Source organism: Alkalinema sp. FACHB-956 (assembly GCF_014697025.1).
GTDB lineage: Bacteria > Cyanobacteriota > Cyanobacteriia > Leptolyngbyales > Leptolyngbyaceae > Alkalinema.
The window spans coordinates 57,366-172,708 of sequence record NZ_JACJRC010000001.1 but is presented as its reverse complement, the minus strand read 5'-3'; the positions used below and the strand labels follow the sequence as shown (position 1 = coordinate 172,708).

Sequence of the window (115,343 nt, the reverse complement as noted above, 5' to 3'; positions counted from 1 at the left end):
ACACTCGCCGGATAAATACACTCCACGCCCCGGTAACTAAAGCCCCGCACCGATCGCTGCCAAAATTCCGCCGGAGTCAACGCCCCGCCTGTGTTCACAAAGGTAGGGGGATCGTAGACTAGCCAAGTCATTGCAACTTGGTTTCTCGCTAGAGTGGGAAAGGTTTTCCAAGTCCTTTCTAGAATTTGTTCCCCTGCGGTTTGTAGGGCATTGTCTCTAGAGAAAAATGGCATGATGAGTGGATGAATGTCAGATAGTGGATTTTGGCACAGTTTAAGTCCAGTCTTGGATTGTAAAACCTTTTTAATGGGTAAAACCGTCAATGGATAAAACCGTTAATGAGTAGAACGTTAATTGGGATAACCGTTAATAGCGGGCACTCTGCCTGGTACTTTTAGCGTCTTATTTTTTGTCTTGGTTTCCGTCTTGGTTTTTGTGTTCTGTTCTCTATTCCAGCGTCTATGCAGTACCGCACGATCGCCGATCTCAATCTCTACGATTCCCCTAACCTCAAGTCGTTGGCAACCCAGGCGGCTCAAGGGCGTCTGTTGCGGTTGACGGTGCCTGTGATTGGGGTGATGCGACCACCGATGGTACCACTGGCGGTGCAGTTGGTGGAAGATGGTTATCCCGGCTGGCTGGATCCGATCGACTGGGAAAAGTTGGTTCCCGATGATACTCCCTACCAAGCCCCCATCCTGACAGCAGAAGCCATTCGCGATCGCATTCCCCAGGTGATTGCCTTTGCCCAAGCGGCTATGGCAGTGCCCAATCAATACCTCTGGGGGGGGACTGTGGCTCCCAATTATGACTGTTCTGGGTTGATGCAGGCAGCCTTTCGATCGGTGGGTATTCAACTCCCCCGTGATGCCTATCAGCAGGAAGCCTTTGTGCAGCCGATCGGGCTACCGGACGTGATCCCCGGCGATCTCATTTTCTTTGGTACTCCCGAAAAAGCGACCCATGTTGGCCTGTATTTGGGCGATAACCAATACATTCATAGTTCAGGCAAGGATCAGGGCCGCAATGGCATTGGGATTGATGAACTCTCGGCTACGGGCCATCCCGTCAGTTGCAACTACTTTGCCCAATTGCGCGGCGCAGGGCGGGTTGTTGCGAGTTACACTCCACCGGACTGATCCGCCTAATCCTGACTCCTATCTGGGTCGCCAGCAGAATGTTGACTGGCGATTTCTTCCAGCAAGCCGCTTTGGGCCATTAGCTTGGGATAAATCAGCACAAAATAAACCATCCATAGACCGATCGGGATTGCCACCAACACCGTTACCCAAAGCATTCTCAGCAGCCACCAACTGCCGGTGATGAGGGTCAACCCAGTTAGAACGATCGACCAGGGCTGGCACCACCAGGGTTTGTACTGCCAGACGGTGGGCTCGGAACCTTGATGACCCAACCCAGAATTATCCAATCCAGAATTATCCAACCCAGTTCACCCCATCTTCATCGTTCGGGACAGATGGGAGTGCTTTACGATGGTTTGGCGTTTCGGCGGAGGCTCCAGCAGCTTGAATTTTGGCCATGACTGCTGCCGATCGATAGGGTTGTCGGGCAGGTACTTCCAAGGACAACGGCTGAGAAGAGGCCGTGACGGCAGGGTCGATCGCAGTTTTAGGAGGAACGGGGGGTGGAACGGGAGTGGGTGCAGCCGATCCTGGACGATTTTCGGCTGGAGTTGCTTGACTCCGTTGCTTAGCCGCTCTTTGTTCCGGGCCAATAACTTTTCGCATTAAAAAGTCAAGGGTCTGCTGTTTGATCCAGCCGCGAGCGACTAACACTTCTCCAAAGCGCATCTCACCCATCAAGCGTTGATCATTTAAAGCAACATCAACCTGGGCGGGTGTGATCAGTCCGGCTTCCACTAAGTAGCTGCCCAACCGCTGAGCCACTTGGCTTTTTGGAGCGTTATCTGTAGAGTCTTGTTGGCTTTTCCCGATCATCTGCACGTTAAATACTGACGAAAAAGGATGTATATCCTGACTTTTATGTCGCAACAGAAAAATCTGTTAGTCTAAAAAGCCATTTGTTTGTTCAGATTGACTTGCCCACCCCTTCATTCACCCACAGACTGCCAAGCAAAACCAGTACATTTTGCTACACTTTGACGGCTTTAAGCACTGATGGCTATAAGCATCGATAGTTTTAAGGCTTTAAGCACCGATAGCTTTAAGCACGATGGCTGTAATCGTAGATGATTGGAAACACCGATGGTTGCGATCGTCCGCGATATCAATGATGTCAATCGTGAGTCAATTACAGCCATCGATAACTCTGTGAATGATGGGCAAGTGAATAGAGATTAAGACGGAAAGTAACGGAAGTACTTGCTGGGGGTAGAAGCTTCAATAGATGCATTTACCGCAATTTTACGGTTGCCTATTGGATGTATTGTAGCAAACTTTTTTGGGAGCCCTGTGATCTAAATCAGTTCACTGAAAGCTAAGGGGCAGCATTGGGCGCGGAATTCGTCCCAGAGGCTGCTAGGCAATCCTGAGGATCCATTATTTCATAGCGTTCAAAGGGTTGGTGAATCCAGGGGTTATCCGGCAAGTAATCGACGTAGTAGTCTGGGGCGACGATCGAACAGGCTTTGTACCAAATCACGGCTGTCCGAACTTCCTCCACATAAAATCCATAATTGCACTGTAGCCAGGGCAGCGTCTTTTTCAGCGTGATGCCGGAATCCACCAGATCATCGACTAGGAGAATATGACTGCCCAGATTGGGCGTGGTCATGGTGAGATCGCGGGAAAAAACAAGTGTCCCTCGGCTGCGACCCCCTTCCCCCCGGTAGGAGGATGTTGCCAAAATAGCAAGGGGCACATCGTAAATGCGAGCCAGGATATCGCCGACCCGCAGCCCCCCCTTAGCAAGGCAGAGGATTTGATTGAACTCCCAACCGGATTGGTAAATCTGTGCGGCCAGTTGCTCAATTTTTTGATGATATTCATCCCAAGTGACGTAGAGGTCTGCCATTACGCGCCTTCCTTTGCCTTCCTTCACAACTGCTGCATTAATCGCAAAGGATGATACAACGGATAGCGAGTCTCTAGGCACTTTCTATGAACAATCCTTCCGATCGCCCAGCGTCTTCACCACAGGTAGCTTCACCACAAAAGTTAAACCTCAGTACCAAACTGGCCTTCGGAGCGGGAGATTTTGGCCCTGCGGTGACGGCAATGATCCTGATTTCCTACCTATCGCCGTTTTTGACGGATGTGGCACGGTTGAATCCAGCCCTAGCGGGATTGACACAATTGGTCGGAAAAATTTGGGACTCAGTAAATGACCCCATGGTGGGCGTCCTGAGCGATCGCACCCAAAGTAAACAAGGTCGCCGTTACCCTTGGATGATGTGGGGGGCGGTACCCTTTGGGCTCTTCTTCTTTTTGCAATGGCTCGTGCCGCACTTTAGCGATGATCCCGCCAGTAATCAATGGGGTCTCTTTTGGTATTACACAGCGATTTCTGTCCTGTTTAATGCGTTCTACACAGTGGTGAACCTGCCCTATACAGCACTGACAGCGGAACTGACGCAGGATTATGATGAGCGCACGAGTTTAAATAGCTTTCGCTTTTCGTTTTCGATCGGAGGCAGCATCCTTGCATTAATCATTAGCTTAGTGGTTTCCAAGCTGGTTCCAGGGAATCAGGGAACGCAATATCTAATTTTGGGAGGGATCTGTTCGATTATTTCAATCTTGCCGATTTACTGGTGTATTTGGGGGACGCGGAAACAGGCTCAGGCAGCGGCTCAGGATGATCCGGAAATTGGTCATAGTGTTTCCATGCCAGTTTTGCAGCAAATTAAAATTGCCTTTAGCAATGGCCCTTTTCGCTATGTCGTTGGAATTTATCTCTGTTCTTGGTTAGCCGTGCAGTTAACGGCCTCAATCATTCCCTACTATGTGCGCAGTTGGATGCGGCTACCCCAGGAAAATGTCAGTTTAGTCCTGTTGGCTGTGCAGGGGACGGCCATGGCAATGCTGTTTGTCTGGAATACCGTGAGCCAACGCTATGGCAAACAGGCGGTATATTTCATGGGGATGAGTTTGTGGGTGATTGCTCAAGTTGGCCTCTTTTTCTTGCAGCCAGGACAGGTGACTCTGATGTATCTCTTGGCGGTTATGGCGGGGTTTGGGGTCTCCACTGCCTATTTAATTCCTTGGTCAATGTTGCCGGATGTGATTGAGCTGGATGAGTTAAACACAGGGCAACGGCGAGAAGGGGTTTTCTACAGTTTCATTGTGTTTTTGCAGAAGATTTGTTTGGGATTGGCGGTCAATCAGGTGTTGCAAAGTTTGGGTGCGGCGGGCTATGTGCAACCCACGGATGTGACACCGTTCCCAATTCAACCGGATTCTGTTTTAAATGTGATTCGCTTTTCAATCGCGCCTTTGCCATTCTTCGCATTGGTGATCGGCATTGGATTGACCTATTTCTATCCGATCACTCGCGAGAAACATGCCGAGATTTTGTTGCAATTGCATGAACGCAAGCAGCGATCGTTGGGAGAAGGAACTCCAACCGATGAGTAATCCATTAAGTAATGTCCAAGGATCTAGAAACTGGAATGGGAAATCACTGCAATGACCTATCAATTTCCGCAACAATTCCAATGGGGTGTAGCGACTTCGGCCTATCAAATTGAGGGGGCTGTGGAGGAGGAGGGGCGTAGGCCGAGTGTGTGGGACAGGTTCAGTCAGCACTGGTGCCATATCAAGGATCGTAGTTCAGGGGCGATCGCTTGTGATCACTACCATCGCTATACGGAAGATGTTGGGTTAATTCGGCAATTGGGTGCGAAGCACTATCGCTTCAGTACGGCGTGGAGTCGGATTGTGCCGGAGGGGAGGGGTGCGGTGAATGCCCAGGGGTTGGCATTTTACGATCGCTTAGTAGATTGTCTCTTGGAACAGGGGATTGAACCCGTCATTACGCTATTCCATTGGGACAGTCCCCAGGCGTTGGAGGATCGCTATGGCTCTTGGCGCAGTCGGGAGATGGCGCAGGATTTTGCGGACTATGCCGCGATCGTGGTGCGTGCCTTGGGCGATCGGGTGACGCGCTGGATAACGCTGAATGAAATTTCCTGTTTTACGCATCTGGGCTATGCCGTGGGAAAGCGGCCAGAGCACGCACCGGGGACGCGGGTCAGTACTTGGAAGGAGGTGTGGCAAACGTCGCACCATGCGTTGTTGGCCCATGGGCTGGGCTGTCAGGCGATTCGGGCGGCCTCGCCCCAACCCTGTCAGGTGGCGCTGGTGGATAATCCTGGGGTGACGGTCCCGATCGTGGAAACAGAAACGCATATTCGTGCGGCACAGCGGGCATTACCGGATAATTTTTATACGGGGGGGATTCTCTATCCAGCGTTGACGGGGAATTATCATCCAGAATTTCTAGTGGGATTGGGGAATAATGCTCCAGATATTCAGCCCAGTGATTTAGAAATCATTCATCAACCGATCGACTTTCTGGGATTGAATATTTATACGGGAGCGTATGTACGGGCAGCAGACAATGCAAAAGGCTATGAGTTTGTAGCGATTCCAAAGGGATATCCTAAATTGCATATGCCATGGTTGCAGGTGGTGCCGGAAAGTTTGTATTGGGGTGTTCGTCATATTCGGGACACGTTGCAGCGGCCTGATTTGCCAATTTGGATTACGGAAAGTGGTTGTGCGGCGGATGATACGTTGACGCCTGCGGGTGAGGTGTGGGATACCGATCGGATTTTTTATTTGCGGCAGTCGTTGAAGGCGGTGCATCGGGCGATCGGGGAGGGGTATCCGGTACAGGGCTATTTTCTGTGGAGTTTGTTGGATAATTTTGAGTGGTCGTGGGGGTATTCCCGGCGGTTTGGGATTACCTATGTGGATTACAAGACCCAAGCGCGGATTCCGAAGGCGAGTTTTGATTGGTATGCGGCTTGTATCGCAGCGAATCAGGTGTTGTGAGGGTTGGGAGCGCAGGCAGTGGGTTGGTCAGAAGTCTGTTACTAAGATTGTAAACCGGAGAAATTCTACCTATGGCTTTTGCAGAGTCTGGTCGTGATACTGTTCCAGTGCAGCTTCCCAATGGTGCGATCGTTAAAGTGGAGGTAGCCAGTACGGGGCGAGAAGATGTTGCTTTTGATGTCAAGCAGTTTCAGCCCGTAGCCGATGCGATCGAAGGGGTGGTGCAGATGATTGCTGAGCCAATTCGGAAGGTGAAGCCCAAGAAGGCGACGGTCAAGTTTGGCATGGAGCTAGCGATTGAGTCAGGTCAACTGACAGCGGTGATTGTTAAAGGTTCCGGCAAAGGCAATTTAGAGATTACACTGGAGTGGGAGGCTGGATCCCAAGAGGGGAAATAGGGCAACTGCCAGAATTTGTCTTTTATACTGAGCATAAAGTTGTAGTTGGATGAGAACAATGCCGACCTACGAAGAAGTTTTCAATCTGGCCAAAAGTCTTCCTCTGGTTGATCAAGCACGTTTGATGAAGGCTCTGTCTGCACAGTTTTCTGATTTTGTAGAAGTTGATGAGACGGAGGAACTTGTATCTGCGGCAGAGCTTGCTGAAAGTGAAGCGGCTTTACAAGATTATTGGGCAGGACGAGATCCAGGCATAACGGCAGTAGACTTGAAGCGCAAACTGTTTGGAGGCAATTGTGGCTGATGAACAGGGTGGGTGGCGGTATGTTGTCTTGAAGCCTGCCCAAAAATATCTGGAACGTATGCAGCCTGATGAGCAATTGCGGATTGTGGAAGCTTTGGATACATTACTTACTGCGCCAGAAATGCTTGATATTAAGCCACTGAAGGGGCGTCCTGAACTTCGTTTGCGAGTGGGCAAGTATCGGGTGCTGTTTATTGAAGACCAAGAAGCTCACACCTATGTGGTTACTGTCATTGGTGCTCGCGGTGATGTTTACAAGTAGTCCTCACGGTACTAACTAAAGCCAGAACAAGTAAAGCCGGTCTGAGTTCATCATGAGTCAGCTTGAGGATCTGCTCCAGCAATGTACGGTCAAACTGTCTATCCCTGGGCAATTGGGTTGGGGAACGGGTTTTTTTGTGGCTCCGGGGTGGATTCTGACCTGTGCGCATGTGGTGCAGCGATCGCCGGAACAAGTACAAGTTGGTTGGCAAGGAATAACGTTAGAAGCGGTGGTGGAGCGATCGTGGCCTGATCCTTACGATCTGGCGCTATTGCGAGTGGCTTTCTCCGTTGATTGCAATCCACCCTGTGTCTATTTGGATGGGGATGTTCAATCTCGCGATCCACTCTATTTGTTTGGCTATCCGGATGAGGGCGATCGTCAGGGGGAACCCCGCACATTTAACTGTGATGGCATTACTGGGGGCGAGATTCCGGCGATTTTGTTTAATCTGGGACAGGTGCGTCCAGGGATGAGTGGGGCACCGTTGCTGAACCAGCGGACGGGGAAGGTGTGCGGGATGGTGAAATTTACCCGCGATCGTTCTTCAGATTTGGGTGGTGGTGCAATTCTTACTCGTGAGATTTTGAACCAGTTACCTGAATTGCGCAAACTTCAGCGTGAATTTCATGCAAAAGATCGGCGATGGGTCATTAATCCACAAACTGGAATTGAATTTCAGCGCTACAGAGAGGCCGTAATCCGCTACTATTCCCAGCAGCGCCATTTGTATACGCCCACGGATGCGCTGTTGCCGTTGGAAGCACGATCGGTGGAGCGGCAAACCCAAAATGACGGCCAGGAACGGCCAGTAGAGAAAACCGTTGAGCCGCCGTTGCCCGTATTGGTGGGGCTGCGGCAGTATGCGCTGGGCGAACAGCCGCAGCATGTGCTGTTGGCAGGGCGACCAGGTTCTGGGAAGTCGACGACGTTGCGGCAATTGGTGGTGACTTTGGCAGAGGAAGGTCAGGTTCCGGTTTTGGTGCAGTTGAAGGGCGATCGCGCTGTACCTGAGTTGATCCAAGCGGAATTTCGGCGGATGAAGCAGCGGGTGACGGCTGAGCAAGTTGACGAGTGGTTATTGAACGAGCGCTTGGTCTTATTACTGGATGGGATAAATGAAATTCCCACGGACGAGCTACGGCGATCGCTTGCCCAGTTTCGGGAAAACAATTTGACCGTACCGATGATTTTTACGACGCGGGATTTGAGTTTGGGTGGTGACTTGGGAATTGACAAGCGGTTGGAGATGAAGCCGCTGTCGGAACCCCAGATGCGGGAGTTTGTCGGCAAGTACTTGCCAGCGCAGGGGGAACGGTTGCTGAGTCAGTTGCGCGATCGCCTAAGGGAAATCGCTGAAACGCCGCTCCTGTTAAAAATGCTCTGTGATGTATTTGATCCAGAGACTAACCAAATTCCTAAAAATCGAGGGGAATTATTTCAGTGGTTCGATCGAGATTACAAGCGCATTAAAAAAGAGATTGAATACGTCCCTGTCTCTGAGAATTTCTGGGAGTTCAAATCAGAGATTCTTCAGTATTTGGCGTTTTACATGATTCAAGGCGAGGTGCAAACCGCTGATCTCCAGCCACCCCTTGAACCCTGGCTCACCATTCCCAAAAGTCACAACGAAAGAATTTTGGAAACTTGGCTCCATCAGAGAGGAGTTCTTGATGCCCCGACGAAAGCGAAACTATGGCTGAAAGATTTGTATAACTATCATTTGCTACAGGATGCAGCTAAACCAGAAGAAATCGAGTTTCATCATCAGTTATTCCAGGAATATTACGCGGCAGAATATTTGCTACGACAATTGCCCACTCTGACTGATGAGCAACTTAAACAAGATTACCTCAACTATCTGAAATGGACAGAACCAATAGCGCTAATGCTAGCGTTAGAAGGCAACGAAGCCCAAGCTCTGCGTGTGGTGAAGATAGCGTTAGATGTGGATTGGACGCTGGGTGCAAGATTAGCAGGCGAAGTAAAGTCAGAGTTTCAGGTTCAAACTATCAAGTTTGTAGAGGGGTTGCAGGCACCTACTTGGTTAAAGTTTCAGCTTTTGGGAGACGCAAGATCAGTACATACCATTCCAAGATTGCTCAAACTGTTAGAACATGCTGATTCATATGTACAATGGATTGCAGCAAAGGCAATAGGCCAGATTACCTCTGAATCTGCCATTCCGGGTTTACTTAAACTGCTAGAACATGATGACTCATCTGCACGTAAGATTGCAGCAAATGAGTTAGGAAATATCAGCAGTAAAGAGGCCATTCCGGGTTTACTCAAACTGCTAGAACATGATGACTCATCTGTAAGGCAGAGTGCAGCGCGAGCGTTAGGTAAGATTGGTTCTGAAGCATCAATTCCAAGCTTACTAAAACTAGTTGCAGATACTAATTCATCTGTGCGTTGGACTGTTGCGGAAGCGTTAGGGGAGATTAATTCTGAAGAAGCCATTCCAAGTTTGGTAAAGCTACTACAACATAATAAATTATATATACGTCAGAGTGCAGCAAAAGCGTTGGGTAAGATTGGCAGTAAAATAGCGATTCCAGATTTACTCAAACTACTAGAATACAATGACTATTATGTACGTTGTAGTGTAGTAGACGCATTAATTCAGATTAGCTCTGACAGGGCTATTCCCGGATTGCTAAAATTACTAGAATATGGTTGCCCATCTTTACATTGGAGTGTAGTGGAAGCTTTAGTCCAGATTGGTTCTGAAGCAGCCATTCCGGAATTGCTTAAATTACTACAACATGACAACTCATCTGTGCGTGAGAGTGCAGTAACAGTATTAGGTAGGATTGGTAGTGAAACAGTGATTCCAGATTTACGTTATCTGGCTAAAGATCCTAATTCATTCGTACGTAAGAGTATAGCATGTGCGTTAGGGGAAATTGGTAGTGAAACAGCGATTCCAGATTTACGTTATCTGGCTAAAGATCCTGACTCATTCGTACGTGAGATTGCAGTATATGCCCTAAGTGAGATTGATAGTGAAATAGCGATTCCAGATTTACGTTATCTGGCCAAAGATTCTGACTTATCCGTACGTCAAGCTGCAATATATGCCTTAGGTAAGCTTGGTGGTAACGCAGCAGTTCCAGACTTGCTCAAGCTTCTAGAAGATACTAACTCATCTGTATTATGGAGAGTCGCACAATCATTAGGTAAGATTGGCTCTAAAGCTGCTATTCCGAGTTTACTCAAATTGCTAGGAAATACTAACTCATCTGCTCATTGGAGTATAGTAGAAGCGTTAGGTCAGATTGGCTCTGAAACTGCTATTCCGGGCTTGCTCAAACTCCTAGAAAAAGAAAAAGACTCATCTGTACGTGGGAACGTAGTAAAAGCGTTAGGTCAGATTGGCTCTGAAACTGCTATTCCGGGTTTACTCAAACTCCTAGAAAAAGAAAAAGACTCATCTGTACGTGGGAACGTAGTAAAAGCGTTAGGTCAGATTGGCTCTGAAACTGCTATTCCGGGTTTACTCAAACTCCTAGAAGAAGAAAAAAAATCATCTGTACGCGGGAACGTAGCAGCAGTGTTAGGTCAGCTTGCAAAAGAGCAGGTGGATGTGCTTTCTCCCTATCTGCCTCACCTGCTCAACCTCATCTCCACCCATTCAGGTCAAGCGGCTCAACACATTATTCTCGCTATCCAGAAGTACTGTAAATACTACAACTATGAAATCTTTCAAGCCCATTTAGCTGCGCAGAAGGGCGAGCCTAGTTATAATTCTGGCTCACATCCAATCACTTACAATATTGGGCAAATCGGCAACCTAAATACAGGCAACGTCACTATTCACGGCGATCAACTCGGAGAGTCACACCGATGATTCAAAATCCCGCTCATCAACAACTAGGGCTGGATACCCTCTGCACTAACTTGCAAGATCCCATTCCTGCCATCCGCGCCAAAGCCGCTGAAGCTTTAGGGCAAATTGGGCATCCTGCGATCGTTCCACAGCTGATTGCCACTCTCCACAACACCGAACCCCTCGTCCGCCAAAACGCCGCGATCGCCCTTGAAAAACTAGGGTACCATTGCCCAAACTCACCCCCTTAATCCCATGACTGAACCGAAAAACCAACCAATTTTCCACATTAACCAAGTCGGCAACATCAACACTGGCGACGTTACAATTCAGGGCGATCAAGTTGGTATTCAACATAACTACGCCCCAGAACCCAACACTAAAGTCGAGCAACAGCTTGCCCAACTCCTGTCGAAACTACGTGTCAAATACCCCAATAAATCTGACGCAGAAATTTTTGAAATCTTGCTTAATGGCTTTACTACCATGCCTCAAAACAACCCCAAAAATTGGCAACGCTGGCAAGATATCTTCAGCGTCCTTTTTGCAGGCGGTGTTGAAGTTACTAAAGTGTTCGTTCCGATCGCAGGAATCCCGATCGAAGTCCTCAAGCGGCTGTATGAGATTTACGATCGCAACCGTAAGCAACTTCCAGAAACTTAAATTACGAGCGTGATTACTCTCTCAGAATCAATCTTCCAACATCACCGCAGTCAAACTCTTTTCGAAAAACTCTCCCCCGACCTCCAAACCGAAATCCTTGATTACGCTGAATACCTCACTGCCAAATTCCCCTACTCACCCACCCGAAACCTCATCCCAAAAATATAGACAATTTGACAGGCTTCTCATTGCCCAAGCAATTAACCATTCTTTACCCTTTGTCAGTCGCGATGCCGAATTCCAGCCCTACCCGATCGAGTAAATCTGGAATTAAAACATCAATCTGGGAGTAAAACAATGGCGAAGATGGGTCGCTCTAAAATCTGACCAGCTACAGACGAGCAACCATAACTGGTCAGATGGCCGTGACCAAGGTGTTACCGCTAAGGTGTTACCGCTGACGTTCTCTGCTGAGGATGCTGATGTATTGCCCGTCCGAATGGACAATCTTCATCGGCTGACTCCAGTGAATTCTGTCTGCGATCCGATGGGCATGGAATTGATTAATTGTGTCCTGCACAAACTCTTTGTGACCGATTAAGTGGATCTGCAAGCGTTGTTTCTCAGGTTGAACCGCACGATCGCTCCGATCGCTAGAACCTTTCGCCATAATGTGAGCTTCTCCTGTTTGTAGTGAATCCCATCCCGACTGCAATCTTGCTCCCTTCGCCTGCGTGTGGGAGAAGGGCCGGGGATGAGGGTCTAAAGAAGCCCAAAAATTTAGAGCCACCCCGTTTGACATCACAAACAAGAGTGGCTCGATCGAATGTTAAAATTCTCAACAAGCCTCCTTGCTGCATACTCAGCGAGGGGGAATAGCTACCCGGAGTTGCGCTAACAACAAAGGGTAGTGCCCTAAATTTTTAGGATCCCAGCGGCCCCATGCTTCACACCAAACCATCTCGCTAAAGAAGGATGTCCATGGCAACCGCTATGAAAAACCAGCCTACGAATAAACTCCTCCCAAGTCAACCGTATAAAGTAAAAAAATATAAATCTTTTCCCATCCACGGAAAAACTCGATCACAGCCCCTTTTCAGACTCAATTTCTAACCTTCAATTCCAGCCTCGTTGAAACCAGCATTCCTCTCAATAACATCGATCGTGAGAGCAGATTAATCCAAAAAAGATTCTACTATCATTGGCATAGAATCCAATGAATGGCTTAGAAAAACAACTCATCGTATGCATTAATCTAAATTTAGACGGTGTATTTTGCTATCAACCCGCCCTGCGATCGTGCTCTCTAGAAACCATGCATTCCCATTGCCCAATATTATTAAATTATCTATTTCTCTCAGTAATTCAAATAGCATCAACATCCCCTCAGTCTCGACTCCCCAACTCTCCTACATCATCCCGTGCATAAGTTCCTGATCCCAGGAGAGACCCAGCGAAAGAGACACCTGTAGGACTCCTAATAAGCCAAATCATGCTGAAACAGACTCAACTACAACGCTTCTCAATCCTTGGATTTAATCTACTGCTTGCGATCGGATGCAGTCCCATCATCCATCCCGCCTCTGTTACCGCTCAATCCACCCACCCCAGCAAGCCACAACTCACTGTCCATCCCACCCAAAAAAGTCCCCAAAACATTACCCAAAAAATTCAGCGATTAATTCAAGACTTAAAAAAACAGAAAAGTGATCTGACCGAAGTCAGTGAAAAATTAGCCGCGATCGGTCAACCCGCCATCCCCTATCTCATTCCCTTACTCACAGATTCTGCACCCAACCTTCGGTTTTCTGCCGTCTATATCCTCGGCCAAATGGGAACCATGGCCCAATCCACAGTGCCCCAGTTAGTACCCTTGTTGAAAGACTCCGATCGTGACGTTCGCCGGGGCACCGCAGACGCCTTAGGGTCGATGGGAAACGCAGCCAAATTGGCGCTGCCAGAAATTCTGACCTTGCTGCAAGACCCAGATAGCGATCGACGCATAACCGGACTCTATGCCCTCGGCCAAGTTCACCTCATCCTCAAAACCAGCGATCGTGACCTCCAGTCCGTCCTCCCCCACCTCATCTCCCTCCTGCAAGATACTGATCTCGTCGTTAGCCTTGGCTCTGCCCAAGTTCTGGGTAGCCTTGGGGAATCCGCCAAACCCGCCCTACCCAAAATCCTGCCCTTGCTAAAACATGCCAACCCCGGCATCCGCATCAATACCCTCTACACCTTGGAGTGGTTAGGCAAACCCGCCAAATCTGCCATCCCTCAGATCACCTCCCTGCTCAAAGACACCAACCCAGAAGTCCGCGATCGGGCTGCCGCCACCCTCAAACACCTCAGAAATTAACCCCAGAAATTAACCTCAAACTTCCACTCTGCCATACCCGGTTGTCAGCCAATCCCATCGCCTTGCCCAAAATGCGATTCACAACACGGTTTGCAACACAATTCACGATCGAAAATTCACAATAGAAATAGGTCAAGACGCAGGTCACAATTCTTTGGGTGCATATTTTGGTCAAGGTTAGTGCTATACCATCCTATCAACCGTGATACCCCTCGCTAGTTGCTATGAAACTTGTAACCCACTCCCTCAAGTTCCCCCGCCCAGTCCTCTCTCCACTGGCGCTGCTCAGTGTTCTGCTTCCCCTGACGTTGCAGTCTCACCCCGCAATCGCCACAGACTTCACTAGCGATCGGATCCCCCAGACTTCTTCCACAGTGGGCTTACGAGTTGAACAATCCACCCAACTCAACCAAGCCACCCTGTACCAAAGCTGGGTCAACCACGAAACCATCTATCGACAAACAGGTGTCGAGTACCGCAGAGAATATTGCCCTCGGAATCGAGATCATAAAAACTATCGTCGCGATCGCCATGACCGCGATCGCCATGACCGCGATCGCCGTTACAAGAGCGACAATTATTACTACGATCACCACGACGATTCCGCTTGGAACGATCCCTTCTGGTCAGGCTATTCCAATGAATCTAGCTATGGGCCACCCGTCCTGGTGTCTTCCCAAAATGTTGCCCCCTATCGCCAAAACACCCCCCGCCTAAGAGCCTTCTTTATTTCCCCCAGCACTCCCCCGGCCTCCGGCCTGCGGGTGGTGATTCGTAACCAAACGATCGGCAGTAGCCCCGCCCCTTACACCGATCGGGAATACGATGCCGGATCCCGTTCCGAAAGCTTCAACCTATCTCCCGGCGATGACCACCACAGCAAACATTTAGCCGTCTTGAAAGGCCAAAATCTGATGACTTACCAGATCAAGCGAGGTAACGTCGTCCTAGAATCCGGTGAATTTACAGTCAATGTCGATATCGTCGATCGCTATACGTCCATTTCCAAAACCCTACCCCGCCGCGTGGTGAACGTTCCTTGCCGTAGTCGGTACAGACATTAGTGAGATTAAACATGGATACAAACTAGAAGCTGAACGTCGATCGCAAAACGCCTGAATATAAAGTCGAATTCCCTTGATCGTGCTCAGGATTGGTCACGATCAAGAGACCGGCAGTCAACGCCAAATTGTCATTCACCCGCCAACGATAAAAGCCTTCAAAGTGAAGCGAGGTATCGCGATCGGTATTTGCCTGCCCACGATGGGAGAACTCATTACTCGTAACTTTTGGCGGTTGACCGATCGCAAACCCCAATAAATTACCTGTGCCGCCAACATCGGGAAAGGCCAGCGTAACTGCCCAATTGAAAATGTCCGCTTTTGGATCGTTATTCAAATCACTGGCATAGGCTTGTGTCCAGCCCAGCCAGCCGGAAAGATGCACAGATGGACTCATGGCGAGGGCGGTTTGAACCCCAAAGGAATTGCCGACGATCGCATTGCTGCGTCCTGCAAAGGGATCGTTAGCGCGACGGCTGCCTGTGCCTGTGCGGAGAGTGTTGTAAGAACGGACGTAGGCAAAGCCAATATCAAAGCTATCGCTGGGGGAAACGGTGAGTTGAGCGATCGCGCCGTAGCCCGCATTACGGAATCCAACCCTGGGATCATTTAAATCATCACCAATATACCCAATCCCTAAACGAACTTGATCGCTGAATTTATAGCTCAATCCCGCACCCGCACCATTACCTTGACGCAAAATTGGATTGCGCTGGGCAAAGCGAGAAATTGCCCCATCGCCCGTATCATCTAAAAATGGATTCAGGGGTTGGGCGAAATCGGTCAGACTACCACCGGCGGCAATCAACCGAGCAGTCATGGGTTTACCAATGCGGAAGCGATAACTAATTTCATCCGCTTCTAATTGATTGTTACTATCACCTTGTACACCCAAACGCATCATGTCGGTACCGCTGGCCCGCGCAAGATTTGGGAGATTTGAGGCTTTGAGGCTAGTGGTGAGTAAGTCTTTGCCTGTGAAGCTGGTGGTGATTTCCAGCTTGCTGCGCTGGGAAAGGGTGAGTTGTCGATCGAGCCCCCGATCGTTATCATCTGCCCGTTTTTGACCCCCAACGAAACTTGTTTGGAAAATGGCTTCGCCGTTGAGTTTGCTAGTGAGGGAAAACGATCGGCCAATTGTCTGGATTAAGCGTTCGTCCGAACCGAATTGTCCAGATTTAACGGCTGCCAATTCCCGCGCAAATTCCTCCTGCATTTTGCGAACGACTTCGAGTTCTTCTTGAGTCGCATATTTGGCGAATTCCTCCTGCATATCGGCATTCATTCGATCGAACGCCGCATTCATTCCCGCCGCAAATTCATAACGAGGCATCGATCGACTACCCCGAAATGTCCCATTCGGATAGCCAACGATCACGCCATGTCTTTCGACAAGAGATTGCAATGCTTGGTAAGCCCAGTCCGTGGAGCGCACATCGCTCAGTTGCGAAACCAGTAGAAACGGTTCGACGGGGTGATCGATTGGTTCAAGGGAGGTTTCCGCCATGATTTGTTCAGTGCGGGTTTGGTGCGGCTGCGCGATCGCAGGCAAACTCTCCATCAACAGCAAGCTGATCGCTACTATAGGAATTCTGTGAATGTGTTGGCGTTTTCCGCTCATTGATCGTCGTTACTTCTTCCTTCTTGAATCCGAAATCGGCCAAAACCAAGAAATTGTCTCTGGGGATGTTCCCCCACCGGAAAAGCAGTTACGCCAATAAAATAGGTGCCTGCGACGCTAGGGTTACGTCTAGCTTGCAGGGTAATGGTTACCGTTTTTCCAGGTTCAACAGGCGTTTCAAAGGTGAGCACCCAACGATTATCTGCCTCAGTCAATTGGACTGGAATGGTATCTTTGGAGCGGTCTTTGCGCCCGAAGAATGCCTTTGCACGATTAGGGAAAAACCGAATCGTTTCGGCACCTTCGACTTGCTCAAATTCCAATTTTTGCAATCCTTCTCCAGCATTTCCAGGTGTCTCGATCGTGAATTGGTAAATGGCATTGGGAACATCAGCGGAACGATTGGAAATTTGGGAACGATCGAGCACAGGCGGACGGTCAAAGAATGTCACTCCACTCGATAGCTCCACAGCATAACCAGCTAAACTGAGGCCAAATAGCAAGAGTAGACTAGGCCACAGCGATCGTTTGACAAGGTGGTAGAGTAAAGGATGCATTGTAGTAGTTCAAGTACCAATCAACAAATTTTTGAATCCCAGTTTGGATATCAGTTGTGGGCTTGAAACCTACATCCTGAAATAAATCATCAACATCAGCATAGGTACAAGGCACATCCCCTGGTTGCATCGGCAAAAAACGCTTCTTTGCAGTCTGTCCTAAGGTTGTTTCAATCGCACTAATAAAATCGGTAAGCTTAACGGGATTATGATTACCAATGTTATAGATTCGATAACAGGCATTCGTATTGAGATCTGTCGCTAATTGGCTAGGCGGATTTTGCAGGACACGCACTACGCCTTCGATAATATCATCAATGTATGTAAAATCACGAGACATATCACCAAAATTGTAGACATCGATCGATTTGTCTTCTGTGATTGCTTTGACAAATTTGAAGTAAGCCATATCCGGTCGCCCCCATTCGCCATAGACGGTGAAGAATCGCAAACCTGTTGTAGGAATGCCATAGAGGTGGCTATAGGTATGAGCCATTAATTCATTAGATTTTTTCGTGGCTGCATATAGAGAAACTGGATAATCCACGGTGTCTGAAGTAGCAAAGGGGACTTTGATATTGGCACCATAGACGGAGCTCGAGGAAGCAAAAACCAGGTGTTTAATGGGTTGTTTGCGGCAGCCTTCCAGGAGATTGACAAAGCCTGTGACGTTGCTATCGATATAAGCCCAAGGGTTCTCCAAGGAATAGCGCACACCTGCTTGCGCCGCCAGATTAACAACCGCCTCAAATTGCTGGGTTTCAAATAAAGTTAGCATTGCGGTTCGATCGCTTAAGTCCATTTGCTGGAATTCAAAGCGATCGTGCCCTTGCAGTTGTAATAATCTAGCCTGCTTCAGGTTGACATCGTAGTAATCATTCAGATTATCAATGCCATACACTTGATAGCCATCGTTGAGTAAGCGCTTAGTCAAATGGAACCCAATAAAACCCGCCGCCCCCGTCACCAGGATTTTGCCGATCGCAATTGTGTCGGTCATCTGTGATTGAGTCATGATTTACTCCTTTCAATTACATCTGAGGTAACCAATTAATGGCCTGAATAATGCTATGTTTCAGGGATTTTGGACGGTGAAGAATACAGTAGGTACCTGATTGAATGCAGCAAGAAGCATGATAGAAAGAATTACCTAGTGTCCTTTGGAGCAACGATCGAATGGTTGCAGTTGAGCAGGTTTGGAGATGAGTCTGTAGGCCGGGGAGTGCGGGAAGTGCTATCTCGATCGGGGGATGACCTTCATCACTTGCCCAAAGTAGCTCACGAGTTCCTTGTTTGCCTTCTTTCAGCTTAGGTAAAGTTTCGCCTAAATGCTGAGTGAGATTGAGCGATTCGAGTTGGGCTGGGCCATTAAGTCCTGTGGGAAAATTCAAGACGCTAAGGCCACAATTCGATTGCTGCATTCGATGAAAAACGGCTGCTTGCAATCCTAATGCTGTCGCAATCAATGCCTGAATCGTACCGCCATGACTGACAACCACGATCGTTTGATTCGGGTGATTAGGAATCGTTGCTTGCCAAAAATTCAGCGATCGCTCAAATAGCTCTCGCACTGGATAAAAAGGGTTCCCAGAAGGATCAAGCATGGCAAAATCCTGGGGCGTTTCTTTCCAGATGGCATATGCATCACTGTGCTGCTCACGGACAAACTGATAACGTAGTCCTTGCCAAGCGGGTAAATGGATTTCCTGTAAGTCCTCGGACGCTCTGGGATGGAGTTTTTCTGACTGCTGCCAAGATACAATATATGCTGTTTGCTTGGCGCGTTGTAAGGAGCTGGTGTAAATGGTATCAATGGGAAACTGAGCCAGGTAAGCTGCGGTTTTTCCCGCCATGGCCAGACCCGTTTCAGTTAAAACAGAATCATCACAACTGCCTTGGAATACCCCCAATTCGTTGTAATTACTGCGGCCATGGCGAAGGAGAATAACGCGAGTGGTCATCATGGACTCCTTACACGATCGCGGGTAACGCATTTTGCAATGCCACCATCGCCGCATAGCGCCCACCTAGGTTCATCAAGGATTGATGGGTGCCCTGCTCAACGATTTCGCCCTGCTCGATATAGAGAATTTGATCAGCCTGTTGAATCGCTTTGAGATTGTGGGACACCCAAAAGGTCGTGCGTCCGCGCATCAAGCGCTCTAGAGCCAGCGTTACCTGATGTTCGTTTTCTTGATCTAGCCCGGTCGTGGGTTCATCCAGGATCAAAATCGGGGCAGGTCGAACCGCAGCACGGGCGATCGCGATGCGCTGCCGCTGTCCCCCCGATAACGTCGCCCCTCGCTCACCCAGCACGGTATCGTAGCCTTCCGGTAGGCGCAGAATGAACTCATGGGCATTGGCTAATTTCGCAGCACGAATTATGTCTTCCTCTGCAACTCCAGGCGCACCATAGGCAATGTTTTCCCGCACTGATGCCGCGAATAATAAACTATCTTGCATGACAATGCTCATTTGCTGGCGTAATGATTGCAGTTTATATTCCCGTAAATCGTGGCCGTCAATTAGGATTTGCCCTGTGGTTGGGTCGTACAATCGCAGCAGTAAGCTAATCAGCGTGGATTTACCACCGCCGGAAGTGCCCACCAGTGCAATTTGTTGCCCCGGTTTAACCACCAAACTAATCCCTTGGAGCGTATCGGATTGATTGGCATAGGCAAAGCTAACATTTTGGAATCGCACCTCTCCTTGGAACTGGGGAGCCCCGATCGCGCCTCGGCTGTCTTGAATTTCCGGTTGGGTATCGAGAACTTCCAGAATGCGTTCGCCAGAAGCGGTTGCCTTGGCAATTTGCCCCGTGTATTTAGCCAATTGGCGCATTGGCTTGAAAGCAATCCGCATATAGTTCACGAAAACCAGCAAATCTCCAGGAGTCAGCACATTTCCTAAAACCAATTGCACCCCGCGCCAAAGTACAAACGCTGTTGCTGCACCGACCATCAGCTCCACCGATCTCTCTAAAGCCGCTGCTAATTTTTGCGATCGAATATTGGCACTGAGGCTGAAATGGTTATGCTCTAGGAATGTGTTTTCTAAAATAGATTCGAGTGATAGGGCTTGGACTAATTTGATTGACCCGATCGATTCGGCAGCGGTGGCACTCATGGCCCCTTCCCATTGCCGCTGTTGCTTCACTTCTTTGCGAATCTTGTGACTCAATCTTGCCGTTAAGAACAGGAATAAGGGCACTACGGAAATTGCCATTAAGGCCAATTCCCAATGCATCCAAAACATCACAAACATCATCCCCAGCAGCGTTAAACTATGCGCTAGGAGCGGCATAAAAGCCATTACGGTGGTGTCGCGTAGGCGATCAATGTCAGAGGTCACCCTGGCGAGCAAATCCCCACTGCGATTGCGATGGTGGAAAGAGAGCGACAGCATTTGAATATGACTATAAAGCTGTGCCCGAATTTGGGTCAGGATATTGATGGCGGCTTGAGCCATGCTGGCAACACTCAGGTAGGCCGCGATCGCCCGCAGCGTAATCACGACTAACATCATCGCAGTCAAGCCTGAGATTAATGTCAGTGGCGAGAAGCCTTGGAGGAAACTGGGGAGGATTTTGCCGCCGGAGCGATCGAGCAGCACATAGTCAAAGATGAACTTTAATGTCCAAGGTTCGAGCAAGTGCAACCCGATTTCTGCCATTAGTGAGAGAAAGGCAATGGCCAGTAATCCCCGTTGAGCCTTGATTTGGGGGCCAAAGCGTTGCAGGATGCGTTGGAGTCCGGGGAGGGCGGCGCGAATGCTTTTACGATCGCGGTTCATAGGAAACATCAGGGTAAATGGGAATACATACTCAGTCAGTCGTTGCTTGCCCCCATTTGTGATCTCCCTAAATCCCCGCGCTACGCGCTGCTGCGCTAGAACAAAAGGGGACTTTGAATTCGGTTCCCCCCTGGTGTTGGCAAAGCCTCTCCGAAAGAGATTAGGGGAGCTAGGGGGAGCACAATCTACACTAGGGATTGGGATGTTTGGCTGTACTTTTTGATGTAACGATCGGTAATTCGATGATTCACCCAACGCTCCACATTGATCGCCTGTTGCTCAATCCAAACATTCTCAGGCAGGGGGTTGATGCGACGTACAAGAGGCCGGAGAAAGGCATTATGGCGGCGATGGCCCAGACGCTTGTAGCGTTTCTTGAAGTACTTGTCTTTTTTGGTGAGATTCCATTTTTGTTGGAAATGCTCGAGACTCGACAACTCCCAGGCATCACTCCAGCGCAATAGGAAGAATGAAATATCGGCCCAATTCAGTGGCAATTCTGGCACATAGGTGACAACGGAATCGGGTTCACAGTAAATCGTACCGCCTGCGTTGGTGACGGACATACAGAAGTCGATATGCTCACGGGTGCTGAGCAGTTTTTCATCCAGTAGACCCAGGATTTGGAAAATCTCCGTTTTGACTAACATGCAGTGGAACTCAGCAAATTCGCATTGCTTACGATGTAGCTGATCTTTCACCTCTGCTACGGGGCGATTCACGAAATAATGCTTTTCATGCACCTTCCGAGCAATGCTGCCATCCTCTTGGGCTTCTTCGTAGATGTGGGCTTCACCCCCCGCTAAGTGAATAATTTCATTGACTTTCTTCCCAATGCAAGTCAGGGGGCACACAACCGTTGCAGCCGTCTCATCCGCGCATTTCAGTAATCGCTCTAACCAGTTGGGGCTAACCAAAACATCGTTGTCAACGAATAGCATGAATTCCGTTGAGACATGGGGAATCGCCAAATTTCTGGCCTGATTGGGCGCGAGATATTGCTCGGTACGAATCAGTTGGAAACCTCTTGCTTGGGATTGTTCCTGCAGGTAAGTTTTAACCGATTCCGGCGAACCCCCATCAACGTAAATGAGTTCAAAGGGAATCAGCGTGTCTTGGTAAATGCTTTCCAGGTTTTGTTGGGTAAAGCTGAAACGTTCACGGGGGGTGATAACGATCGTAACTCTCGGTTGTGTTGTAGACATGATGGAATCCTAGTTGAATTTTAATGAATACGATTGCAGCTGATGCTTCTAAATCACGGCTAATTCCGGCACTGACTGCAAATCATCGGCTGAATCGATCAGTACTTGGCGATAAACCGTCAGCCAGTTCTCTTTTTCAATCTTGGGGGCTAAATCAGTGAGTACCTTCTGCCTTGCCCCAATTCCTAACTTCGATCGCTGTGCTGGATTCACAGCCAATTGCCGAATTGCCTGGGCTAAATCTTGACTATCACCAGGATTGACAGCAATACCAGAAGCCCCGTCTGCCAAAATTTCACCGATCGCATCAACCTTGCTACCCACGATCGGGCAACCGGCTAACATCGCTTCTAGCATGGCATTCGGGCAACCATCATGCAGCGAGGGAATCGCGTAAATATCGAGATGGGGCAGATAGGATAGGGTCTCAGCACGGCTGAGAATGCCTGTGACCTTGAGCCGATCGCCGATGCCACTAGTCGCAATTTGTTGGTTCCAGTAATCCCGCTCTTTCTCCACAAAATCACCAATCAGCAGCAAAGTCAGATCAAGTTCTTGGCTCAAACCTGCACAGGCTTCGAGGAGATATTCAATCCCTTTTTTGTCTCGAAAGCGTCCGCTAGAACCAATCACAACCCCCGGCAGATCTTGCATCAAAGCTGGTTTGGGTAAATTCTCAAATTCAATCGGTACGATCGAATTCAAGAACGCTGAGGACTTGTACTGAACGCTGGGTTCGATGGCGATCGCCCGTTGCTGCAAATCTTGGCTAACATAGGTTGTCCAATCGGAATTCCTGAGGATCCAAGCAATTTGCCCATGATTTTTCGGGTTGAAAAGATGCTTATGCAAATCACTACCGCGAATGCTGTTAATTACGGGAATATTTAATTCCTTCGCCAATAACGTCGTGACAAAGCCCGTTTCAGTCAGAAAGAAGCCATGGAACAAGTCAAAGTGATGTTGTTGATGTAATTGCTTTAAGTAAAATGCAACTTCACTGAAAAAGTCTTGAATCTCCGGAGTCCCTTCCCTTGCAGCTGATTTAATCCGATGAACGTGAATGCCATCTTGCTCCGTCGAAGTGCAGCTAGCAGGGCGATGCACCCCCTGAGGAACAAGGCGCTGTTTCGATCGAAACACAGCCACATGCACTTCATAGCCTTCATGCGTCAACAATTTTGCAATCCGTGCCACGGATTCTCCCACGCCACCAACATCGGGCGGAAATTCTAGGGTCGTAATACAAATTTTCTTGCTCATGGTATTCAGAGATTAGGAATCGTTGACTTGGCTGGACTATCGTTGAATTTCTGGCTAGCCCCCAAAAACCAAGACTGGCGGATGGGGGGCGATCACTTGTCGGAAAGCCCGATCGACTTCAAGCCACCTGCTGCATTTCAAACATCGATCGCACCAAGCTAGCCGTCTTCGCCACCCCATCAAAATCAAATTGCACCGTTTGTTGGGGCTTCTGGAGGCAGCTTTGGATTAATGCTACAAATCGATCGACTGCTAAATCTTCTGGCTGAATCGTCGTGACCAAATCCATTGCTGCCAGCTTTTGCGATCGCATCCGCTGTTCTTGATCATCATTGCCTGTAAATGCCATTAACATCGCTTTTACACCCGTAGTGAGAACATTGAGTGTCGTGTTATAGCCAGACATACTAATCGAGAGATCAGCTCGCTGCATGTACTGAAGCAGATTGGGCGTATAGCGATCGACTCGCAAATTGCCACAGTTTGTAGCCTTCCATTGCAAATCTTGCAGTTTTTCCTCCGGGTAGAAAGGGCCTGTGAAGACTTGGATTTGGTGAGGAATTAGGGTTTCCAGGGCTGGAGCCGCTGCCACCACTGCATCCAATAATTCATGTCCAAATCGACCACCCCCGATCGTGGCTAAAATTATCGGTTCTTGAATGGGCAGAGTTGCAGACTCAACAGGCTGGGGCTGCACCACGTAACCTGTGTAGTAAACCGGGCATTGTAAATCCTTGATGCGGGAGAAAGTTTCCTCGATCGGTTGGAATTTTGGATCGCCATGAATCAACAGCAAATCAAAATACTGATTGATTAAGGTACAGACTTTCTGCTCATGCTTTTCACGATTTTGCTTCGTGACCACAATATCCCGCAAGCTACAGACCACCTTTGTTTTGCGATCGTCCGCTTGAATCGCATCCAGTAAAGGAATTAATTCAAACGAAAACTTGCGTCGCCCAAAGGGAAATAGCTCAATCATCAATACATCCGGTTGAAACTGGTGATAAACCTGGAGCAACTGAGCGCGACGAATTGCTTCCACTGCGGCCAAATCCAAATCTGAATCCACCACTTGTAAAGCGCGGAATTCCGCATCCGTTTTAATTGCAGGTAGATTAACAACTTCCACACCCGCCGGAATATCAAATCCGTTGATAATTTCTCCACCGTTAATAAAACAAACTTGAAACTCCTGAGTCAAACCTCGGACAATTTCCATACTACGGACCAGATGTCCCATTCCAAGGATATGCTGGCAGTAAAACATTAAACGTTTCATCACTTCACCTACTGAATCACAGGCTGAATTTTTGGACTTGGGGGCGTTAAGATTGAATGACTAATCACCGATCGGGCAGGCTCACCAAATAACATTCGCGAAATTGCTTGGGTGACTTTGGGTAAACCTTGCAAATCCAGCCGTTCAACTGCTGTCAATCGCGCCTGCTGTAACTCTGTTTCAACTGTCTCAAATAATTTCTCTGGAGTGGATTCGCTAGGATGCAGATATCGCAACAGTCCAAATTCTTGCATTCGATTAGCGCGCATCAACTGTTCATGACCGGGTTTAATCCGAGGCACAGAAATCGTCCGCTTTGCCTGGGATAGCACTTCCGTAATCGTATTATAGCCCCCCATACAAACCACCAAATCGGCTGCATCAATGTAGCTCATCAAATCATTGGTAAACTCCATGATCTGCACGGATGGCTCGTTCTGCGCCATTTGATTCAGGGTATCTCTAACACTCGGATTCATTTCTGACCCTGTGACGATTAAGCTGCGGAAGGTTGGAGATCGCGTCGTGAGGCCCGTCAGATAATTTTGAATCAACTGAATCCCATCTTCACCCCCCCCTGGGGTTACGAGCACCAGTTTTTCATCACGACTGATGCCCAACTGTTGACGGAGTTTCCCGCGATCGACCTGACCGGGTTTCTTCCGCAGATAACCACAGAACTCCACTTTGTTGGCCACATCGACGGGAAATGCATATTCCTGGCGGAGATCAAACACTTCCGGCATTCCCACAACGAGGATACGATCGTAAATCAAATCCAGCGCACTAAAGTAATTGTGATCTTGCCATTCCTTGATTGTTTTTTCTGGTGCATCTAGAATATCGCGCAATAGCAGCACAAACTTCGTCTGCGGTTGAGTACATGTGAGATAGCGAATCGTCGTTGTCAGCTCCTCCCGCAAGCCAAATGGCTTCTTATCCACCAACATCATATCTGGCTGAAAACTCCGGGCTGCTGCGAGCATAATGTCCGATCGCAGCTTCAAAGTCGTCTCAACATCCGTACCCAAATATTTACTCGTCAATTCCCCCGATTCACTGCGATTGAGACAGGGCAATTTGATGTAGTCGAGTCCCTTGGGTAAGCGAAAGCTCTGAAGCATTGGCGAACCAGAGAGTAACAAGATTGAGAGATGCGGAATGGTTTCAAGCAGGTGTTCACAAATCGCCAACATTCGACGAACGTTACCTAACCCAAACGCATCGTGGGAATAAACCATTAATTTCATAGCGATCGTTAGGTAATAAATGAATCGATAACGATGTAGCTTGCATTCATTTCCGTCGGATGGATGGTTCCAGATAATGCATCATTTAATGCACCATTTCGCCCCATCTGCCCGACCAACTGACCAGATCGGCCCACACCCACGTAATAAAACCCCGCCTCTACCGCTTGATCAGGGTTGATAAAATTACGCCCATCAATCAAAATCGGGGATTCCATCAACTCACCCAACCGGGCATAATCGAGCCTCTGAAACTCCTGCCAATCCGTGACCAAAATTAAGGCATCACAACCCATCGCCAAAGCCGCAGGGGTTGACACCTGCTGCACATTTTGCAAACCAGGATGTTGAGAATTGGTTGGAATAATCGGATCATAAGCCTTCACCTTGGCTCCCAATCGCTGTAACTGTTCAATCAATTCCAAGGCTGGTGCATCGCGTAAATCGTCCGTATCCGGCTTAAACGTCAAGCCCAACAGCCCGATCGTTTTCCCTTTGAGAATCTTCAAAACCTGCTGAAGTTTCTCTAAGGCCAATAATTTCTGGTTTTGATTGGTCGCAATCGCCGCCTTGAGCACCTGCGCTTCATAGCCATAATCTGCCGCCGTATGGACTAACGCCGAAACATCCTTGGGAAAGCAAGACCCCCCCCACCCAATTCCCGCTTGCAAAAACTGGGTACCGATGCGGGAATCCAACCCTATACCCTGAGCGACCTGTGTCACATCTGCACCAACCCGATCGCAGATATTCGCCACTTCGTTAATAAAGCTAATCTTCGTGGCGAGAAACGCATTCGCAGCGTATTTGATCATTTCCGCCGAGGTCAAATCAGTAATCACGACTGGCACAGGGTTCGTATGATTGGGTGCAAGATATTCACCCACCTTACGATTCACTAATGGTGCATAGAGTTCCTGCATTATGGCGATCGCCCGTTGGCTGTTGCTACCCAGGACAATGCGATCGGGATTAAAGGTATCGTAGATAGCGGAACCTTCCCGGAGGAATTCTGGATTACTGACAATATCAAATCCAGCAATGCTTTCCTGTCGTTCTGCGACACTATCCAGCACAATCCGTCGAACCCAATCGCCTGAACCGATCGGCACCGTTGATTTGTTCACAATTACTTTGTAGCTACCGTTGAGATATTCGCCAATGCCACGGGCGACCGCTTCTACGTAGCGTGTATCGCTTTCACCCGTCGGTAAAGCTGGAGTCCCAACTGCGATGAAGAGAATGTCACCATGGGCCACCCCTAAGGCCAGATCTGTTGTAAAGCTCAAGTGATTTGCTGAAGCCACTTCTTGCATTAATTGCTCTAATCCTGGTTCATAAATCGGCGATCGCCCAGACTGCATCAAGGCGACTTTTTCCACATTGTTATCGACACAAATAACGTTATGTCCCAGTTTGGCTAAACAAACACCCGTCACTAAGCCTACATATCCAGTTCCGATGACACAAACACGCATAGAACGAACTCCGCATAGTTAATTTGGGGCGTAATCTGAATGGGGTCTCAACTATCAAATTCAGTTGCGCGCTCTTATGGTGTTCACTTTCTTATAGAAGAGTTAAGCAAACATGAAAAGTTGATGAGATATATCTCACGAAAATCGGGAACTTTTTCGTAACGTAAAGATTGCTACTCAAAATATAACGATCATCCCTCGAAATCGTAGCGGCTCTCGGATGCTGTCTGGCTGTTAATCTTCTCAAACACAATGCCAGTAAGGTTTTCAACCTTGAACTGTCAACGGATTCTAGGGCATTGAGCACGCTGAAACTTGGTACGCAGCTTTTGGACTGGCCGATCTCAATTGATCGCTTGCCAGTTAGATGAAACGTTTCTCATCCTATTGGATTATTTTTTAGAGAATGTTTGAAAAGTTATCATTAATCACATCATCCAGCCATGATTTTTAATCACAACTGGATGCTATCGCAGGGGCGTGATGCTATCGCAGGGGCGCGCCCTTAGAGACTTTTCCAACCCCCTCTCAGTGCTCCCAAAATCACCTAGCCCAATCGCTTCTATTCAGCATTTAAAAGAGCCTGAATCTTGACTAACAATTCGCTAAACTTAAATGGCTTCATCACAAAATCATGTGCGCCCATTGCCAATGCCTGAGCATGGTTACCATTATCACTCATGGCCGTTACGACAATTACAGGCACCTTTTTCGTTTGTTGCTGCATTTCCTCTAGTACCGCCCAGCCATCCTTCAGCGGTAAACCAACATCTAACAGCAATAGGTCAAATTCCTCCTTGCGCAGTAGGTCTAACGCCATTTCACCATCCTCTGCGATCCTCACCACAAAGCCATTTCTGACTAGTCCTTTTTCTACAAAGGCCGCCAAACGCACTTCATCTTCAGCAAGCAAAATACGGTTCATTCAAATCCTACAGGCTTCATACATAGGGCGATCCTGTCCCAACAAATGTTGTTGTCATGGAGGGAGACGCAAAAATTCATCCAGGAACGAGAATACCGCTCCTATTATCCCTATCAGAGGATCCCGAAATGTATGAGAATTTTCTTAGAATGGCTGACGGCTTTGCCAAGCCTTGCCTCAAGGCCGTTTCAGGCGATACCCAGCGCCCCTGACTGTTTCAATGACCTTGCTACCCAACTTTTTGCGGAGGTAACCCACATACACATCCACCACATTCGAGCCTGGATCATAGTCATAGCCCCAGACCCGATCGAGCAAGCGCTCCCGTGTCAAAACCTGCCCTGGATTCCGAAAGAACATTTCCGCCAGCGTAAATTCCCGCGATGGCAACTCTACCCATGTCTCCCGTACCTTGACTTGGCGCGTTCGCAGATCCAAAACCAAATCCCCCACTTCTAAAAGCACCGATTCCGAGGGGGTCGCTGCTGGGGGTCGCTCGCGCAATCGCACCTTAATCCGCGCTAACAATTCCTCAAATCGAAAGGGCTTAGTTAGATAATCATTGGCCCCCCCTTCAAAACCCGCCACTTTATCCTGAATATCATCCCTCGCCGTCACAATTACGATCGGTGCTTGAAATCCCTGTCCCCGCAGCGCTTCTAGCACTTCCAGTCCATCCTTCCCCGGCAAACCCAAATCTAATATCAGTAAGTCATAATTACCCCGGAGTGCCATTTCGATCGCCAAATTCGCATCCTCGACAATGTCAACCCTATAGCCATTGGCCTTTAAACCCTTTTCAATAAAGGCTGCAATTCGAGGTTCATCTTCGGCAATCAAAATATGGGGCATAGGACGATCGGTCGCGGGGTGATCGGTACAAAGCCAACAAAGCTTATACCCGACACGTATTTATACTCTGAGAGCAAACTACTACAGTTGTCGCTTCCGGATTGGCGATGAGGTGACACTCGCTAAAATTGGCACAACAATCATGAAGGTTGCCCCCTGGCCAATTTGGCTCACTAAGTGGACTTCTCCATGGTGGGCTTCGGCGATCGCCCGCACGATCGCTAGCCCCAAGCCCGACCCCTCCGATCGTCGTCGGCTCCTTGCCGCCCGCGCAAATCGCTCAAAAATCCGCTGTTGATCTTCAGTGCTCACACCTTCTCCCGTATCCCGCACCCAAATTCGCAGCGAGCGCCCATTATGACTCGACCCGATCGCAATCACCGCCCCTGGTTCTGTATGCTGTACGGCATTCTGCGCCAAATTCATCACAGCTTCCGTCATGCGCTGCCGATCGAGAAAGGCACTGCCCTGTGCCACCCGATCCAGTTGCCAATTGCGATCGCCCAAGGCCGTTGCTTTTGTTAGCAATTCCTCCGTTAAGATTCGCAAATCTACTTGCTCCGGTTGCAGAAAATCAGGCCGCTCCGCTTTCGTCAGCAAAATTAAATCATTCACTAAGCGCCCCATGCGATCGAGTTCATCATTCACCAAAGCCAGGGTTTCCGATTGTTCCATCGGGTCATTGCCCATCAGTTCCAAATGCCCCTGCACGATCGTCAAGGGAGTTCGCAACTCATGCCCAGCATCATTAATAAAATTCCGCTGGGTCGCAAATGCGGATTCTAGGCGATCCATCATGTCATTAAACGTCGTTGCTAATTCTGCGATCTCGCCATTGCCATCTACAGGCAACCGCGCACTCAAATCGGCTTCACTAATCTGATGCGCCGTATTCACCAAATCCCGCAAGGGCGACAGCAGCTTCCCCGACAGCCACCAAGCGATCGCCAGCACCAGAAACAATAACCCACCCAACACCTGAATCACGCCACTCAAAGCTTCGATCGCCTCTTGCCGTTCCCCATTGACACCATGGACGACCACCAACAGTCCCATCACATTGCCATCAACCACCACAGGCTGGATCATATATTTCAGGCTACCTAAGGCGGAATCGTGGTGTTCTAACTTCCCCCTTTTGAAATTCTTAAGACTACTCCAGCCCTTTACCAAACCCTGTTGTGGGTCAAGCGTTGTCGGTAAAGCTCTAGGACTCGACTTATAAAACTCCCCGTTAATAATGGCAATCAAAAACGTATCATCTTCTGGCACCCGCCGATTCAGATACAGCTCAAAGATCGTTTCTACCTCGCGCTTAGTTTGCGGTCGGGTCGTAAATGGTGGACGTCCATCTTCAACGATATTTTCTAGCTCCCGTCGATCGGCCTCATCCAAATCACCCCGTAAAATCCGATTAAAGTCCTCAACTTCTTCTTCTAAATCCTCCCTGACCCGCGCATCCACTTTAGAAAAGACCCGCTGCTGCATCAGCGGTAAGGCCACCACCACTAGGCCTAAAGTCAAACCCACATAACAAAGCAAGATGCGTGTCCGCGCCTCTCCTAACAAGTGTCGCCAAGTCAACAGGATTCGGCTTGCGAAAACATTACGCTTCATAGAGGTCGCTGGATCAGCATTTCTCTTCTGATTGGGACTCACACACACTCTCCAACTTGTACGATACCGAGATTTACTATCCATGATCGGTCGATCGGCTGCAATTCCAGCAACTTCAGACGATCAGCAAGATGCATCTGAAGCATCTCCGCGCAACCTACAGTTCGAGAGTGGGGATCCTTGGCTCACCTTCATGATTTAAAGGACTAGAGTTGCAAGTCCCGCCTCACTCCAGTTGATTTGTGATGTTGATTTGTCATAATGAAAATTGCTGGATAGGTCATGCCTTGTCGCTCGTCCGATCGCAATACGGCTAGAACCGATTCTCGCGCTGCTTCTGTGACGGCGTTGGGCTTGGTTTCTCCTGGATAAGCGAGCGATATTTCGGCATCCGATTTTCCATCCCCTCAAAGGGATTAGCTGCAAGATTGTGCTTCTACTCGACCTGAATTGCCCCCAACTTCCCCCAAGCTTTACTGGAGGGTAGCTTCAAAAGACCCTCAAGCAGGATGTATGTACCAGTCAACAGTTCAGTGAAAACTCTAGAACCCATTGAAAGGTTAGGCCCAAAAGGGATTTAGGGAAAAGCGGGTAGCGGGAATCGAACCCGCAACTAAAGCTTGGGAAGCTTTCGTTTTACCACTAAACTATACCCGCGTCGCTGCTCATCAGATTATACCAAATTCAAATTTTATTGGGACACCATTTGTCTAAGAAATTTCTGGGAACAATAGGAACATCACCCACGGGGAACAATAGGAACATCACCTAGCACCTAGCTATACGGCTATACGGAATGTTTAATGCAACTGAGCTACTAATTGACGACTTTGTAAAAAAGTTGCGCGAGGGCTACCGACGCACCTACGGCGGCCTCAAATGTGACTATGAAGAAATCATTGGCTGGGTGGGTGCCATGGCGATGGAAAATGTCGCCAATAGTGATGCTCTCTACCACAATGTGGAGCACTCAATTCTCGTTACCTTAGTCGGCCAAGAAGTCCTGCGAGGCCGACAAATTCGGGAAGGGGGCGTTTCCTGTGAAGACTGGCTGCACTTTATTATTTCTCTGGTCTGCCACGACATTGGTTATGTCAAGGGTGTCTGCCGCGCCGATCGCCATGGCTGGTATGCCACCGGCATTGGCGAAGAAATGATCCAACTACCCCACGGGGCGACCGATGCTGCCCTGACCCCCTACCATGTCGATCGGGCCAAACTGTTTATTGACGAGCGCTTTGGCAACCATCGCCTGATCGATGCCGAAGCCATCAAGCGCAATATTGAACTGACACGCTTCCCGGTACCCTCGGCGGAAGACCATCAAACCACCGATGACTATCCTGGGTTGATTCGCGGATCCGATCTAATTGGACAACTGAGCGATCCCCGCTATCTCAAGAAAATCAGCGCCCTGTTCTACGAGTTTGAAGAAACCGGAGTCAACAAATTGCTGGGCTACCGTAATCCCGGAGATCTGCGGAAAAACTACCCCCGTTTCTACTGGAAAGGGGTATATCCCTATATTCAAGATGGCCTGCGGTATCTTTCCCTCACCCAACAGGGCAAGCAAATTATCGCCAATCTCTACTCCAATGTTTTCGTGATTGAACATGAAACTCTGGATGGAGAATATATGTTCAACCATAAATCCCTCATGGATTAAGCGATCGCGTCCATGCAACGATCACGCCCCATTCAGCCGTACCCAGTCCAACTCAACCCAATGGCGATCGTGAGTCCCGAGGGGTGTAGAACTGGCACCCTTGACAAGGCCCAAAGGCATTTACCGCACACCGCAGGAGTTCCGATCGCGCATTGTATTGGCAGCTTGCGTCTCCCATCACCCACCGCCCATCAACCAAGCTCCGTTCCTCTGGGCAAGCCGAACTTTGTACGTAGATCGCAATCTTATGGAGACGATACCGTCCTGCTTTGAACTGATAGCGATGGCGTCGTTCTAGCACCGTATAGGTCTGACCTTCGAGGTTGAGGTAGGCTCCCGGTTGAGGGACCCAATCGAGGTAGACATTCCCCAAGGATTTTTGGGATGCCTGGAGAATGACCTCGGTGGGCAATGAAGGCTGCTCCATAGAAACTTAGAGGTGATGGGGTCAACATGAACGATCGCACAAAATGCTGCCAAAATCCACCATGAGGATGGAGGCACCCTCAACGATCGTTAACTTGATAGTAACTCAACTGCCTAGAGTCGATTCAGAAGGAAGCTCTGGGAATTCCAGGAGAAGATTTCACCTAGTTGATATACCCATGCCAAGGACTCACTTCTAGCCGTCCATTGGGTCGAAACACAACCTTAAAGGTCGCAAAGGACTGGGAGGGCGTTTGATCCGAGGTGGCTTCTTTGCCCAGACGAGGCAGGGGGGTCACATTCACATTGTCTCGGGCAGCGCGGTTATGGGGCTGAAAATCGAGAATGTTGCCCGCCTTGTCTACCCGTACACGGAACTGCAAATCATCATTAAAGGTCAGCGGATCCGTCCAAGCCTTAACCACCTGTTCCCTCAACTTAGGTTGGAGGGTCTCTACCTCAGCAGAAGCCGTAATTTCTGTGACTTCGCCGGATTCTGCGGAAGCCGTGGGAGAAGGACTCGCGGATGCCTCTGGGCTGGGCGTTGGACTGGGGCTTTCGCTAGGGCTGGGACTGGGACTTTCGCTAGGACTGGGACTAGGACTGCCACTGGGACTTTCGCTAGGACTGGGACTCGGGCTAGCTGCTGTTACCGCTTCCCAGGGGATGACTTCTAAGGATCCATCGGGTTGGAATGTCACCCGGTACTGGGCGATCGCCTCCGCGACGGGCTGTCCTGGTACGGGTTTAACCAGCAAACTGGGCAACGGCGTTTTCGCAGAATTTTTCAGAGCCGCTTCGTTCTGATCCTTGTAGCCCACAATGTTGCCATCTTTGCCTACACTGACTCGATAGACCAACGCTTCGGGCACCTGCGCCGCCACCGAATACTGCAACTTCAGTTTTTCCTCTAAGCCTGCCTGCAACTTGGCAATTTCTTCAGGATCGGTAATGGGCGGAACCTTATCCAGCGCCGTTTCCAGTTGCGATAAGTCCGGTGCTGTACTGGAAGGACTGGGCGACGGGCTAGCGCTGGCGGACGCCGTGGGGCTGGGTTGACTGCCGGGCTTGAAGTTTTGGGGCTGGCGAAACTCCGGGGTGGGCATCGCAAATAATGCTGCCCCCGCCAAGGCCAAACTCGACACCCCGATCGCCGCTGGAAGCGCCTGCTTCACCCCAATTTCCCGAGGGGCGTATTTCTTGGGCACTGGAGCCAAGTTCAACGACCAAAACGGCAGCGTTTGCGTATCGGCGACAAATTGATCGATCGCTTCCACGAGATCAAACAACTGCACCGTCGTTAAATTAACCACCCTGGGTTCCGAGGCCGTTCCCGCTTCAGAGGGCTCAACCCGGTAGGTGAGTTGGTGGGTATCTGGCCCCACTCGCTTGATCTGTACCAGCCCAGTCTTATCGCTGTAAAGGTGATGGGGCAGGGGAACTCCGCTCAGGCATTCCTGCGCATAGAGACTCACAGCCGTCACTAAACTTTCAAAAAATTCCCGGCCTCCCACCAGAGGTGTCTGGATCCCTTCCAAGTGGCATTCTGCATTGAGCAGCAAAGACATTACGGGACGTAACTCGGCGGGATTGAAATTGGCCATATCCCGAAAGCCCTCCAAAATGAGGGTGCAGTTGGGTAGGCTATATTGCCGCTGAATTGTACTCATGCCACTTCTCCATCAAACAGGCTAATCCACAACCGCTGCATTCCAGAGGTGCCTGTGCAAAATAACAATTGACCTAATAATTCCAGGGCGAGCTGGTTCAAGCTTTCGTCGGTGCTGTAGGCTAACACCGCTGCCCGCCGAGGATTCATCCGCGATCGAAAATGGGCTCGAAAGCGCTCTAAATAAGCTGCGAGGTAAAAGTCATCAGTGGGCGGCTGTTGTTTGTCTAGGAGCTGATGATAGGTCAGCAGGTGTTGTCGCACCACAACGGTCAACCGCCGTGCCAGGTTGCACAAAATGACGACGAGTGCTTTAGCCTCTACGACCGCCAAGGATCGCCGCTGATTGGTGCGACGCATAGGATTTGTACTCCGGAGCCGCCATAGGGTGACCCGATCGGGAATCACGCTGGTTAGCTCTAGATCCCGTGCCACGATGAGGATTGCCTCAGAACCGGTTAGGTCCAACGCCTCGATCGCTAATAACAGCAGATCAATCTGCGATCGCGTCCGACGGGGACAAACTCCATCCGGTAAAGGCGGATGGGGCAAAGTCTCGAGGATGATCGGCGTGGATGGAGCAGAGGGATTGTTCAACTGCATTACGCTCACAGAAATACTCACACGGGCGGTAGAGGATGATCTTATAGCAGGCGTCTCTCATGACGATTGCCACAAAGATTTGTTCTTAGCATGGGCAGAATCATCGGGTTTCTACCGCGCTGATTACACATCTTGCTTAACTTCCAGCAGCATTCTACCGGAATCGGGATAGCCTGACCGAAAATCTTTCTTCGAGGACATGGGAGAATAGAAAACGTTGTTTACCTCGATCGAGGCACCTAGTTTCAGCGATGGTCACAAAGCAGCTACTCAACCTGTCTCGGCACCTGTTTCAAAATGTATCCCGGCTAGTAGCCTGGCCAGTCTCCCGGCAATTAGTCTCCCGGCAATTAGTCTCCCGGCAATTAGTACTCAGCCTCTGTCTGATTGTGACGCTTTGCGTCCAAGGCTGTGCTGCGGTAGGGGTGAACGGACTGCAAAGTTTTTCGGATAGTTTAGATGGTTACCGCTTCCTCTATCCCACGGGTTGGGTAGAAGTGAAGGTCTCCAACGCTGATATTGTTCTCCACGACATTATTGAGCAGACTGAAAATGTCAGTGTTGTCATTAATCCAGTCCCAGGCCAGAAAAAATTACAAGATTTGGGCAGCCCGACGGATGTGGGGTATCAAATTGGCAAGAATGCCCTGGCACCGGAAGGATCGGGCCGGACAGCGGAATTGGTGAACGCCCAAGAAACCCAACTGGGGGACAAAGCCTATTACCTGTTGGAATACCTGGTGAAGCTGCCCAACGGTCAACAGCGTCACAATTTGGCTAGTGCAGTGGTCAGTCGCGGTAAGCTGTTTACCTTTAATGCTTCGACGCCGGAGGATCGCTGGGAAACCATGCAAGCCCTGCTGGAAAAATCGGTGCGATCGTTCAACGTTAACTAATTTCGGCAACTAATTTCACTGTTAACTAATTTCGGCAACTAATTTCACTGGCGACGGTACGAGGTTTGGTGCGATAGCCAGTCTGAAGATTAGAATTTTGGCTCGATCGGGGGATTTCCTTGATCGAGCTTTTGCTGGGTGATTTTGCGTCATGATGAAAAGGGTTAACGGTACTGGGCGCTATCCCTGGGAACTATTCCTGGGCACTGCTCCTGGGCACTATCCCTGGTCACTGCTCCTGGGCACCTGGACACCGACCCCAGGCTGTCAAAATTCTTGACCAGCTTGTTTGAATTCCATCGTTTGACTGCTTGCTTCTATGCCGATTCCCTTTGTTCTGGCCTCTGCCTCCCCTGCCCGTCGCCGTCTATTGCAGCTTGCAGGGATTGATCCCTTTGTCTACCCCAGTGCGTTTGATGAAGATCAGATTCAACTCACCGACCCCGCAGAGCTGGTTCAGGAACTGGCTCGCCAAAAACTGAACGCCAGCTTACAAAAACTCTGGTTGAACCGAGGCAGCGCGCCGGGGGGCTTTTTTAGCGATCAACCGGGAGTCATGTTGGGCTGCGATTCGGTCTTGGCGATCGGTGGCGAAATCCACGGCAAACCCGATAGTCCTGAGGAAGCGATCGCACGCTGGAAACAGATGCGTGGCCAAGTGGGCGAACTCTTTACAGGCCATGTGTTGGCCGGAGCCTACCGCAATCCAGATCACCTCCAACCCAGCTTCCAGGTGGTGAAATACCAGGTCACCAAGGTGTATTTTGCCAATCCCAGTGACGCGGAAATTACCGCCTACGTGGAGACGGGGGAACCCCTAAACTGTGCGGGGTGCTTCGCGATCGAAGGAAAAGGCAGCGTATTTGTCGAAAAAATTGAGGGGTGCCATACCAATGTCATCGGCCTGTGTATGCCCCTATTGCGGACGATGCTCCAGGAAGCGGGTTACAGCATTACCGACTTTTGGAAAGCGTAGATTGAGACCATGCAACCGTTAACGGAATGCAACCATTACCGATCGAGATTAGAAGATAAGCCACTGGGACTCTCTCCAGTCCCCGATCGAGGATTAGACTGCACATTCGAAGTTACGCCCCCAGAAGTTGCGCCCCCAGAAGGTCGCTGGCTGGGAGCTTTCTTGGACCAAGGAATGAGGGCATCCCGCGCGATCGCCTGGGACACGACATAGGCTCCGTAGCGGTTCAAGTGACTAGGATCGGAAAACAGATCATTCTTCGTCTTCCACTGGTAGGCCAAATTGCGATAGGTAAAGCCCCAAGCTGTGGCCTTTTCCGTCATGTATTGCTGGAAGGTCTCTTCGTACTCCCGCCGATGCACATCCAAATACTCCAGCGTCAACGGCAGGTTCACAAAAACTAAGGAAACCTTTTTAGCCTTGGTATAATCCACGATCGCTTTGAGCGCATCTTCCTGCTTACCCGGCAATTGGAAGGACTCATAGTCCCCATCAAAGGTGCCAGACACCCGAGTGTACTTTTGGTAATAGGTGGTGGGATTAAACTGATTGGACAACGGCAAGAACCCGTTGATATCGATTAAGCCTCGTCCACTGGAGGGAATCAGCAAACTTTGATTCGCGTCCTGCGAGGTTTCCGTTGGGGAGGGCTGGCTTCCGCCCAGTAGACGGGTTTGCAATGCGGTGAGTAGGGTCGATCGGTCGTCGTAGGCAGCGGATAATCGCCCCAGTCCCTCCGCCAGTTGTTTATCGAAGGTTTGGTAAGCCTCTTTGAGATGGGCTTTGGGCGCAGCACTGGCGGCCTCGGGATCTGTGGGAGCTGGAGAGGCTGCTTCTGATTGAGCGATCGCCGGCAGGGCCACGGGGGGCAGTTGCTTGAATCCCTCGGAAACGGCGATCGCGTTATACGTAATATCCACCCGACCACTGTTAAACGCCCGTGCGCCATCAGCCCAAATCACCAACTTGGGTAACTGGTTGGGGGCAATCAATCGCCGCAGCAACAGATCCACCACCTGTGCCGTCGCCCCATTGACCCCAAAGTTGAAGACCTTGACATTGGGGTAGCCTTCCTGGGCCAGCGCATCCTGTAGAGCCGTGGGATCGATGCCGCGCAAGGCCCGCGAACTTCCCACAATCAGCACATCCGGCACCCCCGATCGCTTGACAGACTGCTGATACAGCGCCAACCGCTCATCCAACTGTTCCGCATTCAAGCTGGGGTAGGGAGATTCCTTAGGATCCACGATCGCCTTGGCCTGGAGGGGGGCAGCGGGGAGATCCGGATTGATCCTGGTCAGCGTGGGATCCGTTTTGGCAGCGGTGATCATTCCAGGGCCTTCCTGGGTAAATCCAGAGGCATTGAAGGTGCTATCCGTGGGGGATTTGGATTTGTTCAGGCTGAGGCTGGGCAGTTGCACTGTTTCAGTTTTTAATTCAGGCTGGCTCCGAGCGAAGGATTGACCTAAATCCTGGGGCTGTGATTTGGACAGTATTCCCAGGCTCCAGTCGGCGGAGATGGCTACGCAAAGGCCCAGTAACCCCCAGACCAAGGCAAGGCGACTATCCGTTGCCACCGTTTTGTCGGGAACCAGCTGCTGGGTCGTGACCACGGGACTAAACAGGGTCGATCGAATCAAACCATCTTGGATCACCGCCGACCATTTTTCCCAACGCTGGCTCCAGGACTGCCGCTCCTTGCGGGGAATCCAGACCAAGGCTCCCGGCGGTGACAGCAGATCACCCACGTAGGCATCGGAGGCTGCAAAATCTGGGGTTGCTTCTGGCACAACCCGCAACTTGGCTCCTAAATCAACCCCCCGCCGCCAGCTCGGTTGGGACTGACCCGATCGGCGACCATAGAAACACAGCCCCGTCAGGCCCGGTACAGGCACCTCGCGGAAAAACTGGGTTAGCGTTGCCACAGTGGGCTTTTGGGGCGGGCAGTGGAGGGAGTCCGCCATGATATGCAAAATCGAATCCCGCTGCCGAACTTGCAAATGAATGCCGCCCGTCGCTAGATATTGGGCCAGATCCGGATTCAGTCGTCGGGTTAGCAGGTAGGCGATCGCGCCCAAGTCCCCCCGTTGTGCCAGGGAATTGGCTGATTCTGCCAGATCCACCTGATTGGCAGCGGGGAGTTCCAGCCAATGCACCCAGGTGGCCTGCTGCGGGGATGCCTGCGCCTCCAACCCGTAGATGCTGGCACCATGCAGGCCACGGGGAGCCAAGGGGGAGAGCACCTGTTCGATCGCTGCAACCGTCAGACCTTGATCCGGTGCAGCACGGTGGCCCGCACAGTGGATATGCAGGGTTGTTTGATCAACCTGTAGGGAAATTTGGGCGTAGGTGACCCGCTGGTTGAGTAATTGGGTCAGAGCAGCGGCATCGCCCCACTGCCCCCACTGCCGCAGCATCTCTTGCGCCGGAGTCAAATTCACGCGCAGCGTCCAATCGGGTTCGGCTTCTCCCTGGACTTGCCCCAGCACGATCGCATCTTGGAATTGGTCAAGCTTCAGTTCCCGCAGGCGTTGGGCGATCGCTTCTGCGATCAAACTGGCGTCCACGCTATAGGAGGATTCGCACATTACCCAGAGGCGTTGGGTCACGAGGGCACTGGGAATGGGCGATCGATCGGTCGCAATGGGCTTGGCCTTAACCCGGACGGCAATGTTGTATTGGCTTAAGTGCTGGCTGAGGTAGTGGGCGATCGCCGTGGGCTTACCACTTTCGGCGAGGGACTTGAGGGACTGCGGGGCTGCCTTGGGGCGCAACGGCGGCACCGAAACCCGCTCCGAGGAAGGCATTGCAGAGGAGACGGGCTCAGGAGGCTGGGAAGGGATGGGGGAGAGATCCCAAGGTGCGGGCGGCGACGGCGGAACTTGAGCCGATCGAGACGACGACTTGCCTCTGGGCGCGTGTTGCGCCGGTGGTTGTGCTGGTGCTTGCGCTGGTTGCTGTTTGGCCCAAAGCTCACCAATCTGGGAGATTTCCAAGGTGTCTGCCCAGCGCGGCTTTTGATCCCCTAGTGCCCGACCATAGACCACAACCCGATGCAGGATTGGACTATCCGAAGGCAATAAACTTTCAAACCGAGATTGGGCGATCGCGGCGATTAATTGTTGACGCACCTGAGCTTGGGGCGGGCAGGGATTTCCCTGGCAGAGAATGTAGAGGCTATTCCCCCGTAGCCGTACCTGGACAGCATCCTGGGGCATTTCCAACACACGCGACAGCCATTCTCCCAGGGGTAGCGGGGAAAGCCCTTGAGAATCTTTGCGGAGGGAGGGGCGCTCAGGTAGGTTTAACATCGCAACTAACGACTCGGTTGAACAGAATGGGAGTAGCGATCTGACCCTATAGCCAGTTTGTTCTTTGGCAGATCGACCCTACAGATAGTGCTCCTGAGGAACACTTGCCGTTTTCAACAGATGATACACCCTTGTTTCAATTCGATCTCAGAATCCCATCGTTCAATCGATCGAATTGAGGTAATTTGCTCCCATGGCTCCTCGCATTCTACCGTGCATTCCAGCAGTAGCAGGATCCATAAAGACGCTAGTGGATCCTGCTGTAATCTAGGGAAGAAGGGATCTCAAATCGCTGATGCCCTCAGCAACTTAACTCAGTGGCAACCTAGCCCAGCAGTTAACCTGCATCACTCACCTCAGCCGCAATTTCTGCGCAACTTCTTTTCAGTTACAGTTTTCAGCTACCTTATTTAAGTCGCAATTTATTTAAGTCGTAATTTCAAGTCGCAAGATTGCAGTGGCAACTTTGGAATTTTCAAGTGGAAATTCCAAAGTTGTTAGGTTGTTTCCGTTCAGTTGGAATCAATGCCCTTAGCAATCCCAGAACTTCGGGCTTGCTGAATCTGGTATTGCTGAATACAGTCTTGAGGAACATCGCCCGGTTTATTGGAAGTTGTCGCCCTATGCAAAGTTCCCACCGCGTACCATTCAATTCAATCTCCTCGGAGCGGGATAGACGATCATTTGGATCCGATTTAATCGTCACTACCGCGACCCTATCTTTGCTCACCCTCCTCAAAGGTGGACGAATGCTGTCTCAGGGGCTGCAATCCTTCGGTCTTTTGAGCGAGGAGTTATTTCGAGGCGATCGCTTGCCAAACTTGGACTTTTTTCAACCCACCGCAAACGATCCCACGCCCGTGTCTTCCTCAGATTCCTCCCCATCGGGAATGGGCTGAAGTTGGCTGATGAATCGTGTCTCCCTCCCCTGCAATGACTGGAGAAAGACACGTAAGCCCATACAATGATGAAGTATCTCTGCTGAAACTGCCGCTATGAGTTCGATTCGCCCATCATCCGATGAGTTGTCCACCCAGCTCCCTGCAATGACTGTTTCAGAGAATGTTTTGGAGGACGTGGCTGTCATGACCTCAGAACTTTTTCTGCGCCATCGCCTCAAAATGGTCGAGGACTTGTGGGAGTCAGTCTTGCGGCAGGAGTGTGGACAGGCCCTCGTAGACTTATTGAATCAGTTGCTCGATCTATGTTCCCCCGAAGGACAGGCGGCTAATTCCGAAGCCTCCGATGCCCTGAAGGTGGTGGAACAGTTAGAACTGAATGAGGCAATCCGGGCAGCCCGCGCCTTTGCCCTCTACTTTCAGTTAATCAATATTGTGGAGCAGCACTACGAGCAACGCGATCAGCAGCTTCAGTACCGCGCAGCGCAAGAGGTGGTCGAGGCGGATGAAGTGGGTAGCTACTGGGATTTGGAAACCGTCGGAGAAACCCCCCACTCCTACAACAGTCTGGAGTCTGACCTGTTGCATAAAAAATCCCAGCATCCGCAGGCCAGTCGGCGCGGGGTTGGCACCTTTCAGTGGCTCTTTCCTCGGCTGAAGAAGTTGAATGTGCCACCTCAACAGATTCAAAAACTGGTCGATCGCTTAGAAGTTTGGCTCGTGTTTACCGCCCACCCCACGGAGATCGTCCGGCACACGATTCGTGACAAGCAACGCCGCATCGCCAAACTCTTGCGGGAACTCGATCGGGCGGAAAGCAGTGGCCCCCATGCTGCCACATCCTGGGAAGCCCAAGGCTTACGCGATCGCCTAATGGAGGAAATTCGCCTGTGGTGGCGTACCGATGAACTGCACCAGTTCAAGCCGACGGTTCTGGACGAAGTGGATTACACCCTGCACTATTTCCAGGAAGTGCTGTTCGATGCCATGCCTCTGCTCTTCCAGCGGTTGCAGCAGTCCTTAACCGCATCCTTTCCGCAGATGCAGTTGCCGCGCTATAACTTCTGCCGCTTTGGTTCTTGGGTGGGCAGCGATCGGGATGGCAACCCCTCCGTAACGCCCCAGGTCACCTGGCAGACGGCCTGCTACCAACGGCGCTTGGTGCTAGAAAAATATATGCAGTCAGTGAAGCGACTGATTGACTTGCTCAGTCTGTCCCTGCATTGGAGTGATGTGATGCCGGACTTGTTAGAGTCCCTAGAGCAGGATCGCGTCCGGTTGCCCAAGGTCTACGATCGCTTGGCCATTCGTTATCGCCAGGAACCCTACCGCCTCAAGCTGGCCTACATTCACAAACGCCTGGAAAATACCCAGGAGCGCAACCAGGAACTGTTCAACGGCGATTGGCAACAGCCGGAAAATACCGACTGGGATGAGGCCATTTACTACAAGTCCGGAGATGAGTTTCTGGCAGAACTGCGGCTGATTCAAAAAAATCTCAGCGAAACCGGATTAAGCTGTCGGGATTTAGATTACCTGATCTGTCAGGCCGAAATCTTTGGCTTTATGCTGACCCACTTGGACATCCGCCAGGAAAGTACCCGCCACTCCGACACGATCGCAGAAGTGGTGGAGTACCTGCAAATTCTGCCCAAGTCCTACAACGAGATGTCTGAGCCAGAACGGGTGGCCTTCCTGACCCAGGAAATTAAAACCCGTCGGCCTCTGGTGCCTCGGGAACTCCCCTTCAGCGACAAGACCAAGGAAGCGATCGAAACCCTGCGCATGGTGCGAGCCATCCAGCGGGAATTTGGCACGGGCATTTGCAAGTCCTACGTCATCAGCATGAGCCACGATGTCAGCGATTTGCTCGAAGTCTTGCTGTTGGCGAAGGAAGCAGGACTGTATGATCCCGCCAATAACGCCAGTACCTTGCAAGTGGTGCCGCTGTTTGAAACCGTGGAAGACTTGCAGAAAGCCCCCAAGGTGATGACCGAACTGCTGGAATTACCGTTCTATCGCAGTATGTTGGCCAGCAGCCAAGCTGCCGATGGGGATAGTCCCGTGATCCAAGAAGTGATGCTGGGGTATTCCGACAGTAATAAGGATTCCGGCTTCCTCAGTAGCAATTGGGAAATTCACAAGGCCCAGCAAGCCTTGCAACAGATTGCTCAGCGTTACAATGCGGAGCTGCGCATCTTCCACGGGCGAGGGGGATCGGTGGGTCGTGGCGGTGGCCCTGCCTACGAGGCAATCTTGGCCCAACCGGGGCCGAGCATGAATGGCCGCATCAAGATCACGGAACAGGGTGAAGTCTTGGCGTCCAAGTATTCCCTACCGGAGTTAGCGCTGTATAACTTGGAAACGGCTTCTACGGCGGTGCTACAAGGGAGTTTGCTGGGGACGAAGTTCGATGAAATCGAAGAATGGCAGCAAATTATGGAGGAATTGGCGGCGAAGTCGCGCGGCCATTACCGCAAGTTGATCTATGAGCAGCCCGACTTTATCGACTTTTTCCATCAGGTCACACCGATCGAGGAAATCAGCCAACTGCAAATTAGTTCCCGTCCGGCCCGTCGGGGAGGGAAGAAAGATTTAGGCAGCTTACGGGCCATTCCTTGGGTGTTTAGCTGGACGCAAAGCCGCTTTTTGTTACCTGCTTGGTACGGGGTGGGAACGGCTTTGCAGGAATTTTTGGATGAGAAGGAAGATCATCTCAAACTCCTGAGCTATTTCTATGTGAAATGGCCCTTCTTTAAGATGGTGATTTCTAAGGTGGAGATGACCTTGGCCAAGGTGGATTTGCAAATTGCAGAGCACTATGTCCAGCAGTTATCCCTCCCAGAAGATCGGGAACGGTTTGAGCGGCTATTCGAACAAATTGCCCAGGAATATCACCTGACACGGGATGTGGTACTGACCATTACCGGGCATAAGAAATTGCTGGATGGCGATCCCGAGCTGCAACGATCGGTACAGCTCCGCAATGGCACGATCGTTCCGTTGGGATTCCTGCAAGTATCATTGCTGCAACGTCTGCGGCAACACAAGAGCAGTTCTGCCACAGGCATGATGCGATCGCGCTATAGCAAAGGTGAACTGTTGCGAGGAGCACTACTGACAATCAACGGGATTGCTGCGGGAATGCGTAATACAGGCTGATGTACGGTTGACTCACCGCAATTGACTCACCGCAATTGGCTAAATTATCGAGATAAGGTACGGATTACGCTCTAAAAGAGATCCGTACCTTATTTTGTGTTGATTTAAATTGCAGCTACGGGTAGCTTAGGCATTCTGCTAACAGGCAGCCTCCATCGTGTTCTCATACGGTGTTCCCATTCCGTATTGCGATCGCAGATAGTGAACCAACATGGAGGGAAGGGAAAAGTGAGCCGTCGTTTGTTCAATCAGAGAACGTGACTTTAAATACTTGAGGGATTCTAAAAGTGCAGTATTGGAAATGCTAGGAGATAGACGCTGTTGGAGATCCCCAAAGGAAAGCGGCTGATTCTGATCCGCTAAAATCTTGATGATTCCCTGTTCCAAATCAGATACATCCCCCAGTTGCTGATCTAAAAAATCCTGTAGATCAGCAAACAATAGTGCCTTGTTCTGTAGGAAATCTGCGATATTTCCCCCAAATAGATGTTGGATCACACGAGCAACCATACACAAAACTTGAGGATGACCATTATAAAAGCTCACGAGATCATGCCAGTCTCGAGTCGTGCCTTGGAACTGCCCGATCGGTTGTAGCATCTGTTGAATATCTACTAAGGTTAAGCCTTGCAGTCGTAGGGAGTTGATCCCGAATAGATGATCGGACACCGCCCAGTGTAACTGCGGATCAATCTGGCTGGTTGCAATCACACAGCTTTGATGTCGCCCGATCGCGAATTGCCGAAGGAAATAACTGTAAGCTTCACAGGTCGCTTCACGAGTCGCTTCATCGTTGACTCCATTCCTCAACAGACTAGGCTGGCTCGAAACCGAAAATGCGCTCCGGGGTTTAGCGATCGACTCAATATTATCGAGGATGACCAGACAGCGAAACCGATTGAAGCAATCCGTCAAGTATCGCATCTTGATCCCTAACGGTTCTGATGGGGCTGGGCTGGTAGAATAGGGCGCAAAGTGATGAATTAAATCATCAAGAAAGTGATTAAATGGCAACAGTGGAGTCGATCGTGAAATCGGTTTTAAACTACGCCAAAGAACGATCTGAAAGTGCGATTGTATCTGTTCCGCCAATTTGGTGGCGAGCCAAGTCTTACCAATTCCACCCATCCCCACAAGCGTTACAACGCGACAATGATGGTGGTTAATCCAGTGGGTCAAAGTTGCTAGTTCTGTACTGCGACCATAGAACGTAGAAACATCCGGTGCAATTCCCCAATTCACAGAATACGGTGAAGTAGCCATTCGATCATTTTGCAGTCCCTGAGAAGGGTGATCTACAAAGTTTTTCTCTACAAAAGGCTGATCGATCGGAATGGGTTCAATCTCAAAAGGACAGATATAATCTTCCTTTTCTAAGGTCAAGTTAAAGGCACTGAAATAGCGAAACAAGGTGCGTCGATCGACACTCACTTGCCTTGCATGAACTTTACTGAGGGTATGGGTGGAGAGTCCAGTCTTTTCACTTAAGACTTCTAACGTGACAGATTTTGCGTCAGGATGCCCACCACTCAATTGAGTGATCGCCGTTTGCAGTCTGTGGAAGCCTTGAGGACTCAGAATGGCAATTTTCCGATGTCGTCGTTGCGTTTGGGGCGTTTGCGTTGAAGGCGTTTGTGTTGAAGGCGTTGGAGTTTGGGGCATTGGAGTATTGGACATCATTAAGAGCACAAGTAATACGAGGAAAACGCACAAGCATAGAACACAATCTTTTTTTGGTAGCGTACGGCAATTACGCGAGGAGGGTGAACAAGTTTACATTTAATTTAATAAACGAACGGAGTATTTAACTGAAGCGATCGGCTCCTGATTTCGACCAATTAATGAATCGAGAGAAGGATAAAAAAAACTATAAAGTTTCAGGCTTAAGATCACAAACTTCGATGGTGTTTCTACAACTGAACTGGTTAATCTCATAGTGGTATCAGTGATCAGTTATTTTTCCCATAAAAGATACATTCCGGGAATTGTTGAGTTAGGAATGATGACTCAACAATGGGATTTTTCTTGCTAGAAATCCCCTCCATAAATTTCAGGCATCCCACTAGTTAAACAAACCAGATAAGAGCGAGGTGCTGTAAGTTTCTGGAGCGAAATATTAGTGAGGCAATTAGCTTTTCCTGTACCCCCTTATTTCTATAAATCATGAAAAATTTAGGGCGTCTTACAACCAAGTTATCCATCGTTCCCTTATTGATCGGAGTTTTCTCGTCGGCAGCCCTCGGAGCTGATGATTTTTGCTGGAAAAGCTCCTATGGACGGGGAGTCGGCACCATCCCCACGGAAGCGGGAGACGGACGGGTGACCATTGGGGCTTTAAGTTACAGCCAGTGCCCCGCCAATACCACCCGTGTTGGGTTTGATTGTCATTCCGTCTGTCCCTCCGGGATGCGGGATGATGGACTGTTCTGCCGCGCGACCGAATATGGGCGAGGTGCTGGGTATCCCTGGAAGTTTGGAGACAAAGCCTTCAGCTTGGATGGAGCACGGGCGCGTTGCGCTGCGGAAAATCCCCAAGGCTGTGAGCAAAATGGAGCCATTATTTACCCCAAATGCAGAACGGGTTACAGCGCGTTTGGGAGCAATATCTGCCGCCCCAATCAACCCGATTGTTCAGCCCTGGGATTGAATCCTGGGATTGATTTATCCTGTGCCAAAAAAGTCATTATTGGGGATCCCAAGCCCTTGGTGTGTAAGCCTAACCTGCAAGGGGATGCAGGACTCTGTTACTCTGCTTGCCGTACGAACTATGAAGGGATCGGCCCTGTCTGTTGGGGGCAATGTCCCACTGGATATGTTGCTTGTGGGGCGGGCTGTGCTTCCAGTGCCAAGTTTTGTGCTGAAGTCACAGCCAATCAGGTCATGAGCACCCTCAGTTTGGCCGCCAATATTGCCTCCTTGGGTTCGTCAGGGGGAGCCTCTGCGGCGGTGAACTCGGCTCAAGGGGCAGGAAAAGTTGCCAAGATGGTGAATACACTGAAGACCTCTTGGACTGCGGTGAAAGCGACTAAGGAATTTAAGGCCATTGAGAATACCGCAGAGGGCATTAGTTTTGCGATGCGGATGAATAAAGTTGCCAATGCTAACAATGAAGAGGAAATGCTGCGGGCAATGGCTGGCTTTGACCCAACGGGAATTTCCCAAGTGATCAGTGCCTATGGCAGACGGGTGTGTGATGCCCCGAAATAGCCCCGATCGCGTCATAGTCTCGTTCGCATCTTGTTTGCAATGGCATCTAGTTTTCTGCTCGATGCCTTAGCAATCCTGACTCATGACCTTTAGTAATCCTGACTCATGACCTTTAGTAATCCTGACTCATGACAATGCTATACACCCTACGTCGTTGGTTGAATCGGACAATCCCTCGTTTGGGAATCGTCGCGATCGGTATTGCGCTCATTGTGGGGATCTTTCAGACCCAATCCAGCACCCTTGCCACCCCCAGCAATAACGATCGAGCCATCAATCCTGGCTTAGAACAGCAGGTTTTGAATATCATTCGTCGCAATCCCAGCATCATTCGAGAAGCACTACAGGTTGAAGAACAACAAAAACAACAAAAACAGGAGGCAGTCAAACAACAATTCCAGCAGGAAATCCAGAAAAATCCTGCAAATGTAATTGGTCACTCTCCAACCAAAGGGGCACCCAATCAGAAACGGTTGTTAATCGAATTTGCAGATTTTCAGTGCCCATACTGTGCGGAAGCGCATAAAATCCTGAAGCAGTTTATGGAGCAACATCAAGGGCAAGTGACCTTAGTGTATAAACACTATCCTTTAACTTCGATTCATCCAGAAGCGATCGCCGCCGCAAAAGCCGCTTGGGCTGCTCAGCAGCAGGGGAAGTTTTGGCAATATCACGATCTGTTGTTTGAACGTCAAAGTGAACTGGGTGAAAAACTCTACCTTGAGCTTGCTCAACAGTTAGGGCTCGATCTCACTCAGTTCAATCAGCACCGGAATTCTCCAGAGTTTGCCAAAGTGCTTGATCAAGATCAACAAATGGCTGACACACTGGGAATTCAAGGAACTCCGTTCTTTTTCATCAATGGGGAAACGCTCTCGGGTGCGGTTCCGTTACCGAACTTAGAGCAATTGGTTTTGGCTAAAGCCCCATAAAGCACGATCGATTGTCTGCACATTTTTCTGCGCAATCAATTTCTTGCGCAATCAATTTCCTGCGCAATCATTTTCCTACACAATCAATTGCACCGAAACCTGTACGACTAGCCCCTCAAAAAGGGGATCGTACAGGTTTTGTGTTGGTTGTTTATTATTGCTTACGCCGTAATCGTTAGTGTATCTGGTAATTTCCCCAAGTTAGGTAGGTTAGGAAATTGATAGGGATGAAACGTTAGCGATTGTAACTTACCTTTCTGCACTAAATACCGCATTAAATGGGCTGAACCTGCCAGCAAATCTGCACTAGCCCAATCCATATTTTGGGGCTCAGGGAATTTGGGTTTACCTTTCAATAAGCCTTTTACCCATTGCAAAATTCCCGATTCCGGTGAAAGTTGTAGATAGGTATAAACAGCTTTACGAATTTCTGCTTCTAGTATTTCAGGATTTTCGATCGCGTCATTAACGAGATTAATTGCAAAGCGCGATCGTAGAAATTGCGCAATATGATCACGATAGGGCAGGTTTTGATACTGCTGAATTGCTTGGGAGAGGCTCAATTGGGGATTGCGATTGAGTTCTAAGCCGACCACATAGGCTGCAACATTGGCAGCTTGATCACTATCGGAAGCATAGCGATCGAGAATTGCTTGCACCGATGCAAACTGCGCCGATTGTTTACGATAGGTTGCGATCGCAGAACCAATATCGCCAGCCCAAGAGGTATGATCCGCCGTCCAAGCAGTTAAGTCAGCCACCTGAAGCCCAGGTTGTTGGATTTGATCGGCTAGGGCAGCGATGAAATGTCCAAAATCCGTCATTTCTCCGGCTAGTGGAACCGTCCCATCCAACGCATTATCAATTAATCGTTGGGAAAACCCCGTCGCGATCGTCCAACTCCGGGTTGTGTAAGCCGCCTTGGTACGCCCCCGTAAGCGATTAGCAATTTCGTAGGTCGATCGTCCTGGCTGGGTTTGCTCAAAGGATTGAATCAACTGAATGAACGTATCGAGGGTTGGGCCTACCGTGTAAAGTTCAGCCATGGAAAGTTACCTGAAGATTCTTGAAGAGTCCGCGAAATCCATCGTTTATTGCAAATAAATCTTGCATTGCATCTCGATTGATTTGCCTGGATTGATTTGCCTTGATCTACATTCTATGCGTAATTCTCTAGGCGCAATCCTAGGCGCAGGCTGGATCGATGGAACCAACCACGCAACCCCAAGAGCCGAAGACATTGCGACCGTTCTCCGCTAGGATTGTGAGACGAAAACATTCATTGAATGGGCAGGGGAGGCGTGGCCGTGCATTTATTAATTCCAGCCGCTGGATCGGGTAAACGGATGGGCAGCGATCGCAATAAGCTGCTTCTCCCCTTACTAGGTCAACCGATCCTGGCTTGGACATTACAAGCCGCCGCCGCCGCCCAAACCATCGAGTGGATCGGCATCATTGGCCAACCGATCGACTTCGACGATTTCACCACCATCCTCACCGATCTCAACCTCACCAAACCTGTGCAGTTGATCCAAGGAGGATCCACCCGCCAGGAATCCGTCTATAACGGGCTGCAAGCCCTGCCCACCGATGCCCCCACCGTCTTGATCCACGATGGTGCCCGCTGTTTGGCCACCCCGGATTTGTTCGATCGCTGTGCGGCGGCTCTGCAAACCTGTGATGGGCTGATCGCAGGGATTCCCGTCAAGGACACGATTAAAGTTGTCGATAGCGAATTGCTGATCCAGGATACGCCCGATCGATCGAACCTCTGGGCCGCCCAAACCCCCCAAGGATTCTCCGTACCACTGCTCCGCAAATGCCACGATGAAGGCGTCGCCCAGGGTTGGGAAGTAACCGATGATGCCGCCCTCTTTGAACGATGCAACTTGCCCGTCAAGATTGTGGCCGGGGAGGAAACCAATTTAAAAGTTACGACCCCCGTTGACCTTGCGATCGCGGAGTTTATCCTCAAAAGCCGGAACCTAGGACACTAAGAGACCGGGCAACCACTGTAATCTAGTCGCCCCTTCTAGTGCCTAATCACCTAGTCAGTAACGCATAGAACTACTCAGTAACGCATAGAACTACTCAGTAACGCAAATCAATAATCAACTAGTCCAGGGTGCAGGAGTTGAACCCGCCTAAGGCGAATTATGAGTTCGCTGCCTATACCGCTCGGCCAACCCTGGAGAACCGCCCATTTAGAAAGGAACCTTGGCAGAGCCGCAGTCCGATCCCAACCTAGGACGTAACGACGTAACATCGTGGGAACTATCCTAGCGCAGACTTCCCAAAATGGCAGCCAAATTTTTGACTCAACAGTTAACTCAACGTTTGGCTAAAAAGTTTGGCTAAATCGATTTTATCTTAGCTTGAAAAATCGGCTATAACTGACTATCTGACCTTACAATGCAGTCGTGCTTGGCCCGCGAACAAACCCCTATGAAACTCAACTCTACTGCAACCTTCACCTTCCTCCTCTTGTTTCTGATGATTGGCGCAGGATTTGCCAGTGCCAATTTGGGGTTTTCGTTGGGGTACGAAGCACTCAAGGGCATCACCCAACCCGACAGTCGGCCCAACAGTAAGAATAACAATCGGCCCACCCCCAATGGTTCCGTGGAAGGGATGGCTTTGCTGCGGGAAGATGACATTATCAAAGAAGTGAAGGAACGGACGGACGGCGGCAAGGGCAATAGCAAGGCCGAGAGCCAGCCTAGCCCGATGCAAGAGGAGCCCGAAAAACCAATCAATTCGGCCAAGTTTCCTTACAAAGGCCAGAGTAAAGGCATCAAGATGGAAGTGACTGGAATGCGGCGGCAGGAAGATACCGTTGTCCTAGATGTGGCGATCCAAAACGATGCCAACCAACCGGTTAAGTTCCTCTACAGCTTTTTGACGATTACGGATAACCAGGGCCGAATTCTGAATGGAGAAACGGCAGGATTGCCTGCGGAATTAGCGCCGAAAAGTGAGCGGTATACGGGCACCCTGAAAATTTCTAGTAGCCTGTTGGACAATGCAGACACGGTGTCCCTGCAACTCTCTGACTATCCTGCTCAGCAGGTACAGTTAGAAGTCTCAGGCATTCCGGTCAAGTAGGGGGGATGGGGTCTTTATTGCCCTAAGTCAAGCTATGGTGACCCTGGCATTGTTTGCGATCTCCCAGTTTGAGATCTCCCAATTCGCGGCTTCCCAGTTATTAATGCTCAATGAGCGATCGGAGATCATGGCTTCTGAAACCGGCGTGGATCCTGCCACAGTTCCCTGGAAATTGCTCTCGATCGCGCTGCTCATCATCATTAATGCTTTTTTCGTCACAGCGGAGTTTTCCATCGTTTCCGTCCGGCGTTCCCGGATTAGCCAACTCGTGGATGCGGGGGATGTGCAGGCCAGAACGGTGCAGGAACTCCAGCGCAGCATCGATCGCCTCCTTTCCACCACCCAGATGGGAATTACCCTATCGAGTTTGGCGCTGGGTTGGATTGGGGAAGGCACCATGGCGGGCTTGGTACGGCAGGGGTTGGCCCAGTTACCCCTCCCGGAGGCTTGGCTGGATGTGGCAACCCGATCGTTTTCCATTCCCCTCGCCTTTCTCCTGATTGCCTATCTGCAAATTGTGCTGGGGGAATTGTGTCCCAAATCCCTGGCACTGCTGTATTCCGAGGAAATTTCCCGGTTTCTGGCTCCCCTGAGTCTCGCGATCGCCCAGGTGTTTAATCCGTTCATTTGGGTCTTGAACCAATCCACCAAGTTCCTGCTGCGCTTGGTGGGGATCCGTTATACAGGCCAGGAAGGCTACAACCAAATCACCTCCGAGGAACTGCAACTGATGATTGCCACGCCCAGTGAATCCATGGGCTTGGAAGCCGATGAACGGGAATTGCTGGCCAATGCCTTTGAATTTGGGGAGGTGAGTGCGGGGGAAATTATGATCCGGCGCACCAGTATGATTAGTATTCTCGTTGAAGCCACGGTGCGGGATTTGTTGGATGAAGTGGCCCGATCGCACCATTCCCGTTACCCCGTGATTGGGGACTCGGTGGATGATGTGTGCGGTGTGATCCACCTGAAGGAATTGGCGGAACCGTTAGTCCAGGGAACCCTCACCCTGGATAGCTCCATTCAACCTTGGATCCGTCCGGCTCGCTATGTACCGGAATATACGCCTCTAGACGAATTACTATCCCTCATGCAGCGATCGCGCCATCACTTGGTGATTGTGGTGGATGAATTCGGCAGTACGGCGGGTTTGGTGACGATTCAGAACGTGGTGGCGCAACTGATCGGCGAAACCCCGGAAATTGAGATGGATACGGTGCTTTCCATCCAACGCATTGATAGCAACACGTTTATTGTGCAAGCGCAATTAGCTTTGGAAGAAGTCAACGATGTCTTGAATATCGACTTGCCCGTTGCCGGTGATTACCGTACCCTGGGTGGATTTTTGCTCTACCAATGGCAACGCATTCCCATGGAGGGCGAAACGCTCCAGTATGGCAACTGTGAATTAACGGTCATGTCCACCGAAGGGCCGCGTCTGGATTATGTCCGTGTCCACCGCATTGAACCTGAGGAAGAAACGAGCGTTGATCCAGAAGGGTAGAGGGGTGAAGAGATCGGGAGGGATCTAATTGATTGCTGCCACAATATCTTCCAGCTCGATCGCGGTACCTGGTGTTTGGGCCAGATCCACCACCACGAGGTAGCCTTGTAAACTGTCACTGGAGGCAGATTGGAGTTTTTCGAGGATTTGGGGCATGTCGGCTTGCAACAGTTTCCCCGTCTCGCTGTAGAGTTCTAGGGCTGAGAGACAGCCGATCGTGGGATTCCAGTTGGCGCTAGCTGGATTACGCTGCTTGCCGCTGAAAAAGTCGGGGGCGTCTCCGGTGCCGTGAATGCGAAACAGCGATCGACCGAGCTTGCCAGCCCAGTAGCTCTGCTGCAAACCCCAATGGTTCTGCCAACTGGGGGGGAATAGCGCTTGGTAGTCAGCCGGAGAGCCGCTAAAGCCAGCCATGGCAGTGGTTCCTGCTTCAAAGGGGACAAAAAGATTGACCAGGGAAAACTGCCCATAGGCCCGAAAAAATAGATCATCGGGTTGCGGCGTGGTGCTATCGATGCGATACAGCCCTTGGGGGGTATTGCCTCGCACAAAATTCCAACTGAGGCCATGCACCGATCGCAACAGCAAGGGCACCGACCACAGTTGGCCTTTTTCCCGCACCCACTGACCCCGATCGTCCTTCAGAACCATGCGACACAAGGCATGGCGATCGACATTGCACAACACGTAGGCTTGCATTTCCCCCGGTTGGGCCTGCCACTGGAGCAAATCCTTGAGGGGTGGGGCTGCGGGTGGATTGAACGCTGTTGCAATGTCTTGCAGGGTGGTATAGAGATAGGGTTGAGTTTGCCAATTGGGGAAGCGTTGCTGAATCCGTTGGCTCAGTTGTTGAATCTCTTGGGTAGACAGATTAGTTTTAGTCGTTCGATTACCATTGGCTAGAGCCGCGATCGCCATGGCCACCCATTGGGGATCTTTACTTTGTTCGATCGTGGCCCGCAATTGGCCGGTGAGGTTACTGTAGGTGCGGGGATCGGCGGCATAGAGTTGCGTCCCCACCTGCAACGCCATATCGATCGTGCGCATCTGGGCATTGGACAGGTTGGGCTGGCGAGTCATGGCCAAAATCCTCTCCATGGCTTGGGCCACAAAGGGCTGCTTCGGTTCAACGATCGCCGTTGTCCACAGCAGATTTTTCCAATGCTTGGCGTTGCGATCGTCAACGGGATAACGGGCCAGGTCGTAATTATCCGGACGGACTTGGCGTTCCTGCTGTTGGCGTTGCTGAGATCGGGCACCTGCGAGGGCTTGGGGTTGGGTAGTCTGGGCTGAAAGCTGCACCATGGGCACGGCCTGGGACAACAGCACAGGCCGAGTCAGTCCAGCCAGAAGCAGCAAGCCCAGCCAGATAAACGGACGCAGCGTCTGGGTTTTGATCACAACGCTGCGGGGGGAAGACTGTAGGGGGGGCGGTGGAGATGACCTCATTTCTCTAAGTTAGCGACTGACTGTGGAATTTCCCATCCCCCTTAGAAAATTTTCATGTTTGATCCAGTTGGATTGGATAAAGCAGAGATGAACTTTATCCCGGAAGCCGTTGCAGCAAGTTCCTAACCAGGGTGACTGGAAGTGACTAGGTTAACTGGACTGACTAGGTTAACTGGACTGACTAGGTTGACTGGAAGTGAATTAGGGGTCGATCGCCAATCCGGTTTCTGGATTAAACAAATGAATCTTGTCTGGATTAATGGCCAGCCAAATTTTTTCACCGATCCCCACGGGTTTATCCGCCTCAATGCGAGCAGCGATCGTGGGATTGCTAGTCTGCTCGCTGCTGTGGCCAGCCCCTGCGACCAAGGATTGCCCCGCTAGATTGGCGGTGATGCCCGTTAGATTGGCGGTGATATAAGTCTCGCTGCCCAGGGCTTCCACCAGTTCTACGGTGACGGGTAAATTTTTCGGCGCAGGCACGCTGTAGCTGAGGTGCTCCGGACGAATGCCCAAGGTGAGGGTTTGGCCATCGTAGCGACTCAGGACATTGGCCCAGGATTCCGGTAGCGTGATACGAAAGTCGGGATGGATGATTAGCAGCGGCGCTTTGACTTGGACGGGAATAAAATTCATCGGGGGCGAACCAATGAATTCGGCGACAAAGCGATTGACGGGGCGATTGTAGAGTTCCAGCGGGGTGGCGATTTGCTGGATCTGCCCTGCGTTTAAGACCGCAATCCGATCGCCCATGGTCATGGCTTCGGTCTGGTCGTGGGTGACGTAAATCGTTGTGGTGCCGAGTTGCCGTTGCAGTTTGACGATTTGCGATCGGGTTTCGGCCCGCAGCTTAGCATCCAGGTTAGACAGGGGTTCGTCCATCAGAAACACCTGGGGATCCCGTGCCATGGCCCGCCCCAGGGCAACCCGCTGCTTTTGGCCGCCGGAAAGCTGTTTGGGCAAGCGATTCAGTAAGCCTTCGATTTGCAGTGACTGTGCCACGTCCCGCACCCGCCGATCGATCTGCTGTTCCCGATCGGGGACGTAACGCAATCCCTTCGGCAGTTTGCGGCTAGTTTCCACGGCGAGGGTTTCCAACCATTGGGGCAACCGGGAGGTGGAGGTAGTTTCAGCAGGGGCGGTCGATCGCCGCAGTCCAAAGGCCAGGTTGTCGTAAACGGTCATGTGGGGATAGAGGGCGTAGCTCTGGAACACCATGGCAATGTCCCGTTCCTTGGGGGGAAGTTGGTTCACGAGGCGATCGCCCACGTAAATGTTGCCCCCGGTAATTTCTTCTAGACCCGCAATCAAGCGCAGCAAGGTACTCTTCCCGCAACCCGATGGCCCCACCAACACCATAAATTCCCCATCGCGAATGGTGAGGTTAATCGATCGCAGGACGGAGACGGGCTGACTACCCGGTTCCCCGGCCCCCCGACCCTTCGGGTAAGTTTTATAAATGTTTTCGAGAATGACCTGTGCCACGGTACCCACTGGCGATTTTAAATCAGTGCCGATGATACTCGATTATGGCGACGGTGGGTAGCTTTCTGGGGAATTTAGCCCACAATCCCCATGGCTTGTTTCAGCCCTTGGCTGGCTTGGGCATAGCTATAGTTCTGAATCAGTTGGCGGCTGGCTTCCCCGTAAATGGCTAGCGTCGCTGGACTGGCTAACATTTGCTGGAGGCACTGGGCTAGCGCTTCTACATTTCCAGCAGGGAAAATTAAGCCGTTGTGACCAGGGCGCACCAAATCCTCCGCACAGCCGACATGATCGCTAACAATGATCGGTTTCCCTAAACACATGGCTTCGTTCACCGCGAGGCCCCAGGTTTCTGAATTGCCGTAGCTGGGCAGGACAAAGACATCCGCGATCGCGTAGGTGCGGGGCATGAAACTTTGGTTTTGGAACGGTGCGAAATAAATCTGGGAATGCTGGGCGGCCAGGGTTCGTAAATCCGATTCCAACGCACCTGCCCCAACTAGTAATAACGAGGTATCCGGTAGATTCGCTTGCGCAAAGGCGTTAACTAAATCGATCGGACGTTTTTTAGGAATGAACTTCCCGGCGAAGAGAATTACTTTATGGTGTGCCGGAATGCCAAGTTCCTGCTTCCACTGCCTAGCCTGGTCGTGGGCGAGATCCGCTTGGGCCATGAAGCGATCGTTTTCGATTGTATGGGGTGAGAAGAAGAGTTTTTCTGCTGCGACACCGTGGGTGCGGAAATAGTGATAGTTGGCTTTACCGACGTAGAGAATACGATCGAAGTGTTGGTAGACTTGCGTGATCCACTGTTGCCGTAACCAAGCTTTAATTCCCCGTTCTGGGATAAGACGGTGGGAATCGCCTCGGAAGAGAATTGGGCAATCCTGCCAATGCCATAGGAAATGATAGAGGCTGGCATAGTTATAATTCATCAACAAAACCGTATCCGGTTCGTAGGCACGAATTTGGGGAATCAGGGTGGGATTTTGCAAGCCCCGAATGTGGTGGGTGCCGGGATTGGAACTCGTATTGGCTACGAATTCATAATCATAGCCTTCCAGGAGTGGAATATCCCATTGAATCTTTTGACCAAAGCCCCGATCGATGACTTGCGAAACACCAAAATTCCAAAGATAAAATACTTTCAGTTGAAGTTCAGGATCGGCATGGAGATGGCGAAACCAGGGAGCATAGTACTGAATAGGATGGGAGAGTACGATCGCTAATTTTTTCATAGGAGTAACCTGATTGGGGTAGTCAATTTGTTGAAAGAGGATTGCTGAAATCCTTGATGCAGAGGTTATTCTTCGATGCAACAAATTTGATCCCCCCTAGCCCCCCTTATTAAGGGGGGAATTGAGGCAAACTCTTTGAAAGTCCCCCTTATTAAGGGGGATTTAGGGGGATCGAAACTTCAGCGATCGTCGATGAATCAAGTCTGTGGTTTCAGTTGTGGGGAGATTGGGGGAGCCGATCGCTGTTCCAATTCATCGATCAGTTGTTGCAGCAATTCGGGATCGGACCGTAACCAAGCCATATCCTGCTGACTCAAGCCCGCTAGAGCAGGCGCGACTTTTTTCTGGCGCATCTTTCGGAAGCGGCGCATAAACACCAACCGCATCCCAATCAACGGCATCGAAGACTGCTGAAGCGTTGCGGCATACACCCCCGCTGTCCACTCCGTAGACGCCAACGCAAAACTAATCACCAAGATGCAAAACAGTGTTCGGAACGAAAATGTCGGAGCTTCCACCCCTTGCATGGTGACGAAGCCATAGAAGGCTCCTAAGCTTCCACCCACAATAAACGCACCCATAAAGCCAAAGTTTGCATAGGCTTCCGGCAATAATCCCCAGGCAATCACCGTTTTAAACGTTTGTTGATAGGTTTGCCGTTTAACGTGGACATTCAACATGTGCGTCCCCTCATGACTTCTGATTTTATTGGGATTCAGAAATCGCGGTAGCATTAACTGCGGAATAATGCCATAGGTTGCACCATTCATTGTTGGATAGAGTCGAGGAATCTTATCCTGGGCCATCATTAGCATGTGAATGACGCTCGATCGTTCAACGAAGGATTCCTTTTTTTCCTTAGGGGGATCCCATCGCTGGGGCTTTTCAGCCAGTGTTTTTTGGGAAAAACTAGCCCATTCTTGGAACCAAGCGGGATACTCCCATGGCTGGACTAATTTAGTCGGCCCTTCCCAGTATTTATGGCGCATGGGGTGTTTCCCATAGTGCAATGGCAATAAACAAATCAACCCAATCACCAAAGGCAAAACGGGTAATTTGCGGCCTCCAATCACGTAAGCGATGACCGACATCAAAAACAGTGTCAGTGCTGTTTTCAAAATGAGGGTTGCCGCACTGGTTAAAATAATGCCAGCTAATAGGAAAAAGAGTAACCGAGATTTGAACTTAGAAAGATATCCCCCTCCACATCGGTAGGCTAATACAAAAATCCCCAGGGTACTTAACCCGATAACGATCCCCCGCACCAGCGTAAAAAGACTTTCTGGCACTGAAAACCATCGAGCGAGAAAGTACATGTTAAATAATAATGCAGCTCCCAATGTCCAAAAAAAGAAATTTTCAGCGGGCTTAGTTTTCAATGCTAGAAATGCACTTTGGACAGGTTTAGGAGATCTAACAAATTGCCACCAAATTAGCGTTCCAGATAACAGAAAAGTAACCGTTGTGAAACTGGCATAGAGATGGGCTGTGGGAGGGTATTTCAGTACGTTGGGATTTTCACTTAATAACGGTAGACAGAATGTCCACAGATACGTCAGGGTGAAGAACGGAAAGATTGGCATTCCTTTCACCCGCCCTGCACACCACAAATACATGGGAAACATGCAGGCAATGCCGATCATAATCGCCCCGATCGAGGTCATGGGAGCGGCATGGAGTAACGCTTTGCGGTTGCTAAAAAATAGGGCGGCAATGCCAAACCAGAAGACGGTTTTCATCTGGTTTTTAGCTGGGGGGGATGCGCTCATGGCGGGTAGGAGGGTGGAAGGGTGGAAGGGTAGGAGGGTTATGGGGTGGGGGTTTGGGTGAGGCAGCGATCGAAGACTTGGCACATTTGCTGGGTCATGGCTTTGCCGCTGTAGGGCTGAAAGGCGTCCCAGTTGGTGTTGAGTTCAACTTGCTGCTGGGCGAAGCTGTTGAGAATGGATTGTATGGATTCTGCGGTGGGATTAGGAGCGGGGTTAGTTCGATCAGTGTTGAAAGTAATCGTTTTACCCGCACGGCAATTTTGCAGAATATCCACGACGGAACTGTTTTCGTGGAATACCGCAAGAATGGGCTTTTGCGCGAGGATGCAGGGGTAGAGTTTGGAGGCGGTGTAGCTGGGGTCGTCGGAACCAATCATGAGAATGGCATCGCTATCGACTAAGAGTTGTTGCGCCTCGAAATAGGGAATGCGGCCTGTGTGCTCGGTGACCAAATCTCCTAGCCCGTAGGATTGGGCAATGGTTTCGATCGTTTTAACCGCTAAATGGGCTGGCGCGTAACTGGTGCCGACGAAATGGAGATGAATATTTCGCCACAGTTCTGGATTGCGCCAACGGGCGGTTTGAATGCCTTCAAATAAAATACGGAGCGCCGTTGCCATATCTTCGCCCCCACGTCCTACGTAGACCCAATGGCGTTTGCCATCCTGGGAATCGAAAATGGTTTGTTTAATATTCAGATTGGGCAATGCTGTAAAGTCTGCTTCGGGAGCCCCAAAGGGAAGGACTGTAAACTGCTCCGGGTGTAGGTGGGGATAGCGCTGCCGTAACGTATTGGGATAGCTGGGAGAAACGCTAATAATATGTCGTACTGCTTCCATAGCCTGGGGTTCGGCCCAGCGAGCTAGGAATTGCGTTATGCCATACTTCAGCCAACCGCCGGGGGGCCGGGAATGGCGTTTGCGACCGGAGTTGGAGTCAGTATGGTAATCACTGAGCCAGGGATCTTGAAAGTCTAAAACATAGGGCACACCAAACTTCTGCCACCAGCGCTTACCCAGCAACATAACTGGGAAAATCGTCGTGGAAAAGAAAACGAGATCAAATTGCTGGGTAGACAGCAAACGATCGCCGATTTTTTGCATTTCCGGTAAACAACGCCAGCCAACATTGCCCAATCCCACCAGTTTGGTGTAGCGCGTGGAGAGGGCATCGGAATAGACGATCGGTAAATCCTGGGGCAGTGCCTCGGCCAGTTTGGCATCCTGGGGATGGGGCACATGGTGGGGTTTGACCGCCAAGATTTGCGCGTCCCAACCGAATTCCTGCAAGTAGGGCAATGCGACTCGAATGCGTTGGTGATCGGGGGCATTAATCGGCGGAAAATGGGGGCTAACAATCAGAACGCGACGGCGCGATCGGGCGGAGGGTTGGGAGCGTGGGAGAGAGTTGGAGACTTGCATAGAACCTACGGAGAACGGGGAGTCATACCAAATCAACTTGTGATTGCAATAAACGATCCCCCTAAATCCCCCTTAATAAGGGGGACTTTGAATCTCTTCTTTCCAGTTCCCCCTTTTTTAAGGGGGGTTAGGGGGGATCAGATTTGTAGCATTGACCAATCAATTTGGTATGACTTGTTGGTATGACTTGGGGTGTATTGCTCTACTCAACGATAGGCCGCCGGACGTTTGCGATCGTGTATAGGCAGATGTCCAAGATGCAATTCCCCCCCCCAAGCAAGACAAAATCCCCCAGAATCCGTAGATTTGGGGGCATACACTGACTCAGGAGATGAGGTAGAAAAACTGTGATTAGAAGCAACGATCGGGGTTTAGCACAGGGCTGGAGTGGCTTGGCCCTTGGCGCACAGGCGACGGTAGAGGGCTTCGTAGTGATCGACAATCACGTTGGCAGCAAAATGTGTTTCTGCCCGTTCTCGGCAATTTTGACGATCTATTGTCTCCAGTTGCCGCACCGCTGCGATCGCTTCATCGATCGACTTCACCAGGAACCCATCAACACCCGGTCGAACAATTTCCGGCAAGGCCCCACGTGGGCTGGAAATCACGGGGGTTCCACAGGCCAGCGCTTCTGCAAAGACAATGCCAAAGGGTTCATCCCATTCGATCGGGACAATCATCGCCGCTGCTTGACCCAGCAGTTCGTTTTTCTGGACATCGTTCACGGGGCCAACGTATTCAATGCCGTCTTTATCCAAATAGGGTGCAATTTCCGTTTGCCAGTAGGCTTCTCCTTCGGGACTGGAGACACGGTTTCCAGCGATTAATAACCGCCGTCCCGTTGCCTTGGCCACCGCGATCGCGTTGTGCACGCCTTTAATTTGTTCCAATCGGCTCAAAAAGACCAGCGGCGCATCGTTGCTGACGTGGGCTTGAAACTGATAGCGTTCTAGTTCAATGCCATTGTGAACACTCGTCCAAGTGCCTCCCGCTAGGCGACCTTGCCGACAAATATGTTCGCTACAGCCTGTAAAGGAGAGGTTATTGCCGCCTAATTTCGCAGCCATGCCAACGGTTTTAGGCGTGGGTTGCCGCTGGTAGGACATAACTTTGGGCAACGATTGCGGCAACAGGGGCAGAAGATATTGCAATCGCGAAAAGCTATGCAAAATATCCGGCTGGAATTGCTGCACCGATCGCCAAAGCGTTGTCGTATTCATCACCGTATCTGACAGCGATTGGGATTGTAATCCGGGCCAGGGGAACAGGCGATCGACGGGGCAAATTGAATCGCGATGGGCCACCAAACCCACGGTATGGCCACGTTCCTTTAATCCCCGTGCCACGAAATCAATAATGCGCTCGATGCCACCGTAGAGGGTCGGAGGAACGGGTAATTCAGGGTCAGCGGTGAGTAGAATTCGCATTGAATACAACCTCAATTAGGAGAATGAATTGAATACCAAATCAACGGGTGCTTGCAGAGATCCGATCCCCCTAAATCCCCCTTAATAAGGGGGACTTTGAGTTTTCCGGTTCCCCCCTTTTTTAAGGGGGGGCTAGGGGGGGATCGATTACACCAAGATGGAAGAGGGTGTTGGCGGTAACTGAGTGTGCGCGGGGCGTAGGGCCAGTTCCACCCGATGTAACAATTGTGGAATCTGCGTTTCCCAGTCGATCGCACGTCCTGCCTGGATAGCCGCCTGCTTCGCGATCGCGAGTTGCTCCGGTTGCTGAGCCCAGGTGTTGATGGCCTGCGCTAGGGCGATCGGGTCATCACTGGGAATCAACTGTCCCGCCTGGGGATGGGCTTGGAGGACTTCCCGTTGCCCTGCGGTATCCGTGGCAATCACCGCCAATCCCGCCTGGAGATACTGAAACAGTTTGTTCGTTACAGTCAGATCGCGGCTGGGAATCGTGGTCGTTTCCAACGCAAGACCAATGTCGTGCTCAGCAATGCGCCATGGTAACGCTGAATTAGCCACCGTCTCGTGAATAAATAGGCGATCGTGCCAGCCCTCGGGAACCTGTGCCATTAACCAATCGCGATACACTGCTGGACAGTTGCCCCGCAGGTGAATTTGAATCGGGGCTTGTACCTTAGGCAGGGCAGCTAGCAGAGTTTCCAGTCCACGACCAGGCCCGATCGTTTGGGAAAACCAATGCAAGGAAGGCGTTGCAAAATCCTGGCGATCGTGGGCCTGCTGCTCAGAACTAGAAATCTGCGAATTGCGAGCAGTCAAATTTTTATACGCGGCTGGAAACAGGCTGGAGAATGCATTATAGATTGCCGTTGGTGTTGGACTTTGATAGGCATTTGCCATTGCCTGGGCCATTGCCTGGGAAGGGGTTAAACAATACTGGCAGTTACGGGCGAGACTGGCTTCTAACGACTGAATCCAAGCGATCGGGCGTTGTGCCTTAGCAGAAGGCAGTAAGTCTTCAGAAAACCAATCTTCAAAGTCAACGCCAACGGTATAGCCCTGTTGTTGTAACTGCTGTCCCACCCACAGGCCCGCTTCCGAATGGACGATCGTTAAATCCGCCCAATAGGTTTTCGCAAAGCGCAGCATCGCTGGAGCCCCATAGCCCAACAGCGCAGGTAGGGTCATTTGGAACTTCTGGTAGAGCGATCGGGCAACTTTTGCTTGTAGACGAATGCCCAATCGCTGTAGTTTTTGACCGATCGTCAGTCCCCGAAAATCCAAAATCGGTTGAAATTTCCAAGACTGGTTTGCCATCAATTCCCGATCGCGATCGCACAATTTTGGATCAAACCAAATCCCAGCAACCAGAACCTCGTGACCTGCCGCCGCCAAAGCCGCTGCTTCCTTTTGGGGACGGGGAGCCGTGCAGAGATGGCCACCGATTAAAATTAAGATTCGCGCCATGCCAAAGCCTCCGCTGCCGTTGTACTCGTATTGACTGCGGTACTCGCGTTTGTAATTACGGCTTGACTCTTCCGTTGAATCTGCCAGCGACGGTAACCCTGTTGATAAATCCATTGCTGGATCTGTTTAGCAAAACGCCATCCTAAGAATTTAGATAATTTCTGGAACAGCGGCCCACCGGTAGGTTTTAAATCCGATCCTCCCAGTTGCCGAACCCATTGCGCTGCCTGTTGCCGCAACTCCGGAACCGCAGGATAGGTTTCGTAGATAAACCGCTGGAATTGGGTGGCGCAGACTTTGCGGGTGCGGGGACTGGTTTCTGCCGCCAACAGCCAAGTGTTGCCAGCGGCGATCGCGCGGTAGGCCGATCGATAGGCAGCATCGGATTTACGATCGCTTAAACTACCGGAAATCCCCGATCGATAGTAGCTTTTTGCGGTGGCGCAGAATTTGACTTCTGAACTTGCCAAAATCACGCGGGCAAAATATTCACCATCATCATTTAACGACAACGCCTCATCCCAGGGGCCTGCCGCCTCCGCGATCGCCCTTGGTACCAACCAAGCCGCCGGATGCATCATCCAGTGCCCTTCCCAAGCGCAGACCAGCCAATCGATCGGCGCAAAATCCCGCCAGAGGGGTTGGGGAATGAATTCCGCCTCTTCCGCACTGAGATAGAACCGCGCCCAAGGCCCAGAAGCAATACAGGTGGGAGCCTCGCCCGGTGCAACGGTGGACAGCAAAAGCTGCATTTGTTGCTCAATCTTGTCGATCGCCAAGAGATCATCGGCATCCAAGAACTGAATAAACTCGCCCTGGGCTTGCCGGAGGGCATAGTTTCGAGCCGCCGCCGCCCCTCGGTTGGGTTGACTGTAAACTTTGACGATCGTGCTTTCAAATTGTTTTGCAATGTTGAAGGTATTGTCCGAAGAACCGTCATCAACAACAATGACTTCAATGTTGAGCCAAGTTTGCTTCAGGACTGACTGAAGGGTTTTGGCGATCCAATCCTCAGCATTGTAGGCAGGAATCAGGATAGAGACTAAAGGTTGCATAGGCTAGGGCGCATCGCTAAGGGGCTGAACAGGGAATGGTGCTGTGTTATGCAAGAGAATCGACCCAATCAATTGGTAATTGCAATGCATCACGATCCCCCTAAATCCCCCTTAATAAGGGGGACTTTGAATTTCCTTTTTCCCGTTTCCCCTTTATTACGGTTTCCCTTTTTTCTTGGCGTAGCCTTTCCATAGGAGATAGGGGGTAGGGGGGATCAGATTTGTCGCAGTGATTAATCAATTGGGTATTAGAGATACTGTTGTTTCAGCTTTTCATACAAACAGTTGTCATGAAATACGCCATTCTTATCCAACTGGTTGCGTCGCCACATTTCGCTCCACAGGTGTACCGCGTAGGAATTGGGTCTGACCCGATCGCGCGTTACGTGGGGCTTGAGGATCGATCGGGCGAATTCCTTAACGCGAATCCCCGCCCGCAAGGGCCAAGCACAGGGCTGAGCGTAGGCAATGCGCTTTTGCACCGTCCGCCAGGAAATGGGGCAGAAAATCTCGTGATCGACGATCGCGTTTTCCAATTGCAATTTGCGTAATGCATCCTGGAGCAGCAGCGGCCCAGTTTCCGCAAAGCGGAGAGAATTGGGATCGCGGGCATCGCTTTGCTCACAGAGATAATTCGCCAGAACGCTGTTGGGCGGCATTTTCATCACGCAGTTAATGGCAGGATTACCCCATTTGCCTTCATAGCTGGAGGCGATCACATACTCCTCAGCAAAATCAAAGGGTTTGAGGCAGATGACATCTAAATCCGCCCACCAGCCACCTTTTTTTGCCAGCAAATGGCTGCGAAATAGGTCAGCAAAGCCAGAATAACTGCCCTTTTCCTCGCCATGTTGGTAGGTGAAAATGCGATCGGAGGGCAAAATTTCATTGGCATCCTGAATCGTTGTGCCCTTGGGTACACCGTCGATGGCATCGTAGGCGTATAAGTGGTATTCATGACCTTGGGCCAGAAACGATCGAATCGACAATTGCTCCATCAAAGACAACTTGGGGCCAATCCAGAAACCTTGAATGATTTTGTTAGAAGGGTGCATAGTTCAACGGTTAAGGGGTAAAAGGAGAATGCTGGGTTGAAATTGAGCGAATATTTTAGGTGATGTTAGCTACAATGCTAGCTAGTACATGCTGCAATATGCTGCCAACCGTAGCGGAAATACCAGGGTTTAGAGTCAGCAACATAGTGGTGCATCACAGCTTGGGGGTTTTCTGCTTCCTGACGATCGGGCATGAGCAAATAATCCTGCCGGGGCGCGACCCAACTGGTATCCCGCGCCATCAGCATGGCAGACAGGGCTTGTTCCTGGTAATAGTGGGTGCCTTCCCGATCGATCATGGTTTTGCACCAATATTCCAACTCATGCCAATCGATCGCATCACTATTGAGGCCACAAATGCCAACATTGATTCGATCAGGAATCGGTGCACCGGCCAATTGGGTCATTAATGCATCGGAATAACCGTAGGCATTATCCACATCCAGCATGTAACAGGAATGGTTAGGATTCCTCAACCATTCGATCAGGAAATGGGGCGGACGGAAGAACAGCATATCGGAATCCAACACGAGTTTCCAGCCGTGGGAATTGACATGAATATCGGTCAGTTTGCGGAGGTTGAAATACTCCAAACGCCGCGATCGCAGGGTGGGAAACGTGTTGGCAGGTAAATGCTGATCTAACGTTTCTTCAACAGATTGCGCAGTTATAATCTCAGCATCGGGAAAAATGCGACGAATTTTATCGCTACAGGTTTGATCCAGGGTGCCATCGTCGTAAATCACGGGGCGATAGTAAACACCCGCCTGGGCAATCATGGAATAGGCGCAGAAACAGGTTTGATACCAAAAGCGATCGCCACTCAGAAAGTAAATTTTGGCGGGATTGTCGCTGGGCGTTAAGCTGGGTAAGCTTTCCGCTGCGGCTTCCATTTGCCGTTGCGCCGTGCGATCGCCCAATTCATTCAACACACCTCGCTTTAAGGTTTTTTGCAAAATTCCCTTAGGGCGATGGTAGGTTTGATAGAGCAATTGGCCTAAATGCAGCGCCTTGGCGAAGGTGGAGAGGGGTTGAAGGACAGACATAGGGAAAAGAGAGTGGGAGGGTGGGAGAGTGGGAGAGTGGAGTTAAGCCATTCCAGCTAGGGCTTCGTATAGGCCGCAGGCTCCACGCCAACGGACGTAGGCGGCGGCATCTTTCCAGGCTTTGTAGGCGATGAAGGCTTTGGCTTTGCGGGGGAAGACCGTCCAAGGAGCGATCGGTTCCCAGAGTTTAAGGTTGTGCATTCCCAGCACCTGCACCCACGATCGCATGGCGGCTTGGTTGAGGCGGGCGAGGTAATCCCGCTCTAAGCGATTGGCGGAAATTAAGTGGGTCACTTCCAGCGCTGGAAAATATCCCAGTTGCCAACCGTTTTCCAACACCGTCAGCACAATATCGTTATCTTCCCCGGAGGTGAGTTGCTTGCCCGTGCGTCCTAAGGCCAAACGCGCAGCATCCTTCTGGGCTCGATCGACATACTGCCCAAAGGCAATGCGCCGAATCGAGAGGCCAATGCCTGCGGGGGCAAAACTGGGATATTCGATTTTGTCCTCGGGGCTGTAAATCGGGCTGATTAAGCGTTGAGAGCCAAAGTCACGCAGGGCTAATACGGTGTAAAACTCAGCCATCCACGGTTCCGGCGAGGACTCAAATTGTGGGATGGACTTGCCCCCGATCGCGCCTAGGCTGGGATGTTGTTGAAAACTGCGTTGAACTTCTGCTAGGTAATGCTCGTTGAGAACATTATCATCATCAACAAAGACGAGAATTTCGCCTTGAGCCTCTTCAAAACCGCGTAATCTAGCCGCCGTCAAGCCAATTTTATCCTCACGAATGATCCGGCCCTGGGAGTGCCACTGGAGGCTCCACGTCGCTTCCAAGGGTTCCCGACTGGCATTATCAATCAGCAAAAGTTCCCACACGGAAAAAGGGAGCGATTGGCAAGCAAGGGCATTGAGCGTTTGTTGGAGATAGTCGGCACGCGGATTATGGGTGCAAACAATCACACTGATGATTGGTTTCATAAATCCAGTGAATAAAGAAATAGAATGGGAGTGCTTACAACCTAACGATTTCACGACTGGCTTGACGATCGATGGTCGATCGATAGCTCGCTTCTTGAATTTGGCCGATATAATCCAAGCTATATTGACTCAGAACGCGATCACGGGCGATCTCGCCATACTGCTGTCGGAGATCAGGGTTTTGCAACAGTTGGAGAATCGATTTTGCCAATAGTTCAGGATGCTTGGGCGGCGTCAGCAATCCGGCATTGCCCCCATCTAGCAATTCCACCATGCCCCCGGAACTACTGCCTACCACGCCCCGTCCTGCGGCCATCGCTTCCAGGCAAACCAAACCAAAACTTTCCCAAATACTGGGGAAAACGCAGATATCCGTTTGGGCTAGATATTTGGGAATGTGATCCAAGGGTACAGCGCCCGTGAATTCCATGGCATGGCGATGGCGATGCAGTTTTCGACAAATGTATTCCTGCATATTCAACTGGTGGACGGGCGAAGGCCAAGCAGGTCCCACAAAGCAGAATTTGGCGGCAGGGTATTGCTGGAGCACTTGGGGAATCGCCCGCATCAAATCTAGAATGCCTTTGCGAATTTCCAACCGGCCAATAAAGGTCACTCGCTGGGTTTGCGTATCCAGGGGAATGTCCAGGAGGGCTGGCGTGGGAATGTAGGGATAGGGCACGAGATCGATAATTGATTGATCGAGTTGCCAATCCTGTTGGACTTGCTGACCGATCGCTGCGGAGGGGGCTGCAATGGTTTGGGCTTGTAAGGCGTGGCGATATTCGGGATCGGACTGGCGATCGTACAGCGGCTGGTCTGGCGGTAGTTTGGGCCACTGCCCCCGGCGCAGCGCACCCAGAATAAATCGCAGTTTCGCCGCGCCCTGCAAGGGGGTATGGCCCACCCTTTGCAAAATATAACTGGGGGTATGGAGTTTGATCACCAGCGGCAAGGTGGGAAATTGGGCCACGATAGCAGCTGCATCTGCCCCACAGTCCGGCCCTTCCAGTACATCAAACTGGACCAATCGATGACGCTCCGCAAAAATCGGTGCAATTTCCTGGGCAAAACTGGCCCGATCGCGCGGTTGAATCCGATGGATTTTCAGGCCAGGGCTAGTTTCACAGCCGGAACGGGAGGGACTCGCCGCAAAGACTTCCACATGATGCCCGCGCTGGGCCAACATTTTCGCTGCTTGCCGCACATAGGTGGCAATTCCCCCGATCGCCGTATCCGGTGGATATTCGTAGCTGACAAATGCAATTTTCATAGGCGCAATTTTCATAGGCGCAATTTTCATGGGTCTAACCTCGGGTCGCTAGGGAAGGTTGATGGCTGAGCAGGGCGCAACCTTGGGCTAAGCGGGTAATGCCATGGTCACTGCGATAGGACCACATGGCATCTTGAATAATCGAGGGCTGAACTTCAAATTTCAGAACATCTTCTGCAGCGAGATAGGTGATGGGATCATTCGATCGATACAAGAAAACGCTGACGCGGTAGGAGCCTGGAAATAGTGTCATCCGCCCCAGGTCAAACCGAATACTCACCTCATTTTTAAGCGCAAAGGGTGCAATGCCTTCTTCGACGGTACACAGGCTCGACACCAAGGTACCGAGGTCGTCATGGATCTGCACCACTACCGCACAATCGCTCAGCGGACTGTGGGCCTGGAGCTGAAGTCGGAGGCTATGGTCACGATCGAAGATGGGCGATCGGGTGGGATAGGCATCTCCATCTTCCAACGCCGCATCCGTTAAAGCGATTCCGTAGGAACTCACCATCCCAATCGCATTACCCGTCGTCGCTGCGCTGTTGAGGTAATGTTTAACGCCTTCTTCAGCGCTCCCCGAAAAGATCAGTTCTCCCCGCTGCAACATAATCGCCGAATCACACAACTGGCGAATGGCGGCCATATTGTGGCTGACAAACAAGACTGTACGACCACTATGGGCAACATCTTGCATTTTGCCTAGGCATTTATTTTGGAACTGGGCATCGCCCACCGCCAGCACTTCATCCACGATTAGAATTTCCGGTTCCAGGTGGGCTGCCACCGCAAAGGCCAATCGCACATACATCCCGGACGAGTAACGTTTCACGGGTGTATCAAGAAAGCGTTCAACTTCAGCAAAGGCGACAATTTCATCAAACTTTTGTTGAATTTCTGCTTTGCTCATGCCCAGGATGGCCCCATTCAGGAAAATATTTTCCCGCCCAGTCAGTTCCGGATGAAAACCCGTCCCGACTTCCAAGAGGCTTGCCACCCGACCCCGCAAACGAATCCGACCTGAAGTGGGTTCGGTAATGCGGCTCAGCAGCTTCAGCAAGGTTGATTTACCTGCACCATTGCGACCAATGATACCGACCCGATCGCCCTGTTTAATATCAAATGACAGATCTCGCAGCGCCCAAAAGTCTTCCTGGTAAGGTTTAGCCATCGATCGGCCAGGGGCTAGAATTCGCCGTCCCAGTTGTTTGGTTTGGCGCACGAGGGTATCACGCAGGGACTGATAGCGCTCAGTGTTTTGGTGGCGGAGCGTGTAGCGTTTGCTCAGGTGATCAACTTGAATAACGGAATTAGACATTGTAATTTCGGAGAGATAAACGGCTGAAGGGAATTAGAAGTTATTGGAGGAGCTCCCTCTACATCCCCCTATCTACTTCGGAGAGGCTACACCAAGAAAAAGGGGGACTTTGAATTTCTTTTTTCCAGTTCCCCCTTTTTTAAGGGGGGTTAGGGGGGATCTCTTTAAATCACATCGGCAAAGGAGCGCTCATAGGCACGGAAATAACGGATTCCACCAATCAACAGGAACGTCACGAGGCCGATCGAACAAAGCAACCCTGGGACATACAGTTCCGACTGACCGCCCAAAATCGCCCAGCGAAACCCATCGATCACCCCAACCATGGGATTGAGGGAATACAACCAGCGCCAAGCTTCCGGGACGATCGTGCTGCTAAAGCCCACGGGTGAAATGTACAAACCAAATTGAATAATAAAGGGAACCACATAGCGGAAATCGCGATATTTCACATTCAGCGCGGCTAACCAGAGACCTGCTCCCATGGAGGCAGCAAAGGCGATCGCGATAAATCCCGGCAATAACAAGATTCGCCAACTGGGCACAAAGTTATACCAAGCCATCAGCCCCAGCAAAATAATGGCCGAAATCATGAAATCTACAAAACTCACAATAATTGCCGAGGTCGGCACAATTAGACGGGGAAAATAGACTTTGGAAATTAGATTGGCATTCGTAATAAGACTATTACTACATTCCGACAGGGAGTTAGCAAAAAACTGCCAGGGCAGCATCGCGGAAAATACGAGAATGGGATAGGGCACACCATTATCTGGAAGTTTTGCCAAGCTACCGAAAACCACAGTGAAAACCACCATCGTCAGGAAGGGGCGCAGCAAAGCCCAGGCAATCCCGATCGCGGTTTGTTTATAGCGCACCAGCAAATCCCGCCAAGCGAGGAAGTAAAAAAGTTCACGGTAGCGCCAGAGGTCACGCCAGTATTGGCGTTGGGCACGGCCTGATTCAATCACCAGTTCCTTGGGATACGTCATGAGTCGATTCAACCATAGAGTTGTTGTTGGCTAATCCCACTCTAGAAAGGCGATTGCTCCCGATCGAGTCCACGATTTTGTTCAAGATTTTGTATGCGTTTCAGGCCATGTATAACTTCCCCAAGTTGTGCGGAGTTGGCGCAGGAGGCGGGAATAGTAACCCTAGGAACCACGATCGTTCCCCACTCCCCCTAAATCTCACACCCTAAATCTCACACCCTAAATCTCACACCCTAAATCTCACACCCTAAATCTAATCATCTATCTTTACCCCACGCCCACGCCCACCCCTCCATTCCCCACTCCCCACTCCTCCCACACCCATGTCCCGACTAACCCAGATCTCCTCTGCAAGCTTACTCTCCCTCCTCTGGATCGCTCACGGTGGTCTGTCTGCGGTTGTCTTGGCTCAAACGACTAATTCAACAACTTCAACAACGGCCTCGATCGCAACCCCCTTACCCCCTACCATTCCCCCAGTCACGCCCAACCCCCTGAAGCCGATTACCACACCATTGCCCCCTACCATCCTTCCAGGTCGTTCTACCCCTAACGCTCGCAATGGAGCCAGCATTCCGAATTCAAATTCAACTTTTAACAACCTCAATCCCAATTCTTTAAATCCTCAACCAACGAATCCAGTATTTAATTCATCTTCACCAAATACTCCTAACACAATTCCAAATGCAATTCCTAATCCGACTCCATCTAATCCGACTCCATTCATAACTCCCAACGTAATTCCTAACACCAACCCTAACGCCAACCCTAACGCCAACCTTAACGCTAACCCTAACGCCATTCCAGAGACAGGCATCCCCAGACCCGATCGCAACTGGGCTGTACCCGATCGAGGGATCCCACAACCCAATCGGCCTGTGCAGTATACATTGGCTCCCGGCGATCGCATTAATGTTGTCATTTACAACGTGCCGGAATTTACAGGAGCCTATCAACTGATGGTGGATGGCACAATTATGCTGCCTGTGATTGGGGCGGTGGATGTGGAGGGCATGACTGAATCCGAAGCGGCTACAACCATTAGCAAACTGTACGCGGATGCCCAGGTATTAGTCAAGCCTGTGATTATGGTGTTGCTCTCGGAAATGAGTAATGTCCATGTAGCGATTCTGGGCGAAGTCAATCGGCCTGGAGCCTATGTCGTCACACCGAAAAATGGAGAACTGCCCAAACTGACGCAAATTATTGAAGAGGCAGGCGGCATTACACAACAAACGAATTTACAACAAATCGAGATCCGGCGACCCCTGCGGGATGGCACGGCGGAAATTATTAACAGCAGTCTGTGGGATCTCCTAACGAATGGCGATCTCAGCCAAGATATTGCTATTCGGGATGGCGATACCGTGATTTTGCATACCGCTACCGAAATTCCGTCAGAAGTGGCTCTCCAAGTCGGTCGCGCCAACGTTTCTCCGGGAGAAATCAAGGTGAATTTGCTGGGTGAAGTGTTGGCTCCAGGGGTTCAAACGATTCCTACAGGGACTTCACTGAATGAAGCGATTATGTTGGCAGGGGGCTTTGGGCCACGGGCCAAGAAGAAGACGGTGGAACTGATTCGGCTGAATCCCAATGGCACCGTTGCCCGCCGCAAGATCGCAATCAATTTGGATAAACCCATTAATTCCGATTCCAATCCTATATTGCAAAGTCGTGATGTGATTCTGGTCGATCGCTCCTTGGGTGCCAAGATTACGGACACGATCGGGAATATTCTCACACCTATCAATAGCATCTTCTCCCTCTTTGGCGTCTTTAGACAATTCCCTGGGAAATAGAGTCCCTCTTCTTCCACTCGAACCTGCTACTCGAACCTGTTACTCAAACCTGCTACTCAAACCTGCTACTCAAACCTGCTACTTAAAAACCGCTGTAACGTAAGCCGCATCTTATGACTATGTCCCGTCAGCCTTCTACCAAACCCACCGTTAACGATCTGTTGCAGAAACTAAACCAACAGAGTAATCCGATCGGGCCTGCTGCTCCTAGTAGCGACACCGATCAGGCTGGAGAAGCCACTTGGAGCCTGCCTCAAATTGTGGGAATGCTACGCCGTAAAGCGATCGTCATTGGTATTTGTGCGATCGCCATGGCGGGGCTATCGGGTTTAAAAAATGCTCGCAGTGTCCCAGAGTTTCAGGGGAGTTTTCGGTTGTTGGTGGAACCCGTGAGCCAACGCCCAGATATCAACGATCAGCTAACCGAGAGTAAATCGGCTCCTTCCAATAAGGAGTTTGACTACTCTACCCAAATTGAAGTCCTCTACAGCCCCAAACTGATGGGGGAAATCTTGAAGGATGTCAACGATCGCTATCCCGGAACAACCTATGATGTAGTTTCTCAGAAAGTCGCGATCGTACGGCTGGGCGAAACAAAAATTATCGAAGTCAGCTATAGTGATTCCAACCCTGACAAAGCACTTTTGTTACTGCAACGGTTAGCACGGGGGTATTTGGAATATAGTCGTGAAGATCAACAGGCTCAACTCAAACAAGGGTTGAAGTTTGTTAATGAACAATTGCCTAAAATTCAAAACCGGGTTAATGACTTACAAAAGCAATTGGAAGTCCTACGACAAACCCATAACTTTGTTGAAATCAAAGATTACTCCAGCACCTTAAGTGGTCAAATTGCAACTTGGACGCAGCAGCGGCAAGAAAAACAAGTTGAAATTATGGGCCTAGAAACACGACGCAAGATTCTTCAGGAAAAACTAGGTAAAACGATCGCCCTCAGCCAATCCGGTCGTTATCAAGCGCTGCTGCAAAAATATCAACTCCTCGAACAACAAATTGCCATTGAATCGGCACGGTTTGGCCCCAACTCTCCCAATATTCAGCTCCTCCAACGACAGGCAGAAAACCTTGTGCCCGTCATGCTCAAGGAAGCCGAACAGTCCGTGGGGGAACAGTTGGCAGTGGCAGAAAATGATCTACAAATTGCGATCGTTAAACAGCAAACGATCAATCAAGTTCTCAACTTCCTCAATGCCAAATATAGCCAGTTACCTATTTTGTCGCGTCAGTTTAGCGAAACTCAACGAGACTTGACGATCGCGACCGATAGCTTAACGCGATTTCTGCAAACCCAGGAAAGCCTCCAGGTACAAGCTGCCAAAAATGATGTGCCTTGGCAACTGATTTCTGAACCGAAAAATCTCAAACTGAAGCCTGGTGCCAACCCCATTAAAGGGATGATGAGTGGGGCTGTGATTGGTATTTTCATTGGGATTGGGGTTGCCTTCCTGATCGAAAAATTGGAAAACACGTACTATACCGTGGATGCAATGAAGCGCAAGGTGAAGCTCCCAATTTTAGGCATTATTCCGCTGCATCCCGATCTCAAAGATGGCATTCCTGGCATGCACATTGTGGATTTGCGCATGCCAGATACGGTGGATAGCCAATCGCTCAACGAAGCTTCCACCAATCTGAAAAACCGTATGCGGGATTTACTCAATCGCAAGGCAAATGGCCAGGAAGCGGGTGCTGCCCAAGATGACTTGGCTGTACAGAATGGCGATCGAGATAGTACCACAATCCTCAATGGAGCCGGAGCACCCAGTTCCTTGCCCAGTGATCGCAAAGCGCTGCCCCTCGTGGAACTTAATTTAGATCTGGAGGAAGCAACCAAAGCAGAAACGGCAGCATCCGAGTTAGCGCTGGCTGATCCCAATAACAATTACTGGCTACGGGAATATGATGCTTACGGATTTATGGAAGCCTTCCGTACCCTGTACTGCGCCATGCAGCAATTGGGCGAAGGTCGCTTAGAGAACGGGCTGGTGATCAGTTCCGCCCTACCCACCGAAGGACGAACCACGATCGCAGTGCACTTAGCCCAAGCAGCAGCAGCGTTAGGGAAGCGAGTTTTGTTAGTCGATGCCCATTTTCGGCGGGGCAGTACCCAGATTCAATCCTTACTGGGCTTACCGAGCGGGCCAGGGCTCAGTGACTGTCTCATGGGTAAAGCCACCGTGACTCAAGTGATTCAGCGACTCTCTTGGGAATCCAGCTTATTTGTCATTGGTGCAGGCGAGCCACCCCCTGACCCCACCCGACTGTTAGCCTCTGCAAAAATGCAGGATTTAATGCCGCGTTTTCACCAGAGTTTTGATCTCGTGATTTATGACATGCCGCCGTTGATGGGACTGGCAGATGTGAAATTGCTGGCGGCCAATACTAGTGGTCTAGTCTTAATCACACGGTTAGGGAAGCGGGGCACTGCCGATGCGCTGGCCACGACGATCGATCGCCTCAATGGTGCCCGGATTCCCATCCTCGGGGTTGTCGCCAACTGTGCAACTAACTATTCCGTCGATCTTTACGCATAATCCTGGGAGCGATGTGGGATTTCATCTCGATCGCCCCCAGCCTAAATCAATACTGCAAGCAAGCTTCTGCATCAACAGAAGCTTTTTTTATAGCCGTGCTGGAATGGCTCAGTTTTAAGGGGTTCGCATTGGAGCAATCTCAAAACAGATACAACCCACAACATCAAGTTATACATCGTTATCCATCTCAAACAGCAATATATATATCATCAACAGTCCGGGGTTGCGATGCTGAATATAGCTCAGACCTACACCAGTTATTTTTATGACCCTACTGTTAACCTTTGCTAGCACTCTGTTAGGGGGCTTATGTTTAACACCCCTTGCCAAAATCCTCGGGGCTTCCTGGGGCTTTTTGGATCAACCCGATTCCCGTAAAATTCACCAGCAACCCATGGTGCGCATGGGCGGATTAGCGATCTGTGCTGCGACGTTTCTAGGATTACTGGGGATGATGGTCGCAGGCGTTGCCCTGCCCACGAGTAACCCTGCATTTATGGCAATGCTCCTGGGCAGCGTGGGATTTTTTGCGATCGGCTTGGCCGACGATCGCTGGAGTTTGTCACCGATTCTGCGCTTGGGTCTGCAAGCGGTGATTACTGCCATTACCTGGTATTTTGGATTGCGTCTGGATGTCCTTCCTATCCCAGGCATTGGCACGATCGACCTAGGACTCTTCAGCCTACCGATTACCTTTCTCTGGTTAGCGGGGGTCACAAATGCAATCAATTGGCTGGATGGCTTGGATGGTTTAGCTTCCGGCGTCAGCGCGATCGCGGCAGTCATGTTTGCATTGGTAAATTGGAAGCTAGGCAATTCTGATATTGCTATGATTTCCCTAGCCGTTGCAGGAGCCACGATCGGCTTTCTCCGGTACAACTTCAAACCCGCACAACTTTACATGGGCGACAGTGGTTCCTATTTCCTCGGCTCCATGCTGGGTGGTATTGCAATCCTGACAGTCCAAAACCATGCCAACTTTACCCTTGCCATGTTGCCCTATGTAATTCTGGCAGTACCCATTTTGGACATGACCTTTGTAATTGTGAGCCGTCTGCGGGAAGGCAAATCCCCCTTCTTCCCCGATCGTCGCCACATTCACCACCGCTTACTCCAAGCGGGTCTATCTCAGACTAGCGCAGTGTTAAGCATTTATGGCCTCATGGGTTGGGCAGGCTTAAGCGGCATTCTCCTCAATATCAATTACGTCGCCTGGAGCAATGTATTCCTGCTCGTGTTTATCTTACTGATCACCCAAATCACCATCAAACCTCAAATTACCCAACTCCCCCAAGGCTAACCGTTCCTTCTCACTCTCCCACTCTCCCACCTTCCCTACGCCCTTGCTAGCTCAAGCTTCTTAATTCTCAGCCTTACTTTTCCCCTCATTGTGTGAATTGTTCATCCCATTAACGCTATGCAATCAACCGTCGGTATAGGCCAAACATCCGTTGCTCCTTGCTTGCACTTTTGGACACCCGGTCTCTTCGACTTTAAAGGGGGTATCCAAGTCTTCTCCCAATTTCTCCTACAAAATCTGCAAGCGCTCTATCCTCAGATTCAGTACGATGTTTTCTCCATGCACGATCGCGATCCTGCTAGCCAGCGCGATCGCTATTTACCTCAGACAAAGTTCTGGGGCCAGGGACAGATTCCCATTCGGTTGAGAACGCCTACCTTTGCCGCCCAAATTGTCAGCATGGGCCTGTGGCAGCGGCCTAATTTAGTGCTGACGACCCATCTGAATTTCACGGTGGCTGCCCATCGCCTCAAACAACTTGCAGGAGTCCCCTATTGGACGATGGCCCATGGATTTGAAGCCTGGGAAATCGATCGTCCCCAGGTGCGCCAAGCCTTGACTAACGCCGATCGTATTCTTGCCGTTAGCCACTACACCCGCGATCGTATGTTGGCAGGATTGGAAATTGACCCCGATCGCATTCATGTTTTGCCCAATACCTTCGGGGCAGAGCGATTTCAAGTGGCGGAGAAACCGGCTGCTCTGTTAGAACACCACGGCCTGCGGCGGGACCAGCCGGTGATTTTGACGGTCAACCGTTTGGCAGCCGGGGAATCCTTCCACAGTTACGATCAGATTTTGGCCGCGTTACCCCAGATTCGCTCAGCGATTCCGGATGTGCATTATCTGATTGTCGGTGGTGGCAACGATCGCCAACGGTTAGAAAAACTGATTCGCGCCCAAAACCTCCAGGATTGTGTCACCTTGGCGGGATTCATTCCCGATGAGGAACTCCCCGCCTATTACAATCTCTGTGATGTGTTTGCCATGCCCAGCAAGCTGGAGGGATTTGGCATTGTCTACCTAGAAGCCATGGCATCGGGAAAACCCGTTGTAGGGGGCCAGGATGGCGCGATCGATGCGCTGGATCGAGGTCGCTTAGGCGCGATCGTGAATCCCGATGATGTCGCGGAAATTGCCACCACCCTGACGCAAATTCTGCAACAGCAATATCCCAATCCCCTTCTGTATCAGCCCCCTGCCCTGCGGGAAGCGGTGGTACAAACCTTTGGCCCGCTGGGATTCCAACAACGGTTGTCTACCCTGATGGCCGATTCCCCGCTCCTCCAGCCGTTATTGATTCCCAGTAATAGTTTTTCTTAGCGTCTTTTTCTTAGTGTTTCTAGCACAATACAGTCCTGTGCCCATTTCCCAATGTTTAAACCGTTTTCCTGCCAATGACCTAATGCATTTCTATGAAAATTCTTCACGTCATTCCCTCCGTTTCACCTGTGCGGGGTGGCCCCAGTCAAGCTGTGTTGGAAATGGTGTATGCCCTGCGTCAACAGGGGATTGATGCCGCGATCGTCACAACCAACGACAGCGGCGATGATTTACTGCCCCTTCCCTTACACCAATGGATTGACTATCCCGTCTACCCCAGTTCTACCGCTGATTCTTCCGATGCCGCATACAAGACGGTTCCCCTGCAAGCATTCCCCAAGTTTGCTCCCGCTCTTTCAGCCGTTCGGGAATTCACCTTTTCCTCGGCACTTACCCGTTGGCTGTGGCATTCCATTACGGATTATGACTTGGTTCACATCCACGCCATTTTTTCCTATCCATCAACCATTGCAATGGCGATCGCACGGGCAAAAAATGTTCCCTACATTGTGCGGCCCCTGGGACAACTCTGTACCTGGTCGCTGCAACAGGGAGCCGCAAAAAAACGGGCCTATTTGAAAATCATTGAAATGGCCAATTTACAAGGAGCCCGATCGCTGCATTTCACCGCGCTGCAAGAACAGCAGGAAGCCCAAGCCGTTGGGTTAAACACCCCCAGTTTTGTGGTACCCCACGGGTTGGACATGCCAGCGGTCAACGCCCAAGCCAAGCAGGAGTTACGCCAACAGTTGAATCTCCCAGCCGATCAACCGATCGTCCTCTTTCTCTCTCGGCTCCATCCCAAAAAGGGGTTTGATGCGCTCATTCCCGCCTTACAGCAATTGCGAGATCTACCCTTCCAGTTTGTGATGGCGGGGAGTGGGGCGGCGGAGTATGAAGCGCAACTGGCGGCGGAAATTGAGGCAGCGGGCTTGACCGATCGTACCCATTGGCTGGGCTTTGCTAAGGGCACCACCAAACAGCGGCTGTTGCAAGGGGCGGATTTATTTGTCTTACCCTCCCATTCCGAAAACTTTGGTATTGCCGTGCTGGAAGCATTGGCCAATCGATTGCCCGTACTGATTACGCCGGGAGTGGCCTTGGCAACGTTGGTGCAGGAGCATAACCTGGGTTGGGTAACGGAGCAAACCCCCGATGCGGTGGCCGCTGGTCTGCGATCGGCCTTGCAAGATCCAGCTACTCGGGAAGCCATGGGAATTCGAGCAGAACTTGCAGTGCGATCGCAGTTCTCCTGGCCCCAAATTGCAAAACAGTTAGTTCAACATTATCAATCCATTCTTTTCTACGATGCTAAACTCTATCACGCCGGTTATTCTGACCTACAACGAGGCTCCCAATATTGAGCGGACGCTACAAAGTTTGGCCTGGGCCGATCGCATTGTCGTGGTGGACAGCCACAGTACCGATGAAACGCTGGAAATTTTGGCGCGGTATCCTAAAGTTGACGTGTTTTCCCGTACCTTTGATACCCATGCCCAACAGTGGAACTATGGCTTAGCCCAGGTGGAAACGGAATGGGTTCTGTCCTTGGATGCGGACTATCGCTTGAGCAAAGAATTGGTTACGGAAATGCAAGGGTTATCAGCCCGATCGAGCGTAGACAGTTACTTTATCCCGTTCAAATATTGCGTCTTTGGCAAGCCGCTGCGGGGAACCTTACTGCCGCCTCGGGAAGCCCTCTTCCGCAAGTCTAAGGCCACGTATATTAACGATGGCCACACGCAGTTACTAGCGGTGCAGGGAGAAGCCAGCGCGGTGAAGTCGGTGATTTACCATGACGATCGCAAAGCCTTTGGGCGCTGGCTTTGGGCCCAGGATCGCTACGCCATTTTGGAGGTGAAAAAGTTACTCACGGCAACCCCCGATCAACTGAGCTTTGGAGATCGACTACGCCAGAAAAAATTCCTGGCACCTGTGGTTGTGTTGATCTACTGTTTGATTCTACGACAAGGGATTTTCGATGGTTGGCGGGGCTGGTTCTATGCGTTTCAGCGAGTGTTAGCAGAACTGATTTTGTCGGCTCGTCTGATTGAAGCAAGTTGCAATCCCGACACGGATATTGTGCTTACGTTGAAGGCAATTGATGTAACGAATCGTGACGCAACGAATTCTGATGCAAAACTAGCCCCATCCAACCGCCATACTGCTGACATGCCAGTGACATGATGTTCAGTAACAATAATGGGGAGTCACCGGTTGCTCCGTCAGCAGATGGCTGGGTAGCAGCCTGAGTCAGCCTTATAACAGTTGTGTAGCTAGCCCGATCGGGATTCCCTGGATAAAAGGATCCCGATTTTTTATTGCCACTGGCCAACCTGATTCAGCAGCATTTTGCAGCCATAACCCACCTCATCAAGCCTGAGTATTCTGGCTATTGGGATACAAATTCAGCGGTGAAAATTGAGTACAGTATATAAATTACCATAGAAAAATCACCATCGGCAGCTTTGCCGCTCACACCTACATAGTTGCTTCAGTTCTCGATTCTTGAGCAAGGTTATGAGCACAACTACGCATCATGAGCGCAACATAACAGTCTTGGGATACCCAGCAAATCAAGGCAGATGGTTGTTGATTCCCCTGGGGATGATTATTTTACTCTGTCTAGGAAGTGTATATTCCTGGAGTATTTTTAGAATTCCTTTAGAAAATGAGCTCGGCATTAGTGCAACTGAAAGTTTGTTACCCTATACCTTCGTATTAGTTTTCTATGCTGCGCTAATGCCAATCACAGGCTTTTACATTCCTCGTCTGGGGTCTCGCCTGACGATCGCGATCGGAGGCATGGTCGTAGGCTTGGGGTATATTCTTTCAAGCTTTGCAAACCAGATCGGCCTTCTCATCCTTACCTACGGCGTGATTGCTGGCACCGGCATCGGTATTGTTTATGGCGTCCCTATCTTTGTCATTTCCCGATGGTTTCCTGATCAAAAAGGATTAGCGGTAGGGTTGACGATTGTTGGGTTTGGACTTTCTCCCCTAATCACAGCTCCAATAGTCCACCAATTAATTGCAGCCTACTCGGTTCGTCCTACCCTACGGGTTCTTGGGATCACTTTCACAGTGATTATTTTAGCGATCGCTATGACGATGAAGTTGCCTCCTCAGGGGTGGCATCCTCAGCAAACTATCGCAGCAGCTCCCACAATCTCGCCTCCAACCTACCCTAGAAACTTGCTAAAAAGTCGATCATTTTATGGGCTATGGCTTTGCTACGCGATCGGAACCTTAGTCGGCTTAAGTGCGATTGGAATTTCCAGTCCAGTCGGAGGCGAAATCATTGCTATCAATCCAACGGTAGCTGCGAGTAGTGTCTCTTTATTTGCGCTGTTTAACGGGATCAGCCGTCCGCTCTTTGGTTGGCTCTGCGATCGCTTCAAGCCTCACTACGTGGCCATTTTGTCCTACATTCTTACTCTAATCGCATGCATCTTAATGATGAAGGCTCAAGCGGGACAGGTTGTCACCTATCTCACGGCCTTTTGCCTGTTTTGGTTTTGTCTTGGTGGGTGGTTAGCAATGGCTCCAACCATTACGTTACGCTTCTTTAATCCCGAACAGTATGCTCAAAACTATGGTCTAGTCTTCACAGCCTACGGCGTAGGTGCTTTGATTGGGACGTTAGTCACAGGCCGCATTCGAGACATTTTGGGAACCTACAACTATGTGTTCTATCCGATGGCGTTTTTAGCTATTCTAGGCATTATTCTTGCTAATCTGCTTCTGAAACCTGAAAAGATCATTACTGATTCTTCTCCAAATTAGATGCTCTATCAAAGTAGACCCATCACTAATTCATGGAGATTCATAATCGATTTCCACAAAGATTACAGAATCTAAAATAGTCAACTTTGGCAAACCGAGTATCAATTTATTGCCATTAAAAATTGCAAGCCAATACACTCTATAAAACGCATTCTATAAAATTCGTGAATTTACCCTTGAATCACAAAACACATTACTAGTATGTTTACTACCGATGTGTTTGCTACTAATGTATCTACCAAAGTAATTATAGAAATATCAATCTACAGCATCCGTTTAGCAATTACAGCATAGAATGGATCACCACTCGCAAAACCCATCATTTGTAGAATTGCTGGAGCCTGCGATCGACGGGTAATGACTTCCGGTGTACTAAACCGGGGAACGGCGGCAAAATAGGACTTTACCAGCTCTACCCGATCGGTCTCAGACCCATCTCGCCAAGCCGCGATCGCCTTTTGATAAAACATGCGGTTGGAGAAACTCACAATACACAATCCATTCGGTTTGAGAACACGATAAATCTCAGTAAAAATTGCTTCGGGATATTGCAAATACTGCACCGAGACCGTGCATAATACCGCATCGAACGATTGATCTGTCAGCGGAAGTTGCAGATCAACGTTGAGATTTTGCACAAAAAAATGGTTGAACCGAGGATTTTTTTGCAACTCTTCTGGGTTCAATCCATGGCCTTCCACATAGGCAAATTCCATCTCTTCCGGCAAATGGGACACCCAGCTACTCATCAGATCCAAGATCCGCATTCCCGGCTGCAAGCGATCGCGATACAGCTCTGTCAATTGCTGGATAAATCCTTCATCAACATGGGTCACAAATCGCGGATAGTCGTAAAACAAACGATCGTCGGAGGCATCCAGTTTCGTTCGTTGTTCAGGTCGGAGCAGCATAACTTTAGGATCCACCAAGAGCGTAAACAACAGGCCAGTATAAAGTTATGTTAACCGACTCCGTTCAACGATGGTGACTGAACCAAGTTTGCAGTTGCTCTCGGCAAGCCTGCTCCAAAATTCCACTCACAACCTTGAGCCGATGATTGGAAGCTGGCCCATCGGGAATATTCAGAACACTGCGCACCGCACCGGCTTTTAAGTCATCCGCTCCATAGACCAACTGCCCCAGTCGCGCTAGCCCGATCGCGCCCGCACACATCGGACAAGGTTCCAGGGTGACATAGAGCGTACAGTCATTGAGATGCCAATTACGACGCACTAACCCCGCTTGCCGTAACGCTAAAATTTCCGCATGGGCAGTCGGGTCTTGATCCCGCTCCCTGCGATTACTCGCTTCCGCTAACACTTGCCCCGCCCGATCGACCACCACGGCTCCCACCGGGACATCTCCCGCTGCCCCCGCCGCTTCTGCCAGGTCTAAGGCTCGTAACATCCAGCGGCGATGCTTCAGATACTCCGGGTGTTCGATCGATGGAGAAAAATTTGAATAGGTCACCGTTAAATATTCACAATCTTCATTGAGCTATAACAAGGCTCAAACCGCCACACGCCTTCAGGCAAACCATTTGGAATACCTCAGATGAGTGCTAAGGCATCCATCCCTATCAGTTCAAGTCTATGCAGTGAAGCAGGATGTCCTTAAAATAGCGATCGGTGCTCTTGTTCCAACGTTGACTACTCTAACGAGTTTATGGCGAGTCTCCTACCTGAGTTACAGAAACTAGCCCAATATCTCCTGGGTGAGTTTGACAACCGCAGCCAAGCGATCGACGAACCCATCTGGTACGTCAATCTTCGTCTCTGGCACCGTCTCACCCCCCTCTTTAGCGAAGACAGCATGACTATCTTTGCGGAACAGGCCAACGCCCTTCAGCTTGACTCTCCCTATCGCCAACGTCTTCTCCGAATCCAGGTATCCGCCTGTGAAGCGCCTAATGGCACCCATGGCGAGCCCAGTCCCGAACAGTATTATCCCCTTCAAGTGCAATACTATGGATTCAAAGATCCCAGTCAATTCAAAGAAGCAGGCCAGGATCCAGCCAAACTGCAAAGCATAACCGAAGCCGATATTGAGCAATTACCGGGATGCCTCTTAGAGGTGACCCCCCAACGGAGGACAAATGCCGTTGGGGTAGATCAACTGGGCTATGCTGCGATCGCCCCAGAAGGCTCCTGTTGTCAATTTTCCTACCCAGAGAGAGGAGAACGAAAAATAGGCCAAGTTGCCCTAGGGTTCTGGGTCAGTGAATCTTGGTTTTACAGTTATGACAAAGGAATTTCTCCAGAGACTGGAGAACCAATTTGGGGCGCACTTATGGGCCCTTACCAGTTTCAAAAACGCGCTTGAAGATTTGAACAGGTCATCAGTTAACCCCAAACCCTTGAGGATTCAGGCACTTTGATGGCTAAAACCCATTACCCGAACTTGTCGTCCCAAGCGCCACGATCGTTGAGTTGATTGGTTAAGCAACCCCCCTCGGGACGCCCTCTAGAGCTTCTTCTTCAGTCTCGAAAATTTCAAACACTGAGTCCATCATGGTCACTTCGAAAACCAATCGGGCTTCCGGATGGACATTACAAATTCTGAAACTACCCCGAACCTTGTCTGCATCCCGCATCCCTGCGACCAAGGACGTTAGGCCGGAGCTATCAATAAAATTGACTTGTCCGAGATTGACAACAACGTGATGACTCTGCTTAGAAATACATTCTTGCAGCGTTAAACGAAATTGCCATGCAGTCGTAATGTCCAGGCGACCGACCGGTGTCAGGACAATCACGCTATTCCCGTCACGGGTTGTATGAACTCTTTGCTCCATGTGTATTGACCTCTGATCTACGTCAATCACTGCTTTCCCCTGAGATTGATGACACTGGTATAACTCAGTTATGCCCAAAAAATGCTACACCTAAACAGAAAACCTAGATTCTTCTATCAGCTAGGTAGCTCAACAATCTCAACTGCCCTGACAGTGAGCATTACTGAATTTTACAGCCCTTATTTCAGCTAGCAGAGCTTCAGCTACAAGCTAGACTTAAAAGCTACACTCTAGCCAAATGATTGAGTCAGCAAGCTAATTCAGTGGGTAGTTTGATCGGTCACTCTTTAGAAGATTGAAACAGCCTGAGGAGAGCCCAAGCTGTCTCATTAAGCGATGACTGAGTGTAGCTTTAGGTGAACCCAAGAAGCAACTATGAGCGGGATCACACAACATCGCTCTGTGATCCTATGGCTTCCAATCCCTAGCAGCTAAACGGATTTAGACAGGGGCCAATTGATCCAGTCCTGAGGCTTCAAGAACGTTTCATACAGCCGAGCTTCTGGGGTGCCGGGTTCTGGGTTGTAGCTATATTCCCAACGAACGAGAGGGGGTAAGGACATCAAAATCGATTCCGTCCGGCCATTGGTTTGCAAGCCAAAGATCGTTCCACGATCGTAAACCAAGTTGAATTCTACGTAGCGACCTCGACGATACAGTTGGAACTGCCGTTCCCGATCGCCGTATTCCGTGTTGCGTCGCCGTTCGACAATGGGCAAATAAGCTGGCAAGAAAGCCTGTCCGCAAGCTTGGACAAACGAGAATAGCGTCTCCCAAGTCCGACCTTCCACCGCCCCAACTTGATTGCTGTACTGAGCTGCTGGGGTATCCATCTGGGAACCCGGATAGGAGATGGGATAGAGCACACCCGTTGGATCCTGGTAGTCAAAGAAAATTCCACCCACCCCTCGGGTCTCTTGCCGGTGCTTCAGGTAGAAATACTCGTCACACCAGAGTTTAAAGGTGTTGTAATACTCCGGATGATGCTGATCGCAGGCATTTTTCAACGTTTGGTGAAAATGCACGACATCCTCTTCAAAGGGATAGTAGGGAGTGAGGTCGATCCCACCACCAAACCACCAAACGGGGCCGGCTTCAAAGTAACGATAGTTGAGGTGAACCGTGGGGATATAGGGGTTCCTGGGATGGAGCACCATGGAAGTCCCTGTGGCGTAGAACTCATGCCCCCGAGCCTCAGGCCGCTGCACCAAAATGGAGGGCGGCAAGTCCTTACCCCAAACCTCAGAAAAGTTGACGCCGCCTTGCTCAAAGACGTTGCCTTCGCGAATCACCCGCGATCGACCGCCACCGCCTTCTGCCCGTTCCCAGCTATCCTGCTGGAACTGACCTAATCCATCTGCCTCTTCCAATCCCTTGCAAATATTCTCTTGCAGAGACTTCATCCACTGGCTAACCCGCTCGCGGGAATCCGAAGGTGGCATGTTATCAACTTGTGGTTTGGGAGGGGTAGAGAATGCAGTCATAGGAGTCTTCGACAGGATAATAGATAGTTTTTATGCTGGGAACAGAGTAGTAATGTCTCCCCGGCAACCCCATTTCATGAGTCACATTTCACGCAGGAACTACACTTCACGAAGATGAGGTTGAATCGAGACTAAATGACTCTATTCTGTGCAACGAGTTGTGCAACGAGATTCTATGCAACGAGCTGCAAGGGTTCTAGCATGAGCACTCATGACAGCGGTCGATCGTCTGTAACGATCTCAAAATAGACTACCGTGTATCGTTGACCACACCAATGGGATCCTTAAAGCAAAGCCCCTAAAATCCTTACCCCATAAAGATTTGAGCTTTTGTTAAATTGTTTGAATCCGGGTTAACTAACCTTTGCATTGGGTCTTTGCATTGGGGAAGAGAACCTTGCAGGTCTCGTCAACAGGTAAGATTGAAAGACAGATTTTTAACATTTAGTAACGCTCGTGCTGGGCGATCGACCCACCTAAATTTTTGGTTATGATCCTGAGTGTAGAGTCCGTTTTAGAAGTCCTTAAACCCGTTCAAGATCCAGAGCTGCGCAAAAGCTTGGTGGAACTGAACATGATCCGCAATGTTCAGGTGACGGGAGGTCAAGTTCGCTTCACCCTCGTTTTGACCACACCCTCCTGTCCCCTACGTCAATTTATTGTGGAGGACTGCGAAAAAGCGGTGCGGACGCTACCGGGCGTGGAAACCGTGGAGGTGGAAGTCACCGCAGAAACACCTAAGCAAAAGAGCGCTCCGGGCCGATCGGACGTTCCTGGAGTCAAAAATATCATTGCGGTTTCCAGTGGCAAAGGGGGAGTGGGCAAGAGTACCGTTGCGGTGAATTTAGCCGTTGCCCTGGCCCAAGCTGGGTCTAAGGTCGGTCTGATTGATGCTGATATCTATGGCCCCAATGCTCCCACCATGCTGGGGTTGGCCGACGCCAAGGTCATGGTGCGCCAAGGGGAAGCCGGTGAAGTCATTGAGCCAGCCTTTAACCATGGGGTCAAATTAGTCTCCATGGGATTTTTGATTGATCCCGATCAGCCTGTCATTTGGCGGGGGCCCATGATTGACAGTATGGTACGGAATTTTCTCTACCAGGTGGAATGGGGAGAGCTAGATTATCTCATCGTAGATATGCCGCCGGGCACGGGGGATGCGCAGCTGACGATGGCACAACGAGTTCCCATGGCGGGCGTTGTGATTGTGACCACACCCCAAACGGTGTCTTTAATTGATGCCCGTCGTGGACTCAAGATGTTCCAGCAATTGGGCGTTCCGGTGCTGGGGCTGGTTGAAAACATGAGTTATTTTGTGCCACCTGATTTACCCGATCGCCAATATGACATTTTTGGTTCGGATGGCGGGAAAAAAGCGGCGAAGGAATTGGAGGTGCCGTTATTAGGATGTGTGCCGATCGAGATTCCTTTGCGGGAAGGGGGCGATCGTGGATTGCCGATCGTCTTGGCTGAACCCAGCTCAGCCTCCGCCAAAGCCCTCCAGGAAATTGCCCAAACCGTTGCAGCCAAGGTTTCCGTTGCTGCACTTGTCTAGAGACTCGAAGGAGCCAGATTGCCCATGTTTCAAAAAAGTCTGTTCAAGATTCGTTGGCGATCGTGGATCCAGCCATGGGAAGGCATGGATTGGTGGCTGTTTGCAGGCACCGTAGGACTCATGGTGCTAGGTGGCATCATGATCTACAGTGTGGAACATAAGCAAGCTATCACAGACTGGAGTCGCCATTGGATCACCGGTGGCGTGGGTATCTTTCTGGCCCTTCTAATTGCACGGACTCGCTATGAAGTCTTGCTCCAATGGCGCTGGTTGGTCTACGGAATCACGGTGTTGGGTCTGCTGGCGGTGATGTTTTTCGGAACTGAAGGGCTCGGAGCCCAACGCTGGATTCCCATCGGCCCCTTCTACCTGCAACCCTCTGAGTTTGCCAAGCTCGGGGTCATTATTACCATTGCATCCCTGCTACATGAGCAGCCTGCATCCACCTTGCCTGCCATGCTCCGGGTGTTGGGGGTGGTGGCGGTGCCGTGGTTGTTGATTTTTTTGGAGCCCAACTTAGGCACCTCCCTCGTGTTTGGCTCGATTACGCTAGGGATGCTCTACTGGGGCAATGCCAATCCAGGCTGGTTGATTTTGATGTTGTCTCCAGCCTTTTCTGCGATTATCTTGGGTTCCGCTCCCAATGTCTTGAAAAATATCCAGCCTGCCTTAGAACCGTTTGGCATCGGAATTTGGTTGATTTGGGTTTTCGTCATGGGCGTGATTGCCTTTCGCAGTCTGCCTTGGAAACGCTGGGGCACCCTCACGGCGATCGTCGCCAATCTCATTTCTGGGGGCTTGTTTCGTTTCCTCTGGGAGAATGTGCTACGAGACTATCAAAAGGATCGCTTGACAGCGTTTATGCATCCCGAAGCCGATCCCCTGGGCAGTGGATATCACCTGATCCAATCCAGAATTGCGATCGGGGCGGGCGAACTCTGGGGTCGAGGCTTGTATAAAGGCACGCAAACTCAGTTGAACTTTATTCCAGAGCAACATACGGACTTTATTTTTACCGCGATCGGGGAAGAGCTGGGCTTTATTGGCTGTATTGCAGTCCTGGCGACCTTTTTGCTGATTTGCTACCGCTTGTTGATCATTGCCCAAAATGCTAAGGATGACTTTGGTTCACTGATTGCAGTTGGCATCTTTTCCATGTGGGTCTTCCAAACGTTTGTCAACATTGGCATGACAATTAACCTATCGCCGGTAACGGGCATTCCCTTGCCTTTCTTAAGTTATGGCAACGCGGCTCTATTGATGAATTTCCTGGCTGTAGGAGTTGTCTCTTCGGTAGCTAATCATCGGCAACGCACGCGATTCTAACCCGGACGCGCAATTTGGCAGGAAGGCTTCAGGATTCGTCTATCGATCGCCGAGGAAATTTCACTGGAATTTCCTCGTTTGTTTTAGGGACAAGACACGCGAAAAGCCAGGATTCCCGGTAAACTGAAGTCTGAAGTACTGATGAATCAGCCCTATGATTTTTCCGGGTTCTGTGGTTCGTGTAACCAATATGGATGATACCTACTATGGGTTTCAAGGTCTTGTGCAGCGTGTCACCGACGGCAAAGTAGCCGTGCTATTTGAAGGGGGGAACTGGGACAAAATCATTACCTTCCGCTTATCCGAACTAGAACCGGTAGAAATGGGCGGCAAGAAAAAAGGCAAGTAGGTTCAATCGGCAAGTTTCAATCGGGAAGTTAGGTTAAATGCGGCTGCCCCTCCCTCAGTTTGATGCCAGTCCTCGATCGCCCCACCATTTTGCGGAGGTGATCGAGACTGCCACGACCGAATTTCTAGCCCAGTGTTTGGAACCCGATGAACTTGGGTTTCCAGCCATGCCTCCCTTTGGCAGTTGGGTCAAGTCCAGGGACGAAGAGTCGGGGAATACGATTTACGCCGTGGTTTACCATGCGACGACGAGCCCGATCGACTCCGTGCACCGGGCCCGGGCCTTGGGATTATCACTGGCGGAACTCCGGGAACAGCAGCCGCAAATCTTTGCCATGCTGAAAACAGAATTTCGGGCCGCGATCGCGGGGTTCCAGCCCGCTCGTAAAGGCTCGGCCATTTACCATCACTTGCCACCCCGTCCCCCCCAAATTCACCAAGCTGTGCACAGTTGTACGGTGGAGGAAGTCATTGCCTTTACAGAGCAGTTAGACTTTTTGCGGACACTGTTGCAGCTAGCGGGGGCTCCGGTGGATTCCCTCGTTGCCTCAACCTTGAGAGAAATTTATCAATTGCGCAAAGCCGATCGCGCCTGGTTAGTGCAGGCAGGACGAACCCTCAGTATCTTGCTCAAGGATGACTACGATCGCCTCCGGGTCATCCTAAGTCAAATTTACGTTGACTAAGTTAATTAGCGAAGGACTCAACCAACTGGCTAATACAACTGGCTAATACAACTGGCTAATACGCCTATCGCTTCTCTCCTCTCAGCTTCTAGCCCCTCAGCAGATGGAGCCTGATTTCCTGTCCTAACCCCCTGTTTACTGTGTGGATCCTAATTTTCAGTAGTGTTTTAGCGTTTTATCTCGCATGGAACTTAGGAGCCAATGATGTTGCCAATTCCATGGGCACTTCCGTGGGATCTAAAGCAATTACCCTACGGCAGGCGCTCATCATCGCGGGAATTTTGGAATTTGTTGGGGCAGTCCTGTTTGGTCAAGGGGTTTCTAAAAAGCTAGCGACTGGGGTTGTCAATCCCAACCTATTTCTCGATCGCCCGGATTTATTGCTCTGGGGGATGGTGGCTGTCCTCATTAGCGCTAGCTTGTGGCTCAACCTAGCCACTTTTTTAGGATTACCCGTCTCCTCATCCCATGCCACCGTAGGGGCGATCGCAGGGATGGGCTGGATGGCTTGGGGCTTTCCAGCGGTCAACTGGGCCTCGATCGGAACGATTTCCCTGAGTTGGATAGCGACACCGCTGATCAGTGGATGCATCGCAGCTCTACTCTACCGCCTGCTGCATTTGGGAATTTTCGACCGTTCTAGTCCTGACCAGTCTCTTCAGGAATGGATCCCCTGGCTCTCGGTTCTGTTGACGGGAACCTTTGGGGTACTGGTATTGCCCCCCATCGTTGCTACACCGAGTCTGCGTTGGATCCCTTTACCGACTCACACGATCGCCCTAGGAATTGGGAGTCTAGCCGCGATCGTCCTCACTTTATCTTTATTGGGCGGAATCAGATCCGTAGGGGGAGAAATCAGTCCCACCGCCAACTTCGGATTCCGTCAGTTCCAGTTAGAAACCGTTTTTGCCCGATTTCAATTACTGAGTGCCTGTTGCGTCGCCTTTGCCCACGGTTCCAACGATGTCGGCAATGCGATCGCACCCTTTGCAGCCATTTTGACCATTCACCAAACCCACCAAGTCCCTCTCGCAGATTTAGATATTCCGTTGTGGGTACTGGCTTGGGGTGGCTTAGGAATTGTGGCGGGGCTGGCAGTCTGGGGCAAAAAGGTCATTTCTACGATCGGTGAAGGCATCATTCCCCTACAGCCCAGTGGGGGCTTCTGTGCAGAACTAGCAACAGCGATGACGATTTTGTTCGCCTCCCGGCTGGGCTTGCCGGTGTCTACGTCCCATGCGTTAGTCGGGGCTGTGGTGGGGATTGGCTGGGTGCAAAATTGGCGATCGATTCAATTAACCACCCTACGGTCGATCGGGCTCAGTTGGGTCGCAACGATTCCGATTGCACTGGCCTTAGGCGCGGGAACGTTCTATGGACTCCGGATCTTTCTGCCGATCGCAGGGAATGGGTTGTAATCAACCAGGCTTGGGTACTCTAAGGGAAATTTTTACCCAATAAATTTTTACCCAATAAGTAAAATCTTTGACCCAAGCTGGAGGAATTTTTCTGCTGAGTGTTCTATATAGATTGGTGATCATCTGGTTGGCCAATCACCTATGCTGCCAGCGTTCTATCCTGAAAATCCTATGAATCCTGCCATTGATTTCCAAACGGTACCCCTAGTGGCTGCCCATGATTCATCGCTGCAAAATACGCAAGCCACGTTTTATCACCTGATCCATCAATGGCGTACTGCAAACGTAGAAACGCGATCGGTGGTTGAACAAACTTTGTGGGCGACCTTTGGCCAAACCCAGGCCATCATGATTCTGGATATGTCAGGCTTTTCCAAGACAGCGAACACGAAGGGAATTCTACCCGCGTTGTCGATGATTCAGCATATGAATGCGATCGCCATTCCCCAGTTGCAAACCCAAGGGGGAGACATTATCAAATCGGAAGCCGACAATATTTTTGCCATCTTTCCGACTGTGGATTTAGCCATCACTGCCGCCTTCAACACCTTACAAGCAGTGCAGGCAGAAGGGCTAAATGTAGCGATCGGGATTGGTTATGGATCCATTTTCGTCATTGAGGATCCTGTCCACAAAGACTTTTTTGGAGACGAGGTCAACCTGGCCTCCAAATTAGGGGAAGATACCGCCGAAGGGGGGGAACTCATGATTACCGAGGCAGCCTATCAACAACTCCAAACCCCGGATCATCGCTGGGCTGAATTTCATCTGGGCATTTCTGGCATCCAAATGGTGGCCTACCAGTATCAGTTCGAGGGATTGAGCTTATCGGCCTGATCGAGGCGATGGCAATGACTTCACATTCGCCACCTCACAGACTTTTTCCACAGCTTCACGGCTAATGGACTGACGATCCCACTGTGCAGTTCTGCCAGCCCCCTGAAGTTCCCAAACTTGCCCAGTCAATTGTTTACAATTCACTTGCAAGGGCATGAACTTTCGGACTCCTTGACAGCCCGTGCCCCCCGATCGGCCTGCTGTCACTGTAATTGTGGTGACCCGTTCATTCCCGCGTTCGTAAACATCTTCCGGATCCATATAGTAGCCGCAGGCCCCACGGGTATCCATGAGGTGAACGCTGTACTTGGTCTTGAAATAATCATAAATAATCGGATCCGCTAAGTTACTAGCCTTGGCGGATTCCCCCATTCCCAGGAGCAGGCCCGGGGCAACCATCAGCCCCAGTAGGACAGTGATCGAGAAAAACGATCGCGGCCAAAGAGATATATCCAAATTAGCAATCATAACGAGCCATCAGATCATTTGTGCTTTGCATGCAGCCATACCGAACACTCCCTTGAGAACCATGGAAGCAAACGGTGGAACTTCCATACATGACCCAGGAATAATTCAAGATATGCAAAGGGGACGTTCGCGCAGATCGAGATGCTTTCGAAACACTTGCTAATTCGAAACGCTCGCCGACTTAAGTTGCCGTAACTGACTTTAAGTTGTCGTAACTGACGGAGAGAGAGGGATTCGAACCCTCGTTGAACTTACGCCCAAACAGCATTTCCAGTGCTGCGCCTTCAACCGCTCGGCCATCTCTCCAAATTGTTCTGTCAGGCAATTTGCCCCAACGAGATCTAATAGTAGCAGAGATTGCCGCATACTGAAAAGAGAAATTAAAAAACTTCTGTTCCCCCTCCTATTTTTTATGAGTCAACTGTACAAGGTGCGCATCCACAACCGGCAAAAGGGCACTTCCTACGAAATCCAAGTGCCCGACGATCGCTACATCCTGCACTGTTCCGAAAACCAAGGGGCCGATCTGCCCTTTTCCTGTCGCAATGGAGCCTGTACCGCCTGCGCAGTGCGTGTCCTCTCTGGATCCCTCGAACAGCCCGAAGCCATGGGGCTCTCCCTCGACCTGCAGAAACAGGGCTATGCCTTACTGTGTGTGAGCTATGCGCGATCGGATCTGGAAGTTGAAACCCAGGATGAGGATGAGGTATACGAATTGCAATTTGGTCGGTATTTTGGCAAGGGGCGGGTTCGGTTTGGTCTGCCGTTAGACGAAGATTAAGCAAACGGTATCCTGCCAAATTTATTCCCCCACCCTGTCATCCAGATCAGATCTGTTTTATCAGCAACGACCCATGTCCCAACTCGAAGTTTTTCTTGACATTGCCACAGAGGCTGCACTGGCAGCCGGTGCTGAACTGCAAAAGTATTGGGGCAACCTACAGGATATCCAAGAAAAAGGCCGCCCCGGTGATCTGGTCACGGAGGCCGATCGGGCTGCGGAAAAAGCCGTTCTCACCGTGTTGCATCGTCATCTTCCCAATCATTCCATTTTGGCGGAAGAGACCGGGCAAGTGGGCACCCTAGATGATGAGTTCCTCTGGGCGATCGATCCCCTGGATGGCACGACCAACTATGCCCACCAATATCCCTGTGTAGCCGTCTCCATTGGCTTAATGATTCAGGGGATTCCCCAGGTAGGCGTGGTCTATAACCCCATCCACCAGGAACTCTATCGGGCCGCCAAAGGTCAGGGTGCAACGCTGAACCGTCGGCCTATTCAGGTTTCATCTACCGCAGAACTGAGCAAAAGTTTACTCGTAACCGGTTTTGCCTACGATCGCCATCAAACCGCAGACAATAACTACGCCGAATTTTGCCACTTTACCCACAAGACCCAGGGGGTGCGGCGGGATGGGGCAGCAGCCCTTGATTTGGCCTACGTTGCTGCCGGTCGTTTAGATGGATTTTGGGAACGGGGGCTGTCCCCGTGGGATATGGTGGCGGGCATCGTTCTGGTGGAAGAAGCGGGAGGCCGCGTCACAGCCTACGATGGTTCCGATTTTCAATTGCGATCGGGTCGGATTTTGGCAACTAATGGCAAGCTGCATTCTGCGATCGCGGAAGAACTTCAGCAAGTCAAGCCACTAGCTGCATGGGCCTGATGCTTCACCTCTGGCTGTCTTGCTCTTGGATTTTTGACGCCTTGCACCTTGGACTTCCCTCCTTAGCAAGCGTCACTGGGAGCCGGATTTTAGGCATCACCCCCCATCCATTCGCTGACTACACTACACTAAACAAAATGACATCCTAGGCAGGTTGAGACGCATGGTGTTTCAAATTCAACGGGGGCTGTTCCTAGCGGATTTCGCCGATTACTACGCTACCTTAGGGCTGCCCATCAACGCAGATCCCAAGGAGATTCGTAAGAGCTATCTCAAAATTGCCCGACGCTTGCATCCGGACAGTGCGGCAGCGGCAAGCGCCACCGATAAGCAACTAGCAGAACAATTATTGTCTAAGCTGGTCAATCCTGCGTGGGAACAACTCTCTCAGGATAAAAACAGAACAGAATATGTTCTCTTGCTCAAGCTCAAGGGGAAAGCCGCAGCACGGCAAACGATCGATCCCAGCAGCTTAGCTGCGATGGCGCAGGATCTCATGACTGCAAGCAACTTGGATCATGCCTACCGATCGGCGGTGCAAGAACTATCCCACCGTCAATATGATCAAATGGATCAAGTCATTGAGTTAACTGCCCAACTGAGTGAACTCAACCTAGTTTACTTAATGCGCACCGAAGGAGAAGGGCTGAATATTGCTACCCAAAGTCCTGCGGGTGCGAAATCTACATCAGCAACGACCTCAGGGAATTCATCGGGTAGTCCAGCCACCACCAACCCAACCCTCGGTGATAAGAGCAAAACCCCCTTTGCCCATATCCCACGCCAATCCCTCGCCGAGCCCTACTACAACCGGGCAGAGCTCGCTTTTAGAAGGCAGAACTACGCCCAGGCTATTTTAGAGCTGCGAGACGCCCTCAAAATCGAGCCCAAAAATAGTCGGTTCCACAGTTTGATGGGGATGGTTTATTTGGAACAAAAACAAGCTACGATGGCTCGCATCAGCTTTGATAAGGCGTTGGAATTTAACCCAGAGGAAGAAATGGCTCTGGTGGGGAAACAGCGTCTTCAGCAAATGGCTGCAAAAACGACCCCTACCAATGGTGCAGCCGGAAAGTCTACGGCGGACAAGCCAACCCCTGGGAAGTCCGGTGGTAAGGCGAACGGAAAATCCGATGGAAAATCCGGTGGATTATTTGGAGGGCTATTTGGGAAGAAGAAGTAATGGTTTATCAGCCGCCAAGTGGGGCGAGGGATTTATTGCCCCTGGATGTTGCGCAAAAGCGTTGGATTGAACATCGGCTTCAGCAGGTTTTGCATCGCTGGGGATACCACCGGATTATTACATCTACCCTAGAGCGGTTGGATACTTTGATGGCAGGGGGCGCGATCGCCCAACGCCAAATCTTGCAGATCCAGACAGCGGATGATGAGGCATTGGGCCTGCGTCCGGAGCTGACGGCATCGATCGCGCGGACGGCGGTGACTCGGCTGGCAGAGGGCAACCAACCCCAGCGGCTGTACTACAATGCCAACGTCTTTCGGCGACCGGAGGAAGGCAGTCACAGCGGCCAACAAGAGTTTTACCAAGCGGGCGTGGAACTGCTGGGGGGCAGTGGCCTGCTTGCGGATGCGGAAATTCTGTTATTGCTGATGGAGAGCCTCGACAATGTGGGGCTCGGACAACAGTGGCAGCTCGTCCTGGGGGAAGCGGGGCTGACCCGATCGCTGCTCTTGGCCTTTCCGGAGGCGATTCGATCGAAGGTGCGACGGGCCATTGCCCACCTCGATCGCATTGCCCTAGAGGAAATGCCGTTATCCGATGATTTGCGGGAGCGGGCGCTCTTTCTCTTGGAACTGCGGGGCAAACCAGCGGATGTCATTCAACAAGTCAGCCGTCTCCCCTTGGATGAAACCCAATGGGCCGCAGTCAACCATCTCAAGTCGTTGATTGAACTGCTGCAAACAACGATGCAGACATCCACCGAGGCGCAAACCACAGTAATCCCGATCGTGCTGGACTTGAGTTTGATCCGCACCTTTGACTACTACACTGGCATTGTGTTCGAAGCAATCAGTCATGGCCCAGCGGGACAGTTTAGTTTAGGGCAGGGGGGCCGCTACGACGAACTGCTGGGGGTTTACCATCCCCAGGGAGAATCTCGCCCAGGGATTGGCTTTTCCCTGGAATTAGAGCGCCTTCACCAGGCCCTGCTGCCCACAGGTCAGCTTCCCAGTACAACGCCCCGGAGTGATTGGCTGGTGGTGTCTGGGCAGGAAAGCACCCACGCGATCGCCTTTGCCCATAGCCAAAAGCTGCGGCAATCCCAGAACATGCTGCGGGTAGAAGTGGATTTGGGCGGACGATCGCAGGACGGGATCCGCACCTATGCTGAAGGGCGCGGCATTGCCAATATTGCTTGGATTAAAGCGGATGGTTCGATCGTGGAGGAACGGCTGGCCCCTGCGCTGTAACTACACACACGCCTGCGGTGAGTGGGAGGATTCTCCACTGCGATCGCGGGTGGGTCTCTAAGTTTGTCCTAGGCAAAGGCTTGTCCTAGAGGAAAACCCTCGTTACCCTAGATTTCTGTATCCTTAAATCCTGTTAGAAGAGAGAACACTGTGGCCCATTCGATCGTAAGTGACGTCTGTGAAGGCGTTGCAGATTGCGTTTCTGCTTGTCCAGTTGCTTGCATTCACCCAGGTGAATCCCCTAGCAAAAATTTGAAGGGAACCGATTGGTACTGGATTGATTTTTCAACCTGTATCGATTGTGGAATTTGCTTGCAAGTGTGCCCGGTGGAAGGTGCGATCGTGCCGGAAGAACGTCCCGATCTGCAACTGCACAAGGCATAGGCTAGCTTAACTCAATCACCCAAACTCCTTGGACGAAATTCCCCGTCTCAGGGTAAAGTTTGGGTGGTTCTCTTGGTCGATCGGCGCAATCTGAGCCACTGATCACCGATTACCTATCATTCCATTTGGTTTACCCCATCGCATCAAGTCCCATGGCCGATCCCATCCTGGTTGTTGAAAATGTCCACGCAGGCTACATCAAGGACTTAGATATTCTTCAGGGAGTGAATATGATTGTTCACCCAGGGGAGTTGGTGACGATCATTGGCCCGAATGGAGCGGGAAAGTCAACACTGGCTAAAACAATTTTTGGATTGCTGACACCCCACACCGGGCAAATTATTTTCAATGGTGAAGCGATCGCGGGGTTGAAGCCGGACCAAATTGTGCCGAAGGGCATGGGCTATGTGCCACAGATTTCCAATGTTTTTCGGTCTTTGACGGTGGAAGAGAATTTGGAAATGGGGGCCTATGTGCGCAATGTGGCCTTGGAACCGTTGAAGCGGGAAATGTACGATCGCTTTCCGAAGCTGGGTGAACGGCGAAAACAACGGGCGGGCACGCTTTCCGGGGGTGAGCGGCAACAACTAGCCATGGCGAAGGCGTTGATGTTGCGCCCTAGTTTGTTGCTGCTGGATGAACCTTCGGCGGCCCTGTCTCCGTTGATGGTGACTTCGGTGTTTGAACAAATTCAAGAAATTCAACGATCGGGGACGGCGATTTTGCTGGTGGAACAAAATGCTAAGCAAGCGCTGAAAATGTCCGATCGGGGCTACGTTTTGGAGGCGGGACGCGATCGCTTTGAGGGTCGGGGCATTGACCTGTTGAATGATCCCAAGGTAGGCGAACTGTATTTAGGGGTGGGTCAAGCACACTAGTCAAAGCAACGAGTTGCGAAAATCCATCACCAGAAAATCCATCACAATTAGTGCGAGAAGGTTAGTGCGAGAAGATTCCAGCAAGTAGCAGAGGAACCGCGATCGCGAGGCTGACAATCAGCATGAGTGTGCCTGCATCTACGTTGATTTCCCGAGGAATTAATTCCTTTGAGGAATTTTCCTGTTGGGAATTGGGCCGATTGGGCTTGTTATTCATATCCATTTATCAAGCACGACTGCGCCTAGGGTCATGGCCGAAACCCATAGGTCGTGCTGTTTCTCCTAGTTTCAGGGTAGCTTGCTCAGGGGAAGCTTTGTTCCTTCAGTTGCAGTTTTTAAACATTAGCTCACGATAGTCCTGTGCTTATTGGAATCTACTGTGTTCATCGGAATTTACGAAGTTGCGTTTGGGAAACCATTAAATTTTTCATAAAGTATACGTGAAAATACCACCAATATTGATAATCTCTCCTTTGAGAAGTTTTCACTAAGAGAGCAGCCCGATCGGGCTGAAGCGGCTTGACTGGCCCTCGATGAGAGTCGGTTCAGCTCACGGTTATGCCCCAACCGTCTCTCCCTATACCCAGCTCAGATGGTCTAGCAAGGCTACGGCCCGCTAGATGACTCTTAATGGCTTCGCGTACAAGCTCTATACAACCTCCATACAACTATGTTTCAATCGACTGTTTCTTCGAGCGTCGGCGCGATCGCTTTAACCGATGCGATCGCCCCTTTTGGACTGACTTCTAGCACTAACCATCCGCTGCACCTGCCGAATTATGCGAGCAGTGCGGTTCGGGAGGTGGCGTTCATTGATGGGGGCTTGTCGGATGCCCAAACGCTGATCAACGGGTTAAAACCGGGGACTGCGGTGTATGTGCTCGACCCCTCGGGGAATGAACTGGGTCAGATCACGCAAGTCATAGCGGGCTATGACAACCTGGCAGCGGTGTCGCTGTTCTCTCATGGCAGTGATGGGGCGTTGCAGTTGGGTAGCACTCGTCTGAATATGGCAAACCTACTGGACTATGCAGGGCTGTTGCAGTCTTGGTCGAGTTCGCTGGCTGCGGATGCGGATGTGTTGCTCTATGGCTGTGATGTGGCGGCAGAGGCCACCGGACAGAGTTTCGTCAGCCAACTGGCAACCCTGACCGGAGCCGATGTAGCGGCATCCACCGACCTGACGGGGAACGCCGCCCTGGGGGGCGATTGGGACCTGGAGTTTAGCACTGGTCACATCGACACCGATGCTCCCCTGCTAGCGGGGTTCCAGCAAGCGTATCAAGGGCTGCTCGCCCTGACGGAAGACACCAGCATTGCGCTGCCGGGAGTAAACCGTAGCTCCGTCGCCTGGGGCGATTACACGGGCGATGGCAAGCTCGACCTCATCCTCACTGGATCCGATAACTCTGGCAACTTGATCGCGAAGCTGTACAAAAACAATGGCAGTGGCGGTCTGACGGAAGACACCAGCATTGCTCTGCCGGGAGTACGCGATAGCTCCGTCGCCTGGGGCGATTACACGGGCGATGGCAAGCTCGACCTCATTCTCACTGGATTTGATAGCTCTTTCAACCGGATCGCGAAGCTGTACAAAAACAATGGCAGTGGCGGTCTGACGGAAGACACCAGCATTGCGCTGCCGGGAGTATCCAGTAGCTCCGTCGCCTGGGGCGATTACACGGGCGATGGCAAGCTCGACCTCATCCTCACTGGATTCGATAGCTCTCGCAACCGGATCGCGAAGCTGTACAAAAACAATGGCAGTGGCGGTCTGACGGAAGACACCAGCATTGCGCTGCCGGGAGTATACCTTAGCTCCGTCGCCTGGGGCGATTACACGGGCGATGACAAGCTCGACCTCATCCTCACTGGACGAGATAGCTCTGGCAACCCGATCGCGAAGCTGTACCAAAACAATGGCAGTGGCGGTCTGACGGAAGACACCAGCATTGCGCTGCCGGGAGTAGCCGCTGGCTCCGTCGCCTGGGGCGATTACACGGGCGATGGCAAGCTCGACCTCATCCTCACTGGAGTAGATAACTCTGGCAACCGGATCGCGAAGCTGTACCAAAACAATGGCAGTGGCGGTCTGACGGAAGACACCAGCATCGCTCTGCCGGGAGTATTCAATAGCTCCGTCGCCTGGGGCGATTACACGGGCGATGGCAAGCTCGACCTCATCCTCACTGGATCTATCTTTGGCAACCGGATCGCGAAGCTGTACCAAAACAATGGCAGTGGCGGTCTGACGGAAGACACCAGCATTGCTCTGCCGGGAGTAGACTTGAGCTCCGTCGCCTGGGGCGATTACACGGGCGATGGCAAGCTCGACCTCATCCTCACTGGAGTAGATAACTCTGGCAGGATCGCGAAGCTGTACAAAGACGTCCCCAATAAACCGCCCGTCGCCACCAACGACAGCTTCACCACCAACGAAGACACGCCCTTGACGGTGACAGCAGCAAACGGGGTGCTGAGCAATGACACCGATGCCGACAACAATACCCTCACTGCCATCCTGGTCAGCAGTCCCAGCAACGGCACTCTCACCCTCAATACCGATGGCTCCTTCACCTACACGCCCAACGCCAACTTCAATGGCAGCGATAGCTTCACCTATCGCACCAATGACGGCACCGTCAACTCGACGAACATTGCCACCGTTACCCTCAATGTCACCGCTGTTAATGATGCGCCTTCCTTTACCAAAGGATCGGATCTCACCGTCAACCAAAATGCTGGGGCACAAACTATAACCAATTGGGCAACCAATCTCTCCGCTGGCCCTGCCAACGAGTCGGGGCAAACCCTCAGCTTCACCGTGACCAATAACAACAATGCGCTGTTCAGCGTCCAACCGACGATCTCCCCCAACGGTACCCTCACCTACACCCCCAATCCCAACCTCAGCCCCAACCTTACCAACCGCACCGCCATCGTCACCGTCACCCTACGCGATAGCGGCGGCACCGATAACGGGGGACAAAACACCTTCACCCAGACCTTTACGATCGTCGTCGGCAAAACCCAAAACGGCGGCAATGGCAGAGATAGCCTGAATGGCACCGCTGGGAACGATCGCCTCAATGGCAACAACGGCAATGACACCCTATTTGGCGGCGCAGGCAACGATGAATTGTCTGGGGGGAACGGGGATGATGTCCTCGATGGCGGCACGGGCAACAACACCCTCACCGGTGGACTGGGAGCCGATACCTTTGTCCTCGCTTCCGGCGGTAACCAGCGCATTACCGATTTCCAAAATGGGACCGATCGCTTCCGGTTAACGGGCGGCCTCACCTTTAACCAACTCACCTTCCAACGGGATGGAACCCGCACCCGAATTAAGATCGCGGCCACGGATGAAACGTTAGCGGTGTTAGACAACATCACCGTCAACCAGCTTGACTCCACCGATTTCGTCACGGTCTAACTCGGGCAGACGATCGCTCAACTGGATTTGGAGAATCTCCGATCGAAGTGGGCGATCGTGTTGTTTGGACATAAAATCGGCATCTCCTCCAATCAATTTCGTCACATTGCGCAAGATGATCCGGTTCAAAATCGCAAGAGTAGACACGACTAATTTTCCTGAACATCATAGAATTTAAGCAAGCAACACTCAGTTAAATGTTGATATCAATCATTGGAGTCTTCACGATAGGAGATTTAGCATGAAACTCATTCATCCCTGTAATCCATCAAAGCCCCTTCAAACCGCCGTGCTCAGTGCGATCGTGCTCACTCCGATCGTCTGTTTAAGTGGAAACACAAGTGCGACCGCGCACGATCGCCCAACGTATTACAAAAAGATCGATCGTGCCGCCCTGACCATTGCCGCTGATGGCGATCCAGCCGATGTCTACTTCCCTCGATTATCCAAACACCAACGCGATCGGGCGGAATTGCCTGTTGTCCTGATGCTACCGGGAGCCTTGGTCGATAAAGCAGATTATTCCAATTTCGCCACCCAAGTCGCCCGTTATGGCTTTGTCGTCGTCGTTCCCAACAATCAGCGAACCTTGATCGCACCCAATGGTCAACTCTTTCCCGGTCTTTTTGCCGAACAGGAACAGGTACATCAAGTCCTCGCCCAAATGCGAATTGAAGATCGCAATCCCAAATCACCCATTTTCAAACTCGTTGATCCCACTAAACTCGGATTGATGGGACATTCCTTTGGCGGCGGCGCAGGACTCGGCGCAACCCAAACCCAGTTTTGTTTACCGGGGATTTGCTCCGGGACCTATACTCGCCCCCCGGAACTCAAAGCCGGAATTTTCTACGCCACCAATTATCGCAATCAGCAGACCCAGCAATTTTTGCCCATTAACAATACTGGCATTCCGATCGGCTTGATTGTTGGCAGTCTCGATGGCGTTGTATTACCGTCTGCCAGTCGAGCGACTTACGATCAAATTGTGAATCCACCCAAAGCGTTTATTACAGTCGCAGGTGCGAATCACTACAGCATTACGAATCAAGATAATCCCGTTCGTGAACCCAGTCGATCGACTTTAGATCAAGCGATCGCAACCCAGACGATCGCCCATTGGAGCGGACTCTTTCTCCGAACCGTCATGCTGAACGATCGACGAGGTTTAGATAAGGTTCTCCGTGTGGCGGATGACCTCGATCCGAATGTCACGGTGATTCGTTAAATCCCTAGATTTCCTTCTGTTTTTAGCAAACTGAAATTGTCAAACTCTACTCTATACAGAAGACTGTGCGCTATGCTGACCGCCCCCTCTTTGTCGAACCTATCTTCCGCTCATCTGTCCAGTTCGATCGCATTCAATCCACCGTTTCAGAATCCGTTAACGATACCCGCGACATCTTCTCCGATCACGTCGATCGCTTTTATTGATCGCAACCTCAGTGATACGCAAACCCTAATCGCCGGATTGCAACCGGGGACGGCGGTGTATGAAGCGGTCGCGCTTTCCACCCCAGAAGCGCGATCGAGGTTGCTTTGAGCGCCAGAATCCGATTCACCGACCCCTTGCAGATTGCACCGAGTCCGAACCTCTCAAGGTAAAATGGGACTCATTCGCCATTGAGTCCGATTGGACGAGTAACCGTGAGATTATTGCAGTTTAACCGCCCAGAACGACAGAAAGAACGTCAAATTCTAATTGAGGCAGGAGTCTGGAACGCCTCTGACTCCTCAGATTCGTATTGACGCAATGTTTTGGATGCAGCTATCCCCGCGCAATTGATTCAAGGCTCGCTGGACCACCGGAGTTTCGCCGCCATTCTTCAGGACGGGCACCAAGAGCAAGAGTGCATTCAAGGATTGCTCAAATACGATCGCGGCGTCCACTTCCCAGAGATTAATTACCCGGTAATCTTGCCGCACCTCCAGTCCCATGAAACTGGAAAAAGCCTGCTCCCACTACGAGAACAGACTTTTTCTCATTGACCTTACTAGCGACTCAGCCTTGGACAATATTCGATTAACTATCTTCGATCGCCCGCTCAAGCTGCTTCCGCTCCGGTAACCCCAGCATGTCCGCATTGGTCTTGCCAGGAGCCACCATAGGATAGCAGTTCTCATCCCGCCGCACATGCACATCCATCAGCACCGGGCCATCGTGGGCCAACATTTCCGCCACGGCTTTGGACAGATCATTGCGATCATGCACCACAATCCCCTTGACCCCGTAGGCTTCGGCAAGCTTGACGAAATCAGGCATCGAAGGCTGCATGTTAGAAGAAGAATAACGCTCACCGTGGAATGCTTGCTGCCACTGCCGCACCATCCCCTGCCAGCCGTTATTGATAATCACCGTCTTCACCGCAATGCCGTACTGCATCAGTGTGCCCAACTCCTGAATATTCATCTGGATACTGGCATCACCACTAATACAAATCACCTGCTCATCGGGCACCGCCACCTTCGCCCCCATGGCCGCTGGCATCCCAAAGCCCATCGTCCCCAGCCCTGCACTGGAAATCCAACGACGGGGGCCATTCTTGAGGAACTGAGCTGACCACATTTGGTGCTGGCCCACATCCGTGGTGTAGTAGGCGTGGGGCGCTTGCCGACCCACTTCCACAATCACCTCCTGGGGCGACAGCATATCGGGGTAGCGGGGAACTTGCAGCGGATAATCTTCCTTCCAGCGGGCAATCCGACCCAGCCAAGCATCGGTCTGGCCAGGATTTTGGGGATCGGCTTCCGCTTGGCTGCGTTCCAGTAACTCCTGGAGCACGACTTTGACATCCCCCACGATCGGCACATCGGGCTGGCGCACTTTGGCCACTTCCGCCGGATCAATGTCGATGTGAATCACCTTGGCATGGGGCGCAAAGCCATCCAGCTTACCCGTCACCCGATCGTCAAACCGTGCCCCGACTGCAATCAACAGATCGCATTCCGTCACCGCAAAGTTAGCATAGGCAGTCCCATGCATCCCCAACATCCCGAGGGCCAAAGGATGGTGCTCATCAAAAGACCCAATGCCCATCAAGGTGGTGGTCACAGGGAGTTGAAAGCGTTCCGCCAACTGCTTCACTTCATCCTGGGCACTCGCGACAATCGCGCCCCCACCCACATACAGCAGAGGACGATTGGCTTGGCGAATCAGCTTCAACGCTTGACCAATTTGGCGCGGATTGCCCTTCACCGTTGGTTTATACCCCGCTAGTCGCACATTCCCTGGCTCAACGGGCACATAATCAAAAACTTCTAACCCCACATCCTTGGGCACATCCACCAACACCGGCCCCGGACGCCCCGTGCTGGCAATGTGGAACGCTTCCGCCACCACCCGTGACATCTCTCGCGGATCCCGCACCACGTAGGAATGCTTGACGATCGGCAGGGTGATGCCCCAGATGTCTGTTTCCTGGAAGCCGTCGGTGCCAATCATGTGGCGGGGGACTTGCCCGGTGATCACGACCAAGGGAATGGAATCCATATGGGCCGTGGCAATGCCCGTTACCAAATTCGTTGCACCGGGACCAGAGGTCGCAAAGCATACGCCCACTTCACCCGTCGCCCGCGCATAGCCATCGGCAGCGTGAGCAGCCCCCTGCTCATGACGAACCAAAATATGTCGCAGGTCACCCCGCTCTTCAAATTTATAAAGTTCGTCGTAGATGGGTAGAATAGCACCGCCTGGATAGCCAAAAATATGCTTCACGCCGTGGCGTTTAAGGCTATCGAGCAGCGCGTAAGCACCTGTGACCCGTTGGACTGCTACCGATTGCTGCAATTGCACTGGGGAACCTCACCAAAAGCGTCTAGATGGATGGAAGTAAAGTTTCCTGAAAAGAGAATTAACCTCAGGATACCCAAAATAGAGGGACTGGCTGAGCCGATCGCGCAGGGCTGAACTAGGAGCTACACTGAATATATAGAGCGACAGCTATATCGACTATATCGATCGACCTGAAGCAAAGTATCTAGATCCAGAAGAAATTTCTTTTTTTGGAATTTAAAAAAATCAGTTCTGTAACGACTGATGCAATTCTATAAGACCTAAGTCTAGAGGCGATTTTGTTCTCTGTCGAGGTCAGCAGGCTTAAAAATTTAGACGGATTTGGCTGGAAGCGTTATGTTATCAGCGATACAGCCGTTAGGACTGGTCAACACCTGATGACATCGTTACAACCTGTCTTTACAACCTGTCTTTACAAGTCCCAGCAGCTAATCGGGTGGACAACCTAGCTCATCCTCCTGGAGAGGTAAAGTAGAGCGGATTATCCAGAGAATCCCGCTGGCTGATGGCTGAGTTCATAGGACAGCCTGCCTAGGGAATCGTTGACAGGACATCTTGGGTCATAGAACATCTTGAAAAACCTGACGACTTCTGCGCCAAGTCCAAATCCCGATCGCCGCCACAATCACGCTAATCCCTAGTAAAACGAACCCTGGATCACGAGGAGAATTGGGATTGGTGGGATCTAGGGGAGGAGACAGTTTGACGAAAAACTCTGTCAGGACTAGGGGCAGGGAAATGGCGATGTTGATCACGTTATTTTGGAAGCCGAAGACCTTCCCTCGCATCGAGGCGGGCGTTTGCTGCTGAATCAACGTTTGCATGGGGACTACGATCAGCACCGACCCCAGCCCCAAAAAGGCACTCAACACTAACGCGATCGCCAATTGATGGATGAACGCAAAGCAAAACAAAGCAAAACTGACGCTCAGAAAGCCAATCAGGGGGAGAGGTTTGTGGTGGAAGCGATCGCCCATGACGTTCAGCAACGTTGCCCCCAAAATCATGCCGACTCCCGCCGCCGCAATCAAAAAGCCAAATTGGTCAGCCTGGAGTTTTTGGCCGGGACTGATTTGAATTTTGCTCGTCAGGGCGATCGACAGCACGGTTAACGAAGCAAACACTGAGTAGATAATCATCAGCTGCACGATCGCGTTACTCACCAGGCGATCCTTGCGTAGATAAGCCAAGCCCGCTTTGAAGTCTTGCCAAGGATGCAAGGTGTCTTCAGCCCGTTGGCGGGTTTCCCGCATGGGCAAGCGAGCCAAAATAATCGCGCCTGCCAGGTACAGCAACCCTACTGTGAATTCCTTACCAAACTCAAAGGGAAGATTCCCAAGTCCCCGGCTGAGGTACTCCACAAGATCGAAAATCGGGGACGCAACCGCATGCCCCACCACGATCGAGCCAATCATCGTCGTCGCAAACAGGGAATTAGCCGCGATTAAATTCTCCCGAGCCACCAAAAAGGGTAATACACTTTGTTCCGCTGGGGCAAAGAACTGGGTCAATACCGACTCAGCAAACACAATCACCACTAGCAACGGAAAGCCACCGGGAATGAACGGTAGCAGCAGCAGCATAATGGCCCGCCAGAGATTGCAATGGAACAGGACAGATTTCTTGCGCCGTCGATCGACAAAAATTCCCGCCGCCGAGCCAAACAAAATGGCCGGAATGGTGGAAGCAATAAACAAAATCAACAACCGCGAGTTCGGATCCAGAGCCCATTGGATTGAACCCATGTTAATTTCAAAGGCTTGATACCGTAGATTTTCTGTGAGGAGAGAAACTTGGAGGGTCAGAAAAATCTTGTCCGCAAGCTGGGAACAAATTTGGCCAATCCAAAGCTGCATGAAGGCACGATCGCGCAGGAGGGCCGAAAAACCAGTGGATTGAGGTTGCTGACTCACGGGATGCATATCGTCATGGGGAAGAAAAGTGGCTTGACGCGCAGTGGACTCACGAAAAGTGGACTGAGAGAAGCCGTCCCCTAGTGTGCAGTCTGGAGGTGAATTCTGGCTAGTCCTGAAGAAAAATGTCTCAGCAGTTTACAAGGATTAGTCATCCCAATCCGCATAGTTATCGATCTCACAGTGACAACTTGAAGGTGACGAACTTAAAGTAACGAACTTAGAGCAACGAACTTAAGGCGCAAACTCCAAGGGGGTAGCCCCAAGGGAAGTGGAGAATGCTGACAAATCAAAGTTGTAGCGACTTTGACTTAGCTTGTGATAGAACATAGGTAGATTATGTTCAGATAAGTGCAGATGTAAGCCAGCATCAGTCATTACGGGTGTAGGCATTTATTCAACGTCTGATAGGGTTTCTAGATCAGTTCAACTTGCTCACCTTCAGCCTATGAGCGAAAAGACGAAAACAGTGACTGGGGTTAGATTGATGACTCAGGAGTTAGATTGATGGCTCAAATGTAACTGCTGCTCTAGTGAATTGATTTTGTAGCCAATGCCAGTTTTTAGCTTGGCTCAGTATTCGAGAATGAAAAGCATGTCTGAACAAAGTTACTGGGCAAAATGAGTCGCGTACTCTGGAACTCAGGGGTAGGACAGTTAGCCCACTGGGCTACTAGTTGGCTACTAGTTGGCTACTACGGACGGGTTAGGCTGGCCGTGGGCAGAGTTGACCGTGGGCAGGGCTGGCTAAGGGTAGCTGTGACCAGAATTGAACCGTAGGCCAGTAGGCTCTAATGCGCTGTAGTCATTCAGTAGCATCAAGGGCAGTATCCATCCAGCGATCGCTCCAGTGACTCAATCCTAGAAAACTTCCTCAAAACCTCATGATTTCGAGTCAGGTTGTCTCATTAAATTCTCGTTTGTCTGGCTAAAATTGAACCAATAAAACGTTTGACAATACCCGCCTTAATCTCGATTTATTTCACTTTTCTGCTTTTATTCCGCACTTAGGTTAAAAATCACAATCTATGCAAACTCACGGGGAAGCACTGAAACCAATTCGTTCTCTAGAGGACGCTGTAGAACGCTGTCAAGTCTTGGGAATGCGTTTGAGCCGACAGCGACGCTACATCCTAGAACTCCTGTGGCAGGATCAGGAACATCTATCTGCCCGTGAAATTTACGATCGCCTCAACTGCCAAGGCAAGGAGATCGGCCATACCTCGGTGTATCAGAACCTGGAAGCCCTGTCCGAGCAAGGGGTAATTGAGTGCATTGAGCGGGCCGATGGTCGTCTCTATGGCAACATCAGTGATGCCCATAGTCACGTCAACTGTCTGGATACCCAGCAAATCATTGATGTGCATGTGGATTTACCGCCGGAACTGATTCAACAGATCGAAGCCCAGACCGGCGTCAACATTACCGAATATCGCATTGATTTTTACGGCTATCGCAAAGCTTCCTCGGAACCGATCGGGGAATAACGGCATCTTGGTAGATGGCAGGGGAGGACAGCCTCCATCTCCTCGATCGATCCCCTCACAGCCTGCAAGGAGCCCCATCCCCTGAACAGAACGAGTCATCCGGATGATAAATATTGTGATCCTCGCTTTCAGGGGCGGTTCAGATTTGGAAATTCGTGTTTCAATAGGCGTACCTTACAGTTGCTCCATTGACTCGGCCAGTGCGTCATGGTTAGGAAACCCCTTGTACAGTCTTGGTTGCAGGCATTTGTTAAGCCGCCATCCCAAGGCAAATCTGTCCTTCCCCGGAACCGTTTGACTCAAGAACTCCCCACGACTCACAATGAATTTGTGGTGGAGTCAGAGCCTGTGATTCGTGTGCCTGAACAGCCCATCCCGCCCCCCCTTGAGCCTGAGGTTGGACTAGAGCCAGCCCAAGGGATTCTGGAGGATGCAGCGACCGCTGAACTCTCCCATACGCTGCCTCTGTCAAGGATCGAAGGCATCAGTGGTCGTTGGGAAAACGGTACACAGGAAAACGGTACACAGGAAATCAGTGGAGAGCCACAGGCGGATCGTCTCCCCTTTCCCCCCGGGTTTGTCGATCCTTGGGCCAATGAGGCCGTGAGACCAGTGGCCTTTGATCCCTGGGAAGACGAAATTAGCAATCCCGCCTTGAGGGAAATTGATATTGCCATTGATCAGGATCTCGATCGGGAGGACGATCGTTCGGATGCAGCCTCTCCCGCATTTTTCGATCGGGGATCAACGCCCTCTACGAAGGGAAAAAATCGGAGATTCCGGAAAACCCAGCAACGATCGCGGAAGGCCCCTTCCTCCAATCCCCCCCAATCTCGCCGCCCCTTCAGCCAGCAGGCTAAACAACAATTCAAACGAGTGGGCCAAGCGAGCGTAACCCAATTCAAGCGAGGCTGTACTGCGGTGGGGCAAGCCACGAAAACCCAGGCTCAGCTTGCCTATAGGCACACTACGCGGACGATCGTGCAACACCGATGGGCCGTGGCTGTTATTACAGTTTTTGTCTTGGTGGCCGGTAGTGGGACAGCGGCCATGTGGTGGCTCTCCCGCATTCCTCCGGTGCCTGAATGCGAAAAGATTTCCACTTGGTCGGTCGATGCCGAACGCTTGTACTGTGCCCAAGTCGCTGCCCAATCTGGTCAACCGGAGGACATTCAGCGCGGGATTAATCTCGTGAAACATTGGTCTGCGGATCATCCTCTATATACCCAAGGACAACGATCGCTCGAGCAGTGGTCTAATGCCTTGCTCAGCTTGGCGCGGGAAAAACTGAACCAAGGGGATTTGGATGGGGCGATTCAAATTGCCCAAACCATTCCAGAATCCAGTCCCCTCTACGGCGAGGTGAAAGACTCCATTCAGCGCTGGCAGACGGAACGCAATCGCGGTCAAAAACTCTACGATCGCATCATGGTGGCATTAAAGCAGCAATCCTGGAATGAATCATCGGATTTGCTGGCAAAGCTAACCTTGGTGGACGATCCCAAGTGGCAAAATCGGTTATCGGACATTCGCAAACAGATTGATGACGAGAAACTAGCGGGTTATTACCTCAAACAAGCCCAAGCGTTTGTCAAAGGCCAACCTGTGGAGACTTGGGGGCAGGCGATCGCGCTGACCGATCCCATCAATCGCAAAACCTTTGTCTGGCAAGCAGCCCTCAAGGAAATCCAAGGATGGCGCGATCGGGTCTTGAAGTTAGCTGCTCAAAAATTGTCCCAAAAAGACATTGCAACAGCGAGTCGTTTAATTCAGTCCATTCCACAAAACATTGAACTCACCGAAGCCCATAAAGATTTGGTTGCACTGGTGCATGCCTCGGAATTAGATGGGACAGCTCTTCCCAGACAGCCCTTGCTGCAACAACTGGGACGCATCACCTTGGCAAATTTTGCGTTGCAACACATCGATCGTAAAAGTCCCTTCTCAGCCCAAGCTGTAGCGCTGCAACCGCGTTTGGACATGCAGGCAGAAGATGCTTTTCAGATCACAGTCGCCCAAAGCCTAGCGAATCTTGGCCAGGTGCCGATGCTGCAAGCGGCGATCGGGCAGATTCAGCACATTACCCCAAAACGGCCCCGCCGAATTGAAGCCCAAACTTTCCTCGCCCAGTGGCGCAAAGATATAGAACGGTTGGAAGATCGCCCTATTTTGGTTCAGGCTCAGCAGTTGGCCCAGGCGGGTACGGTGGAGCAATTGCGACAGGCGATTCTGCTCGCAGCCCAAATTTTGCCTAAACGGGCCTTGAGGGTTGAAGCCCAAACCCAAATGAGTGCCTGGAATAGCCAAATTCAGACCCTGGAAGATCGACCTATTTTGGTACAAGCTCGCACCCAAGCCCAGTCCGGTCAGTTGGGGCAGGCTATCAAAACAGCCAATCGCATTGCGCCCAAGCGTGCGCTCCACCGAGAAGCGCAGCAGGACATCGCCAATTGGGCAGATCAGTTACAAGCGATCGCCGATCGGGCAACCCTGGATCGAGCGACAGGCTTAGCAGCAGAAGGCTCTCTGACCCGCGCGATCGAATTGGCCTCCCAAGTGTCTAGTCGATCGGTGTACCCTGAAGCACAGGGTGCGATTCAGCAATGGTCGAGAGAACGGGCTGAAATTCGTCGTCGCCAAGAACTCAAAACGGCTGATCCCGCAGAATCCTCCGATCAGCAAACGGAATCCTCTGCACCAGATCCCGACAGCATTGAAGAGGCCAATCCATCTGAGGTATCTTCAGACCGTGTTGAACCCTCTCCAAGAGATAATTCAACGGATCCTACTCCCCCTAGCTCCTCTCCTTAAATTTCCATGAATGCCTCGTTTGCTGAATTGACGGCTCCCGTTATTTGCATGGTCGTGGAGGCTGACTCTGCGATGCGACGAGAGTTAAGCTTCTACTTGCAACAGCATCCTTGGCAGATTGTTGCAGAAGTCACCACAACGGATCTCGCGTGGGAACGCTTTATGACCTTGCGTGACACCCCCCAAGCGATTCAATGGGTGGTGCTAGGAGTCCCGTTAACCGGGCGGGGCTACGGAGATCGATCGGGGTTAGCCCTTTGCCAAGCCTTAAAAGCAATCAATCCGACAATTAAGATTATTTTGCTGGCGGATTTGCGAGATCCGGCGCTGTTCGAGGCTCGGCAATTAGGGGTCGAGGGGTGCTTTGCTCGGGACACACCGATCGAAAGCCTAATATCGGGGTTTACGCAGATTTTGCAAGGGGAAACCGTTTGGTCAGCGGATCTGCCGCTGCCAACGGATCAGCGAGGATTTATTCTCCCTGGCAATCAACCACGATCGCAGTTACCAGGCACGTCTGGGCAATCGTTTGGGCAATCGTCTGGGCAATCCATCCCCCTCGCTGGAATTCAACAAATTGACACCCTGCTGCTGCAACTAGAGCGACAACTCCGGACGCGAGCCTTATCTTGGGTCGATCGCCTCGTGCTCCAAGGCCGCTGCCGCGAGTTACGGGCGGCTCGCTGGATTTTGGCCCAGTTAGCCTCACAATCTAGCCCCTCGCCCAAGCTGCCTGCTTCCACCAGGCCAACGGAGAGTTTGTCTCCTCCCAGTTTGCCATCCATGTCACCCTCTTCATCCCAGTGGCGAGCCTCCCAACCGTCTTGGCCCTCCGCAGACTCACCCTTCACCAGCTCACCCTTCACGAAATCGGGCCTAGTTTCGCAACCGCTCGCCATGCCCCCCAAAAAGGTGCAAGACCTGCTTTTCGAACGACTCGCGAGCAAACTTCGCTGGGAATTGAAGAATGTCAGCTCGATTCCCTTGGAGATGGATATTCTGCGCCTCGATCGCAAGCAAGAATTGCTCTATGTTGTGCTCCGTAAGGTGGAAACCTTGCTGGCTGAACTGACCTTGGCCCAGGTAGACCCTCCGCAATTAACGGCTAAACAGGCTGAACTCCTCACCGATCTGTGGGAAGCCTCAACCATCGACTTTTTGGGGAAGTACTATACCCTACGCGATAGTATCCAAACCATTGAAGTAGTACCCGCGGTGCTCCATAGCTATCCGATCGTGCAACGGGACATTTTGTCCAAGATTCCACTTGTCCCGGATTTGTTTGCCTATTTACTGTTTCAAACCCCTCTGATTCAAGAGTTTACGCTGACTAGTCCTGGCGCGGCACCCGTCTCCTCGGAGCAACTCGATCGTGCCGCAGCGATTTTAGAAAACCTGGTCATTCAAATTGCCAATGCAGTGATTCAGCCTATTCTGAATCAATTTGCAGACTGGGAGCCGATTAAACAAAATTTCTACGATCGGCGGCATATGACGAGCCGCGAAATTGAACGCTTTCGCAATGATCTGTCTTGGCGGTATCGGCGCGATCGCTGGTTTGATACCCCCACCCATATCTTTGAAAGCCAATATCGCCTATGGACGCTGAGCGATCGAGGCATTCGACGCATTGCGATTTATTCACCCCGTCGCCAGGAATTAGAAACGTTGTCTGGCATTCCCCTAGCCGTCACGATCGCCCTGGAAGCCAGAGATGCCCTGTCTCCTCGGTTGCGGGCAGCATTTTCCATCTTGGGGGCAGGGGTCGTTTACCTGCTGACAGAAGTGGTGGGACGGGGGTTGGGGTTGATTGGCCGAGGCATTGCCAAGGGAATTGGGGATGCGTGGCAGGATCGGCGCTCATAATGGAGGTAGCCGAGAGCTGTATGGAAGAAGATTGCTCTCAGACGAGATGGCTCTCAAGGAATCTTAGAGGATGATCTAACCTGCCTAAAAATTGCCGCTAAAAACTTTTGCAAGACTGTGTCATTTTTGGGTAAAGCGACTACACTGAAGCTGCAAGATGTCGTCACAATTTCGGCTATTGGAAACTTCGTAATTCACACAACACATCACAATCCATCACAACTATGTTTGAGTCTTTGCTGGGTGCGATCGCACTGATGTTTGCGGGTTACATTATTGGCTCCGTGCGGATCGTTGAAGAAGGTGACGAAGCGTTAGTTCAGCGCTTAGGGGAGTATAAGCGGACTCTTCGGCCTGGACTAAACTTTGTTGTTCCGGTCATGGACTCGGTGTTAGTGGAAACGGTGCGTGAGCAGTTGTTAGACATCGAGCCCCAAAAAGCCATTACCAAGGATTCTGTCCCCGTTACGGTGGATGCGATCGTGTACTGGAGAATTGTGGATCTGTACCGCGCCTATTACAAGGTTGACGATTTGGAAGAGTCGCTGAAGGAACTGGTTCTCAGTTCTCTGCGGGCAGAGCTAGGTAAGTTTGAGCTACAACAGGCGATCGCCTCCACTCGCGGAATTAGTGATTCTCTTAAGCGAGATATTGAAGAAAAGCTGCGGGAATCTGATGAAGATGTCGCTCGGCAACGCTTGCAGCACGAGCAAATTTATCCTGATCCGGAAAACCGTCCTCCGTTCAAGCCTTTGAATACCTGGGGCATTGACCTGGTTCGGGTTGAGGTTCAAGACATCAGTATTTCCGATGAGATGCGGCAGTCTCTGGAAAAACAACGGGCCGCCCGTGCCCAAGGGGAAGCGACTCTGGAAATCACCCGTGCTACGGTGGAGTCCATTCGTCAGCTATCGGAGGCCTTGGAAAACTCAGATAATCCCCAAGCGGTGTTGCAGTATTTGATTGCCCAAGACTTTGTAAAAGCCAACGCTGAGATCGGTAAGAGTGAAAATTCCAAGATTCTCTTTATGAATCCCGGTGCTCTCAATGAAGCCCTCAGTGATTTGCTGGTACACCCATTACCCAAGGATAGTCACCACCCCGGTAACGGAGCTGCATAGTAACAGCATCGTCAACATTGAGTCCTTGAAACTTCAACACAGTTTGGATTGCTATTGATAATCCTTGCGCAAACTGCTCTGAACGTTAGTCAGAGCAGTTTTGTTTTAGGGGCTGTATACACTTAAGAGATCATATTGGAAACTGGCATTTCCCAAAGTTCAGCGAATATCCTGGAGATTGCTGTGTAGATGATCTAACGAAATAGACTGGGCAATGGGTCTATCCAGTCTAGCGCCCATTGCCCAGTCTTTCCTTTAACAACTGCCTGTCAATAACCGCCTGTCAATAACCGTCTGCCAACAGCAGCGGCCTAATCAGCCGCGACTAGCAGCCGACTATTTGCGTTTACCCGATCGCCGACCCCCTTCATCATTACTCCCACCGTGGGGCTGGGAGTTACCCGGATCGCAGCCTTCGGAACCATTACCAATGCCTTGGTTGCAATGCTTTTTCTTCTTTTTGCCGTACTTGTCATCGTCACGATCGACCACCAAAACCGTACCTTGACTCGTGTTTACGGATTGGTAAGTGGTGATTAGCTGACTCACTTGGTAGGTCGTCGTCTGGCTAATATTGACCGTTTGTACTACCGTCCCAGGAACAGCCGTGAGAACCGAACTGAGATTGCGGCTAAACACAGATAACACTTGATTGACTAGCATAAAGCTACCTGTTTGGAAAGAAGCAGGATAGCTACAATTGCGCTGGGGTGCAGGTAAACCAATCAAATCGAAAGCACTCAGGTTAATGTTTCGAGCAACGCTGAAGAAAGTAACTTGGGCCTCTTGCCACCGTTGAGTCCGGCTTACTTGAGTAAAGAAGTCATACATTTGGACTGATCGATCGATGCTGTAATCTTGGTTCACATCAACACCGTACACCGTCCGCACGAGACCGAAGTCTGAAGCA

The 115,343-nt window shown here is 50.9% G+C and carries 96 protein-coding genes, 3 tRNA genes and 1 pseudogene (2 of these 100 cut by a window edge); 48 read left to right on the top strand and 52 right to left on the bottom strand.

Annotated features, from left to right (window positions below; genetic code table 11):
* Window positions 1-233: the 5' portion of a serine hydrolase gene (locus H6G21_RS00770; RefSeq protein ID WP_190569504.1), read on the bottom strand. The gene continues 709 nt to the left of window position 1, outside the view; only the first 233 of its 942 coding nucleotides appear in the window; the start codon lies at window positions 231-233; its stop codon lies beyond the left edge, outside the window.
* A gap of 228 nt (window positions 234-461) precedes the next feature.
* Between H6G21_RS00770 and H6G21_RS00765 the strand changes: the two genes are divergently transcribed.
* Complete coding sequence (locus H6G21_RS00765; protein ID WP_190569502.1) at window positions 462-1,139, top strand: C40 family peptidase; 678 nt, start codon at window positions 462-464, stop codon at window positions 1,137-1,139.
* A 5-nt stretch (window positions 1,140-1,144) separates the two neighbouring features.
* On the opposite strand, the gene H6G21_RS00760 is transcribed toward H6G21_RS00765, so the two are convergent.
* From H6G21_RS00760 to H6G21_RS00750, 3 genes are all read right to left on the bottom strand, one after another.
* Window positions 1,145-1,414 carry a DUF6737 family protein gene (locus H6G21_RS00760; protein WP_190570420.1) on the bottom strand — a complete coding sequence of 90 codons (270 nt, stop codon included), beginning with the start codon at window positions 1,412-1,414 and terminating at the stop codon, window positions 1,145-1,147.
* A 22-nt stretch (window positions 1,415-1,436) separates the two neighbouring features.
* The gene (locus tag H6G21_RS00755) at window positions 1,437-1,964 is read right to left on the bottom strand and encodes a hypothetical protein (RefSeq protein ID WP_190569500.1); all 528 of its coding nucleotides are present in this window, start codon (window positions 1,962-1,964) and stop codon (window positions 1,437-1,439) included.
* Between the two features lie 493 nt (window positions 1,965-2,457).
* Complete coding sequence (locus tag H6G21_RS00750; RefSeq protein ID WP_190569498.1) at window positions 2,458-2,994, bottom strand: phosphoribosyltransferase; 537 nt, start codon at window positions 2,992-2,994, stop codon at window positions 2,458-2,460.
* Window positions 2,995-3,080: 86 nt separating this feature from the next.
* On the opposite strand from H6G21_RS00750, the gene H6G21_RS00745 reads away from it, so the two are divergent.
* The 8 genes from H6G21_RS00745 (at window position 3,081) to H6G21_RS00710 (ending at window position 11,437) form a co-directional block, all read left to right on the top strand.
* Window positions 3,081-4,556 carry an MFS transporter gene (locus H6G21_RS00745; protein ID WP_190569496.1) on the top strand — a complete coding sequence of 492 codons (1,476 nt, stop codon included), beginning with the start codon at window positions 3,081-3,083 and terminating at the stop codon, window positions 4,554-4,556.
* Between the two features lie 51 nt (window positions 4,557-4,607).
* Entirely contained in the window at window positions 4,608-5,978 is a 1,371-nt protein-coding gene (locus H6G21_RS00740; protein ID WP_190569494.1) for a GH1 family beta-glucosidase, read from the top strand.
* Between the two features lie 71 nt (window positions 5,979-6,049).
* Window positions 6,050-6,376, top strand: coding sequence for a CU044_2847 family protein (locus tag H6G21_RS00735; protein WP_190569492.1), 327 nt, complete (start codon window positions 6,050-6,052; stop codon window positions 6,374-6,376).
* A gap of 58 nt (window positions 6,377-6,434) precedes the next feature.
* Complete coding sequence (locus tag H6G21_RS00730) at window positions 6,435-6,680, top strand: hypothetical protein (protein ID WP_190569490.1); 246 nt, start codon at window positions 6,435-6,437, stop codon at window positions 6,678-6,680.
* Window positions 6,673-6,942 carry a type II toxin-antitoxin system RelE/ParE family toxin gene (locus H6G21_RS00725; RefSeq protein WP_347277952.1) on the top strand — a complete coding sequence of 90 codons (270 nt, stop codon included), beginning with the start codon at window positions 6,673-6,675 and terminating at the stop codon, window positions 6,940-6,942. The genes H6G21_RS00730 and H6G21_RS00725 overlap by 8 nt, the downstream gene beginning before the upstream one ends.
* A 52-nt stretch (window positions 6,943-6,994) precedes the next feature.
* A complete protein-coding gene (locus H6G21_RS00720) occupies window positions 6,995-10,795 on the top strand; it encodes a HEAT repeat domain-containing protein (RefSeq protein WP_190569488.1) in 3,801 nt (1,266 codons plus the stop codon).
* Complete coding sequence (locus H6G21_RS00715; RefSeq protein ID WP_190569486.1) at window positions 10,792-11,025, top strand: HEAT repeat domain-containing protein; 234 nt, start codon at window positions 10,792-10,794, stop codon at window positions 11,023-11,025. Before H6G21_RS00720 ends, H6G21_RS00715 begins: the two co-directional genes overlap by 4 nt.
* A 4-nt stretch (window positions 11,026-11,029) precedes the next feature.
* Window positions 11,030-11,437, top strand: a complete 408-nt coding sequence (locus H6G21_RS00710) for a hypothetical protein (protein WP_190569484.1) — start codon at window positions 11,030-11,032, stop codon at window positions 11,435-11,437.
* 391 nt (window positions 11,438-11,828) lie between these two features.
* Here the strand turns inward: H6G21_RS00710 and H6G21_RS00700 are convergent, their stop codons facing one another.
* Window positions 11,829-12,047 carry a hypothetical protein gene (locus H6G21_RS00700; RefSeq protein ID WP_190569479.1) on the bottom strand — a complete coding sequence of 73 codons (219 nt, stop codon included), beginning with the start codon at window positions 12,045-12,047 and terminating at the stop codon, window positions 11,829-11,831.
* Between the two features lie 822 nt (window positions 12,048-12,869).
* Between H6G21_RS00700 and H6G21_RS00695 the strand changes: the two genes are divergently transcribed.
* Both H6G21_RS00695 and H6G21_RS00690 read left to right on the top strand, forming a co-directional pair.
* Window positions 12,870-13,736: a HEAT repeat domain-containing protein gene (locus tag H6G21_RS00695; protein ID WP_190569477.1), complete on the top strand. Its 867-nt coding sequence runs from the start codon at window positions 12,870-12,872 to the stop codon at window positions 13,734-13,736.
* 224 nt (window positions 13,737-13,960) lie between these two features.
* Window positions 13,961-14,800, top strand: coding sequence for a hypothetical protein (locus H6G21_RS00690; protein ID WP_190569475.1), 840 nt, complete (start codon window positions 13,961-13,963; stop codon window positions 14,798-14,800).
* A gap of 22 nt (window positions 14,801-14,822) precedes the next feature.
* On the opposite strand, the gene H6G21_RS00685 is transcribed toward H6G21_RS00690, so the two are convergent.
* From H6G21_RS00685 to H6G21_RS00620, 14 genes are all read right to left on the bottom strand, one after another.
* On the bottom strand, window positions 14,823-16,358 hold the full coding sequence (locus H6G21_RS00685; protein ID WP_190569472.1) for an iron uptake porin: 1,536 nt from the start codon (window positions 16,356-16,358) through the stop codon (window positions 14,823-14,825).
* Between the two features lie 56 nt (window positions 16,359-16,414).
* On the bottom strand, window positions 16,415-16,975 hold the full coding sequence (locus H6G21_RS00680) for a DUF2808 domain-containing protein (RefSeq protein WP_190569469.1): 561 nt from the start codon (window positions 16,973-16,975) through the stop codon (window positions 16,415-16,417).
* Entirely contained in the window at window positions 16,929-17,990 is a 1,062-nt protein-coding gene (locus tag H6G21_RS00675) for an NAD-dependent epimerase (protein ID WP_242041566.1), read from the bottom strand. The genes H6G21_RS00680 and H6G21_RS00675 overlap by 47 nt, the downstream gene beginning before the upstream one ends.
* 16 nt (window positions 17,991-18,006) lie before the next feature.
* Window positions 18,007-18,939 carry a histidine phosphatase family protein gene (locus H6G21_RS00670; RefSeq protein ID WP_190569467.1) on the bottom strand — a complete coding sequence of 311 codons (933 nt, stop codon included), beginning with the start codon at window positions 18,937-18,939 and terminating at the stop codon, window positions 18,007-18,009.
* A 7-nt stretch (window positions 18,940-18,946) separates the two neighbouring features.
* Entirely contained in the window at window positions 18,947-20,767 is a 1,821-nt protein-coding gene (locus H6G21_RS00665) for an ABC transporter ATP-binding protein (protein WP_190569465.1), read from the bottom strand.
* Between the two features lie 185 nt (window positions 20,768-20,952).
* On the bottom strand, window positions 20,953-21,972 hold the full coding sequence (locus H6G21_RS00660) for a glycosyltransferase (RefSeq protein ID WP_190569463.1): 1,020 nt from the start codon (window positions 21,970-21,972) through the stop codon (window positions 20,953-20,955).
* A 48-nt stretch (window positions 21,973-22,020) separates the two neighbouring features.
* Window positions 22,021-23,235 carry a glycosyltransferase gene (locus H6G21_RS00655; RefSeq protein WP_190569461.1) on the bottom strand — a complete coding sequence of 405 codons (1,215 nt, stop codon included), beginning with the start codon at window positions 23,233-23,235 and terminating at the stop codon, window positions 22,021-22,023.
* A 118-nt stretch (window positions 23,236-23,353) separates the two neighbouring features.
* Entirely contained in the window at window positions 23,354-24,517 is a 1,164-nt protein-coding gene (locus H6G21_RS00650; protein WP_190569459.1) for a glycosyltransferase, read from the bottom strand.
* Between the two features lie 8 nt (window positions 24,518-24,525).
* Window positions 24,526-25,767 carry a glycosyltransferase gene (locus tag H6G21_RS00645; protein ID WP_190569457.1) on the bottom strand — a complete coding sequence of 414 codons (1,242 nt, stop codon included), beginning with the start codon at window positions 25,765-25,767 and terminating at the stop codon, window positions 24,526-24,528.
* Window positions 25,768-25,775: 8 nt separating this feature from the next.
* Window positions 25,776-27,245 (bottom strand): UDP-glucose/GDP-mannose dehydrogenase family protein, encoded by a 1,470-nt coding sequence (locus H6G21_RS00640; RefSeq protein WP_190569454.1) that lies wholly within the window; start codon window positions 27,243-27,245, stop codon window positions 25,776-25,778.
* Between the two features lie 562 nt (window positions 27,246-27,807).
* Window positions 27,808-28,170 carry a response regulator gene (locus H6G21_RS00635; RefSeq protein ID WP_190569452.1) on the bottom strand — a complete coding sequence of 121 codons (363 nt, stop codon included), beginning with the start codon at window positions 28,168-28,170 and terminating at the stop codon, window positions 27,808-27,810.
* 177 nt (window positions 28,171-28,347) lie between these two features.
* On the bottom strand, window positions 28,348-29,022 hold the full coding sequence (locus tag H6G21_RS00630) for a response regulator transcription factor (RefSeq protein WP_190569450.1): 675 nt from the start codon (window positions 29,020-29,022) through the stop codon (window positions 28,348-28,350).
* Window positions 29,023-29,103: 81 nt separating this feature from the next.
* A complete protein-coding gene (locus H6G21_RS00625) occupies window positions 29,104-30,552 on the bottom strand; it encodes a HAMP domain-containing sensor histidine kinase (protein WP_347277951.1) in 1,449 nt (482 codons plus the stop codon).
* A gap of 673 nt (window positions 30,553-31,225) precedes the next feature.
* Window positions 31,226-31,296: transfer RNA gene (locus tag H6G21_RS00620), tRNA-Gly, on the bottom strand.
* A 139-nt stretch (window positions 31,297-31,435) separates the two neighbouring features.
* On the opposite strand from H6G21_RS00620, the gene H6G21_RS00615 reads away from it, so the two are divergent.
* Window positions 31,436-32,305: an Npun_R2479 family HD domain-containing metalloprotein gene (locus tag H6G21_RS00615; RefSeq protein ID WP_190569446.1), complete on the top strand. Its 870-nt coding sequence runs from the start codon at window positions 31,436-31,438 to the stop codon at window positions 32,303-32,305.
* A 52-nt stretch (window positions 32,306-32,357) separates the two neighbouring features.
* On the opposite strand, the gene H6G21_RS00610 is transcribed toward H6G21_RS00615, so the two are convergent.
* From H6G21_RS00610 to H6G21_RS00600, 3 genes are all read right to left on the bottom strand, one after another.
* A complete protein-coding gene (locus tag H6G21_RS00610; RefSeq protein WP_190569444.1) occupies window positions 32,358-32,732 on the bottom strand; it encodes a DUF6464 family protein in 375 nt (124 codons plus the stop codon).
* Window positions 32,733-32,895: 163 nt separating this feature from the next.
* Window positions 32,896-34,401, bottom strand: a complete 1,506-nt coding sequence (locus H6G21_RS00605) for a DUF4335 domain-containing protein (RefSeq protein WP_190569442.1) — start codon at window positions 34,399-34,401, stop codon at window positions 32,896-32,898.
* Window positions 34,398-35,024: a DUF3038 domain-containing protein gene (locus H6G21_RS00600; RefSeq protein WP_190569440.1), complete on the bottom strand. Its 627-nt coding sequence runs from the start codon at window positions 35,022-35,024 to the stop codon at window positions 34,398-34,400. The genes H6G21_RS00605 and H6G21_RS00600 overlap by 4 nt, the downstream gene beginning before the upstream one ends.
* 230 nt (window positions 35,025-35,254) lie before the next feature.
* On the opposite strand from H6G21_RS00600, the gene psbP reads away from it, so the two are divergent.
* Window positions 35,255-35,899, top strand: a complete 645-nt coding sequence (gene psbP / locus H6G21_RS00595; RefSeq protein ID WP_190569438.1) for a photosystem II reaction center PsbP — start codon at window positions 35,255-35,257, stop codon at window positions 35,897-35,899.
* Window positions 35,900-36,218: 319 nt separating this feature from the next.
* The gene (locus tag H6G21_RS00590; RefSeq protein ID WP_190569436.1) at window positions 36,219-36,875 is read left to right on the top strand and encodes a nucleoside triphosphate pyrophosphatase; all 657 of its coding nucleotides are present in this window, start codon (window positions 36,219-36,221) and stop codon (window positions 36,873-36,875) included.
* 35 nt (window positions 36,876-36,910) lie between these two features.
* On the opposite strand, the gene H6G21_RS00585 is transcribed toward H6G21_RS00590, so the two are convergent.
* Window positions 36,911-40,186, bottom strand: coding sequence for a hypothetical protein (locus tag H6G21_RS00585; protein ID WP_190569434.1), 3,276 nt, complete (start codon window positions 40,184-40,186; stop codon window positions 36,911-36,913).
* 749 nt (window positions 40,187-40,935) lie between these two features.
* On the opposite strand from H6G21_RS00585, the gene H6G21_RS00580 reads away from it, so the two are divergent.
* Window positions 40,936-41,085 carry a hypothetical protein gene (locus tag H6G21_RS00580; protein ID WP_190569432.1) on the top strand — a complete coding sequence of 50 codons (150 nt, stop codon included), beginning with the start codon at window positions 40,936-40,938 and terminating at the stop codon, window positions 41,083-41,085.
* Window positions 41,086-41,181: 96 nt separating this feature from the next.
* Complete coding sequence (gene ppc / locus H6G21_RS00575; RefSeq protein ID WP_190569430.1) at window positions 41,182-44,247, top strand: phosphoenolpyruvate carboxylase; 3,066 nt, start codon at window positions 41,182-41,184, stop codon at window positions 44,245-44,247.
* A gap of 138 nt (window positions 44,248-44,385) precedes the next feature.
* On the opposite strand, the gene H6G21_RS00570 is transcribed toward ppc, so the two are convergent.
* The gene (locus tag H6G21_RS00570) at window positions 44,386-45,909 is read right to left on the bottom strand and encodes an ATP-binding protein (protein WP_190569428.1); all 1,524 of its coding nucleotides are present in this window, start codon (window positions 45,907-45,909) and stop codon (window positions 44,386-44,388) included.
* 501 nt (window positions 45,910-46,410) lie between these two features.
* On the opposite strand from H6G21_RS00570, the gene H6G21_RS00565 reads away from it, so the two are divergent.
* Both H6G21_RS00565 and H6G21_RS00560 read left to right on the top strand, forming a co-directional pair.
* On the top strand, window positions 46,411-47,454 hold the full coding sequence (locus tag H6G21_RS00565; RefSeq protein ID WP_190569425.1) for a hypothetical protein: 1,044 nt from the start codon (window positions 46,411-46,413) through the stop codon (window positions 47,452-47,454).
* A 128-nt stretch (window positions 47,455-47,582) separates the two neighbouring features.
* Complete coding sequence (locus tag H6G21_RS00560) at window positions 47,583-48,386, top strand: thioredoxin domain-containing protein (RefSeq protein WP_242041563.1); 804 nt, start codon at window positions 47,583-47,585, stop codon at window positions 48,384-48,386.
* Window positions 48,387-48,547: 161 nt separating this feature from the next.
* Here the strand turns inward: H6G21_RS00560 and H6G21_RS00555 are convergent, their stop codons facing one another.
* Window positions 48,548-49,432 (bottom strand): hypothetical protein, encoded by an 885-nt coding sequence (locus H6G21_RS00555; RefSeq protein WP_190569423.1) that lies wholly within the window; start codon window positions 49,430-49,432, stop codon window positions 48,548-48,550.
* A gap of 261 nt (window positions 49,433-49,693) precedes the next feature.
* On the opposite strand from H6G21_RS00555, the gene ispD reads away from it, so the two are divergent.
* Complete coding sequence (ispD, locus tag H6G21_RS00550) at window positions 49,694-50,383, top strand: 2-C-methyl-D-erythritol 4-phosphate cytidylyltransferase (RefSeq protein ID WP_190569421.1); 690 nt, start codon at window positions 49,694-49,696, stop codon at window positions 50,381-50,383.
* A gap of 122 nt (window positions 50,384-50,505) precedes the next feature.
* Here ispD and H6G21_RS00545 read toward each other — a convergent pair.
* Window positions 50,506-50,578: transfer RNA gene (locus H6G21_RS00545), tRNA-Ile, on the bottom strand.
* Between the two features lie 253 nt (window positions 50,579-50,831).
* Here H6G21_RS00545 and H6G21_RS00540 point away from each other — a divergent pair.
* Both H6G21_RS00540 and H6G21_RS00535 read left to right on the top strand, forming a co-directional pair.
* Window positions 50,832-51,491 carry a hypothetical protein gene (locus H6G21_RS00540; RefSeq protein WP_190569419.1) on the top strand — a complete coding sequence of 220 codons (660 nt, stop codon included), beginning with the start codon at window positions 50,832-50,834 and terminating at the stop codon, window positions 51,489-51,491.
* Window positions 51,492-51,618: 127 nt separating this feature from the next.
* Window positions 51,619-52,995, top strand: coding sequence for a hemolysin family protein (locus tag H6G21_RS00535; RefSeq protein WP_190570413.1), 1,377 nt, complete (start codon window positions 51,619-51,621; stop codon window positions 52,993-52,995).
* A gap of 24 nt (window positions 52,996-53,019) precedes the next feature.
* Here the strand turns inward: H6G21_RS00535 and H6G21_RS00530 are convergent, their stop codons facing one another.
* From H6G21_RS00530 to H6G21_RS00465, 14 genes are all read right to left on the bottom strand, one after another.
* Entirely contained in the window at window positions 53,020-54,444 is a 1,425-nt protein-coding gene (locus tag H6G21_RS00530; protein WP_190569417.1) for a hypothetical protein, read from the bottom strand.
* Window positions 54,445-54,645: 201 nt separating this feature from the next.
* The gene (locus tag H6G21_RS00525; protein WP_190569415.1) at window positions 54,646-55,929 is read right to left on the bottom strand and encodes an ATP-binding cassette domain-containing protein; all 1,284 of its coding nucleotides are present in this window, start codon (window positions 55,927-55,929) and stop codon (window positions 54,646-54,648) included.
* Window positions 55,930-56,003: 74 nt separating this feature from the next.
* Complete coding sequence (locus H6G21_RS00520) at window positions 56,004-57,167, bottom strand: glycosyltransferase family 4 protein (RefSeq protein ID WP_190569414.1); 1,164 nt, start codon at window positions 57,165-57,167, stop codon at window positions 56,004-56,006.
* 197 nt (window positions 57,168-57,364) lie between these two features.
* Window positions 57,365-58,906, bottom strand: a complete 1,542-nt coding sequence (locus H6G21_RS00515) for a hypothetical protein (protein WP_190569412.1) — start codon at window positions 58,904-58,906, stop codon at window positions 57,365-57,367.
* 68 nt (window positions 58,907-58,974) lie between these two features.
* A complete protein-coding gene (locus tag H6G21_RS00510) occupies window positions 58,975-60,357 on the bottom strand; it encodes a hypothetical protein (RefSeq protein WP_190569410.1) in 1,383 nt (460 codons plus the stop codon).
* Window positions 60,358-60,728: 371 nt separating this feature from the next.
* Window positions 60,729-61,784 carry a glycosyltransferase gene (locus tag H6G21_RS00505; RefSeq protein WP_190569407.1) on the bottom strand — a complete coding sequence of 352 codons (1,056 nt, stop codon included), beginning with the start codon at window positions 61,782-61,784 and terminating at the stop codon, window positions 60,729-60,731.
* 147 nt (window positions 61,785-61,931) lie between these two features.
* On the bottom strand, window positions 61,932-63,248 hold the full coding sequence (locus H6G21_RS00500; RefSeq protein WP_190570411.1) for a glycosyltransferase: 1,317 nt from the start codon (window positions 63,246-63,248) through the stop codon (window positions 61,932-61,934).
* Window positions 63,233-64,303 carry a glycosyltransferase family 2 protein gene (locus tag H6G21_RS00495; protein WP_190569405.1) on the bottom strand — a complete coding sequence of 357 codons (1,071 nt, stop codon included), beginning with the start codon at window positions 64,301-64,303 and terminating at the stop codon, window positions 63,233-63,235. The genes H6G21_RS00500 and H6G21_RS00495 overlap by 16 nt, the downstream gene beginning before the upstream one ends.
* 248 nt (window positions 64,304-64,551) lie before the next feature.
* Complete coding sequence (locus H6G21_RS00490; protein ID WP_190569402.1) at window positions 64,552-65,358, bottom strand: glycosyltransferase; 807 nt, start codon at window positions 65,356-65,358, stop codon at window positions 64,552-64,554.
* Between the two features lie 77 nt (window positions 65,359-65,435).
* Window positions 65,436-66,404: a glycosyl transferase gene (locus tag H6G21_RS00485; RefSeq protein ID WP_190569400.1), complete on the bottom strand. Its 969-nt coding sequence runs from the start codon at window positions 66,402-66,404 to the stop codon at window positions 65,436-65,438.
* Between the two features lie 42 nt (window positions 66,405-66,446).
* Window positions 66,447-67,385 (bottom strand): glycosyltransferase, encoded by a 939-nt coding sequence (locus tag H6G21_RS00480; RefSeq protein WP_190569398.1) that lies wholly within the window; start codon window positions 67,383-67,385, stop codon window positions 66,447-66,449.
* A gap of 34 nt (window positions 67,386-67,419) precedes the next feature.
* Window positions 67,420-68,658 carry a glycosyltransferase family 4 protein gene (locus tag H6G21_RS00475; RefSeq protein ID WP_190569395.1) on the bottom strand — a complete coding sequence of 413 codons (1,239 nt, stop codon included), beginning with the start codon at window positions 68,656-68,658 and terminating at the stop codon, window positions 67,420-67,422.
* Window positions 68,659-68,692: 34 nt separating this feature from the next.
* Window positions 68,693-69,976 (bottom strand): ABC transporter ATP-binding protein, encoded by a 1,284-nt coding sequence (locus H6G21_RS00470; protein ID WP_190569393.1) that lies wholly within the window; start codon window positions 69,974-69,976, stop codon window positions 68,693-68,695.
* Between the two features lie 164 nt (window positions 69,977-70,140).
* A complete protein-coding gene (locus H6G21_RS00465) occupies window positions 70,141-70,968 on the bottom strand; it encodes an ABC transporter permease (protein ID WP_190569391.1) in 828 nt (275 codons plus the stop codon).
* Window positions 70,969-71,291: 323 nt separating this feature from the next.
* Here H6G21_RS00465 and H6G21_RS00460 point away from each other — a divergent pair, with 323 nt between their 5' ends.
* The 7 genes from H6G21_RS00460 (at window position 71,292) to H6G21_RS00430 (ending at window position 81,731) form a co-directional block, all read left to right on the top strand.
* Window positions 71,292-72,767, top strand: a complete 1,476-nt coding sequence (locus tag H6G21_RS00460) for an SLBB domain-containing protein (protein WP_190569389.1) — start codon at window positions 71,292-71,294, stop codon at window positions 72,765-72,767.
* A 113-nt stretch (window positions 72,768-72,880) separates the two neighbouring features.
* Window positions 72,881-75,322 (top strand): tyrosine-protein kinase domain-containing protein, encoded by a 2,442-nt coding sequence (locus tag H6G21_RS00455; protein WP_190569387.1) that lies wholly within the window; start codon window positions 72,881-72,883, stop codon window positions 75,320-75,322.
* A 265-nt stretch (window positions 75,323-75,587) separates the two neighbouring features.
* Window positions 75,588-76,622: an MraY family glycosyltransferase gene (locus H6G21_RS00450; RefSeq protein ID WP_190569385.1), complete on the top strand. Its 1,035-nt coding sequence runs from the start codon at window positions 75,588-75,590 to the stop codon at window positions 76,620-76,622.
* Window positions 76,623-76,739: 117 nt separating this feature from the next.
* Window positions 76,740-77,945 carry a glycosyltransferase gene (locus H6G21_RS00445; protein WP_190569383.1) on the top strand — a complete coding sequence of 402 codons (1,206 nt, stop codon included), beginning with the start codon at window positions 76,740-76,742 and terminating at the stop codon, window positions 77,943-77,945.
* 92 nt (window positions 77,946-78,037) lie between these two features.
* On the top strand, window positions 78,038-79,309 hold the full coding sequence (locus H6G21_RS00440) for a glycosyltransferase (RefSeq protein WP_190569381.1): 1,272 nt from the start codon (window positions 78,038-78,040) through the stop codon (window positions 79,307-79,309).
* On the top strand, window positions 79,254-80,132 hold the full coding sequence (locus tag H6G21_RS00435; protein ID WP_190569379.1) for a glycosyltransferase family 2 protein: 879 nt from the start codon (window positions 79,254-79,256) through the stop codon (window positions 80,130-80,132). Before H6G21_RS00440 ends, H6G21_RS00435 begins: the two co-directional genes overlap by 56 nt.
* 333 nt (window positions 80,133-80,465) lie before the next feature.
* On the top strand, window positions 80,466-81,731 hold the full coding sequence (locus H6G21_RS00430) for an OFA family MFS transporter (protein WP_190569377.1): 1,266 nt from the start codon (window positions 80,466-80,468) through the stop codon (window positions 81,729-81,731).
* Between the two features lie 263 nt (window positions 81,732-81,994).
* Here the strand turns inward: H6G21_RS00430 and H6G21_RS00425 are convergent, their stop codons facing one another.
* Together H6G21_RS00425 and tadA are read right to left on the bottom strand one after the other, a co-directional pair.
* Window positions 81,995-82,642 carry a class I SAM-dependent methyltransferase gene (locus H6G21_RS00425; RefSeq protein WP_190569374.1) on the bottom strand — a complete coding sequence of 216 codons (648 nt, stop codon included), beginning with the start codon at window positions 82,640-82,642 and terminating at the stop codon, window positions 81,995-81,997.
* Window positions 82,643-82,706: 64 nt separating this feature from the next.
* Window positions 82,707-83,138, bottom strand: coding sequence for a tRNA adenosine(34) deaminase TadA (gene tadA, locus H6G21_RS00420; RefSeq protein WP_190570409.1), 432 nt, complete (start codon window positions 83,136-83,138; stop codon window positions 82,707-82,709).
* A gap of 258 nt (window positions 83,139-83,396) precedes the next feature.
* On the opposite strand from tadA, the gene H6G21_RS00415 reads away from it, so the two are divergent.
* Window positions 83,397-84,053: a chromophore lyase CpcT/CpeT gene (locus H6G21_RS00415; protein WP_190569372.1), complete on the top strand. Its 657-nt coding sequence runs from the start codon at window positions 83,397-83,399 to the stop codon at window positions 84,051-84,053.
* A 115-nt stretch (window positions 84,054-84,168) separates the two neighbouring features.
* Here the strand turns inward: H6G21_RS00415 and H6G21_RS00410 are convergent, their stop codons facing one another.
* Window positions 84,169-84,525, bottom strand: a complete 357-nt coding sequence (locus H6G21_RS00410; RefSeq protein ID WP_190569370.1) for an STAS domain-containing protein — start codon at window positions 84,523-84,525, stop codon at window positions 84,169-84,171.
* Window positions 84,526-84,956: 431 nt separating this feature from the next.
* Complete coding sequence (gene hemF / locus H6G21_RS00405) at window positions 84,957-86,009, bottom strand: oxygen-dependent coproporphyrinogen oxidase (RefSeq protein ID WP_190569366.1); 1,053 nt, start codon at window positions 86,007-86,009, stop codon at window positions 84,957-84,959.
* 493 nt (window positions 86,010-86,502) lie between these two features.
* On the opposite strand from hemF, the gene H6G21_RS00400 reads away from it, so the two are divergent.
* From H6G21_RS00400 to H6G21_RS00375, 6 genes are all read left to right on the top strand, one after another.
* Window positions 86,503-87,564 carry a P-loop NTPase gene (locus H6G21_RS00400; RefSeq protein WP_190570407.1) on the top strand — a complete coding sequence of 354 codons (1,062 nt, stop codon included), beginning with the start codon at window positions 86,503-86,505 and terminating at the stop codon, window positions 87,562-87,564.
* 24 nt (window positions 87,565-87,588) lie between these two features.
* Window positions 87,589-88,890: a rod shape-determining protein RodA gene (gene rodA / locus H6G21_RS00395; RefSeq protein ID WP_190569364.1), complete on the top strand. Its 1,302-nt coding sequence runs from the start codon at window positions 87,589-87,591 to the stop codon at window positions 88,888-88,890.
* A 154-nt stretch (window positions 88,891-89,044) separates the two neighbouring features.
* Complete coding sequence (locus H6G21_RS00390) at window positions 89,045-89,239, top strand: NAD(P)H dehydrogenase subunit NdhS (protein WP_190569362.1); 195 nt, start codon at window positions 89,045-89,047, stop codon at window positions 89,237-89,239.
* 37 nt (window positions 89,240-89,276) lie between these two features.
* A complete protein-coding gene (locus H6G21_RS00385; protein ID WP_190569360.1) occupies window positions 89,277-89,924 on the top strand; it encodes an HAS-barrel domain-containing protein in 648 nt (215 codons plus the stop codon).
* A gap of 146 nt (window positions 89,925-90,070) precedes the next feature.
* Window positions 90,071-91,342, top strand: coding sequence for an inorganic phosphate transporter (locus H6G21_RS00380; protein WP_190570404.1), 1,272 nt, complete (start codon window positions 90,071-90,073; stop codon window positions 91,340-91,342).
* Between the two features lie 171 nt (window positions 91,343-91,513).
* Entirely contained in the window at window positions 91,514-92,179 is a 666-nt protein-coding gene (locus H6G21_RS00375; protein WP_190569358.1) for an adenylate/guanylate cyclase domain-containing protein, read from the top strand.
* Here the strand turns inward: H6G21_RS00375 and H6G21_RS00370 are convergent.
* Window positions 92,168-92,578 (bottom strand): hypothetical protein, encoded by a 411-nt coding sequence (locus H6G21_RS00370; protein ID WP_190569356.1) that lies wholly within the window; start codon window positions 92,576-92,578, stop codon window positions 92,168-92,170. The genes H6G21_RS00375 and H6G21_RS00370 overlap by 12 nt on opposite strands.
* 288 nt (window positions 92,579-92,866) lie before the next feature.
* A tRNA-Ser gene (locus H6G21_RS00365) sits at window positions 92,867-92,953 on the bottom strand.
* 106 nt (window positions 92,954-93,059) lie between these two features.
* On the opposite strand from H6G21_RS00365, the gene H6G21_RS00360 reads away from it, so the two are divergent.
* The 6 genes from H6G21_RS00360 (at window position 93,060) to H6G21_RS00335 (ending at window position 98,006) form a co-directional block, all read left to right on the top strand.
* Entirely contained in the window at window positions 93,060-93,428 is a 369-nt protein-coding gene (locus H6G21_RS00360) for a 2Fe-2S iron-sulfur cluster-binding protein (RefSeq protein ID WP_190569354.1), read from the top strand.
* 73 nt (window positions 93,429-93,501) lie between these two features.
* On the top strand, window positions 93,502-94,311 hold the full coding sequence (locus tag H6G21_RS00355) for an inositol monophosphatase family protein (RefSeq protein ID WP_190569352.1): 810 nt from the start codon (window positions 93,502-93,504) through the stop codon (window positions 94,309-94,311).
* A gap of 163 nt (window positions 94,312-94,474) precedes the next feature.
* Window positions 94,475-95,494, top strand: coding sequence for a J domain-containing protein (locus H6G21_RS00350; RefSeq protein ID WP_190569349.1), 1,020 nt, complete (start codon window positions 94,475-94,477; stop codon window positions 95,492-95,494).
* Window positions 95,494-96,744 (top strand): ATP phosphoribosyltransferase regulatory subunit, encoded by a 1,251-nt coding sequence (locus H6G21_RS00345; protein ID WP_190569347.1) that lies wholly within the window; start codon window positions 95,494-95,496, stop codon window positions 96,742-96,744. The genes H6G21_RS00350 and H6G21_RS00345 overlap by 1 nt, the downstream gene beginning before the upstream one ends.
* Window positions 96,745-96,894: 150 nt before the next feature.
* Window positions 96,895-97,128 carry a 4Fe-4S dicluster domain-containing protein gene (locus H6G21_RS00340; protein WP_190569345.1) on the top strand — a complete coding sequence of 78 codons (234 nt, stop codon included), beginning with the start codon at window positions 96,895-96,897 and terminating at the stop codon, window positions 97,126-97,128.
* Between the two features lie 152 nt (window positions 97,129-97,280).
* Window positions 97,281-98,006 carry an ABC transporter ATP-binding protein gene (locus H6G21_RS00335; RefSeq protein ID WP_190570402.1) on the top strand — a complete coding sequence of 242 codons (726 nt, stop codon included), beginning with the start codon at window positions 97,281-97,283 and terminating at the stop codon, window positions 98,004-98,006.
* Between the two features lie 61 nt (window positions 98,007-98,067).
* Here H6G21_RS00335 and H6G21_RS00330 read toward each other — a convergent pair whose 3' ends face one another.
* Window positions 98,068-98,223, bottom strand: coding sequence for a hypothetical protein (locus H6G21_RS00330; protein ID WP_190570539.1), 156 nt, complete (start codon window positions 98,221-98,223; stop codon window positions 98,068-98,070).
* A 453-nt stretch (window positions 98,224-98,676) separates the two neighbouring features.
* On the opposite strand from H6G21_RS00330, the gene H6G21_RS00325 reads away from it, so the two are divergent.
* On the top strand, window positions 98,677-101,442 hold the full coding sequence (locus H6G21_RS00325) for a DUF4347 domain-containing protein (protein WP_190569343.1): 2,766 nt from the start codon (window positions 98,677-98,679) through the stop codon (window positions 101,440-101,442).
* Here the strand turns inward: H6G21_RS00325 and H6G21_RS00320 are convergent.
* Entirely contained in the window at window positions 101,389-101,589 is a 201-nt protein-coding gene (locus tag H6G21_RS00320; protein ID WP_190569341.1) for a hypothetical protein, read from the bottom strand. The genes H6G21_RS00325 and H6G21_RS00320 overlap by 54 nt on opposite strands.
* A 94-nt stretch (window positions 101,590-101,683) precedes the next feature.
* Here H6G21_RS00320 and H6G21_RS00315 point away from each other — a divergent pair, with 94 nt between their 5' ends.
* Window positions 101,684-102,670, top strand: coding sequence for a chlorophyllase (locus tag H6G21_RS00315; RefSeq protein WP_190569339.1), 987 nt, complete (start codon window positions 101,684-101,686; stop codon window positions 102,668-102,670).
* A gap of 72 nt (window positions 102,671-102,742) precedes the next feature.
* The gene (locus H6G21_RS00310) at window positions 102,743-102,985 is read left to right on the top strand and encodes a hypothetical protein (RefSeq protein WP_190569337.1); all 243 of its coding nucleotides are present in this window, start codon (window positions 102,743-102,745) and stop codon (window positions 102,983-102,985) included.
* 191 nt (window positions 102,986-103,176) lie between these two features.
* Here H6G21_RS00310 and H6G21_RS00305 read toward each other — a convergent pair whose 3' ends face one another.
* The 3 genes and pseudogenes from H6G21_RS00305 to H6G21_RS00295 form a co-directional block, all read right to left on the bottom strand.
* Window positions 103,177-103,380 carry a hypothetical protein gene (locus H6G21_RS00305; protein WP_190569335.1) on the bottom strand — a complete coding sequence of 68 codons (204 nt, stop codon included), beginning with the start codon at window positions 103,378-103,380 and terminating at the stop codon, window positions 103,177-103,179.
* Window positions 103,381-103,486: 106 nt separating this feature from the next.
* Window positions 103,487-105,235, bottom strand: a pseudogene (gene ilvB / locus H6G21_RS00300) (biosynthetic-type acetolactate synthase large subunit); the annotation flags it as partial.
* 560 nt (window positions 105,236-105,795) lie between these two features.
* A complete protein-coding gene (locus H6G21_RS00295; RefSeq protein ID WP_190569330.1) occupies window positions 105,796-107,157 on the bottom strand; it encodes an MFS transporter in 1,362 nt (453 codons plus the stop codon).
* A 1,019-nt stretch (window positions 107,158-108,176) separates the two neighbouring features.
* Here H6G21_RS00295 and H6G21_RS00290 point away from each other — a divergent pair.
* From H6G21_RS00290 to H6G21_RS00275, 4 genes are all read left to right on the top strand, one after another.
* Window positions 108,177-108,635: a Fur family transcriptional regulator gene (locus H6G21_RS00290; protein ID WP_190569329.1), complete on the top strand. Its 459-nt coding sequence runs from the start codon at window positions 108,177-108,179 to the stop codon at window positions 108,633-108,635.
* Window positions 108,636-108,842: 207 nt separating this feature from the next.
* A complete protein-coding gene (locus tag H6G21_RS00285) occupies window positions 108,843-111,446 on the top strand; it encodes a hypothetical protein (protein WP_190569327.1) in 2,604 nt (867 codons plus the stop codon).
* A 6-nt stretch (window positions 111,447-111,452) separates the two neighbouring features.
* On the top strand, window positions 111,453-113,312 hold the full coding sequence (locus H6G21_RS00280) for a DUF3685 domain-containing protein (RefSeq protein ID WP_190569325.1): 1,860 nt from the start codon (window positions 111,453-111,455) through the stop codon (window positions 113,310-113,312).
* A 224-nt stretch (window positions 113,313-113,536) separates the two neighbouring features.
* Window positions 113,537-114,433 (top strand): SPFH domain-containing protein, encoded by an 897-nt coding sequence (locus tag H6G21_RS00275; RefSeq protein ID WP_190569323.1) that lies wholly within the window; start codon window positions 113,537-113,539, stop codon window positions 114,431-114,433.
* A 336-nt stretch (window positions 114,434-114,769) separates the two neighbouring features.
* Here the strand turns inward: H6G21_RS00275 and H6G21_RS00270 are convergent, their stop codons facing one another.
* Window positions 114,770-115,343, bottom strand: the 3' portion of a protein-coding gene (locus H6G21_RS00270; protein ID WP_190569321.1) for a hypothetical protein. It continues 1,049 nt past the right edge of the window; only the last 574 of its 1,623 coding nucleotides appear in the window; the start codon falls outside the window, past its right edge — the gene reads right to left on this strand; its stop codon occupies window positions 114,770-114,772.

Excerpts from the sequence above, each read along its gene's own strand:
- H6G21_RS00765 (WP_190569502.1), top strand. The coding sequence starts at position 462 with ATGCAGTACCGCACGATCGCCGATCTCAATCTCTACGATTCCCCTAAC.
- H6G21_RS00750 (WP_190569498.1), bottom strand. The coding sequence starts at position 2,994 with ATGGCAGACCTCTACGTCACTTGGGATGAATATCATCAAAAAATTGAG.
- H6G21_RS00745 (WP_190569496.1), top strand. The coding sequence starts at position 3,081 with ATGAACAATCCTTCCGATCGCCCAGCGTCTTCACCACAGGTAGCTTCA.
- H6G21_RS00740 (WP_190569494.1), top strand. The coding sequence starts at position 4,608 with ATGACCTATCAATTTCCGCAACAATTCCAATGGGGTGTAGCGACTTCG.
- H6G21_RS00735 (WP_190569492.1), top strand. The coding sequence starts at position 6,050 with ATGGCTTTTGCAGAGTCTGGTCGTGATACTGTTCCAGTGCAGCTTCCC.
- H6G21_RS00730 (WP_190569490.1), top strand. The coding sequence starts at position 6,435 with ATGCCGACCTACGAAGAAGTTTTCAATCTGGCCAAAAGTCTTCCTCTG.
- H6G21_RS00720 (WP_190569488.1), top strand. The coding sequence starts at position 6,995 with ATGAGTCAGCTTGAGGATCTGCTCCAGCAATGTACGGTCAAACTGTCT.
- H6G21_RS00715 (WP_190569486.1), top strand. The coding sequence starts at position 10,792 with ATGATTCAAAATCCCGCTCATCAACAACTAGGGCTGGATACCCTCTGC.
- H6G21_RS00710 (WP_190569484.1), top strand. The coding sequence starts at position 11,030 with ATGACTGAACCGAAAAACCAACCAATTTTCCACATTAACCAAGTCGGC.
- H6G21_RS00700 (WP_190569479.1), bottom strand. The coding sequence starts at position 12,047 with ATGGCGAAAGGTTCTAGCGATCGGAGCGATCGTGCGGTTCAACCTGAG.
- H6G21_RS00695 (WP_190569477.1), top strand. The coding sequence starts at position 12,870 with ATGCTGAAACAGACTCAACTACAACGCTTCTCAATCCTTGGATTTAAT.
- H6G21_RS00690 (WP_190569475.1), top strand. The coding sequence starts at position 13,961 with ATGAAACTTGTAACCCACTCCCTCAAGTTCCCCCGCCCAGTCCTCTCT.
- H6G21_RS00685 (WP_190569472.1), bottom strand. The coding sequence starts at position 16,358 with ATGGAGAGTTTGCCTGCGATCGCGCAGCCGCACCAAACCCGCACTGAA.
- H6G21_RS00680 (WP_190569469.1), bottom strand. The coding sequence starts at position 16,975 with ATGCATCCTTTACTCTACCACCTTGTCAAACGATCGCTGTGGCCTAGT.
- H6G21_RS00675 (WP_242041566.1), bottom strand. The coding sequence starts at position 17,990 with ATGACTCAATCACAGATGACCGACACAATTGCGATCGGCAAAATCCTG.
- H6G21_RS00670 (WP_190569467.1), bottom strand. The coding sequence starts at position 18,939 with ATGATGACCACTCGCGTTATTCTCCTTCGCCATGGCCGCAGTAATTAC.
- H6G21_RS00665 (WP_190569465.1), bottom strand. The coding sequence starts at position 20,767 with ATGAACCGCGATCGTAAAAGCATTCGCGCCGCCCTCCCCGGACTCCAA.
- H6G21_RS00660 (WP_190569463.1), bottom strand. The coding sequence starts at position 21,972 with ATGTCTACAACACAACCGAGAGTTACGATCGTTATCACCCCCCGTGAA.
- H6G21_RS00655 (WP_190569461.1), bottom strand. The coding sequence starts at position 23,235 with ATGAGCAAGAAAATTTGTATTACGACCCTAGAATTTCCGCCCGATGTT.
- H6G21_RS00650 (WP_190569459.1), bottom strand. The coding sequence starts at position 24,517 with ATGAAACGTTTAATGTTTTACTGCCAGCATATCCTTGGAATGGGACAT.
- H6G21_RS00645 (WP_190569457.1), bottom strand. The coding sequence starts at position 25,767 with ATGAAATTAATGGTTTATTCCCACGATGCGTTTGGGTTAGGTAACGTT.
- H6G21_RS00640 (WP_190569454.1), bottom strand. The coding sequence starts at position 27,245 with ATGCGTGTTTGTGTCATCGGAACTGGATATGTAGGCTTAGTGACGGGT.
- H6G21_RS00635 (WP_190569452.1), bottom strand. The coding sequence starts at position 28,170 with ATGAACCGTATTTTGCTTGCTGAAGATGAAGTGCGTTTGGCGGCCTTT.
- H6G21_RS00630 (WP_190569450.1), bottom strand. The coding sequence starts at position 29,022 with ATGCCCCATATTTTGATTGCCGAAGATGAACCTCGAATTGCAGCCTTT.
- H6G21_RS00615 (WP_190569446.1), top strand. The coding sequence starts at position 31,436 with ATGTTTAATGCAACTGAGCTACTAATTGACGACTTTGTAAAAAAGTTG.
- H6G21_RS00610 (WP_190569444.1), bottom strand. The coding sequence starts at position 32,732 with ATGGAGCAGCCTTCATTGCCCACCGAGGTCATTCTCCAGGCATCCCAA.
- H6G21_RS00605 (WP_190569442.1), bottom strand. The coding sequence starts at position 34,401 with ATGAGTACAATTCAGCGGCAATATAGCCTACCCAACTGCACCCTCATT.
- psbP (WP_190569438.1), top strand. The coding sequence starts at position 35,255 with ATGGTCACAAAGCAGCTACTCAACCTGTCTCGGCACCTGTTTCAAAAT.
- H6G21_RS00590 (WP_190569436.1), top strand. The coding sequence starts at position 36,219 with ATGCCGATTCCCTTTGTTCTGGCCTCTGCCTCCCCTGCCCGTCGCCGT.
- H6G21_RS00585 (WP_190569434.1), bottom strand. The coding sequence starts at position 40,186 with ATGTTAAACCTACCTGAGCGCCCCTCCCTCCGCAAAGATTCTCAAGGG.
- H6G21_RS00580 (WP_190569432.1), top strand. The coding sequence starts at position 40,936 with ATGCTGTCTCAGGGGCTGCAATCCTTCGGTCTTTTGAGCGAGGAGTTA.
- ppc (WP_190569430.1), top strand. The coding sequence starts at position 41,182 with ATGAGTTCGATTCGCCCATCATCCGATGAGTTGTCCACCCAGCTCCCT.
- H6G21_RS00570 (WP_190569428.1), bottom strand. The coding sequence starts at position 45,909 with ATGCCCCAAACTCCAACGCCTTCAACACAAACGCCTTCAACGCAAACG.
- H6G21_RS00565 (WP_190569425.1), top strand. The coding sequence starts at position 46,411 with ATGAAAAATTTAGGGCGTCTTACAACCAAGTTATCCATCGTTCCCTTA.
- H6G21_RS00560 (WP_242041563.1), top strand. The coding sequence starts at position 47,583 with ATGACAATGCTATACACCCTACGTCGTTGGTTGAATCGGACAATCCCT.
- H6G21_RS00555 (WP_190569423.1), bottom strand. The coding sequence starts at position 49,432 with ATGGCTGAACTTTACACGGTAGGCCCAACCCTCGATACGTTCATTCAG.
- H6G21_RS00540 (WP_190569419.1), top strand. The coding sequence starts at position 50,832 with ATGAAACTCAACTCTACTGCAACCTTCACCTTCCTCCTCTTGTTTCTG.
- H6G21_RS00535 (WP_190570413.1), top strand. The coding sequence starts at position 51,619 with ATGGCTTCTGAAACCGGCGTGGATCCTGCCACAGTTCCCTGGAAATTG.
- H6G21_RS00530 (WP_190569417.1), bottom strand. The coding sequence starts at position 54,444 with ATGAGGTCATCTCCACCGCCCCCCCTACAGTCTTCCCCCCGCAGCGTT.
- H6G21_RS00520 (WP_190569414.1), bottom strand. The coding sequence starts at position 57,167 with ATGAAAAAATTAGCGATCGTACTCTCCCATCCTATTCAGTACTATGCT.
- H6G21_RS00515 (WP_190569412.1), bottom strand. The coding sequence starts at position 58,906 with ATGAAAACCGTCTTCTGGTTTGGCATTGCCGCCCTATTTTTTAGCAAC.
- H6G21_RS00510 (WP_190569410.1), bottom strand. The coding sequence starts at position 60,357 with ATGCAAGTCTCCAACTCTCTCCCACGCTCCCAACCCTCCGCCCGATCG.
- H6G21_RS00505 (WP_190569407.1), bottom strand. The coding sequence starts at position 61,784 with ATGCGAATTCTACTCACCGCTGACCCTGAATTACCCGTTCCTCCGACC.
- H6G21_RS00500 (WP_190570411.1), bottom strand. The coding sequence starts at position 63,248 with ATGGCGCGAATCTTAATTTTAATCGGTGGCCATCTCTGCACGGCTCCC.
- H6G21_RS00495 (WP_190569405.1), bottom strand. The coding sequence starts at position 64,303 with ATGCAACCTTTAGTCTCTATCCTGATTCCTGCCTACAATGCTGAGGAT.
- H6G21_RS00490 (WP_190569402.1), bottom strand. The coding sequence starts at position 65,358 with ATGCACCCTTCTAACAAAATCATTCAAGGTTTCTGGATTGGCCCCAAG.
- H6G21_RS00485 (WP_190569400.1), bottom strand. The coding sequence starts at position 66,404 with ATGTCTGTCCTTCAACCCCTCTCCACCTTCGCCAAGGCGCTGCATTTA.
- H6G21_RS00480 (WP_190569398.1), bottom strand. The coding sequence starts at position 67,385 with ATGAAACCAATCATCAGTGTGATTGTTTGCACCCATAATCCGCGTGCC.
- H6G21_RS00475 (WP_190569395.1), bottom strand. The coding sequence starts at position 68,658 with ATGAAAATTGCATTTGTCAGCTACGAATATCCACCGGATACGGCGATC.
- H6G21_RS00470 (WP_190569393.1), bottom strand. The coding sequence starts at position 69,976 with ATGTCTAATTCCGTTATTCAAGTTGATCACCTGAGCAAACGCTACACG.
- H6G21_RS00465 (WP_190569391.1), bottom strand. The coding sequence starts at position 70,968 with ATGACGTATCCCAAGGAACTGGTGATTGAATCAGGCCGTGCCCAACGC.
- H6G21_RS00460 (WP_190569389.1), top strand. The coding sequence starts at position 71,292 with ATGTCCCGACTAACCCAGATCTCCTCTGCAAGCTTACTCTCCCTCCTC.
- H6G21_RS00455 (WP_190569387.1), top strand. The coding sequence starts at position 72,881 with ATGACTATGTCCCGTCAGCCTTCTACCAAACCCACCGTTAACGATCTG.
- H6G21_RS00450 (WP_190569385.1), top strand. The coding sequence starts at position 75,588 with ATGACCCTACTGTTAACCTTTGCTAGCACTCTGTTAGGGGGCTTATGT.
- H6G21_RS00445 (WP_190569383.1), top strand. The coding sequence starts at position 76,740 with ATGCAATCAACCGTCGGTATAGGCCAAACATCCGTTGCTCCTTGCTTG.
- H6G21_RS00440 (WP_190569381.1), top strand. The coding sequence starts at position 78,038 with ATGAAAATTCTTCACGTCATTCCCTCCGTTTCACCTGTGCGGGGTGGC.
- H6G21_RS00435 (WP_190569379.1), top strand. The coding sequence starts at position 79,254 with ATGCTAAACTCTATCACGCCGGTTATTCTGACCTACAACGAGGCTCCC.
- H6G21_RS00430 (WP_190569377.1), top strand. The coding sequence starts at position 80,466 with ATGAGCACAACTACGCATCATGAGCGCAACATAACAGTCTTGGGATAC.
- H6G21_RS00425 (WP_190569374.1), bottom strand. The coding sequence starts at position 82,642 with ATGCTGCTCCGACCTGAACAACGAACGAAACTGGATGCCTCCGACGAT.
- tadA (WP_190570409.1), bottom strand. The coding sequence starts at position 83,138 with ATGTTACGAGCCTTAGACCTGGCAGAAGCGGCGGGGGCAGCGGGAGAT.
- H6G21_RS00415 (WP_190569372.1), top strand. The coding sequence starts at position 83,397 with ATGGCGAGTCTCCTACCTGAGTTACAGAAACTAGCCCAATATCTCCTG.
- H6G21_RS00410 (WP_190569370.1), bottom strand. The coding sequence starts at position 84,525 with ATGGAGCAAAGAGTTCATACAACCCGTGACGGGAATAGCGTGATTGTC.
- hemF (WP_190569366.1), bottom strand. The coding sequence starts at position 86,009 with ATGACTGCATTCTCTACCCCTCCCAAACCACAAGTTGATAACATGCCA.
- rodA (WP_190569364.1), top strand. The coding sequence starts at position 87,589 with ATGTTTCAAAAAAGTCTGTTCAAGATTCGTTGGCGATCGTGGATCCAG.
- H6G21_RS00390 (WP_190569362.1), top strand. The coding sequence starts at position 89,045 with ATGATTTTTCCGGGTTCTGTGGTTCGTGTAACCAATATGGATGATACC.
- H6G21_RS00385 (WP_190569360.1), top strand. The coding sequence starts at position 89,277 with ATGCGGCTGCCCCTCCCTCAGTTTGATGCCAGTCCTCGATCGCCCCAC.
- H6G21_RS00375 (WP_190569358.1), top strand. The coding sequence starts at position 91,514 with ATGAATCCTGCCATTGATTTCCAAACGGTACCCCTAGTGGCTGCCCAT.
- H6G21_RS00370 (WP_190569356.1), bottom strand. The coding sequence starts at position 92,578 with ATGGTTGCCCCGGGCCTGCTCCTGGGAATGGGGGAATCCGCCAAGGCT.
- H6G21_RS00360 (WP_190569354.1), top strand. The coding sequence starts at position 93,060 with ATGAGTCAACTGTACAAGGTGCGCATCCACAACCGGCAAAAGGGCACT.
- H6G21_RS00355 (WP_190569352.1), top strand. The coding sequence starts at position 93,502 with ATGTCCCAACTCGAAGTTTTTCTTGACATTGCCACAGAGGCTGCACTG.
- H6G21_RS00350 (WP_190569349.1), top strand. The coding sequence starts at position 94,475 with ATGGTGTTTCAAATTCAACGGGGGCTGTTCCTAGCGGATTTCGCCGAT.
- H6G21_RS00345 (WP_190569347.1), top strand. The coding sequence starts at position 95,494 with ATGGTTTATCAGCCGCCAAGTGGGGCGAGGGATTTATTGCCCCTGGAT.
- H6G21_RS00335 (WP_190570402.1), top strand. The coding sequence starts at position 97,281 with ATGGCCGATCCCATCCTGGTTGTTGAAAATGTCCACGCAGGCTACATC.
- H6G21_RS00330 (WP_190570539.1), bottom strand. The coding sequence starts at position 98,223 with ATGAATAACAAGCCCAATCGGCCCAATTCCCAACAGGAAAATTCCTCA.
- H6G21_RS00325 (WP_190569343.1), top strand. The coding sequence starts at position 98,677 with ATGTTTCAATCGACTGTTTCTTCGAGCGTCGGCGCGATCGCTTTAACC.
- H6G21_RS00315 (WP_190569339.1), top strand. The coding sequence starts at position 101,684 with ATGAAACTCATTCATCCCTGTAATCCATCAAAGCCCCTTCAAACCGCC.
- H6G21_RS00310 (WP_190569337.1), top strand. The coding sequence starts at position 102,743 with ATGCTGACCGCCCCCTCTTTGTCGAACCTATCTTCCGCTCATCTGTCC.
- H6G21_RS00305 (WP_190569335.1), bottom strand. The coding sequence starts at position 103,380 with ATGGGACTGGAGGTGCGGCAAGATTACCGGGTAATTAATCTCTGGGAA.
- H6G21_RS00295 (WP_190569330.1), bottom strand. The coding sequence starts at position 107,157 with ATGCATCCCGTGAGTCAGCAACCTCAATCCACTGGTTTTTCGGCCCTC.
- H6G21_RS00290 (WP_190569329.1), top strand. The coding sequence starts at position 108,177 with ATGCAAACTCACGGGGAAGCACTGAAACCAATTCGTTCTCTAGAGGAC.
- H6G21_RS00285 (WP_190569327.1), top strand. The coding sequence starts at position 108,843 with ATGGTTAGGAAACCCCTTGTACAGTCTTGGTTGCAGGCATTTGTTAAG.
- H6G21_RS00280 (WP_190569325.1), top strand. The coding sequence starts at position 111,453 with ATGAATGCCTCGTTTGCTGAATTGACGGCTCCCGTTATTTGCATGGTC.
- H6G21_RS00275 (WP_190569323.1), top strand. The coding sequence starts at position 113,537 with ATGTTTGAGTCTTTGCTGGGTGCGATCGCACTGATGTTTGCGGGTTAC.